This window comes from Succinispira mobilis DSM 6222, assembly GCF_000384135.1.
Lineage (GTDB): Bacteria > Bacillota > Negativicutes > Acidaminococcales > Succinispiraceae > Succinispira > Succinispira mobilis.
Window position 1 is genome coordinate 1,343,738 of the sequence record NZ_KB913028.1, and the last position, 115,343, is coordinate 1,459,080.

The following is a 115,343-nucleotide window of genomic DNA, read 5'->3' on the forward strand; positions in this document are numbered from 1 at the left end:
ATATCTTTTATACAAAGATTTTTAAAAGTATCAATGGCGTTAGTTAAAAAGCGTAAAGAATTAAAAATATTAAAGGCAATTACTGGCTCCATAACATTTAACTCAAATTGCCCATTTTCTACTCCCATTGTTACTGCTAGGTCATTGGCAATAACTTGGTAACAAGTTTGATTTACAACTTCAGGAATTACTGGATTAACTTTGCCAGGCATAATGGAAGAGCCTGGTTGACGAGCTGGCAAACAAATTTCATGTAAACCTGCCCGCGGGCCTGAAGCCATCAACCGCAAATCATTAGCTATTTTAATCAAAGCTAGTGCTGTTACTTTCAAACTTCCTGATACATCGGCAAAAACATCTGTATTATTAGTTGCATCAACTAAGTTACTCGCAGTTTTAAAATCTTCACCGGTTAAGTTGCTTAAATGTCTGGCTACGGCCTTTATATACTCTGGGTCAGCATTCAAACCTGTGCCTACGGCAGTCGCTCCCATATTTACTTCATGCAAAAAAGTCATAGTTCTATCAACACGTTTTTTAGCTCTTCTTACCGAACTTGCATAAGCAAAAAATTCTTCCCCTAAAGTTATTGGCACCGCATCCTGCAAATGCGTACGGCCAATTTTGAGAACGTTTTTAAATTCACTGCCTTTTTTCTCTAGCTCATCAGCTAATTCTTTGAGTGATTTTATTAACTTTTTCCCACGACGAATTGTACATACCCTAATTGCCGTAGGGAAAACATCATTTGTCGATTGAGACATGTTGGAATGATTATTAGGCGAGATATAGGCGTAATCGCCACGATCTCTGCCTAAAATTTCCAAAGCACGATTTGCTAAAACTTCATTAACATTCATATTAAAAGAAGTTCCAGCTCCACCTTGAATTGGATCCACGGGAAACTCGGTAAACATTTTCCCCTCTATAATTTCATCTGCTGCTTGAACAATTGCCTTACCTATTGTTGCATCCAAAAGGCCTACTTCCATATTTGCTAAAGCAGCAGCTTTTTTCACAATCCCCAAAGAAATAATAAACTCTTTATCGGCGGTATAACCAGTTATTTTAAAGTTTTCTAATGCCCGCATGGTTTGAACTCCATAATAAACATTGTCTGGAATTTCGACTTCGCCTAGAAAATCTTTTTCAGTACGCATAACGACTCTCCTTTTATTGTTCCTTGTATTCTGTATACATTAATACTACATAATAAATACAGTTTTGTCAAGGATTTCACAGAATAATTTTCAAAATTCACAGTTTATTTATCTAATATAGAAATTTGACAAATTATTTCATATAACCTACTATTTAATTACACATATTTTATAAAGGATTGATTGCAAAATGTGGAAAGACTTTTTTTCAACGGAATCAGATTTATTTAAGCAGATCATTTACCCTAAACTTGTTATTGGTGTAATACTAATCACTACCTATTTTATTTTTTTAAACATTGGTTATTGGCTATCTTTAATTAATAATTTTTTACAAATTATTTCACCAGTAATATATGCCACAATAATTGCCTATATTCTCTATCCACTTACAAGTTGTTTGGAAAGTTTTTTTAAAAAAACTTTTGTTAAGATTGGTTTAACTAAAAAAGCTAATAATTGGGCTAATTTTTGCAGTGTTCAGGCAACATTTTTCTTGTTGATTTTCGCAATATTCCTTTTCATAAAATCCGTTTTGCCGCCACTAGTTGAGAATGTAAAAAACCTTAATAATAACTTACCGCCTAACTTAGAAATCTATATTAGAGCAATTCTTGATAAACTCCAGATTTATTTTCCAGATTTCTCACTTGATTTTGAAAATAAGGATAATATTATTCAACTAATTAAAACACTTGCAATTTACCTAGATGTTGTCAGTACGTTTTTTCTTGATCTGGTTATTATCGTAATCATGGTTATTTATTTTCTCTTAAATAAGCAGCTCTTGTTTGGAACGGTTCATAAAATTGCTTCTGGAGTTTTATCGGCAACAAATTTCCAATACGCTAAGAATTTTTTCCAAGTGTTTGATTCGGTTGTTGGAAAATTTATAATTGGCATTTCTTTAGATGCAATCATTGTAGGGATTGTTTCAACTATTTTTTTGTTACTTTTAGGACACCCTTTTGCAGTCCTTTGTGGCGCAATTGCGGGTATTTTAAATATCATTCCTTATATTGGACCTTTGGCAGGTGCAGTTGTTGCTGGTCTTCTCGGACTATTTATTAGTCCTAAACTTGCCATTTTAAGTACTGTTGGCTTAATGTTATATCAACAGATAGATGGTAATATTATTCAACCTAAATTAGTTGGTAGCAAGGTCGGATTAGCAGCTGTACACACTTTTATTGCTCTTACATTAGGTGGACGTGCCTTTGGTATAATTGGCATGGTAGTCGCAATTCCAATTGCAGCAGTTATTAGTATCTATTTCAATAATTATTTAGCCAGCAAAAGAATTTCTAATTAAACAAAACCCCCTAAATAGCAGCTTTAGTATGTCAAAGTTTAGCTATTTAGGGGGTTACTTTTGTTTTTTTACTTATTAGTTTCTATTTTCTGCAAAAAACGTTAGAGCCACTTCTGGGAAAAGTGCATAAGTTAGTACGTCCTCTACCGAAGCATTTGGATAACCTTTTTCAGCTAATTGCTGTTTTAGCAATTCCATTTGTGGAGCTATATCATCAGCTGGACGATAAGTAATTTGTGGATCATCCCCAATAATTAATTTTTTAATTTCATCAGAAATTGGCGCTGGAGTGCGACCATATTTACCACGAACTAAATCTTTAACTTCACGAGGAACCACTTTATAACGGCCTACCATTACATTAAACGCAGCCATTGAACCAACTATTTGGCTGGTTGGAGTTACTAGTGGTGGGTATCCCAATTCCGCTCTTACTTTTGGCATCTCTTCCAACAATTCCGGATATTTTTCTGCGCATCCTTGTTCTTTCATTTGATTTAACAAATTAGATAACATTCCACCTGGAATTTGATATGTTAAAACTTTTGTATCAATAGATATATTTGTATTCAATTTAAAATCAGTAGCAATTTCTGTTTTTACTTTTCTAAAGAAATCTGCCAAAGGATACAAGTTTTCTTTTTTAATACCAGTATCATAAGGAGTTCCTTCTAAAGCTGCTACCATTGGTTCAGTTGCAGGCTGACTAGTACCTAAAGCAAAGGGAGAAATAGCACAGTCAATAATGTCAACTCCTGCTTCAATAGCTTTTAGATAGGTCATAGAAGCCATCCCACTAGTATAGTGCGTGTGCAAATCAATTGGGATGTTGATTTCTGACTTTAATGTTTTAATTAAATCATAAGCAGCATAAGGAGCAAGCAGTCCAGCCATGTCCTTAATACAAATTGAGTCTGCACCCAATTGTACTAAATCATGAGCAACTTTTAAAAAATCACTATTTTTGTGATAAGGACTTATTGTATATACTAGAGCACCTTGTACATGTGCTCCAGCTTTTTTAGCTGCACGCATTGCACATTCTAAATTACGCACATCATTTAAAGCATCAAAAATTCTAATTATGCCTACACCATTATCTACGGCACGATTTACAAACTCTGTTACTACATCGTCTGCATAATGGTTGTAACCTAATATATTTTGCCCCCTAAGCAACATTTGGATAGGAGTTTTTTTAATATGTTTTTTCAATTCTCTTAAACGTTCCCATGGATCTTCATTAAGAAATCTTAAGCAACTATCAAAAGTAGCGCCGCCCCAAGCTTCTATTGCATGGTAGCCAATATCATCTAATTGTTCTAGCATTGGTTGCATATCGGAAATTCTCATTCTAGTTGCAGCCAAGGATTGATGACCATCACGTAGTACTGTTTCCATAATTTTAACTGGTTTCATCTTCAAACTACCTCCCTTATTTTAATGTAAATTATAACATTAATTCTCAATTTTTCAAATATCTAAATTACTATATATTGTATAATTTATAAATAATAAAATAATTTGTTATATCTGGAAAACATTTTAACTACTAAGTAATCTACTCACTGAACACCTTGCTAAAAGAGTGTATAATTAATTTAGGAGTATTTATCAAGGAGGCTTTATCATGTTAAAAAATTTCGATGTAATTATTATTGGAAGTGGCCCTGCCGGTATTTCTGCCGCCCTATATACAGTCAGATCTAATCTCAAAACTCTTGTTTTAAGCCAAAACAAAGGCTCGCTACGCAAAGCCGAGAAAATAGAAAATTATTATGGCTGGGATCCTGCCTTAAGCGGTAATGAGCTTATTGCTACAGGTATTAACCAGGCTATTAATCTAGGTGTACAAATTCATTATGAAGAAGTTCTAAGCATTGACTATTTCGATAAACTAACCGTAAAAACTGTAAAAAATAGCTACCAAGCTACCAGTGTTTTAATTGCAACTGGTGCCGAACGCAATACCCCTAAAATCAAGGGAATTAAAGCTTTCGAAGGCAAAGGTGTTAGTTATTGTGCTGTTTGTGATGCATTTTTTTATCGCCAAAAGCCTGTGGCAGTCTTAGGTAACGGCGAATATGCTTTACATGAAGCTTTAGAATTGTTGCCAGTTGCTAAATCAGTTACCATTCTTACTAACGGCCAACCATTAACTGTCACTCCCCCCGAAGCAATAATAATTAATCCAACACCTGTTAAAGAACTTCTAGGCGAAAGTACTTTGCAACAAATACATTTGGAAAATGAAACGTTCTTGGAAATCCAAGGTCTGTTTGTTGCTTATGGCATAGCTGGTAGCACCGCCCTTGCACGTAAATTAGGTGCGGAAACATCTGGTAATAATATAGTGATAAATGCCGAGATGCAAACTAATATTCCTGGACTTTTTGCCGCTGGGGATTGTACTGGCGGTCTCCTGCAAATTGCCAAAGCGGTTTATCAAGGTGCACAAGCTGGACTTTCTATGGTAAAATATTGTCGTGCTAACAATTAACTAATTTTAGCTAAAACTGAAAAATTGTAGGTGTCACATGAATAATATTTTACAGCATAATCTCGACCTAGCTAGCCTTCTTCCTTTTTGGCAAAAATTAACCTCAAATGAACAAATTTTAATTCAACAAGAGGCTATGTACAAAACTTTCCCCAGTCAAACTACAATTTATGATATGCATAATGAATGTTTAGGTCTTGTTTTTGTCTTAAGTGGAGAGCTGCGCGTCTATTTAAATTCAGACAGTGGCAAAGAAATCACGCTTTATCGTTTAGCGCCTAACGAACTTTGTGTTCTTTCGGCTAATTGCATTTTAAAAAATATTAATTTTGAAGTGTATATTGATACCGAAACAGCCTCTGAACTTTTAGTCATTCCTGCAAATACAATTGGCAAGATAATGAGTAATAATATTTTTTTAGAAAATTTCACCTATAAGTTGCTTGCCGAACGATTTTCAGATGTCATGTGGGCAATGCAGCAAATCCTTTTTATGAGTTTTGATAAACGCTTAGCTATTTTTTTGCTAGATGAAATTAATAAACAACACACTAATTGTATTAATCTTACACATGAACAAATCGCCAAATATATTGGTAGTGCCCGTGAAGTAGTTACTAGAATGCTAAAATATTTTTCCCAAGAAAACATCGTAAAACTTTCGCGTGGCGAAATTTTAGTTATCAACAAAGAAAAACTAAAACAATTAACTACATAAAACTACTGATAAAAAAGCTAGCTAGCAGAATTTTCTATTCTACTAGCTAGCTTTTTATTACACTTTTAACATTTTTTCAATGTACTCTTTAGGCTTAAAACCTACTGCCGTAGAATGCACTGTACCATTTTTCATAACGGCAACTAAAGGAATACTCATAACTTGAAATTGAGTTGCCAATTCGCTTTGTTCATCAACATTTATTTTACAAATTTTATATTCCGAACTTGCTGCCGCAATTTCTTCAAGTACCGGACCTAACATTCTACAAGGACCACACCAAGGTGCCCAAAAATCCAACAATACTACTTTGTCTGATTCCATTACTTCTTTTTGAAAATTTTCTTTAGTTACTGTAACAATACTCATAGCTAATACCTCACTTTATTTTAATTTTTATTTTTTGCAATTCTTAAATCTGGCAAATAAATAGCTACTACCATTAGTGCTAAGCCGATAGCCAAAAGCCCCCCAAAACCAACATCTAGTACGGCAGGAAATTTTTTACTAAGATTAAAAATTGTTAACTTACCATAATTCATGCTACTAACAAGACCATTTTTTTCTAACCAACCATAACTAAGTGAAAAGGCCAACGCACCAAAAATCCCACCTTTAACAGTCGCTAAAGCCTGCCTAACTCCAAAGCTACCTGCAGCGGCCATACATGTTCCTGGGCAGGTTCCTAATAAACCAAAGCCCAAACCAAATATTAAACCGCCAATTACAACCCCTAAATTCATTGTTTTTATACTTAAGTGTCCAATATTAAAAATACCCAAGAATACTGCTAAAGCCATTAACACATTAGAGAAGCCTATAGCAAATAAAATTATTTTCATAATTGTAAGATCTTCTAGCCTGAGCATTTTTAGTAGTTTGCGTGGATTAGAAGCCCCTACATAGTACAGTGCTCCTCCAAACAAAGCTCCTAAAATTATAGCGCCTAAAATGTTATTCATTTTATTCACCATCCTTTTCAGCTTGCCTACGAATGTAGATTGCTGTCGGTATCGCTGTTGCAAACACTGCGAGGGCAAAAACATAGCCACTCACACTGCTTTGCAGCATCCCACTCATCATATGCCCACTAGTGCAACCATCTGCCCATCTAGCACCAAACAAAATTATAAATCCCCCAATAAAACTCCGTCTGTAACGTCGCCACATAGCTGGAATATCCCTTAACTCTTCTCTATAAGAAAGATTTAGCGAACTATAATCTAAATTAACCCGCTTTTTATTTCGCGTTGCTAGTTTATGAGCAATATATGCTCCTAAGGGAATAGCTAAAACGAATACAAAGTCATAATTCCAAGGATTTTTAATACTTTTGGCTAAACTTCCACCGCTTTTATCATAATAAGCGTTAGTGCTTTTGTACCCACTTGGACGTGAATTATCAGGACTAATCACTGTCGGATCAATAACAGAGTGAATAATTCCTCCAACTAAGCTAAATTGAGTAGAAACACCAATTGGTTTTACAAAAAATGCTGCTAAAAAAAATACGAAGCCTAAAAACATAGCCTGCCAAATCCAGCGCTTTCCTTCCATACTACTCACCTCTTAAGATTATTATAGCAATAATTCACGAAGATTTTAGTAATTAAGTCACTTTTATCATATCTTAATTGGCTGATTATTACAATATTTAATCTTTAATAGTGGAATATGTTTTCTAATAAATTATTATCATGTAGTGCAAAGAAGCTTTTATTTAATTTTATTTTAGTAATTTTTGATAAAAACCCCACAGCCATTTCTTCTTATGCCGCGGGGTTTTCATCATATTCAACTTAAACTAGTCATTGCCGTACCAAAAATGTCGCGCAAATTTCAAATAACAAAGCTCATTGATTTCTGGCCCCATTTCTCTGCGCCCCTTTTGAATTCGCACCTCTTGTGTTCCAACCCGAACTTGATAATCGACTATTTCTCCTAAAAACGCCTTGCGTTTTACAACGCCTGGCAAAGCCCCGACCTCTGTTGCACTAACAAAATCAATTTCGGAAGGTCGACTTGCTAACGACAAGCGTAACTGGCTTTGTAATTCTCCCTTAGGCAGTAAATCTTCTGGTAAAATTATATTTTCACCACTTACAAAAAACTGTCCATTGGACTGTTCAACATCAATAAAGTTAGACAAGCCAATAAAACTAAAAACAAATTTATTAGCTGGCTGATTATAAACATTAAAAGGTGTATCTATTTGCTGGACAATTCCTGATTTCATAACCAAAATTCTATCAGATAACGCCATTGCCTCTGACTGATCGTGCGTTACGTAAATTATAGAAAATCCGTATTTTTTTTGCAAATCTTTAATTTCAAAACGCATCTCTTCGCGTAAGTGCGGATCTAAGCTCGACAACGGCTCATCTAAGAGCATTACATCCGGATTAATAGCTAAGGCTCTAGCCAAGGCTACCCGCTGTTTACCGCCTCCAGAAAGATTAGCAGGGCTGTTATCCGCTTCACGTAATAAATTAGTAGAACGCAGAGCATCTTTAGTTCGTTTATCGATTTCATCGGCTGAAAAATTTCTAATTCTTAAAGGAAAAGCTACATTTTCATAAACAGATAGGTGTGGCCATACCGCAAAAGCCTGAAATACCATCCCAAAATTACGTTTTTCTGGTGGTAAATAATAGTTGCGCTGCGGCGATGAAATCAAACGATCCGCTACATATATTTCCCCTGCACTTAAATCCTCAAATCCCGCTACCATTCTTAACGTAGTAGTTTTGCCACAACCCGATGGACCTAACATCGAAAAGCACTCACCTTTGGCAATTTCTAGATTAAGCGCATCTACAGCAGTTACTGTGCCAAATTTTTTAGTTACATTTGATAATCGAACATGCGACATTTTCTATGCACCTGCCTTTTTGGTTAATCTATTAATTAGCATTTGCCCTAGTACAATTAAAATTAAAGCAATGCCTGCTAAAGCGGCAGAAACAACCGTTTCGCCATCTTCATTGAGAGTATAAATTGCCACCCCAATTGTGCGTGTCGTTGGCGAATACAGCATAATAGAAACTGTCAATTCTCTTAAAGACGGTAGAAAAATCAAGAAAAAAGCCGCAATCATACCTGGACGCACTAACGGTAACACAATATCTTTTAAAGATTGCCACATCGTCGCACCACAAGAGCGCGATGCCTCAACCAAAGAATCATGTACTTGTTCTAAAGCCGCGGAGTTAGCTTTTAGTGAAAAGGCCATGTAGCGAGCAATATAAGCAACTAAAATTATCCAAACTGTATTATATAAATTTATACCATAACGACCACTCCAAGCTAAAATAACCCCTAGGGCAATAACTGAACCTGGCACTGAAAATGGTAGCATTCCTAAAAATTCTAAAATGCCTTTGCCTTTTACTTTCATTTTTACGATAACATATGAAATCATTACCCCAGCAAACATTGTGATTAATGCCGCGCCTAATCCTAAACTTACACTATTGAAAATCGCATCTTTGGTAACATTATAGTCAAATAAAATGAATTTATAATTTTCAATTGACAAATTATCCCAAGTAAACGATAAACCATAAGTTTTTAAGCCCCCAACTAAGAAAATTACTACTGTAGGTAAGACTATGGTAAAACCTATATACGCTAAGCAAAGCACTAATAGTGGTATTCTTAAGCCTCTTAGCTTCAACTCCATTGGTCTAAAGCTTTTACCGCCGATAATCTGATAATTTCCTTTACCTAATATTTTGCCTTGCAACCAGATTATTAAGGCCGCACTCGCTACCAAAACTGTAGCCAGAACTGTGCCTGTTCTAATCGAGTCAAAACTCCCGCCACTTTGATGTATTTTGTGGTAAATAAGTGTAGGAATATTAAATATCCCATTTTCAATTCCCAGCACCGCAACCGTGCCAAAGTGTGCCATAGAGTACAGCATTATTAGTAGCGCGCCTGACAAAATACTTGGCATAACTAGAGGAATTGTTATTTTACGCGTAATTGTCAACAAACCTGCTCCTGAAATTCGCGCGGATTCTTCTAATGTTGGATCCATTCGTTCTAAAGCACCACAAACTTGAATAAATACAAAGGGAAAAAGATACATAACTTCAACTAACATAATCCCAATATAGCTATAAATATTAAATATTGGCCCTTCAAAGCCAAAATTTTTAATAAAAAAAGTATTGATAAAGCCAGCATTTGGCGATAACAACATCTTCCAAGCCAAAGCACCAATAAATGATGGTAACATAAATGGCACTAAAAACATACTTTTCATAAAACTTTTATAAGGTAAATCCGTCCTAGTTACTAACCAGGCAAAAAAAGTTCCAATAATTGTACTGCCAATAGTAGTTCCTGTGGCAATGATCAAAGAATTAACCAAAGCCTGATATGTCTCTGGCTCCGATAAAATTTTAATTACATCACCAAGATTAAATTCACCATCAACCCAAAAAGCATTAAAAAATATTAACAATACTGGTACCGCTACTACGACTACCAAAATTCCTACAGCTAAAAATAGTATCAACTGGGCTATACCAAAACCTTTTTTTTGTGAAACTGCGCTCATTCTTTCACCGCCTTTGGCAAACTTCCTGCCTCAAACCAAAGTAAGTCAAGGAAATTTACTACACATCGATCATTTTCTTGAAACATTAAATTCTTAGATAGCGCTTCATGCGTCTCTACGCTAGTAGATATCTGCGTACCGTCTATTTCTATTAAATAATGGATCATGGCCCCTAAAAAACTAACGCGCTTTACTAGTCCATTTAACCCCTTGCCCGTAGCTGAAAGAACAATATCCGACTGACGAAAACCTGCAACCCAATCTAGATTCGAATCTTCTGGTTTAGTCCAAGGAATAACTTGTTCACCTTCTGCAACCAAATACTCGCCTGCAACTTGGCGAACTGGTAGGTAATTAGCAATACCCATAAAATTAAAGACAAACGCATCTGCGGGTTGCTCAAAAATTTCCCAAGGTGTTCCAATCTGTCTTATTTTACCCACATCATCCATAATTGCTAATCTATCTGACAATGCTAAAGCAATTTCTTGGTCATGCGTAACATATAACACTGTTATATTTAATTTTCTTTGCAACTCTTTAATTTCGAAACGCATTTCTTCACGCAAATTTGCATCTAAATTAGATAGGGGCTCATCTAATAATAGTAATGATGAGTTAGCAATCAATGCTCTTGCCAAAGCTACCCGCTGTTGTTGCCCGCCAGACAATTCCGAAGGCATACGTTTTTCTAGACCATTCATCCCTACCATCTCTAAAGTTGCTAATACTCGCTCTTTGATTTCATTTACGGATTTACGCGCTATTTTTAGCGGATAAGCAACATTATCAAACACACTCATATGTGGCCAAACTGCATAATCTTGAAACACTACCCCTAAACCTCTGCGATCAGGTGAAATATTAATTTCCTTGTCTAAATCTGTAACTAACGTGTCATCAATAGTAATGCTTCCTGATTCGGGAGTTTCAAAACCGGCAATTAGTCTCAATAATACTGTTTTACCACAGCCTGATGGCCCTAATAACGTAAAACATTCGCCTTTTTTAATATTTAAAGACAGATCTTGAAGCACTAGGTGTGAGCCGTAACTTTTTGAAATTCCTGCTAATTTAATTATTTCCATAATACACCTACCTTAACAAGCAATAATTAGTTTTTATAAAAAAAGGGCGGACGGCACTAGCCGCACCGCCTAGATAAAAATTTTATTTTTTTAATTTATCACTGAATTTCTTAATTGTTTCTTCTTTAGACGCCATCATTTCTACATAATTAATTTTTATAGAACGTTTTAGGGCATCAGCCGAGTCTGGTAATTTGAATTTCTCTGGACTTTTCACATCAGCTCGCACAGATAAAGTTCCTTCTTTAGCAATAAGAGTTTGAGCTTCTTTGCCAAGCAAGTAATCGACAAATTTTTTCGCAGCATCCATATTTTGGCTGCCTTTAAATATCGCTACTGGGCTTGGTGCTAGCAATAATTCTGGTGGATAATATAATGCAATATGCGCACCTTTGGCAATTTTATCGTTAGTAATATAGTCTACTGCTAAGCTTGCTGCCAATTCTCCTGAAGCTGTATCGTCAACAACTTGTCCAGAACCTTTGCCAATCCTTGCTTGATTAGCATGTAACTTGTCGAAAAATTCCCAACCAAATTGTTTTTCTAATAAAGCTACACTCATATACGAAGTACCTGATAAAGCTGGATCGGCAATTCCAAAACCATTTTTGTACTCTGGTTTAAATAAATCTGACCATTGTGTCGGTGGAGTTTTTATTTTGTCCGTGTTAATAGCAATGCCTAAAGTGCCAAAACGAGCTGCAGTAAAGTGTCCATCATAATCATCAAATGGGTTTAACACTTCTTTGAAAACTGGGCTTTTATATTGCTCTAGCACACCTTCTTTTTTCATATTATAGAAATCTGGTACTTCACTAGTCCAAATTACATCCGCTAAAACTTTCCCACTTTGGCGTTCTGCTGCAATTTTCGCCATCAGTTTACCTGCACCTGCTGATTGGTAATCAACTTCAATACCAGGGTTTTGTTTCTTAAAGCCATCAACTATGCCTCTGATTAAGGATTCTTTCATAGATGTGTAAATAATTAGTTTTTTACCGTTATTAGCAGCGGGTGTTGCCGCTTTTTTATCACCGCCACAACCTACCAATAAAATACTTGTTAACATTACAATTGCTAAAATTATACTGTGCTTTTTAAGCATACTTTATAACCTCCTGTATTGTTTTATAAAACCGTTTTCTTAATCTGCTCCAATTAATACTCTCCCCCCATACTATTTTTTATAAGAATAACGGTTATATACAATTAATAGCCAAAGATATAATTTCTAAAACCAGCAATAAATTGTTGTAATTCCAGCTAATTAACTATATGAATATATTATTTTACAATAATTTAATTGTAACACCTACAGCTGTTTTTTACAATTTTTTTATTTTCTTTAGAAAAAATAGTGTTTGTATACACAAAAACTATTTATTTTTAGTCAATATTATTTCTAAGAAATGCGCATCAAAAATTTTCATCTGTGTAGTCTGTAATTCTATATGCCAAATATATTAAAATCTACAATTTCTTCATCCGAATAATTTTTATTTTGTTCAGCTCCATAAAAAATTTAACATTAAATTTTTGCAAAAGGTTTTATTGTTTGCCATAAGTCTTTCATATTTTCTTAAGTTCAGCTTATACAAATCTGTATAAGAAGTCAAGAAAATACTGAATATATTATACATTTATTTAATTACAAAAAATCTTTTCAATTATTTTTCAATTATCATAAATTTTACTGATTTATTTTATCTTCAGTTAAATAAAAAAAGCTATGTTAACAGTTATAGTGTCGTGCCTCCAATCACTAGATTTTTAGGTCTAACTTATTGGGGTCACAAAATAGTTGTCAACACAGCTTTTTTATTATATTTTCTCAAATTACTATTTGCGATAATTAACGGTCTCTGGATACATATCATGCATATGTAAGCGGTCTAATGCCGTTTGTGCCCAAGCACTCTCTGCTTTACCATAATTACAATAGGGGTCAATACAAATTCCACCGCGAGGTGTAAACTTTCCCCACACTTCAATATATTTAGGCTCTAGAAGTCTAATTAAATCCTTCATAATAATATTCACGCAATCTTCATGAAAATCTCCATGATTTCTAAAGCTAAATAAATATAGTTTTAAAGACTTGCTCTCTACTAATTTTTTATCTGGTACATAAGAAATATAAATTGTTGCAAAATCAGGTTGTCCTGTCATCGGACACAAACTAGTAAATTCTGGACAATCAAATTTAACGAAATAATCATTTTCTGGATGCTTATTAGAAAAGCATTCTAAGATTGTCGGATCGTAATCACTAGGATATTTTGTGTTCTGCGTGCCAAGTAAACTTACTCCCTGTAATTCACATTCATTTCTGCCTGACATAAATACCTCCACATTCAAACTTTGATTTAGTTTTTTGACAATACAGCATCAGCTTCATATTTAGCCATCTGCTTGTTTCTCTCTAAGGCTATAACTAATAATGTTCCAACTATTCCTGGCACAATTTGTCCAATCACAATTGCAGGCATTAATATTAAATAGGGAATTCCCAGTAAAATAGACAACCAAACTGGTACCATTAATCCCGGCACTAATGTTATAAGCACTGCAATAAACCAATTAGATAATTGTTGTTTTTTTACCCAAACGATACTAGCTCCAGTACCAAAGCCAACTAAAGCACCACCTAACATATCTAATGGACCTAACCCCCCCATCAAAGTGTTGCTAATAAAATTTGCCAAACCTAAAGGAACTACCAAAAACGGAAACACAGCACTTAAGGCGTACAACGATGTAGCTATTCTTATTTGATATTGCCCAAAAGCAAAACTTTGTGTATATAACATTACCAAAACATACATAGCCATAAATAAGCCTGCTAAAGCCAATTTTTGAGTTTTACTAATTTTTCTTGAAAACATTTTTTCCTCCTAAAAACTAAAAATGAGAGACTTTCGTCTCCCATCCTTTTATAACAAAACGCTATCTGCACATAAATAAATCAAATAAAGACAATTTATGACTCTATTTGTTTCCTAGTTTTGTTTATAGACAGGATGGTTACGAACTGTCTGCTATTTTTTTATTACTAAATTATAACTGAAATATAGCTAGCTAGCAAGAGTGTTTTCATATATTTAGCAGGAAACTATAGTTTCCCGTTTCACAACACCATCATCGTTTTGTTAATACATATTTTTAACTTTATTGTAAAATAATAAAATTAACACAACTTTATGCTAATTTCACATTTGTAAAATTTATTTCAACCAAACATTTGTCCTTGACTTTTGGGTTGATAATGGTTATTATTTTTTTATGTGTCCTAAGAATTGTTGAAATATTAATTATTACTAAGAAAAATTCAGCTACCAAAAGGAGAGTTTATAATGGTTCATGGCAAAATAGGTTTCAGATTCAAAACACAAATTAAACGTGCTAATCCAGTTCTAATAGAACAACTAAAAAAGTATCCGGCTCCCAACATTGGCGATGCAATGGAGCGATTTTACATAATGGATGCTGGCATTAAACCCGTAAAACAAGATATGTTTATAGCCGGCCCAGCTGTAACCGTAATGATGCGCCCAGGAGATAATCTGATGTTGCAAAAAGCCTTAGAACTAGTGCAACCTGGTGATGTCTTAGTCGTAAACACCTGCGGTAACACTAGTAATGCTATCTGGGGCGGCTTAATGACACAAATGGCTGTAAAGGTAGGTTTAGCTGGAGTAATTATCGATGGCTCCCTCCGCGATGTCGATGATATTTTGGCCTATAATTTTCAAGCTTTTTCCAGAGCTATTGTGGCCTGCGGTTGTGATCGTGAAGGTCCAGGCGAAATCAATTATCCAATTGTCTGTGGCGGAGTAGTTGTTAATCCTGGCGATATTATCATTGCCAGTCATGACGGTGTTGCAGTCATTCCCCAAGAAGATGCCGTTGAAGTTTTGGAGGCTACAGATAAAGTTTTTCAACGCGAAGAACAGCGGGTTGCAGAAATCAACGCGGGCAATTTATTTCCAGGTTATGTTGACGCTGTGCTTCGACAAAAAAATGTTATCATAAATTAATCAAAGACTTACCCGAAAAATTTAAAATTAATACTTAAAAAAAGATAGGTACAAACATTTTATTTTTCAGTACCTATCTTTTAAATTTTTACTAAACAAGCACTCTTCTAACCAAAAACTTAGTCATATTTTTGATTTTAGCCTCATTGTTTGTTATAATCGAAATATAACTTGCTCTTTAAACACATAAGCAAGCTATTTTGTATAATAAGGAGGATAGCATTTGGCAACTTATCTTTTGTTAACAGCGTCAGTAATCATACTTTGTGTGATTTTCAACAAAATATCTAGTAAAATCGGCATTCCTGTACTTCTAGCATTTATTATAATCGGTATGTTGTTCGGCACAGATGGGATAGTAAAAATTGCTTTCGATAATTTTGCTATCGCTGAGCAGATATGTTCGATTTCTCTCATTTTTATTATGTTTTATGGTGGTTTTGGTACGAAATGGAGTGCCGCTAAACCAATCGTTAAACCTGCAATTCTACTTTCTTCTTTGGGAGTAATTCTTACTGCTGCTATCACAGGTTGGTTTTGTTATGCGGTTTTGCAGATTCCCATATTAGAAAGTCTTTTAATCGGCTCCGTAGTTAGTTCTACAGATGCAGCTTCTGTTTTTTCAATATTACGCTCCAACCGCCTAAACTTAAAAGACAATACAGCTTCACTCTTAGAAGTTGAAAGTGGCAGTAATGATCCTTGCGCATATATGCTTACAGCGATTATTTTATCAATAATGGCTGGTAACGGTAACTCCCTCGGAAGTATTGCTTATCTAATTTTCGCACAAATCATCTATGGCTTACTATTTGCTTGGCTAATTTCTCGTGCCGCATTATGGGCATTAAAAAAATACCGTTTCGCTGACGATGGATTTGATGCTATTTTTATAACTGGTGTAGCAATCTTAGCTTATGCCGCACCAACAGCAATTGCTGGCAACGGTTATCTAAGTGCATACATTGTTGGCCTAGTTATGGGCAATAGTGAAATTAAAAATAAAAAATCTCTCGTTATTTTTTTCAATGGTGCTACTGGGCTTATGCAAATTGTTATCTTCTTTTTATTGGGGTTATTATCTTTTCCTTCGAAACTACCTGAAATAGCTTTTTCCGCTTTTCTTATCGCTTTGTTCCTTACTTTTATTGCTCGCCCGCTTTCTGTTTTTGCTATTTTAACCCCTTTTAAAAGTAGCACAGCTCAGCAGATTTTAGTATCTTGGTCAGGGTTACGCGGTGCAGCGTCAATTGTATTTGCGGTAATGGCAGTTATTAGCCCCGCTAAAACTAGCACCGATATTTTCCATATCGTATTTTTCATCGTACTTTTTTCCATTCTCCTCCAAGGTTCTTTAATCCCTCTTTTTTCACGAAAATTGAATATGATCGATGATACTGCAGATGTTATGAAAACTTTTAATGATTACAGTGATGAAGTTCCTATTCAATTTATTGAATTCACAATTTCACCCAAACATCCTTGGAGTGGACAGCTAATCTCCGAAATTCTTTTGCCGCCAGATACACTAATCGTCTTATTAGATCGTGGTGGCAACAAAATGGTCCCGAAAGGTAATACCATACTACAGCCTTGCGATAAACTAATACTTAGTGCTAAGTCACTTAGTAAAATTGATGGTGTATCCCTTATTGAAAAGCATCTCGAATCAGGACATCCATGGCTAAATAAGCAAATTTATGAAATAAATATAAAACCGGATACAATAATCATTATGATTCAGCGTAAAGAAAAAATTATTATACCTAATGGCAATACTATACTAAAAGAAAATGATATCCTAGTGATTAATAACATTTGATTTAAACTTATTTCCCTTTATATGTGAACTTGATTTCCACGCTACAAGCTTTAATTTTAATTCTCAACTGAAAACAAAAAAGCTTGTATGCGCACACACAAGCTTTTCTACTTTATATAATATTTTGGTCGGAGCGGGGGGATTTGAACCCACGGCCTCTTGTTCCCGAAACAAGCGCTCTACCAAGCTGAGCTACGCCCCGTCTTCTTACTTGATTATTTTACGCCTATAAAAAAATTTTTTCAAGTTTTTTTATACATTTTTAATAAAAAATACTTATTTTGCTAAATTTTAATTAAAAGGAAAGTGAATTTCTATGAAAACATTCCTAGAAAAATTATTGGTTTTTCAAGATTTAAGCACAGATGAATTTCTTGTCGATATGCTTACAACAGACCTTAGTAATGCTAGCTTTAAAAGTCGTGCTTTAAAATTAGCTGAAGATGATGGTATAACAGGCGAAATTTTACTAATTTTTTTAATGAATAAAATTATTGAGCAAGATAATATATTTACACGTCTGGCATCTAAAGGAACTAGCCCTGGTTTAAGTCTACTAAAAGCTTTAGAAAATGACTGGCAGGTCCTGCATCAAATCTGTATTTACTTAAAATCCGCAGTAAAACAAGATATGTTTTATAATAGTTATCAGCCAAGTGTAGCCAATGATATTAGCAAACCTCTGGCTATTTTAGAAGTTATCTGCTCTGATAAAACTCCTTTAGAAAAAACTCAAGCTTTGCAACAATTTTATTATAGCAACTCCTATGGACTAATGGCTAAATATCAAGCTTTTATTTGGCGCAAAACAAATGGATTACAAGGAGTTAAAAGTCGTAACGAACATGGTTTGGATGCACTTATTGGCTACGAAAGCCAAAAAGACTTATTAAGATCTAACACTGAAAGTTTTCTCGCCGGTAATCCTGCTAATAACGTTTTATTATATGGAGAACGCGGTACAGGAAAATCCAGTAGCATTAAAGCTTTGACGAAAGAATATGCCCAACAAGGACTACGTCTTGTAGAAATTGGCCGTAAGGAATTTAATTATTTGCCTGAAATTATGCTAGAGCTTTCTAACTACGGCTGCAAATTTATTTTAGTACTGGATGATTTATCTTTCGAAGGTAATGAAGTCGAGTATAAACAACTAAAATCTTACATTGATGGAGCTCTAGAAGAAAAGCCAGAAAATGTTTTAATCTATGCTACATCTAACCGTCGTAACTTGATTAATGAAAAATGGTCCGAGCAAACCGGCGATGAAATGCATGTCCGTGACAGTATCAATGAGCGAATTTCTTTAGCTGACCGTTTCGGCTTGAAAATATTTTACCCAGCACCTAATCAAGATGAATATTTACAAATTGTAGAAGGACTCGCTGAAAAAATGCTCCCTAATGATGAGTTATCTGTAGATGAACTTCATCAAGAAGCAATTAAATGGGAACGCAGTGCTAGCGGTCGTTCTGGTCGAACTGCTAAGAGTTTTATTTTATCTTACCGAAAAACAACTTGACAATTTTTAGAATTAGCTGACGTGCGGAAAATGAAATAATTTTATCTAAAATCAAACCTCTTTAAAACTTTATTTTAAAGAGATTTGATTTTTTTCTTGACTTAAAGTAAACTCTAAGTGTTAAAATTAACTGACATCTAAATATAATAACTGGAGGGACTCATATGCAACCAAGCAAAGTATATTTTTCGGATTTACGTGCTAAACCAGGTTTAAATCTTTTGCAGAAGTTAGAAAAGCTAGCCCAAATAGCGGGAATTAGCGATATTGATTTTAAAAACAAATTTGTAGCAATAAAAATTCATTTTGGTGAACCAGGTAACCTTGCCTATCTTCGCCCTAACTATGCTCGTGTTATCGTGGAACTGGTAAAAACTTTTGGTGGCAAACCGTTTTTAACGGATTGTAACACCCTATATGTTGGTCGTCGCAAAGATGCCTTAGAACATCTTGACGCTGCTTATGAAAATGGCTATAATCCCTTTTCTACTGCCTGTCAACTAATTATTGCTGACGGTCTAAAAGGTACTGACGAAGCTTATATTCCTGTACGCAATGGGCAATATGTTAAAGAAGCTAAAATCGGTCGTGCAATTGCCGATGCTGATATAATTATTAGCTTAAACCATTTTAAAGGCCACGAAATGACTGGTTTTGGTGGTGCTATAAAAAATTTGGGCATGGGTTGTGGTTCACGCGCTGGTAAAATGGAAATGCATAGCGCTGGCAAACCTCAGGTAAATTCTAAACATTGTGTAGGTTGTGCGGTTTGCACAAAAATTTGTGCTCATGCTGCTATTAATTTAACCGATAAAAAAGCGAAAATAGATCATTTGAAATGTGTTGGTTGTGGTCGCTGTATCGGTATGTGTGCTTTTGACGCAATTAATCCGCCCTTTGATGAGTCGTTTGATATTTTAAATGCGAAAATGGCTGAATATACAATGGCAGTCCTAGATAACAAGCCCCATTTTCATCTTTCTTTAGTAATTGATGTTTCACCGTATTGCGATTGTCATGCCGAAAACGACCTTCCAATTGTCCCTGATATTGGAATGTTTGCCTCTTTCGATCCTGTGGCCTTAGATCGCGCCTGTGCTGATGCTTGCAATCAAGCGCCTGTGATTCCAGGTAGTATTCTTAGTGAAAATCTCCAAGCTGCTAAACTTCAAACTGAAACTGAATTTGATCGTTTCGCACATACCACTCATGGTACTAATTGGATCTCAACACTAGAGCATGCCGAAAAAATTGGATTAGGTACTCAAAAATATGAATTAATTAAAGTTAAATAGGCAAATAAATATTGATCTACAATCAATATTTAATACACAAAATTAAAAAACTAGTCGCTATCACTAACCACTAGTTAACTTTTATATTACTTATTTTCTTTGTATTTTAGATAATTTTTAAACAACACCCCCAATTATTAAAGCCTCTAATCTTGATTTTTTAGGAGCTGGATAACAATACAATGTCTATTTTATTTTATGATAAAAATGCGGATGAATATCTTATTTTCTGCTGTTTTCTAAAGTTGACAAGCTCTGCTTCATTTGTTATCTTTTCATCAAAGAAATAACTAGCTAGGTAATTCCCGTAAGGCAATTGCAGCCAGTTCGTTGAATACCTTTTAGTGATTTTTTTATTAATGTTGTGATATGGGAAAAATTTCTGCATATCACAACATATTTTTATCTAAGCTAGTCAATCTTATAAAATATTGCTTCATTAATTAGCTTACAACACTACGCTAACCAATATTCTCTTTCAAATATTCAGCTACAATCTTTTTCTTAAATTCAGTACTATATTTAGCCATAAAAATACCCCCATAAGTTAGACTAATTCTAAGTCTAGCTTATGGGGGTAAGTACATTCCCTAGTCTTTTTTTCTTTTTAATCAACATTTATTTTATCTATGCATAAGACACTAAATAAGACAGCAAATTTTTTAAGCCTCTTAGAAAATGTCTAGACTCGCCTGGTGCGGTTGATGAGACTCGAACTCACACGGTTTTATCCGCCACCGCCTGAAGATGGTGCGTCTGCCAATTCCGCCACAACCGCAATATAATTTTTATTATAGTACTCCCCGAAAAAAAAACAACAAAATTCGAAGTTTTGTTTATAATTTTACAATATACTGCAAGTGAAATTTCAAATAATTTATTTAGAAATACTTCTAATAAACTCTGTAAAATTTGCCCATAAGACACTAAATAAGACACTAAAAAATTTTTCACAACAAAAAACGCTCTGCGAAAATTCGCAAAGCGCCTAATATTCTATTGGTGCGGTTGGTGAGATTTGAACTCACACGGGTCTCCCCGCCACCCCCTCAAGATGGTGTGTCTGCCGTTCCACCACAACCGCAATTGTTACTCAACAGAATAAATTATAATATATTTATTCATTAATTGTCAATATTAAGTTTAAATTTGTCTAAATAGTATTTTGAAAAAGTTTGTTTATCATGTAAAATACGGCGGATATAAATTTGTGTTTCTACAAACGGAATAGCATTTATATCACTAAAATTTTTATTCCAACCATACTTTTCAATCCATGTTTTCACATTACCTCTACCTGCATTATAGGCTGCTAATATTAAAATTTCATTGCCCCAAAACTCATGTTCCAATTCCGAAATATACCAACTACCAAACTTTATATTGATAGTTGGGTCTTCCAGACTAGTTGCCGCAAAATTTTTCCATTTTGTTTGTTCAGCAATCCACATTCCAGTCTCAGGCATAATTTGCATTAGTCCCAAAGCCCCATTCGCTGACTTTGCTTGGGGATTAAATTTACTTTCATTTTTTATTAAAGCCAATATGAAAAAAGGATCTAATTTATATTGTTTGCAAACTTCTTGAATAGTTTCTGTATAAACTAACGGGTAATAATATTTTTTTTGTACATAATCAGAAAAATATATATTATAGGCAACTGCCGCTACTATTAATAAGATTATTATCTTCTTTAAATCATTATAATGTCTTGCAATCATAGGTATCCTTTCTGAATTTGGATTGTTAAATTGCTACTTGTAATTCATTAATTAAACTTTCCACTTGAGCATATGTCTGTTCTAGCGTAAAAGAATTGTCAATTATTCGATCCGCTACAAGCTTTTTCTTATCAAAAGGCATTTGCTTATCGAGGCGCTGTTCAATTACTACTGCTTGCACTTTATCGCGTTGCATTGCGCGCCGTATTTGTTCCTCTCTAGAAAGATAAACAAGCCAAACACTATCAACTCTTTCGTGCCACCCTGCTTCAATTAGTAGTGGTGCATCTAAAAAAACTATTTTGGCTTGTTGAGCTCTTTGTTCCGTACAAAAGTTCTCAAAGGCTTGCCAAATTCGATGGTGTAAAATTGCTTCTAACTTTTTAAGCCGCTCTGGCTCAGCAAATACTATTTGTCCTAATTTTTGGCGATCAATCTCTTCCGAATTAGTTAAAATTCCTTTGCCAAATTCGTCTATGATATCTTGCCAAGCCCCAGAATCTTTGCTCATCAATTCATGTGCTGCCTTATCTGCATCAAAAACTGGGAAACTTCGAGCTCGTAAAAACTCTGCTACACTGCTTTTCCCACTTGCAATTCCCCCTGTTAAGCCAATAATTTTTGTTTTTTTCATAGTTTTTGACACCTTTGGCAATACACTGTTCCACGTCCTGCGATTTTTGCGTAAGTTAATGGTGTTCCACAAAAAGTGCAAGGTTGTCCATCACGTCCATATACTAGCAAGAAATTTTGGTTATTTCCTGTTGCCCCATCAGCATCTTTATAATCTCTAAAAGTTGTTCCATGGTTGGCAATTGCCTGTTCAATAATGCTTTTAATGTTAGCAACTAAATTAGTTATTTCCTCTATACTTAAGCTATTCGTCAATCTTTGAGGATGCAAAGCTGTTTTAGCTAGAGCTTCATCTACATATATATTACCTAAACCGGCAATTATGCTCTGATCTAACAGAGCTGCTTTCAGCAATCTTTTTTTGCTTTTAAAAATAGGTGCAAGATATTCGGTGTTAAATTCTGGATCAATTGGCTCTTTACCTAAAGCCACTAGACCTTTGAGAATTTTCATCTCATCTACTTTTACTAGATGTAATGTGCCTAAGGTTCGCGTATCTAAATAGTATAATACGCCTGAATTTAACTCAAAAACAATTCTTGCCTTATTTTCTTCTGTACTAGGTTGATTTTTAAAAATTAACGCCCCTGTCATTCGCAAATGTATTACAAGATACTCCCCATTATCTAAAGTGAATATCAGATATTTACCTTTTCTATTTAAATTTACAAATACTCGCCCTTGAAGTCGACTTGCAAATTCTAACGGACTAGGATATTTAATCAAGCGAGGCACATGTATCGTTATTTGTTTAATTTCTTTATTAATAATATATTTGCTTAAACTATTTTTAACTTGCTCTACTTCTGGCAATTCAGGCATTTTTCTACTCCTTTATACTTTACTTGCTAGCAGACCAATTAGCCCCATATGCACTATCAACTGTTAAGGGAACTACCAAGCTAGCTGCATTTTGCATTGCATCTTTAACTAATTGCGTAACTTCTAATAATTCACTTTCTACAACTTCAAGTAATAATTCATCGTGTACCTGTAACAGTAGACGGCTTTTAAAATTATGTACTTTTAAAATTTCTGCTACTTTAATCATTGCAATTTTGATAATATCTGCTGCTGTGCCTTGAATAGGGGTATTCATAGCAGTTCGTTCCGCAAAAGAACGACGATTAAAATTACTACTGTTTATATCCGGTAAAAAGCGTTGTCGATTATATAAGGTTTGTACATAACCTGCCATTTTTGCTTCTAAAATTGTCCGTTCAATAAAATCTTTTACCCCTTGATATCGATTAAAATATTTTTCAATATAATCTGCTGCTTCTTTGCGCGAAATATTTAAATCTTGTGATAAACCATAATCACTTATTCCATATACAATCCCAAAATTCACGGCTTTAGCCCGAGAACGCATATGTGCTGGAACTTCATTTAAAGGTAAATTAAAAACTTCGGCTGCTGTCCGCGTATGAATATCTTGATTGTGTTTAAAAGCATCTATTAAGATTTCATCTTTTGACATGTGTGCTAAAATTCTCAGTTCAATTTGTGAATAATCTAGAGATAAAATATAGTCATAGCCTGGCGATGGTACAAAAAATTCACGAATTTTTTTGCCCAATGGAGTCCGTACGGGAATATTTTGTAAATTAGGTTGCGTACTAGATAATCTACCCGTACTAGTTACTGTTTGCTGAAAATGCGTATGTATTTTATGAGTTTCGGGATTTATAATATTAGCTAAGCCTTCTAAATAAGTTGAAAATAATTTTGACAAAGTGCGATATTCTAAAATATTAGGCACAATATCGTGAAAATTAACCAGTTTTTCTAAAACTTCAACATCTGTAGAATAACCAGTTTTAGTTTTTTTAATTACTGGTAATTGTAGCTTGTCAAATAGTATTTTACCTAGTTGTTTCGGTGAATTTAAGTTAAATTCTTCACCGGCTAAACCTATAATTCGATGTTCTAAAATTTTGAGTTCTACCGCCAACTCTTTTGTCATATTTTCTAGTTTTTCTTGATCTATATTTATTCCATTGTATTCCATTTCTGCTAAAACAAAAGTTAATGGTAGTTCCATCTCAACTAATAATTTTTCCAGTTGATTGCTAACTATTTTTTCTTGCAAAACTAAATAAGTTTTGTATAAGTTAACTAATTTACAATCTGTGCTCTCAGGTAAATATTCTTTTAACAAAGTTTCTATATTATAATTTGCCCCGGTAGCATCTACTAGATATGCCATAATTGCTAGATCATAAAAATTCTTAGTTGCCACTTCTATTTTATTGTTTAGGCAAGCTTGAACAAAACTTTTTAAATCTAAACACACTTTAATTCCAGGATAACTAATTAAGTTATTCGTTGCCGCTACAAGGTCTTGAGTAACTTGATATTCAATATTATTAAAATAGACATTAAGCTGTTGAAAGCTATACCGCGGAAATTCACCTTGATAAAGATATTCAAAAACTACAACTGTATCGGGATCTAAATCGGCTAATTTTTCAGTCAATTCACTGTTATCAACTTGACATAAAGTGCAATTTGCCTCAATTATTTTTTCTGGCGGTTGCTCTTGCGGGACAATTTTTAGGGCGGTTAAAAATTTCTCTTTAATATTTCTAAAAGCTAAAAATTCTAACAGCTTGTCCAATTCCTCAATATTAGGATTTAAAACAAATTCCGAAAAATCGTATTCAAGTGGTACTTCAGTGTTAATTGTTGCTAAAGTTTTAGATACTATAGCTAAGTGGGCTTGTTCACGTAATTTCTCTTTTAATTTAACCCCGGCTACTTTGTCAATATTATTAAGAAGTGTCTCTATATTTTTAAATTCTGCTATTAGTTTTAAGGCCGTTTTTTCACCAATTCCAGCAATACCAGGAATATTATCCGAGGTATCACCCATTAAGGCTTTAATTTCAATTAAAGCACTGGGTGGCAATTGTTGATACTCTTCTTGAAATGTTAATAAATCATAGCATTTCATTTCACTAATGCCTTTTTTAGTCATTAAAACTTTAGTATTTGCTGTTATTAATTGCAGGGCATCCCTATCACCCGTTAAAATTGTCGTCTCTATATTTTTTTGTTCTGCAGCTACAGCTAAAGTCCCAATAATATCATCAGCTTCATAGTTTTCAATTTCTAAAGTAGTTATGCCTAAACAACTAAGCAATTGTCTAATTACAGGAAATTGCTCAGATAGCTCTGGTGGTGTAGTTTTTCGCGTTCCTTTATAATCCTCAAAAATGCTATTTCGAAAAGTAATTCGACCTTTGTCAAATGCTACACATAAATAGTCAAAGCTATTAGTTTGCAGTAATTTAACCAGCATAGTTGAAAAACCATAAACAGCGCCAGTATTTAAACCATTTTTATTAGTAAGTGGTGGCAAGGCAAAAAAAGCTCGATACATCAAACTACTACCATCTATAATTAGTAATGATTTTTTCATATTTTTTCTCCTAAGTGTTTAAACTATTTAATAGGTTATTATACCATTATTAAGCCAAATAATAAAATTGTGCTTCTTTTTATTCTTTAATAGCCCTTAATTATTTCTTTTTAAAAAGCTTGATTAAGCTATACTATTATGATATAGTATACACTAATAAAAGCAAAATAATTTAAGGGGTGTTGTTATGGCATATTTATTATGGTTTAATCAAATTAAAAAAGAAGATGTAGAATTAGTTGGTGGTAAATCCGCTTCTCTCGGAGAAATGACGTCTAAGACTAGTGTTCCTGTACCTTATGGTTTTGCAACTACCGCTGAAGCTTACAGATATTTTTTAAAGGCTAGTGGTGTAGAAAAAACTATTGAAAATTTAACTGCCAAACTAACAGATGTAGAAGATACTGTTCAATTAAAAGAAGTTTGTGCTGAAATTCGTAACAGCATTATGCAAGCCGAGATGCCAGCAGATTTAGCGGCTGAAATTGGTAAAGCTTATGAAGAATTAGCTGTTAAAGTTGGGGAACCACAGCCTTTTGTTGCTGTTCGTTCTAGTGCTACTGCCGAAGATTTACCAGACGCAAGCTTTGCTGGTCAACAAGACACTTATTTAAATGTTTTAGGTGCCCAAGAAGTAATTGAACGTGTGAAAGAATGTTATGCTTCTACTTTTACCGATCGTGCAGTTTATTACCGCACTAAAAAAGGCTTTCCCCATTTAGATGTTGCTTTAAGTGCTGTAATTCAAATGATGGTTTTCTCTAAATCAGCTGGTGTTATGTTTACTGTAGATATCGCAACTGGTAATGATAAAGATATTTTTATTGAAGCTGGTTGGGGTTTAGGGGAATATGTTGTTCAAGGTACTGTTACTCCTGATAGTTATTTAGTAAGTAAAGATAATCTTGAAATCAAAAATATTTTCGTAAGCGATAAACCTTTAATGTTGGTCAGAAAACCAGGTGGTGGGTGTGAAGAACAACGTGTACCTCAAGATAAAGCTCGTGCTCAAGTTTTAACCGAAGAACAAGTTAAAGAATTAGCCGCTCACGCTAAAACAATAGAAGCTCATTATGGTTGCTATATGGATATTGAGTGGGGTGTAGACGAGCGTACCAATAAAATTTGGATTTTGCAAGCTCGCCCTGAAACAGTTTGGTCAAGAAGAACGGAAAAGGAAAAAGCGGAATTATTAGGTACTGCTCCTAATAAGCAAACTACTGAAAAAAAAGTTGTTGTTGTTAAAGGTTTGCCTGCTAGTCCTGGTAAAGTTGCTGGTCGGGCTCGAGTTATTTTAGATCCAAATCGAATTAATGAATTTCAAGATGGGGAAATTTTAGTTACAGAAATGACTGCCCCTGATTGGGTTCCAGCTATGAAAAAAGCCAAAGCTATTGTTACTGACTCTGGTGGTATGACTTGTCATGCGTCTATCGTTAGTCGCGAACTAGGCATTCCTTGTATTGTTGGCACTAAAAGCCGTGGCGAAGCTTGTACTGTTAAAATTAAAGATGGCATGATGATTACTGTTGATGCAACTCACGGTATTGTTTATGAAGGAGTTCTAGAAGAAACTAAAAAAGAAACACCTACCCAAACAATGCAAGTTGCAGAAACATTCCCGGTTACTGGAACTAAAATCTATATGAATTTAGGCGATCCTGACCTTGCCGAAAAATATTGTCAATTACCTTGTGACGGAATTGGCTTAATGCGCGAAGAATTTATTTGGACAACCTATATTCACGAACATCCTTTGTATATGATTGAAACTGGTCGTGCTGATAAAGTTGTAGAATCTCTAGCTGATGGCATCCAAAAAGTTTGTCAAGCTATGTCACCTCGCCCAGTAGTTTTGCGGTTTAGCGATTTTAAATCTAGTGAATATCGTGATTTAAAAGGTGGCGATAAATATGAGCCACATGAGCCAAGTGCTCTATTAGGCTGGCGTGGTGCTTCTCGCTATTATGATCCTAAATATATTGAAGCTTTCAAGTTAGAATTAGCAGCTATAAAAAAAGTGCGGGAAGAATATGGTTATAAAAATCTCTATGTTATGATTCCTTTCTGTCGCAACATTGACGAAATCAAAAAAGTTACTGCACTAATGGCTGAACAAGGTTTGCAACGCAGTGCCGATTTTAAAGTTTGGTTAATGGCTGAAATCCCCGCTAATATAATTTTAGCTGATCAGTTTAACGAATATGTTGATGGTTACTCTATCGGTTCTAACGATTTAACTATGCTAGTTCTTGGTTGCGATCGTGATAATGATACGGTTTCTCATATTTATGATGAGCGAAATCTTGCTGTAAAACGTGCTATTCGTCATTTAATTGATGTCGCACACAAAGGTGGCAAAACAGTTTCTATTTGTGGGCAAGCACCTAGCGTTTACCCTGAATTTGCTGAATTCTTAGTTCGCAGTGGTATTGATTCAATGTCTGTAAACCCAGACACAGTTAAATACACGCGCAAAATGATTGCTCAAGTAGAGCAACGCATTATGCTTGAATGTTTAACAAAACGGGGCAGAGTAGACAGCGAAGACTATACTTGGTAAATTAAAAAACTTAATTAAAATATTTCAAGGTGGAGCAAAATAATTTTGCTCCACCTTTTCGCGCTATATTTCTCTAATTATATTTTGTTTTAATATACTCAATAACGGCTTTTTCTAGTTCAAAACAATTTAATGGCAAATAAGCGCGCAGCAGCTAATAGTTAAGCAAAATTCATTTGATTTTCTTGACAAATCAGCTTGAAAACTTGTATACTTTACAAAGCATTGTTTTTTATTTGAAAACTTAATTTACAAACCATCTTAACTCATCTAGAGTTTGGGATGGTTTTTTAGTTTTCTACTTTTATCTCAAATGGAGGAATTTATTTTGCTTAAATATTTAAAATTTTTTTTATTTTGCTTTTCATTTTTATTTTACTCTAATGTCGTCCAAGCGGCCATTAAGACAACTAGTTATGATTGGAACACGCAATTGCCAGCTTTTACCTATGCCAAAGTAAAAACTGTTGCAACTGGCCCAACTCTTATATTCTCTGATAGTCCTGAAATGGTTCCTAGCACTGGCATTATGTATCAAGATACTGCAAGTGGAGCTGTAAGGTTGTTTTTTCACCATGTAAATGATACGCCTACACCTAAAAGAATCGCAATTATTTTAGAAAATCCTAAACTTGCTAAATTAACGCTTAAAATCAAGAAACAAGCTTTGTCTAAGCCCAATCTAGACTATCTAGCCGCTGGTAAAGAAGTTCAGGAAAAATATTTTTCTAAACATCAAGAACTTTCTCTTACATTAAATCCCTTACAAAAATATGAGCTATTGAGCCATAATCAAAATGGTATAGTTTTTCAATCTCAAGAATTAGTTCACGGTATGTATGAATTACAGACAGATGGTCCGGTTACAGTTAAAGTAATTTGTCTGCCACTTTATGATCAAGCTAGTATTTATGCCGACATTGCCAAAATACTGCCACCCGATGACCAATTTCTGCGCGGAACCTTTCCTTTGGCTGACCGACAAGTAACCTTAGAAAAACCATACAATCCTAAAAAAGATGGTGTAATAGCTGTCATTTTAGCCGATAACAAACAAGATGCTTTTGCACGTGGTTTTGACCCAACTATTAACAAACCTGCTATCAACTATGGTAATTATGGCGTTATCTACAATTTAAACTATCGTTCTGAAATAGCTGAAATTCCCTTCGCTATTCGTTTAAATTCTTACGGCGGTTCGCTTTCTGGACATGTAGTCTTGGAAAACAATGCTAGTATTACTGATGTTGCTATCCCACAAGTAGGCTTTGAGTTTGGTAAAACTTGGTATGAAACAATACCTTTAGCTAGTTACAAAAACAATAATTCAGGCAAGATAATTTTTTCACCACCTGGTGCCGGTAACTTACCTGTTCGTTTTTTCTTTTATCCTGAAAAATAAATAAAACAGTTCGCTTTTGTATAATTAAGACTCTACGTTTAATGGAGTCTCCTATACTTTGAGCGAACCGTTTTTTATCTTAGAACAATTTTCGGTTCTAAACTGTCTTGATAAAACTCACATCCCTGCTTGCCTGAACCTTTAACAGCATACATAGCCCAATCAGCTTTTTTATAAAGCTCATCAAAACTTGTACCATCATCCGGATAAATAGCTACACCTATGCTTGCTGTAACTCTTGTAGTTCTACCTTCAAAAGTTACTTTTTGATCTAACAAAGTAGCTAGTTCAGCCATTTTATCACTAATAATTTTTTTATCAGAAAAATTTTTCAATAAAACCATAAATTCATCCCCACCTACTCGGCCAACAATATCAACCTCTCTAAAAGCCCGCTTTATTTCTCCACTTAACTCTACCAATACCTTGTCGCCACAAGCATGTCCGAATTTATCATTTACCTCTTTGAAATTATCTAAATCTATCAAAAATAAAGCATGCCTAATATTATAATTACTATATGTAAATTCATTTTCAATCAAGCGTTTAGTTGATATTTTATTATATATACTTGTAAGTTGATCTATTTGGGCCAAATGTTGTAATTGTAGTTCCTGCTCTTTAACTTCAGTAATATCATGCATTATGCCTACAGCTTGCCTTATTTCACTACTACCATCGGTAAAAACGTTAACAATAGTAACTTCTTGCCATTTCACTCCGCCCTTTTTATCAAAGGTTTTAATAATAAAATTAATCTTCGATTCTCCGCTGGCTATTTCTTGGAAGGCATTCATAAAGCAGGCTTCGCTTTCAGGTGCTACAATCTTTTTCTCCAGCCACGATTGCGGGAAATTTTCCATAACCTTATCAATTCCATACATCTTAATTGCTACCTCTGAATTTATTAACCGCTGTTCTTTTGGCAAATAGTCAAATATAATAGCTTCCGAGTTGTCAATCGCAATTTGAAAACGTCGTTCACTTAATATTAAATTCTCTCTAGTTTTCTTTTCCTCCGTAATATCTTGAAACACCACGACTGCAATATTATTTCCAAAAGCATCTAAAATTTTATTTATTCGAACAGAAAAGTAAACATCATTACCATTTCTGTGTTTTGCTTTTGTTTCAAATTTTACTGCTTCATTATTAAACTTAAGTAGCCATATCTTTCTTAAAATTTTCACAGTTTCGATAATACCCAACAAAGAAAACATATCTTTTTCTTTAAACTCTTCTCTAGAGTATCCTAAATAATTAACTGCTTTTTTATTAAGGTACTGCAATTTTATTTGCGGTTCTAAAGCAACTTTAGCAAAACCAATATCCATGTTATCAGTAATATTTTCTAACTCTAAATTTCGCGAAACCAAGGAAACCAAGGAATTAATTGCCGACTGATTATTTGATACATCTGTTAGAGTAGAGTAAAAAGTTATCTTTCCAGATTCATCTTTAATAAAAATCGATTGATCTAAAATATGAATGATTTTACCATCCTTGCGTAGCAAATTATATTCTAATTCAATTGTACAATCAAAAGTTAGTTTTTCTTCAATCTGCTGCAAAAATTCTTTTTGTTCCTCTTGCGGTACTAATTGTAAAAATGCATTATTAAATCGTTCTGCAAATTCCGCCTTAGTCCAACCGATATTTTTAAAAAATGCATCATTAGCATATCTAATCATAAGATTTTGATCATAAATTCCTTCAACTACAGAACCTTGAATATTTTCAACGATATTGCTCAATATATTATTTGTTTTTTTAATTTTTTCAAGCTTTCTATGCTTAAGGCCGACAATAAAAATCAATAAAACAATTACCAACATCAATAAAAATCCATCTTTATACGCTTTGTCAATAAGTTCAAATTCATATTTATAAGCTATAAAAATAAACAAAAGAAGTGGGCAGATTGTTTTTATAGAAACTTTCATTTTTTATTGCCTCCCATTTATATACACTTGTTTTTTGACGAATCTTAGCAAGATAATTTTATCATAGTTGCATAAAAAAGCAATTACTTAAAGCTTGTTTTCCTAATTATATTTAGTATACTTATATTGTATCCTTAATTAATAATAACAAAAGAATTTTCAAATCATAAATTTCAATTCAGAGGTTAATACATGAATAATAAATTACTGTATCTTGCATTATTTTCTGTTTCTTTTTTTTGGGGAACATCTTTTGCCTTAGTAAAAATAGGCCTTTCGCTAAGCGGGCAAGTTGAATTTGTCTTTTCCAGATTATTCGTTTCAGCTTGTATTTTTGCTATTTTTTTATGTTTTTTGAGAAAATCCATCAATATTAAAATCGCACCTGCGCATTACAAGGATTTTTTCATTTTAAGCATTATTGGCATAACTACCTATTATCCTATCCAAACCTTAGGAGTCAATTTAACAACAACTATTCATTCTGCATTAATAATGGCCACAAGTCCGATTATTTGCTCGCTTTTTATTTTATATGCAGAAAAAATTTTCCCCAAAAAAATTTTCAGTGGTATTCTTTTAGCTTTTTCTGGAGTAGGTTTAATTATTTTAACAAGTTCCAAAACTTCCCTTGAACTACCCTATATGTTTTGGGGTGACATCCTCTTGCTTATTAATTCAATAGCCTGGGCCTATTTTTCACTGCGAGGTCGGCAAATAATGACACATTATCATCCATTTGTCTGTATGGCTTATATTTTCATCTGGGGTACAATTTTACTCCTACCTTTAATGTTAGTATTTAATGCTTTTCAACCTCTAGTTTTTAATTTTTTTCAGCCACCCAATTTTTCACTTTTAGGGATTTTAGTTTATTTAGGAATTTTCTCATCTGTTTATAGTTATTTTATTTGGTATAAAGCTATTAATACAATCGGGGCAGTTAAAACCTCTGTCTTTATGTATCTTAACCCTTTAATTTCAACCATCACTGGCGCCTTTTTTTTATCAGAAAGTTTAGCGATTACTACTATGATAGGTGGAGCTTGTATATTGTGCGGCGTTTATTTGGTTAATAAAAATAAATAAAGGAGTTTTTTCTATGCGTGAATATTTAAGAAAACAATTAAGTACTTATATTTGGGTTGCTATTGGTTGCATTATTATGTCAGCGAGCATCAACACCTTTTTTATTCCTCATAATTTACTCAGTGGTGGTGTAAGTGGTTTAGCTATGATTATTTATTTTTTAACTACCTTTCCTTTAGGTGTTACTAGTATTTTACTTAATATTCCTTTGTTCTACCTAGCTTATCGCTATATTGATACTAATTACTGTCTAAGTGGTATTTTCGGGATGATTGTTTTCTCCTTAGCCCTAGACGCTACCTCATTTTTAAAAAATGCACAAGTTATGGATGATATTTTCTTATCTTGTATTTATGGCGGTTTATTTAGTGGTATTGGTGCATCAATGCTTTATCGTGTCAATGCTCACTCTGGTGGGACAGATATTTTAGGAGGTATAGTAAATAAATACTATGGTTTGAATGTCGCTACTGTCGGTTTTGGTTTCAATTGCATGCTAATGTTAATTGCTGCTAGTCTATTTGGATTAAAACCAGCAATGTACACTTTAATTAGCATGTTTATTACTTCTGTAGTTGCCAATAAATTCACGGAAGGATTCGACTACAAAAAAAGTATCATGATTATCTCAGCTGAACCTGATAATATTGCTATGGGCATAACCAAAGAGCTCGGGCGAGGTGTTACTTATCTTTTTGGCGAAGGCGCTTATACTAAACAAAACCGAAAAGTCATTTTTGTTGTAGTAAAATTACGCCAAGTTTCCTTAGTAAAAGCTATCGTTACTCAAACAGACCCTCATGCTTTTATGATTATAACTGATGTTACCGATGTTATCGGCAAAGGCTTTTCTCTGCCAATAAAAAAATAGACACTTTGTGTCTATTTTTTTATTGCATCGCTAATAATTTTTTACTTAACATAATTAATCGTTCATCAGCTTTAGAGTTAATAATTTCCACGGTTCCTTGGCTTTCACTATTATTTAGCAAATTTTTCTCCTGCAACTGATTTCTTAGCTGGTTAACTGTACCTAAACTTCCATCGATTACTGCTGTAGTTTGTGGCAAAATTTCTTGCAAAGCTTTTTTTATAAATGGATAGTGTGTACAGCCTAAAACAACCACGGAAATTTTCTCTTGCAAATATGGTTTCAATAAATCGTTTAAAAATTTTTGAACTTTTGCACCATTTATTTGACCTTGCTCTATTAGTTCTACCAAGCCTGGACAAGCTAAAGGTAGAACCTGATCAGCATCCGCATACCGTTCAACCAAATTAAAAAATTTTTCACGTTTTAAAGTCATCGGCGTTGCCATAATCAATATTTTTTGATTATGGCTTATTTTTATTGCTGGTTTTACAGCTGGTTCAATTCCAATTATCGGCATATCCTGATATCTAATTCTTAAATCATTAATCGCTACACTTGTCGCTGTATTACAAGCAATAACAATTGCTTTAACTGGCTTTTGACGTAATACTTCTACAGCATTGAAGGTCAATTTGCGGATTTGCACATCAGTTTTTATTCCATAGGGAGCATTTTGGGAATCACCATAATAGATAAATTTTTCATTTGGTAATAATTTTACGGCTTCACGTAAAACACTTATTCCGCCTACCCCTGAATCCATAAAGCCAATCGGTAACTGTTGGATATTCATAAATTATTCACCTTCATAAATTACTAAAATTGCTACAACGTTCTATATTATAACAGTATTTTAGCCTAAAGGAAATTATTTTATTGCTTAGAACTAGTTCCTTTTGTATCTTTAGCTAGAACTTCTAAATTGTAAGGTGTTTCCTGATAAACATAATAATTTAGCCAGTTGAAAAAAAGTAAATTTGCTGTACTTCGCCATAAAACTACTGGTTTTTGTTCCGGATCATTATCTTTGTAGTAATTATCTGGAATATGAATGTCCATCCCTAAATTAACATCTCGATCATACTCATCTTTTAAACTATTAGGGTCGTATTCAGCATGACCAGTTAAGAATATTCTTCGCCCCGCCTTATCTGATAAAGCAAATGGTCCAGCTATATCAGATTTAGCTAAAACATGTAGTTCTGGTGCTTGTTCAATATCACTTAACCTATTTTCTGTATGACGCGAGTGTGGCACATAAAAAACATCATCAAATCCTGTAAATAATTTATTAGGCACACTCTCAACTATTTCATGTGGATAAACACCAAATTGTTTTTTATCTAAATACTGTTTCGGAATATTGTAGTGATAGTATAACCCAGCTTGTGCCCCCCAACAAATATGTAATGTAGAATATACATTACTTTTGCTCCACTCCATTATTTCACAAAGCTCCGCCCAATAATCAACTTCTTCAAATTCCATTTTTTCTACTGGCGCTCCCGTGATAATCATTCCATCATATTTTCGGTCTTTTATAGACTCAAATTTTTCATAAAATTTTATCAAATGATCTGCTCCAGTATTTGTAGGTGTATAGCTTGAGGTATATAAAAAATCCACTTCTACTTGAATCGGAGTATTACTCAATAATCTTAACAACTGGGTTTCTGTTACAATTTTATTAGGCATTAAATTCAATAATAAAATTTTCAAAGGTCGAATATCTTGTTCATAAGCCCGGCTTTCTTTAATAACAAAAATATTTTCCTGTTCTAGTATCGCAGTTGCCGGTAAATTGTCTGGTATTTTAATTGGCATAATTACACTCCTTGCATAATAATTTGCACTATTAGTAACTAGTCTAATTTTTTTTCATTGTTAGCTATTAAGCTTGAGATTTTTCTAATGCTTGCTCTAAATCAGCAATTATATCAGCCACATCTTCAATTCCTACTGAAAGACGAATTAAATCTTCTTGTACACCAGAGCTTTTTAACTGTTCTGGCGTAAGTTGAGAATGAGTTGTACTGGCTGGATGAATCACTAAAGTTTTTGCATCACCAACATTTGCTAATAAGGAAATCAACTTTAAACTATTAATAAATTTGCGCCCAGCTTCCAAACCACCTTTTATCCCAAAAGTAAAAATCGAGCCCGCTCCTTTGGGCAAATACTTATCTGCTTTAGTTTTTTGCTCACTATTAGGTAAGCTAGAGTAGTTCACCCAACTAACGGCTGAATTTTTTTGCAGATATTGAGCTATTTCTAAGGCGTTTTTCACATGTTTTTGCATTCTTAAGGGTAAAGTTTCTATTCCTAAAAGAATTAAAAAAGCATTAAAAGGACTAATTGTTGCGCCAAAATCACGCAAAATCTGAACTCGCAAACGAGTTATAAATGCAGCTGCACCAATGTCAACTGCGTAATTTATACCTTGATAACTTGGATCGGGCTGACTTAAAAGTGGAAATTTATTGGAATTCCAATCGAATTTTCCTGCATCAACTACTACACCACCCATAGCTACCCCATGTCCACCTAAAAATTTTGTGGCGGAATGAATTACAATATCGGCACCAAAATCTATGGGCTTTAATAAGTACGGTGTCACAAAAGTAGCATCTACCATAAGTGGTATCCCGTTTTTGTGTGCTAGTTTAGCCACACCTTCTATATCTAAAACATCTCCACTAGGATTACCTAATGCTTCAGCATAAACTAACTTGGTTCTTTCTGTTATCGCCGCAGCAAAGTTTTCTAATTCACTAGCATCAACAAATTTAACTTTTATTCCTAACCGCGGTAAATTATAAGCAAATAAATTGTAGGTACCACCGTATAAACTAGCAGAGCTAACAATTTCATCTCCCGACTCAAGAATATTTAAAATTGCACCAATAATTGCTGCCTGTCCAGAAGCAAATGCAATTGCTCCTATTCCGCCTTCTAATGTTGCAATTCTTTTCTCTAACACATCAGTAGTCGGATTGCTAATCCGTGTATAGATGTAGCCATTTGCTTTTAAACTAAATAAATCAGCAGCATGTTGCGTATCTTGAAAATTATAAGCAGTTGTTTGATATATTGGTACAGCTCTAGCCCCAGTTGTAGGGTCTGGAATTTGTCCGGCATGAATAGCCAAAGTTTCTATTCCAGCATTTTCTAATAAACTCATAATAAAATCCCCCCAAATATTTTAGTAACAAAAAGAAATTAAAAAGCTCTTCCCGCGAGGAAAGAGCTTTTATTCCGCTTTCCTCTCATCTTCCAGGAAATTATCCTGCTGGATTTAGCACCTTTCGCATTGCGATGGTTGCCGGGTTTCATCGGGCCAGTCCCTCTACCACTCTCGATAAGAGTTCTATATTCTTCTGTTATTTTCTATATATTACATTGCCGAGATATTTTTGTCAACTATTTTATTTTAAGTTGCGTCTACTCATCATTAGTAATACTTTTGTTTCCTTCCAGTAAACCTTTTGTGTTTTCTTATATTTAAATTTAAATTTCGTTGAAAACTACAGCATTTCTAAGAAATGCGAACCTAATTCATTAAATCGGCATTTTAAAATAAAAAACATCCAATTTAAAAAGATTTATTGACGAAATATAAATTAATCTGTACAATAATATCATCACGCAAATTTTTGTTCGTGGTGATTTTTTATGTATAGAGGAGCCGCGCAATAATGAAACTACAAACGCCTTATTATCTTTTAGATGAAAACAAGCTCCTAGCTAATATGCTAGTTATTGATAAAATTAATAAACTATCAGGAGCTAAATGTGTACTAGCATTGAAATGTTTTTCAACTTGGAGCGTATTTAACCTGATGCGCCCCTATATGGCTGGTACCACTTCAAGTTCTTTATATGAAGCCAAACTTGGGCATGAAGAGTTTGGTGGCGAAACCCATGCTTATTGTGTTGGTTATTCTAAAGAAGATCTATTAGAAATACGTAAATTTGCTGATAAAGTAATTTTCAATTCTATTTCTCAGTTAGAAACTTATTATGAACTTGTAGCTGACAAAAAAATCGGCTTACGTGTCAATCCTGGTATTAGTAATTCTGGCTTTGATTTAGCTAATCCAACACGCAAATTTTCTCGCTTAGGTATTTTAGATAAAAATTTAATAGCCAAGCAATTATCTAAAATTGATGGTCTTATGTTTCATTACAACTGCGAAAATGCTGATTTCAACTCTTTTTCTGAGCAACTCGATTATTTAGGCGAGACTTATGGCGAATTTTTATTTAAACTTAATTGGATAAGTTTAGGTGGAGGCATTTATTTCACTAAAGCCGGCTATCCTATTGAAGCTTTTTGCAATAAACTGAAAGCTTTTTCTGAAAAGTACAATATTCAAATTTATCTAGAACCTGGGGAAAGTTCAATCACTAATGCCGGTGAATTAGTTACTAGTGTCGTTGATATCGTCCACAATGAAATTGATATAGCTATAGTTGATGCTTGTATAGAAGGACATATGCTCGATTTACTAATTTATCGCCTAGACGCTAAGGTCCTAGAACAACCTGATGCATCATTTAAATATATGGTCGCTGGCCGCTCTTGCTTAGCTGGGGATGTTTTTGGAACATACAAATTTCCTGACAAGTTAAAGATAGGTGATGAGGTTCGTTTCCAAGATGCTGCCGGATACACAATGGTCAAAAAGAATTGGTTTAATGGACTACAAATGCCATCTATAGTTATTAAAAAACTCAACGGAGAATTACAGTTAATTCGACAATTCACCTATGAGGATTTTAAATATAGTTTATCCTAAAATAAAAATATTAAAGGGGGAGTTCTTAATTGAAAAAGAATGTTTTGATTATTGGTGCGGGTGCAGTTGGACATGTGGTAGCTCACAAATGTGCAATGCACAACGATGTTTTGGGTGATATTTGCGTAGCTTCACGCACTCAAGAAAAATGTGACAAAATAATCGAAAGTATTCATCACAAAAAAAATATGAAAGATACTACTAAGAGGTTATATTCACGCACTGTGGATGCTCTTGATGTTCCTGCCTTAGTAAAACTAATCGAGGATACAAACTCTCAAATAGTTATTAATGTGGGTCAATCCTACGTTAATATGTCTGTTTTAGAGGCATGTATTCAAGCAGGTGTTGCTTACATGGATACAGCTATCCATGAAGACCCAAATAAGGTTTGTGAAAATCCACCTTGGTATGCAAATTATGAGTGGAAACGCAAACAACGTTGCGATGAAAACGGAATTACTGCCATCTTAGGCATCGGCTTTGATCCAGGAGTAGTTAATGCTTGGTGTTCTTTAGCCGCTAAAGAACATTTTGATACTATCGATACTATCGATATTCTCGATGTAAATGCAGGTAGTCACGGCAAATACTTTGCTACGAATTTTGACCCTGAAATAAATTTGCGAGAATTTAAAAAAGTTTGGACTTGGGTAGATAGAAAATGGGTACAACAAAAAGTTCACTCAATACGAGTTGACTATAATTTCCCTGTAGTAGGCGAGTGCCCAGTTTATCTAACCGGACATGACGAATTACATTCTTTATCTAAAAACATTGATGCCAATTCTATCCGCTTTTGGATGGGGTTTGGTGATCATTACCTAAATGTATTCAATGTTTTAAAAAATATTGGCTTAACTTCAGAGATTCCAGTAAAAGTTGCCCCCGGAATAGAAATAGCGCCGCTTAAATTTTTAAAAGCGCTGTTACCAGACCCAGCATCATTAGCACCTGGCTATACTGGAAAAACGTGTATCGCAAATTATATAAAAGGCACAAAAGCTGGTGTTGGTAAATCAATTTTAATTTATAATAATTGCGACCATGCTGTTTGCTATCAAGAAGTTGAAGCACAAGCTATAAGCTATACTGCTGGAGTTCCGCCTGTTGCTGCCGCTATTTTAATTGCACAGGGAATCTGGGATTCTAAAACAATGGTTAACGTCGAAGAATTAGATCCTTCACCATTTATTGAACTTTTAAATACGATGGGTTTACCAACGGAAATTATTGAAAATCCTCCCGTTTTCGTCTCTCCCCAAATTGAACATTTGGAAAATGTCTAAATTACAAACAAAAAACTAGATAAAGAATTTTAAGCGACTAAAAGAGCTTGTTTTCTGTTAATAGCAGATTACAAGCTCTTTTCGCTTTTTTGATATATCAATTGTTGAACATTTCAACTTTATTCGAAATCCTTAATTGAACAAAAAAGATATATTCACTATTTAGTACTCCACGCCAATTGTCCTATTTTTAAATTTATGTTCGATCTAATCCACGCTTAGCTATTTGTACTATCAGTTACTTAAATAATTATTATATTTTTTGCTATCATGTTTAAAATATAATCACCCCCAAAGTTTATTCAGTAAATATACTGCCTAACTTTGGGGGTATCCTAAAAAATACTATCTCTTATTTATGAAAATAAATTTATTGCCGTAACTATAACAGGAATTTGAACCATATCTATTAAAAAAGCTCCTGTCAGCGGCACTATCAAATATGGATTTGCCGTATAGCCATATTTGTTACTAACTTCACCCATATTTATCATCGCATTAGTTGTCGCGCCTAACCCAAAACCACACATACCTGAAACCATAACCGCTGCATCATAATTTTTTCCCATAACTCTAAAAACTATATACCTTGTGTATAACCACATAAAAGTTACTTGCCCAATCAAAATTAAAAATATCGGTACTGCTAGACTAGCTAGCTCCCATAGTTTCAAAGAAATTAATGCCATTGATAAAAATACATTCAGCGATACTTCCCCTATTATTTCAATTAAATTTCTATCCATCTCAATTACATTTAAGCGCTCATTTAAATTATTATAAATTATCGCCACAAACATAGCGCCAACATAAGGAGGTAAGGCAATTCCATATTTTTTACTAACAAAAGTACTTAAAGTAATACCTAAAGTCATTATAACACCTAAAACTGCTACATGCTTTAAAATAGATTCCGCACTGATTCTTTTATTTGAATTTTCTTCAATCGCAATTTCTTCCCGATTGATTAGTTCTTCTGGTTTAAGTCCGTATTTTTTTATTAATCTAAAACCTAAAGGTGCACCAATAAGTCCTCCAGATACCAATCCGAAAGTAGCCGAAGCTAGTGCTACTGATAAGCCAGAACTAACACCTAACGCCTCTACTGTCTGCCCAAACGCTCCAGCCGTACCATGTCCACCAGTCATAGATACCGAACCCGCTAAAACGCCAAACAAAGGATTGATACCTGTAGCTTTAGCAATACTTACACCAATAGTCGTCTGCATTATTGTCATGAAAGATGCTAATAACCAAAAGAAAAATAATAATTTCCCCCCTTTTTTTAACCCTTCAACCGAAGAACCCAGTCCAATCGTTGCAAAAAAGACAATCATAAATGGATTTAATAAAGTAGTATTAAATTCTACTGCACCTATATTGCCAACACGCATCACTAGATGAACTAAAGCAAAAACAATACCGCCTATAACTGCTGCTGGAATGCCGAATTTATCGAGAAACTTAGCTTTTCCTTTGATATAATACCCCAAATATAGCGATAACAAACCAATTGCTAATGTCCCAATCATATCAAAATTTAAAACGATCCCTAATTTGGAAAATTCAATGTTCATCCCCTTTTACCTCTCACCTAAAAATTTTAGCAAAACTTTGGATTATTCCTTTCTTTTTTATAAACAACAATCTAAGACGCGTCTTCTTAAATATTATTATGTATACATTATATCGTATTTTCAAACTAATTCCAATACTTCAACTAAATTGCGACATTTACACTCCTGCTTTAAACTTTTTCTGTAATTACTGTATTATTTTTATCACACTCTGTCATATATATTGTTTTTTCTGTCAATTTAGTTCGTTTTATTTTTTGATAACAACTTGTTATCAAAAAAAATTTTTATTATGCCACAACTACGCCAATTCTTATGAGAATTTTCTTTATTTTAAAATAAAAAAATAAAAACAAGCCCTATTTATTAAGTAGGACTTGTTCCTCATTTTTTTATTTAAAATTCTTTATTCTTAATGAATTTGTTACTACAGATACCGAACTCAAACTCATTGCCCCGCCTGCTATCATGGGATTTAAAAGTGGACCTCCATATAAATGTAATACCCCCATAGCAATAGGGATACAGATTATATTATATGCAAATGCCCAAAATAAATTTTGTTTGATATTTTTAATTGTCGCATGACTTATTCGCAACGCTTTTGATATATCTCTCAAATCATTTTTCATTAGCACAATATCTGCAGCTTCTATAGCAATATCAGTTCCCGCAGCAACTGCAATTCCAATATTTGCTTGTGCAAGTGCTGGCGCATCGTTAATTCCATCTCCTACCATTGCAACTTTTCGTCCAGCGCTTTGTAATTGCTTAATAACATTGGCCTTATCTTCCGGGAAAACTTCTGCATAGAATTTTTCTATACCTACTTGTTTTGCTATTACTTCTGCGGTCCTTTTATTATCGCCCGTGAGCATTACAACTTCAATATTCATCTGTTTTAATAACTTAACGGCTTCTAAACTGCTATCTTTTATAGCATCTGCAACAGCTATAATTCCAACTAGTTGTTGATTTAGGGCAATAAACATTACAGTTTTTCCATTTTCAGCAAGTTTATCAGCAACATCTTGTAGCTGCATTAAATTTATTAGCTGTTCTTTAAATAGCTTTGCATTACCAACCAGAACTTTCTTCCCCTCTATATATACCTCTATGCCTCGCCCTTCAAACAATCTAAAAGTATCTATATCGGGAATTTGAATAGAATCTGCTATTGCTTTATTTACAATAGCCTCTGCCAAGGGATGTTCTGAGCATTTTTCTGCTGCTGCGACCATATATAATATTTCTCTTGCATCAAATTCTGGCAAAACAAGGAAATCCGTAACTTTAGGTTGTCCTTCTGTTATTGTTCCTGTTTTATCAAAAACAACAGTATTTAATTCATGAGTATTTTCCAAGGCCAAGCCATTTTTAAAAAGAATCCCTGATTCTGCGGCCTTACCAGTTCCAACCATAATTGATGTTGGGGTTGCTAAACCCAAGGCACAAGGACAAGCTATAACAAGTACTGAAATAAATGTTTTGAAAATCAGAAGTTCATTTTCTCCCATTAAATACCAAAAAACAGCTGTGAAAATTGCTATTCCCATTACTATGGGCACAAAATAACTAGCAACTACATCTGCCATTTTAGCAATTGGTGCCTTTGTGGCCTGCGCGTTTTCAACTAAAGCTATTATTTGTGCTAAAATTGTATCCTCGCCAACCTTAGTTGCACGCATTTTTACAACTCCATTTTTATTGATACTCGCCCCAATTATTTTATCACCAATTTTTTTGCTCACTGGTAAACTTTCTCCAGTTAACATTGATTCATCGACCAAAGTACTTCCCCAAATTATTTCTCCATCTGTTGGAATTCTATCACCTGGTTTCACAATAATTATATCATTGACTAAAACATCCTCTATCGCTATAACTTCTTCTTGCTCATCCCGAATTACTGTCGCAGTTTTAGGTGCTAAAGCAATTAGTTTTTTTATTGCTTCGGAAGTTTCCCCTTTAGCCAAAATTTCCAAATATTTACCCAAAGTAATTAAAGTTAAAATAACTGCTGCTGACTCAAAGTAAAGATTATGCGCATAATTATTTTCACCTAAATAAATTTTGTAAACCGAAAAAAAACTATAAATAATAGCCGCTCCGGTACCAACTGCTATCAAGGTATCCATATTGGGCTGAAATTTAAATAAACTTCTAAAACCTGTAGAATAAAACTTTTTACCCAAAAACACTATCGGTAAAGTCAATACAAGTTGTGCTAGGGCAAAATTAACTGCATTTGCATGAGGATTTAAAAAATTCGTCAGTGGCACACCAAACATATAACCCATAGCGATATATAACAATGGTAATAAAAAAAACAGTGAAATTAACAATCTGCTTTTTATAGACTTTATTTCTTGCTCTTGTTCTAAACTGTTTGTTTCTTTTAAATCTATAAAAGCTTTGAAGCCTGCCTGTTCGATAGATGTTATTATTGTTGATAAATTCACAGCATTTTCATCATAATCAACACTTAGCCTATTTCGGGATAAGTTAACCACCGCTTTATTAATGCCGCTTAGATTTTTCACTGCCTTTTCTACCGAGTTAGCACAGACGACACAACTCATACCTTCAATTCTAAGATTTTTTCGCATAAATATCACCTCCAGTTATTTATCTATTATTTTTCCTAAAACTTTTATAATTTCTTCAATCTTTTCTTCACCTGCACCATTTTCAAACGCGTTTTTAACACAATGATGCATATGCTGTTTTAATACTAACAAATTAGCTTTTTTAAGCAAAGCCTGTGAGGCTATTATCTGATTAGAAATATCAACACAATATCGTTCCTCTTCTAGCATTTTTATTATTCCATCTATTTGTCCTCTTGCTGTTTTTAATGATTGCACAGCTTTTTTCTGTTCTAAATTCATCTGTACCCCTCCCCCGTGTAGTGTCTTGTTCGTATAATATCGTAATATCACTTTTTTGTCAATAAAAAACAAAGTAGGTAGCGATTTTGTTTAAACAATTCGTCCCCACCTACTCTGTATTTATATTAAAAAATTATTTTATTCTAAATTTAGCAGCAGCCTCTTGGAGTTCTTGTGCCATTTTTGTCAATCCTTGACTAGAACCAGCTATTTGTTCAACCGAAGCCGATGTTTCTTGAGTTGCTGCTGAAACTGTTTGCGATTCTCCCGCAACTTTTCTGCTCACATTTTCTATATTAGTAACCGCACTTACCACCTCTTCACTACCTTTATTTATCCCATGTACTTCACTAGCAATTTTAGTAACTTTATTTGATACTTCACTTATTACATTTACAATTCCTTCAAAAGACTCCCCGGCACGATTTATTACTTCTGTACCCAATTTAACTTCTTTTGTTCCACTGCTCATTGCTAAAACGGCTGCTTCAGTATCTTCCTGAACCTCACTAATCATATTAGCAATCTCTTTTGCTGCCGCTTGTGATTGCTCTGCTAATTTTCTCACTTCATCTGCTACTACAGCAAAACCACGCCCTGATTCTCCCGCTCTCGCAGCCTCTATCGCTGCATTTAAAGCTAAAAGATTAGTTTGTCCTGCTATATTAGATATCGTTTTAACTATATTGCCTATTTCCTTAGAATGAGCGCTCAATTTTGCTATCGAACCTGAAGATTTCTCCACAGATGCATCTATATGTGTCATCTGCTTAATTGCCTGCTCTATTAAACTCATCCCATCTTTGGCATATTTTGCAGCATTATCGGAGCTATCAGCCGTTTGCGCTACTTCATTTGTTATATCACCAATAATTATAGAAATTTTTTCTACAGTAAGCAATGCTTTTTGTACTGCTATCACTTGTTGTTCCATACCAGAAGCAACTTCGCAAATAGAATTTGCAACTTCCGTAGCAGACGTTGCCGACTGTTCTGCACCTTCGTGCAACTGTTCTGAAGCAGTAGTTAACTCATCAGCACGCTCTTGAACTGTTTTAATTAAATGAACAATTTGTTTTTTAGAATCTTGCAACGCTTGATAAATATGCCCAAATTCATCTGTATTGTTTTCCAATTCATTGTTCTTAATCCGAACATCACCTGAAGAAATCTCATTCAATTCATCGATTAACAATCTAACTGGTTTAGTAATAGCCTTAACCAAAATAATCCCTAAAACAGCACTCAAAACACCTAAAATCAGTGTCAAATAAATTGCAATATTTTTTGCAGTCGCTGCACTATCATTAGCCTTTTTCATTAATTCATTTACAATTTTACTTTCTTTACCAACAACTTCTTTAATGATTTGTTGATTGTTTCTAGTTACTGCTGTTAACTCAGCTATTATCTCCACATATTTTTTACTCAAATCGGCTTTTACCAATGGATCAACAGCTTTGTCTTGCGCAGCAATATTTGGCGCAAACTTATTATTTAATATCTCTTGATATAAAACCAAGCCATCAACTAACTTTTTAACTTCAGGCTTTAATTCATTATCTACAGAGCCTAACAGCTTATTCCCCGTAGTTATTGCTTCTTTCATTTTTTGCTCGAACCCAGCTTTAGCAATATCATTTCTATCCCCTATATAGCGTCTTACATCTAATGCCGCACCTGTTAATTGATTTTCTATCTGCGTTGCGAGTAGTGCATTATTATTTGCTACCTGAATCTCTTTGGCCTGCTCGAGAGAATTATTAGCCGTATAATATAGAAAACTCCCTAGTATTAACATAGATGCTACCATCAACCCAATTATACTAATTAGCTTCGTACTTAAATTAATCCCCTTCACTGTTAGTCCCTCCCTTATTTTTAGTTCAACTCTTCAAATAATTATCTTTGTATTTTTCAGAACTTACTATTAATTCTAACATTTTCATGATTTATTTTCAACATTTGTTAAAAATAAAAACAGCAGTTGAAATTTAGAGTTATCTTTTCAACTACTGTTTTTAATCTTATTTTAGTGCCCAATTAACCAAGACTTTACAAACATTTCGTATAGTGATAATACAATTTCAAACGCAATCAAAATAATAATTATCCATTCGAGACGTGTTCCCCTTTTAGCATGTGCTAATCCCGAAAAAGCTTCTGTAATATCCATTAAGGTCTCTGTTTTATGCCTCAAATTTTCATATCTTTCTTTTAGCTCAAATAGCACCAAAAGCTCTTGATATAAAGCACTAGCTTCTTCGTTGTCCCAAGTTATATCTGGATTATCTAGTAAGCGCAATGAGGATAAAGCATCTAATCGAAAAGTCAAAATTTCCGAAGTCATTCTAGCCAGTTCCGAATCCGATACTCCCAAGTTACCCTGACTTAAGCTGTGAACTACTATCTCGATTTTATCTAGCAGTACATCCACTTCTACTTCACTTTTATCCAAAGAAACTGATTTTGCAATAACTGTAGCTACTAGGTCGGTATGATATTTTTTTTGTTCATGTACAATCATCATATCATTATTAATTGCCGGTTCTTCGCCTAAAGAAACTTCCAAACTATAATCATCTTCATAAACAAATGCTTTTTCTTCATTAATTTGTACATCTAAACGTTTTAAATAACGTAATACATCCATAATTTCATGATGCTGCAAATTTACTGAAACCATGCTCCCAAAGTGGAACAAGTAAACCTGTTTATTTTCCCCTGTTTCTATTATTCCTTTTAACTGCTCACCTTTTAACAATAGAAAATCTTCCCATTTAAATTTAAGTTTTACGCCAAAGTGTTGCGCTATTTTACTTAAGTTCAGTTCATTAGTTAAGACAATGGCCTTAAAGTCAGTATGCATTTCTTTGCCCCCTTATAAATTATCTAATGTGTTGCAAATATTTCTTGGATTTCATTTAAATTCTTATTAGTAGCCAGTGCTAGTATCAATAAAATCCTTGCTTTCTGGGGATTTAAATTCCCAGCACAAATAATTCCAGTTTCTTTTGCTGCTTGTCCCGCAACAATCTCCCCACTTGCAACTCTAGAAGACATCACAATTACCGTTCCTGTTTTTACTGCGTTTTTCAGTTTTTCTTTAAACTTACTATTTATATTACCATTTCCAAAACCTGCAATAACTATCCCCTGACTACCATTTTTTATAAACAATTCAATTGTTCTATAGCTCATTCCTGCTACACAATAAACAACATCTACAATTGGAAAACTATTTTTTAAATCTATTTTTGAAAAACAACTCTCTAAAGTATGTTTTCTTAAACTCTGTTGATAAAAATTAACACCTTCGCCATTAACATTTCCTAAACTACCTAGTTCTAATGACGTAAATGCATCTAAACCTGTAGTATGCGTCTTGGAAACTTCCCTAGCAGCATAAATTCTATCATTCATTACAACCAATACACCTTTATTTATTGAATGCTCAGATATCGCAACATATATAGCATTTATCATATTCATAATTCCATCTGCACTAAATGCTGTAGCTGGTCGCATTGCTCCTACCAACACAACAGGTTTGCTGCTAGTAATCGTTAGATTTAAAAAGTACGCCGTTTCTTCTAATGTATCTGTTCCGTGAGCAACAACAATTCCTTTAATATCCTCTCTGCTAAGATATTTATTAATTTTATTTCTTAGCTCTACCATAATTTCTAGGGTAATGTCGGCACTGTCAATGTTGCATACCTGTTCACATTCAATTTGAGCAATACTTTCCAAAACCGGAATTTCTCGAATCAAGTCTTTTATATTAATCTGCCCAGCTTCATACATTGCTGTTTCAACACTATTTACAGCCTTTCCCGCAATTGTACCACCAGTTCCCAAAAGCATAATTTTCTTTTTATACATTAAATTTACCTCATATTCTGATATCTGTATAATATGTTCTCTGTATATATAATAGTACATGTCGTTGTTATAAGCAACAATAATTATCAGTATATTTATGTTTAAACTCTTTAACCATAATATGTTTTTTCAGAATATACAGTCCTTTCCTGTTATGCAAGAATTATTTTAAGGCAAGATTAACTTAAATTTTATATTAAAATAATATAAAAAAACGACCTTTATTAAGGTTAGTTATCAAGCTAACTTTATAAAGGTCTGTTTTTATTATGATAAAACAAATAAATATTTATACTACATTACTAATGGTGGTGATCACAAACAGAATCATCAGAAACTAATTCACCCGCTAATTTTGCTTGTAATACGGTATCTATTTCTCCACCTGCTCCTGTTATTACTTCAATATTTTTTTCTTGAAAAATATCTACAGCTCCCTTGCCCATACCCCCAGCAATAATAACTTTTACTCCTAGATCGTTTAGATAGTTAGGTAAAAATCCAGGTTTATGTCCAGGATTTGGTATGACATTTTTAGCCACTACTTTATTTACCGAAATATCGTATATAGCAAAATCTTCACAATGCCCAAAATGTTCGGCCACTCGCCCTTTGTTGCTAGCAATTGCTATTTTCATCAAAATCACTCCTCTTTAAACAGTCGTTATATTTTTTCTAACTCTTCTACCACATCAAGCAAATAATCCTCTTCTAAATCTTCTATTTCCCCGGCATCACAAGCTTTAGCAATTTCGGAAGCAATCGGCAACTTACCTAAAACCTTTAAATTAAATTCTTGAGCTATTTGTTCAACCTTACTATCGCCAAAGATTTTAAATTCTTTATTGCAGTCAGGACACTTGATATAACTCATGTTTTCAACTAACCCCATAATAGGAATATTCATTAGTTTAGCCATTTTTACTGCCTTACCTACTATCATCGTTACAAGATCTTGCGGCGAAGTAACAACTATGATACCATCTACAGGAATAGATTGAAATACAGTAAGAGGGACATCTCCTGTTCCAGGGGGCATATCTACAAACATATAATCAATTTCCCCCCAAATTACTTCCGACCAAAATTGCTTAACAGCGCCTGCAATTATTGGACCACGCCAAACTACCGGGTCATTAGGATTTTCTAAAAGCAGATTAAGTGACATTACGTCAATTCCATTTTTACTAGTTACAGGAAATATTCCTGTTTCACCACCAGCCGCTTTTTGATTAAGACCAAACATTTTTGGTATTGATGGACCTGTAATATCTGCATCTAAAATAGCAACATTGTATCCAGCGTCATTAGTTTTTTTAGCCATAAGTCCAGTAACTAAGGATTTTCCTACACCACCTTTACCACTTACAATTGCTATTACTTTTTTAACCCTACTTAAATCATTTAGTTTTTCAAAAGATATCTCTGGATTTTGCTGCTCTTCACATACGCTTGAACAACTACCACAGTCTTGGTTACAATTTTCCGCCATTATATTTCCTCTTTTCTTAAGATAATTATAGTAAAATTTTATTATCAAACTTGGCGATGTTTCCTACAACCACCACAATTGCAGCTTTCTTCTTTACCATCGCACAAACGATAATCGCCTCCATAAATTTTTAATTGTTTCGAATTAACTATGCAATCAGCTATTTTTTTACGGGCATCATTGTATATTCTTTGAACAGTAGTTCGCGCAACATGCATGCTCTCTGCCGCCTGTTCTTGAGAAAAATCTTGTAAATCTATTAATCTAACTACTTCATACTCTTCAATGCTCATAACAATTGCTTGATGTTGCATATAAGTATTTAATGGACCAAATTCATTACTGTTTGGCAAACAACATACCTTCCGACATTTACGCGGTCGTGGCAAATTCTCCCTCTCCTTTAATCTTTTTACATATGAATTATAAATCCATTATGAACATATGTCAATAATCATTTAAATAAAAAGGATAAGTTTTTTAACTTATCCTTTTTATTACGACAGCAAAACTAAGCTCGTTGCCATAACAACCATCCCCGCAATCAATCCATAAATAGCAATATGATGTTCTCCATATTTTTCAGCTGTAGGTAATAATTCGTCTAAAGAAATATATACCATAATTCCTGCTACTGAAGCGAATACTATCCCAAAAGTCTGGGGACTAAAAAATTGCTTTAAGAGAAAATACCCCACTAAAGCACCTAAGGGTTCTGCCAAACCAGATAAAAAAGAATACATAAACGCTTTTCTTTTATCACCTGTAGCAAAATAAATAGGTACAGAAACAGATATTCCTTCTGGTATGTTATGAATTGCTATTGCTATTGCTATGCTAATTCCTAAGCCAGGATCTTGAATTGCACTAGTAAAAGTTGCTAGACCCTCTGGAAAATTATGTATCGCTATTGCTAATGCCGAAAACATCCCCATTCGCAATAATTCTGGATTACTTTTTTTACCTTTATCAATGTCCTCAACCCCACGTATTTCATGAGGATTTTCTGCATTAGGCACAAATTTGTCTATAAGCGCAATGACTGCAATGCCAAAGAAAAACGCCACTGTAGTTACTGCATATCCTTTACTAGCTCCATATACTAAGCTAAGTGATTCTCTAGCCTTAGCAAAAATTTCGATCATTGATACATATATCATAACCCCGGCTGAAAAACCTAAGGCTGCTGATAAAAAACGTTCATTTGTTCTCTTTGTGTAAAAAGCTAATGCACTACCAATACCTGTACTTAAACCTGCAAATAAAGTAATTGCAAAAGCAAAAATCAACTGTTCATTTGTTACGTCCATATTCAACCTCCAGATAATTTTTTTTAATTAAATTTTATAATCATCTTGCAGTTCATAAATTTTATATTTAAAATTGCTTTTTAATAAAAATATTTAAGCTTTATGCATTTATAATAACATAAAAATAGAATAATTCAAGCTATTGATAATTATTTTTCAATAATACTAACTGTTGCTCTATTTGACTTTTTACCTAAACTATAATATAATGAATGACAATCAGTCATTTGTTAAGTTATTGCGATTACGTCTTATATAATACTTTTTTCTTAATTGACTGCCAAATATATACAAAGAAAGATGTGAAGCCATTGGATAATAAACGAATTCGACTTTTGGCAGCAGCAAAAAGTGTTTTTGCCGAAAAGGGCCTAGAAAAAGCTACTATTTCGGACATAGTAAAAAAAGCTGGGATTGCCCAAGGAACTTTTTATTTATACTTTTCTTCAAAAAAAGCTCTTATTCCTGCTATTGCCGATGATCTTTTAGATACATTACTAGATGAAATACAACAAAAAACACAAGAATCTACTGACATTTGGACTACACTACATCAAATTATTTCAACTACCTTTAAAGTTACAAACTCTTATCAAGAAGTTTTGGCTCTATGTTATTCTGGGCTGGCTATTGAAAATACTTTAAGTGAGTGGGAAAAAATATACACCCCTTATTATTCTTGGTTAGAAGATTTAATAAAACGAGGTATTGAACAAGGAGAAATTCGTTCTAATGTTGACCCCATGATTGCTGCTCGTATGGTTATTGGCCTTATAGAAAGCTGTGCTGAGCAAATGTATCTTTTTAATCGCAATGATAAAACTGTTGCTTTACAGCAAGAACAACTATTTATTTTTTTACAACAAGCGCTCAAGGTTTAGAGTTTGTTTCTGTATAATTTTGTGACTGACATTCATTCATTGGGAGGTGTTTAATATGCGCTGAACGCTCGTTTTGTCTGCTGCTGTTTTAGAAATACTTTGGGCATCTCTACTTAAATATGCTGATTCTTTGGCAAGTTGGAGTTTAGTATTTTTGCTAATATTGTCGAGTTTTTTACTGCTAATAAGAGCCTATAAACTTATTCCAGTTGGGATTGCATATGCAGTTTTCGTTGGCATAGGCACAATTGGAACTTATATTGTAAGTATCTATTTTTTTAATGAAAAACTCTCTTTCGTACAATTTATTTTTTTATTTTTATTACTTATTGGCATTATCGGTCTAAAAATTACTACACAAGAGGTGAAAAAATAATGGCTTGGTTATTTATTTTAATTGCTGGTCTAGAAGAAGTTGTAAGTGTTATGGCAATGAAATATGTTGACGGTATCAAAAACAAAAAACCAATTGCTATTATGGTTATTGGCTTTATCCTAAGTTTCTTTCTCTTAGCACAAGCTATGCAAGAAATTCCCACAGGAATCGCTTATGCTGTTTGGTCGGGAATAGGGACAATTGGTATTACTCTAGTAGGCATCTTTCGTTTCAAAGAACATCTTAATAGTGGTCAAATCCTCTTCCTTGCATTAATCATTTTCAGTGTCTTGGGTTTGCAACTTTCTGTTTAACATTTACATTGCTTATAAATTTAATATTTACATATAAAAAGCGCCATAAGTCAGAATTTATAATCTGATTTATGGCGCTTTTACTCTTCCAAAATCATCACTCGGTATGATGGAATACATATTAGTATTTCATGAGTTAGTCGTTATTTAGGTGGTACTTTTTCATCCATAATCGCTGCTTCTCCAGTTTCCCCAGTTCTAATTCGTACTGCATTATCTAAAGTATACACAAAAATCTTACCATCACCAACTTTTCCCGTTTTTAAAACTTGTTGAGCTACATCTAAAACTTCCTGTACAGGAACTTCGCATACAACTGTTTCCACCTTTACTTTTGGAGCTAAGCTTATAGAATACTCCGCACCACGATAAATTTCCTTATGACCTTTAGTTAAACCACAACCGTACACTTGGCTTACAGTTATTCCTGCAACACCTATTCTATTTAATGCTTCCTTTAAATCTTCCAGTTTATCAGGTCTTGTTATGATTTCTATTTTAGTAAGCGCCATTTTAATTCCTCCTTTTTTTTTATTTTAGCACGTCATTTCCATTAGAACTACTATATATTTCCGTTTGTTTATAATTATCTAAGTTTAGTGTCATAGCTAACGAATCCTCGTTGTTAACTAAATTTCCCGAAATAAAATTTTGAGCATAACCACGTTCACCATGTTGGGTCAAATCCAGGCCTAAAATTTCTTCTTCTTCTTCTACTCTTAATCTAGTAATAACTGATGTTATTTTTACTATCACGATAGTCCCGAATACTGCCAACAAAATTGCCGCTCCAATAGATATTAATTGTACCATTAATAAATTTGATTCTCCGTACCATAAGCCATTAGCACCTGCTTCATTTACACTTTTAGTTGCCCAAATTCCAGTAGCAATAGCCCCCCAAATTCCACCTATTCCGTGTATTCCAAAAGCGTCTAAAGAATCATCATAACCTAATTTAACTTTTAATACCGCAACAGAGTAATAACAAATTAAACCAGAAATCATTCCTATAACTATTGCTGGCATTGTTTCAACAAAACCTGCTGCTGGAGTAATCGCTACAAGTCCTGCTATACAACCACTTATTGCACCTAATACTGTCGGTTTACCACTCCGCAACCATTCTGCGGCCACCCAAACTAAAGTTGCCGCTGCTGCAGCTGCATGTGAAACCACAAATGCGTTCGCTGCTAAACCATTAGCTCCCAAGGCACTCCCGGCATTAAATCCAAACCAGCCAAACCATAACATAGAAGCACCTAATATTGCCATCGGCAAGTGATGTGGCAATATCGGGGATTTTCCATAACCCTTACGTTTTCCTAGCATTATACATAAAACTAACCCAGAAACTCCTGATAAAATATGAATTACTAAACCACCTGCAAAGTCCAGTGCTCCTAAAGTGCTTAACCAGCCTCCACCCCAAACCCAATGTGCCATGGGGTTATATACTAACGTAGCCCAAAGCAGACTAAAGATTACAAATGCAGGAAATCTCATTCTGCCAGCAAAGGAACCTGTTATTAGCGCTGGTGTCAGTGCCGCAAACATACATTGAAAAGCAATAAAGGCAAATTCGGGAATTGTGCCTAAAATCGAGTTGACATTTACACCAATTAAGCCAAGCTTACTAAAATCACCAATTATACCGTTTATATCTTTGCCAAAAACCAATGTATATCCAACTAAAACCCACTCCACTGAAATGAGTGCCCCCAGAAAAAAACTTTGCATAATAGTAGCCAATACGTTTTTACTTCTTACCATGCCACCGTAAAAAAAGGCCAGACCAGGAATCATGAAAAATACAAGAGCTGTACTAATCAAAACCCAAGCTGTATCACCTGTATCAATTGTAGCAACCTCTGTCTCTGCGGCTAATGTAACTGGAGAACCTATAATAATTAAGCAAAAGACCACAAGTAACAAATAACTTATTTTCTTCATTTTTATCCCATCCTTTTTAAACTAATAAAGATGCCTTGCTATCGTCACCAATAACAAGACATCTTTGTCTTGAATAATAACACAAAAAGCTTTCGTTGACCCCATGGCTGTCAACGAAAGCTTCATTGCTTTTCAATTATTCACTTGTCCATATTATACAACTTTTAGTTTTTTTGTCAATACTCAGCAGAACATTTTTTTCAATAAATCTAGATTATTTTGTATTTTTGTATACAAATTAATCTTCCTGCTATTTTTTTAAATTATGCCCATTTCTTTTCTTAAAGTTTTTATTGATTCGGTTGATAAATATTCATCATAACCATATTGACGATCTAAATATCCTTGTGGTGTGATTTCAATAACGCGATTACAAACTGTTTCTAATAATTGATGATCATTCGAACGCAAAAGCATCGTTCCTGTAAATGAAATCAATCCATTATTTAATGAGGTTATTGATTCTAAATCCAAATGATTGGTTGGTTCGTCAAACAACAATACATTTGCACCACTTAACATCATTTTTGAAAACATACATCTTGCTTTTTCTCCCCCAGAAAGAACATTAGCTTCTTTTTGTGTTTCTTCGCCCGAAAATAGCATTCTTCCTAAAAATCCACGAATAAAGGATTCGTCTTGATCTTTAGAATATTGTCTTAACCAGTCGACGAGATTATCATGTGTTTCAAAAAAACTGTTATTATCTTTCGGGAAATATGCTTTACTAATAGTTATTCCCCATTTTATTTCGCCTGCATCGGCTTCCAGCTCACCCATTAAAATTTGCATAAGTGCTGTTTGGGCCTGACCATTACCGCCGATTAGTGCTACCTTATCACCTTTATTAAGAGTGAACGTTAAATCTTTAAACATAACTTCACCATCAAGAGTTTTTGTTAAACCAGTTACAGCAAGAATTTCATCTCCCGCTTCACGATCAGATTTGAAATTTATGTATGGATATCGTCTTGTTGAAGGTTTGATGTCATCTAATTCAATTTTTGCAAGTAATTTTTTGCGAGAAGTTGCCTGCTTAGATTTAGAAGCATTCGCACTAAACCGTTGAACAAACGTTTGCAACTCTTTTATTTTATCTTCTTTTTTCTTGTTTGCATCCTTAGCTAGTTGCAAAGCCATTTGGCTAGACTCCTGCCAAAAATCATAATTACCTACATAAATCTGCACATTGGCAAAATCAAAATCAGCAATATGAGTACATACTTGATTTAAAAAATGCCGATCATGTGATACTACCAAAACAATATTAGGAAATGATGCTAAAAAATCTTCTAACCATGCAACTGAGTCATAATCTAAATTATTTGTTGGCTCATCCAGTAATAATATATCGGGGGTCCCAAATAAAGCTTGAGCTAAAAGAACTCGAACCTTTTCTTTACCACTTAATTCTGCCATTTTTTTCTCATGCAAATCGACACTTACACCTAGTCCTGATAACAATCTAGCGGCTTCCGTCTCTGCTTCCCAACCATTTAAATCCGCAAATTCTCCTTCTAGTTCAGCAGTGCGCAATCCGTCCTCATCATTAAAATCTGGTTTAGCATATAAAGCATCTTTTTCTACCATAATATCATATAATCTTTGATGCCCCATAATAACTGTCTTTAGCACTTCAAACTCGTCAAAAGCATTTTGATCTTGCTTTAAAACAGCAATACGTTGTCCTTTATCAATAACAATTTCACCAGAGCTAGCTTCTGTTTCTCCAGCTAATATTTTTAAAAATGTCGATTTTCCAGCACCATTTGCGCCGATTAGCCCATAACAATTACCCTCTGTAAATTTCACATTTACATCTTCGAATAGTACCCTTTTACCAAATCTGACTGTCAAACCTTGGGTTAATATCATTTATAATTACCGCCTTTATTTTAAATACAACTATGAAATTTTATCATAATCTTAATTACTAAGTCAAATATCTAGCCTATAATAAAGTATAACTACAAACAATGAAGCCACCTTACATTAGATTTATATCTATTGCAAGGTGGTTTCAAAATATTATCCCTTAAAATTTTATTTAATTTTATCTAAACTAATTCCCAATGCTTTAGCCAATCTTTCCCCATAATCCATATCAGCTTTCAAGCAGTTACTTATATGTCTAATTTTAATCATCTCGGGAGCATCGCCCATTGCTCTAGCTGTATTTTCACATAATAATTCTTGTTGTTCTAATGTCATTAAACGATATAATAATCCCGGTTGCGTATAATAGTCATTATCATCTGCTCGAAAATCCCAATTATCTGCCTCGCCTTGAAGTTCTAGTGGCGGTTCTTTAAAAGCTGGTTGTTCTTGCCATTGTCCATAACTGTTGGGCTCATAAGCAATTTTAGAACCAGCATTTCCATCCACTCGCATTTGCCCATCACGATGATAACTGTTTACATAGCACTTAGGAGCATTAACAGGTATTTGATGATGATTTACACCTAATCGATAGCGTTGAGCATCTCCATAAGAAAACAACCTGCCCTGTAGCATTTTATCTGGAGAAAATCCTATGCCTGGCACTATACTTGCTGGGTTAAAGGCAGCTTGTTCAACTTCAGCAAAATAATTTTCCGGATTACGATTAAGCTCAAAATAACCTACTTCAATCAGCGGATAATCTTTTTTGTACCAAACTTTTGTCAAATCAAAAGGATTGTACGGCATTTGTCGTGCTTGCTCTAGTGTCATAACTTGGATAAACATTTTCCAACGTGGAAAATCCCCTTTTTCGATACTTTCAAACAGATCTCTTTGATGACTTTCGCGATCTTGCGCAATAACAGCTGCTGCTTCCAAATCCGACAAGTTTTTAATGCCTTGCTGTGATACAAAATGAAATTTAACCCAAACTCTTTCTCCTAAAGCATTAACCATACTAAATGCATGACTTCCAAAACCATGCATATGGCGATACGAAGCTGGTATACCTCTATCACTCATAGTTATTGTTACTTGATGTAAAGCCTCTGGCAGAGAAGTCCAAAAATCCCAGTTATTTTTTGCACTACGTAAATTTGTCTTAGGATCACGTTTGACCGCATGGTTTAAATCAGGAAATTTCAAAGGGTCACGCAAGAAGAAAACTGGAGTATTGTTGCCTACTAAGTCCCAATTTCCTTCTTCTGTGTAGAATTTCATAGCAAAACCGCGAATATCTCGTTCTGCATCAGCAGCCCCTCTTTCGCCTGCAACTGTTGAGAAACGCACGAACATCTCCGTTTTTTTGCCTATTTCCGAAAAAATCTTAGCCTTTGTATATTTGCTAATATCATGTGTTACCGTAAACGTCCCATATGCACCCGAACCCTTTGCATGCATTCGCCGTTCCGGAATTACCTCACGATCAAAATGTGCGAGTTTTTCTAAAAACCAAACATCTTGGAGTAATTGTGGACCTCTAGGGCCTGCTGTCATCACATTTTGATTGTCCACCACTGGTGAACCAGTCACACTAGTTAATTTTTTTTTCTCATCCATGTCAAAACCTCCATTTATAATTTTAAGTTTTAAGAAAACTTGAAACTCCAATAAAGTCTGACTATAATTAAGGCGGATATTTTTAAAAATAAACCATACTAGTTTTTTTAAGCTCTTCTTCGCTGAAAAGCAATTGGTATTCTTCGATAGTATTTTGTGTGACAAATTTTTTCACAAAACACTCTAAATCTTCCATTTGGCGACTATGAAGCATTGCATATAAGTTATAGGGCCAATTTTCATAATTTTTGCGTTCATAACAATGACTAACTAATTTTTCTTTGGCTAAAAGCTCACCCAGAATTTTAATTCTTTCTGGTTTAACTTGCATTACAAACATTGCATTCGCTTTATACCCAGAATTTTGATGTCTTAAAATTGCACCTACACGTTTTAAGTAGCCTTCGGCTTGCATTCGCTTTAACCTTTTTACTAATTCATCCTCAGTAATTATTAATTTTTCCGCTATGGTTTTATAGGGATTTATTGTTAAAGGTATATCTCCCTGTAATTCAGTTATCAATAATTCATCTATCTTATCCAAGTTTTTCACCTGCTTTCCATATCAAAAAACACTCGCAACTTGAAAATTTGTTGGCTTGGAAATTCCAATACATGTTCTAAAAAAAACTTTTCTCTTAATGTATCTAAAAATTTATATTTTATACTTTCTTGATTAACTGATAAGGAAAACCACATATTTAAAAAACTATTTCGCTTATAATTATGCGTTACACCTTTATTAGCATTAACAAATAATGCTACTTCTGGAAAAATATTTTCCGGAACATGCATCCCTATTAAGGTACTCTTATAGCCTAAAGCTTGTGTGTTAAAGCTACCGCCAATTCTGCGAATATAACCTTTTTCTTGCAGTTTTTTTAGACGCTTTATTATTTCTTGCTTGCTAATCCCCAGTTGTTTCGCAACAATTTTATAAGGATCCTTTTCTAAAGGTAAGCCTAACTGTAAAATATTTACTAATTTTTCATCAATGCTATCCATCTGCCTTACCTCCTATAACACCAAGGTTCCTCAGCTAAATAATTTCCACTGTAATAAAAAGCTCTTGCTCGACACCCTCCGCAAATTGCAATTTCTGAACATTTACCACAACTACCTTCATAATTGTCATAAGAACGTAATTTTTGCAAAATCTCACTATCTCGCCAAATATTGTCAAATTTGGTTTCGCGAATATTACCAACTTTAATTGGCAGATACGGACAGATATGAACTTCCCCCTGTGGCAAAATTGAGCAATAAGCAATACCAGCTAAGCACCCTCTAGTAAAGCGTTGCTCTATCTTTAGCTCTTTAGCCATTGGCATAAATTGAGGCGCACAAGTTGGTTTTAATTCTATTTTAGTTTCTTTTTGTTTTTCTAATATTTTTTTTATCATAGAAAAATATGCTTGTGATTTAAGTGCTTCTTCAGGAATAGATTTCGCTCGACCTGTAGGCACTAAAAAAAAGGGATGAATCGCATTTACTCCTAATTTTTCATAATGATCAACCATTTTTTCAAACTGTTCTTGATTGTTTTCTGTCAAAGTTAAATTTATTTGCACTCGCAAGCCAGCCTCTAAAGAATTGTCGATTCCCAACTGTGTTGCCTGATAAGCACCAACTTTACCACGAAATTTATCATGATAATTCTTATCTAAACTATCTACACTAATGGCGATACCTGCTAAACCAGATGACAATAATTCTTTACAAACATTTTTCGTTAATAAAGTTCCATTTGTTCCCATTGCTGGAATCAAGCCTTTAGTTTTAGCATAACTAATGAGTTGATAAATATCTGCCCGCAAAAGTGGTTCACCACCACTAAAAATCAACAACCTAAATCCAGCTTGTTTTATCGAATCTATCAACAGCATTCCCTCTTGTGTCGATAACTCTTTAGATATATCTTCATTTGCACTAGATTCACGATAACAATGTTGGCAATATAAGTTGCATTTTTTAGTTACATTCCATGATATCAGCATATTTCACTTCCTTTACTCTGTTATTTCTTTATCCGTAAAATAACAGGCTGGATCTGCTGCCCAAAAATCACCCGTACTCAAAGCACGGGCTCTGAAATTACCGTTACACTGTTCTAACCATTTGCAAAATTTACATCTACCACCCAAATATTCTTTTCTATTACGCAATTTTTCCAAAAACTCATTGTTTTCGCCTTGCCAAATACTGGAAAATCTGCTTAATTGCGTGTTTCCTAAAACTCTATTTCGAGTAAATTGATCAATATAAACATTGCCTTGCCAATCAATGGCACCTATTGCACTGCCAGAACGATTGCCTCCATTTACTGAAAGTAGGCGTAAAATTTCTTTAGCTTTATTTATGTCTTTATTTTTCATGTATTGGTATAGATAAATTCCATCACAATGATTATCCACCGTTAAAATTTCTGTATCCAAACCCTTTTTTTCAAATTCAAAGGTTTTTTCAATTATATAATCCAAAGTTCTTCTTTTTTCTTCAAAATTTAAATCTGCCGTCACCAGCTGTTCGCCACGACCCGAATATACCAAATGATAAAAACAAACTCTAGATATTCGCTCAGACTCAATTAAATCAAAAATAGCTGGTAAATCTTTAATCGTATTTTTGCTTAAAGATAATCTAAGTCCTGTTTTTTGGCCTACGCGTTGACAATTTTTTATGCCTTGCATAGTTCTTCTAAATGCCCCATCAACACCGCGAAATTCATCATTAATTGTTTCTAATCCATCAAGGCTTATTCCTACATAACTTACTGACAAAGATTTTATTTTTTCAGCAGCTACTGAATCAATTAAAGTGCCATTTGTTGAAATTACCGTTCTCAGCCCAATTTTTTTTGCATATGCTAACAATTCCCAAATATCTTTACGCATAAGTGGTTCCCCGCCAGATATTAATAGCGCTGGCACCTTGTAATCTACTAAACTGTCAAACATTCTTTTAGCTGTTAAAGTAGACATTTCCTCTGGAGTTTCTGTTAATATAGCCCCTGCATAACAATGCTGACACTTTAAATTGCAAGTTTTGGTGCAATTCCAAACAACCACTGGCCCCATGCTATTAGTAGCACCTTGACTACTGTTTTGCGCCTCTTTACTATATCTCAACCGATCACCAAAATGTGCTTTTCCCAACAATAATTTTGAAAAACTAATTATGGAAATCACCTCCAAAATAATTAAACTCCAGTAATAAGTTTTACAATAACCTTATTACCTTTTCGCACCTATGGCTAAATTATTTGAATTCTCAACTCTGTAAACAGAATTGAACACGTCCGACTTTACCATCTGCTAGCATAACTTTTATTCCGTGTGGATGGCTGGAGCTGTTTGTCAAAATCTTCGCCACAGTTCCTCGCGTCAATTTGCCACTACGTTGGTCAGCTTTCAATACTACATCAACCAATTGTCCAATTTTTATTGAATTCCTATTTTTACCATTCATAATAACACGCAAATCCTTCCTCTACTATAATATCATTTAGATTCTATCACATCTAAAAACAATATACTATAAATAATAAAAACTCTGCTATGACAATAAAAATAAACCAAAAGCTCTACAAGTAAAGTTTGTATTGCTCCTGGTTTATTTTTTATCGTTTTGAATTTATGATTAGTCCAAAAGACATAATAATTGCAAATACTATCAAATAAAAAATCACTGCTTTTCCATGAGCAAAACAAGCTGCAATTATCATAAAGACACAAGCACAAATCGCTAGAGCTGGCATTATAATCCTTTTGAAAAAATTAAAAGTTTTTTCCTTAATCATCATCATTATAAATATCGGGATATACATTGCATATAAAGTTACTATCGGCAATTCTGAACTATCAAAACTAAAAGCTCCAAACCATGGTTTTGCTACCAAATTCGCACCAAAAAAATATAACAACCAAATACTACTTAATACCAGTCCAATTATCGCTGAGTTTGTTGGCATATTTGTATGTTTATCAATATGCTTAAACACCTCAGGATCAGGCCCCATATCACGGGCTACCAAAGAATATAGTCCTCTAGTACAAGCCATCATCAAGCCATTTAAGGTGCCTAAACAAGAAATTACTACAAACACAAAAAGAATTGTTCCTCCAATTTCGCTGAACACTTTTGAAAAAGCTAGTTTCGCTCCAGCTTCTCCGCCCTTCATAATAACGCTGTTTTCCACTGCACCTGCCAACCCTGTATAATATAAAATATAAGTCATAGCTACAAACAAACTTCCAAAGGTAAGTGCTAAAGGCAAGTCTCGTTTGGCATCTTTCATTTCAGCATTTATGCTTGTTGCAATAATCCAGCCTTCATAAGCAAATGCTGTAGCTACCACCGCTGTGAATAATGGGTTTTCACTAGCCACATCTGCTATAACTCCAGTTGTAAAATTATTTATCAGTGTCCCATTTTTTAATCCAACAATAGTGCCAATAACCGCCATTAGTGCTAACGGAATTAACTTAATTATTGTTGTCGATACTTGAAATTTGCCTGCAAATCTAGGTGACAAAGCATTAATTGCATAACTAGCAATCAGAAAGAAGCAAGAAATAGCCATCGCTTCTCCTCCCACTATACTCCATCCAAATAGCACACAAGTATAGCGTGCTGAAACCCATGCCAAAACAGATGTTAATGAGGGATAATAAATCATAACCATAAACCAACCAATAAAGTAGGCATAATTCTTGCCTAAGGTTACCTCGGCATAATCAATAACTCCATTAACTTTCTCATACTTGGTCGCCATTGTAGCAAAAACATAGGCACAAACAATCATAATCAAGCCGCCTATTGCCCAAGCTAAAATTCCTAGAGGTAAGTCGCCCCCTGTAGCCGTCAAAACTTTTTCGGCTTTAAAAAAAACTCCACTGCCAATTACAATACCAACAACCATTGCAATAGCTGTATAAAATCCATACTTTTTTTCTAAATTATTTTCCATTTAGCTATCCTCTCTTCTACTTTTTAAAGCCCAATATAATACTATCAGCAAGTATAAAATACATCTTATATTATACTCGCCAATATAGAAATATTCTATATTTTTTTATTTTTTCCTGCTGTAAACAGTAATTTTTTTAACAGTAAAAACTATTTTTATGTTACACTAACAAAAAACATACTTTTTAAGGAGGATAACATGTCTACTAGTATCCATTTAGAACGGCTCTGTAATTTAAATAAGCAGCCCCAAAGAAAATCTGGATATGTACTTTATTGGATGCAAAGTGCACAAAGAATTAATTATAATCATGCCTTGATTTATGCTATAGAGATTGCAAATAAATATAACGCTGATTTAGTCGTTTATTTTACAATTACTGATAATTTTCCTGAGGCAAATGCCCGCCACTACTATTTCATGTTAGAAGGTTTACAAGAACTAGTACCTATGTTTGAAAATTTAAACATTCGTTTCGTCATCGAAAAAATCGACCCAATAGTTGGTGTTACTAAAATTTCACAAAATGCTAGTTTAGTTATTACTGATTGTGGTTATTTGAAAATTGAACGTTTTTGGCGCAAACAACTTGCAGAAAAGCTTCCTTGTTTATTTACGCAAGTAGAAACAAACGTTATCATTCCAGTCCAAGAAGTTTCCACTAAAGAAGAATACAGTGCTGCAACTATTCGACGTAAAATCCATAAACATTTAGGGAAATTTCTTGTCCCTGCATTCCTGCCTAAATATTTAGGTAAATACGTAGATTTGTCCAATAAATTTCAACCTTTACAATTAAAGCAAATAAACACTGTTATTAAGTCCTTAAACATTGACCACACTGTACCTAAATCTAAATATTTTTACGGTGGATTCTCCAAAGCTAATATTTTATTAAATTTTTTTATTGAAAATAAATTAGCAAATTATTCTGTTCTACGTAATGAACCCAGCCAAAATTGTACTTCAAACTTGAGTCCCTACTTACATTTTGGGCAAATATCTCCCCTAGAAATTAGCCTTAAAGTTAATGAGGCAATGGAAATAAATCCACAATTAAGTGAATCTAGTGCTGTCTTTTTAGAGGAAATGATTGTTCGTAGAGAATTGGCTATAAACTTCACATATTATAATTCTGAATACGATAATTATACTGGATTACCTAGTTGGGCGAAGCAAAGCCTTAATGATCATCAAACTGATACTAGAGAATACATTTATACTCTTGAACAACTAGAAAAAAGTCAAACACATGATGAGTACTGGAATGCTGCTCAAAAGCAACTTTTAACAACTGGAAAAATGCAAGGCTATATGCGTATGTATTGGGGCAAGAAAATTTTAGAATGGTCGCCAACACCCCAACTAGCATACAAAAACACGCTATATCTTAACAATAAATATAGCCTAGATGGTCGCGATGCTAATGCTTTTGCTGGCGTTGCCTGGTGTTTTGGGAAACATGATCGCCCCTGGGGAAAAAGAAAAATATTTGGTAATATCCGTTATATGAATAAACAAGGACTGGAAAGAAAATTCAAAATGCAAGCTTATCTCGAAGCTGTTGCAAATTTACGCCAATAATTTAAAAATTTCCTATAATTAATTATAGTAGTAAACAACAGTTCTTTGACAAATATTAATTTATTCACGTTATTTTTGTAGAATAAGTCTAAAAAAGCTAAAACCATAAAGCGTAGAATTGCTTTATGGTTTTAGCTTTTTTAAACTTATTCTATTTTGTTTCTTCCCAGATAACTCTTGGTGTTTTTGCAAAACCATTAAATACCGTTGATGAAGCTGATGTATAAGCTCCACAATCAGGTACTATTAGTAATTCGTCTAACTCTAAAGGTATTGTTAAGTAATCTCTATACAATACATCCAAAGAATCACAACTCGGACCAGCAAATGTTGCTCTTATTTTTTCGCCCTCACGAAAACTTTGTATTTGAAATGTCCAGTGATCAAATAAAACACCAGAGAATGTTCCATATAAGCCATCATCCAGAAAATACCATACTTGGTTTTCTCTTTCGTTAATTCCAATTACTCTGGTCAATAAATTAACAGCTGTTCCACAAATAAATCTTCCTGGCTCTGACCATATTTCAATTTCGGCAAAGTTTTTCAGCAAATAGGTGTTTATTTCTGTTAGCATCTCCGTTAAATCAAGTTCTAACAAGTGTGGTTCAGGGATAGGGAATCCACCGCCTATATCTAATATGCGTAAATCAAACCCCTCTAACTTGGCTTTATAGAATAGTTCTTTCATTATGTTCAATGCTTTAATATAAGGCACCGCCGACGTTGTCTGACTACCCACGTGAAAACACAAACCGGCAACATCTAAACCAGCTTCTTTAGCCGCTTTCAACATTGGCAAAACATCTTCTTGGCTAGCACCAAATTTTTTATTTAAATCAACATGTGCACCCGAATTATCAATTCGTACTCTCAACAAAACACTCGCACCAGGTGAAGCTTTTGCCATCTTACCAATCTCACTATAGCTGTCGAAAGTAAATTTCCGAACGCCAACTTCATTGCACACTTGAAAACCTTGTTTGTTCTTTATTGGGTTAGCATATATCATCCGCTCACCACTAATTCCTAATTCCACTAGCTCAGCTATTTCACCAGCTGAAGCAACATCAAAACAAGATCCCAATTCTGCCATCTTTTTCACTATTTCCCTATCTGGATTAGCCTTCATAGCATAGTAAATTTGGACATTTGGTAACCATTTTTTTAAAAAACAATAATTCTTCTCTACCTGCTCTAATGATAGTACTAGCAATGGTGTTTGGTACCGTTCTGCTAGTTGCTCAGCCTGTTCTTGCGTGAGCCGAAAAAAACTTTGTCTTTTCATATCCACTCTCCCTTTTTTGTCTTATTTAAAAATTTAGCGACTAGACGATTGTACCATAAATAGTAAAAAGTGCAATACGTCCCCAGATAAAAAAAATAAAAAAAGCGGAAATATTTAGCTAAATAGCAGAAAACATTTCCGTTTTTGGATTTTATTCTGATATGAAATTGCTTCCATTGAGTAATTTGCATTTTTTCTTCAATTTGCTTGCTTTTTCTGCTAGTTTATATATACAATCAAAGTTTTTGATTGCTAAACATACTACCGATAAAGAAAGCAACGGAAAACATTCTTCGATACCTCTTCTATTTTTACAAATTAAATAACCCTGTTCCCAATCATCATTATTATAATAATCCTTCAATTCCCTTTCAAAATTATATATTATCTTATCAACAAGATTTTTTATAGGGTTTCTATTAGTAATCACAACAAAATCATCCCCGCCTATATGTCCTACAAAATCATTTAAGGAAAATATGTCTTTTAATATTTTAGTTAAGAGTTTTATTATTTTATCACCATTTTCAAAACCATATACATCGTTATAAGCTTTAAAATTATCTATATCAAAATATAAAATATTTAAGTCCTCGGGATTTTTAATGCTCTGCTCTAACTGTAATTCAATCAATCTATTACCAGGTAATTCTGATAAAGGATTTAAGTTTTTGGCATTAATAACCTCTATCTCAATTGCCTTTTCTAATAAATCTTTCACAGTTACAACCCCATAATACCTAGCATCTTTCGTGACAACAATTAGATCATACAATTGTTCAGCCGATCTAGCCATAGCTTTTTTGGAAACAATATCAATTGTCATCTTATAATCTACACTCAAAAAATTAGCATTAGCTATTTCTCTTACTGGCTTTTTTCCATAGAGCGAATAGCCATATTGTCCACTTAAAAATTTATACATTTCATTTTTAGTTACTATCCCTAGAAGTTGCTCTTCTTCAACTACACAATATCCTGGTGCAGCTGTATCTTTTTTAAAAATAGCATCAACTTGTTCAACTTTTAAGTTTGCATTTACAGTTGGTAACTTTTTGCAAATTTTATAAATATATAACTCATATATCGTGCTGCCAATAAATCTGTTTTTATTTTTATTCGCTTGAAGAATTATTTCTTGAACCTGTTCAGAAATATTTTGAATTTTACTACTTGGTTTTTGAATAAAATAACCTTGTCCATAATGAACTCCCATTTCAATCAATTTTAATAATTCTGCTTCAGTCTCAATTCCTTCAGCTATCAAGTAAGTATTAGTTAACTGGCCAAATTCACACATACTCTTAACCATCGCCTGCTTAACAAAATCTTTGTCGATATTTCTAATTAAATTCATATCTAATTTTATAAAGTGTGGATATACGCCTGATATTAAATTTAAACCAGAAAATCCAGCACCTACATCATCTATGGCAATTTGATAGTTTTGGCTTTTATAGTTTTGTACAGTATTTATAAAATCTGGAACGTTACTAATTGCCTGTCTTTCAGTTATTTCAAAAATTATTTTATCAGGATTAATTTTAAATTTATTTAGATACTCTCTAGTAAACCCCTGCCGAAACTTTATATCATGCATAATGTGTGGGCTAACATTTAGAAATATTTTTTTATCTTCCTCAAGACATTTTGCTTTTTCTAAAGCTTTCCAGCGGCAAAGATACTCTAACTCCCAAATTCTACCGTATTTTTCTGAAAGGTTAAATAATATTTCCGGGTTTTCCATACTACTATTTTCTGGGCCACGACTCAAAGCCTCATAACCATACACTTCCGAACTTCTTAAAGAAATTATGGGTTGAAATACAGTTGTAATTTCAGCCTTATCAATAACTGAAGCAAACAAAATTTCTTCTAGATTAGCGCTCTGCATATTATTCAATAAATCTTCTCTTCTCAAAAAAATTCACCACCTATTTAAATTATACGCCAAAAAGAATTTTTTTAGTTTTATTTGTGTTAATTTTTGATTAATTTATATTAAACTAACAAAGAAGCTGAACTAAGTTTATCTTCTTAGTCAGCTTCTTTGCTAATTTAAATACTTGTTTTGAAAAAGTTTTTGAACTAAATCTCCTGCCACTGGTTTGCTAAATAGATAACCTTGTAAGTAATCACTCCCAGCTCGCTTAAGTTTACCTACTTCTTCAAAATCTTCCACTCCCTCAATAACTACTTTCAAATTTAACCCATGTGCTAGGGCTATTAAACTATCCATCACCTTAGTGTTGTCTAGATTTATAAACTTATCTTTCAGACTCTTATCTAATTTTATTTTATTTACAGGCATAAACGTAAGATAATTAAGTGAAGAAAAACCAGTTCCGAAATCATCTAAAGCAATACTCATACCTAATGCTTGAATTTTCTCCATAGTTGCTATAGTTTCTTCTCGGTTTTCTAGTAAAACATTCTCCGTAATTTCTATCTCCAATAAACTAGATTTTATATTGTTTTTTTCTAGTTCTTCTTGAATATAAGTCACTAATAGTGGATCTTCAAACTGTCTTGGTGATAAATTTATTGCTACCGGCTTTGGTTCATGGCCTAATGATTGCCAAATATTAAGTTGCCCCAAAACTTCCTGTATTACCCACCTACCAATAGGCACTATTAACCCAGTCTCTTCTGCTACTGGGATAAATTCTCCTGGATAAATATTAGTAGCTCGCATACGTAACAAAGCCTCGAAATAAGCAATTTCTCCTGTATCTGTTTTTATTACCGGCTGATATAAAACTTGAAAATCTTTTTGTTCCAAAGCAATCCTTAAGAATTTTTCAATTTTAATTTTTTCGCTGAAAATAGCATTCATACTTTCATTGAAAAACCCATATCTGTTTTTCCCAGCACGTTTAGCACTGTACATAGCAATATCTGCTTTTATAAGTAACTCATCAACACTATTGCCATCATATGGATAAAAAGCAATTCCCATGCTAATTGTAAGATGATTATTTATCCCCTCAACCATATTGTCATGTTTTACAGTTTCATTAATTTTAACAATAAGCTTCTCTACTTCTTTTAAATCTGTCTGCTCGTTTAATCTAATTAAAAATTCATCACCACCAAACCTATAAACTGCAGATTTTTCGCCTACAACTCTCGATAAAATATCTGCAACATTTTTTAAAACTTTATCTCCGTAAATATGTCCCAGCGTATCATTAATATTCTTAAAATTATCGATATCCAATAATAAAACTGCACCTTTTTTGCCTTTTTCTAAGTCTATAGCAAGTTTTTCAACAAATTTACGTTTATTATAAAGTTCGGTTAGTTGATCATGATCTGCCAAAAAGCGAATATATTCTTCTTGGCGTTTATAATCACTAATCTCAACTAATACACCCGTTAAAACTAAACGACACTCTAAAGCATCATTGAAACTTTTTCCGCGCATTAAATACCAATACTGTCTATTTAATTTATCTATAATACGAAATTGAACTTGCACTGCACTTTGAGTCTTATATTGATAGTTAGCTAAACTTTCTCTTACTAATTCTCTGTCCGCCTCATAAACTACCTCAGATATAAAGTTTATTAAAGCTATTTTATCTTCTTCCATCCCTGTTTTCTGCCTAAAATTTTCAGAAAAAATTATCGTTTTTTCTAAAATATTTAGCTCCCAAACTACACTATCTGTTACTTCTACAGCAAGTGTGTACTTTTCTTTTAAAGCTTTCATCTTTTCTGCGTAGTCTTGTATTTCCTCATATTGAGCTTGCAATTCTTCTTCACTAGCTGAAAGTTGCCCAACAACTGCCTCTAGCTCTTCATTTGCTGCATATAATTCATCCTGATTATCAAGCATTTTAGCAAAGTATTCTTGACTTTTATCTAGGTTTTTATTTATTGCCTGACGCAAAAGTAAAAACGGATCATTTTCAATTTTAGGCAGACGATAATCAATATCATCTTCTATAGATATAGCTTTAATGTCTGACTCCAGATCAACAATCGGTTTTATAATCTGTTTTTTTAAAGCCTTTCGCAAAGAAAAACTTAACAACCCTAAAATAAAAGTACCCCACAACAAAATTTTTAAATTATTTTTTTCTACTTCTGTTTTAACATTTTCCATCGAATAGCCTAGCTGCAAGGCACCCACAATTTGACCTTCAACTATCACAGGAAATAAAATATCATAAATTTCGGTTGCCGTTGTCGTATCAACAGTTTCTTGCGCTTGATAATCACCTATTTCTATGACCTTTTGTAAGTAACTATATCTTGGTAATTGTTTTCCTTGTAGTTCTTCATTACTATGCGCAACTATTCTATAGTTTAAATCTACAAAACCCACATATACTATATTTTTTTCTAAAGCTAAACTCTGCACTAGTTTTTGATAATTAAACTTTTCATTCATTTTACTTATTCTTGCTGCTGATATTCCAACTTGGACAAAGCTACCATCTTCAGCTCTAACCGCACCATATTTTAGTAACTTGCCATATTTAGAATCAGGTCTAATTTTTTCCATTAACTCTTTTTGACCTTGTACTATAGCTATTAGTGGATGATTTATTGTAGTTTGCCAACCAATATACCCAGGTATAGTAGCATATACAACCTCGCCTTTACTATTTAGCCAATATAATTCATCAACATCCAAATTCTTAGCCAATTGTAATAATCTTGTATTATTCAAATTTTCCGCGTCTTTTATTACGATATTAGCTGCAATTCTTATTTTTTCATTCAATTGTTCTTCTAAAACATCAATAGCAGCTTTGCGGTCAGTTATTCGACTGGAGAATTGTTGCGACAGGAATACTCCATTGGTTTGCATTTCACTAATGATACTATCTTTGATATTGTTAGCAGAAATGTATGAAATTAAGGCAATCGCTAAAAATACTGCGATCAAAGGAATTAGCGATATTCTTTCTACCAAAGATATATTTTTAATCTTTTCAAAATAGTAGTTCATTTTTGTTAATTTCATATCTTTATATTCCTTTTCCAAAATTAAGTTTACATTAATATTCATTATATCTTACTATCTTTTAAAAGGTAAAGCCCTAACTTATCAAACAAAATAAATCCTTGTTAGCTAAATATTTTTTAGCTAACAAGGATTCGTCTTAATTTTAACTTGTTTTTTACATATCTTTTATATTTTTATTCTGCTTTATCGCCCCAGGTCCATCATTGGCCACAGCAACATCTGCTTCTCCAAAGGTTTTCATATCATTTAGCATATGTAAAGCTGCATCTACTAGCGATATTCCTAAAGCTGCTCCGAGCCCACAATCTCCTTGTAAGTCTAAATGCAAATACGCAGGAATGTCTAATAGTTCTAGGGCTTCACGTTGCTTTGGAGATATGGAATAATGTGAGGCAAGCAAATAATCTTTAACTTTGGGATTTATTTTTGTAGCAATCAAAGCTGCTAAGCTCGTACTCAATCCATCCAAAACAACTAAGCAACGTTTTTGTGCTGCTGCTATAATCAAGCTACTTAAAAATACAATCCCCTTATCTATTTTGTTGAAAGGCATTTGTTCTATTTCATTTTGGCAATAATAGTCAAATATCAACTGACAATCTTTTTCAGCATCAATTCCATTTTGTCCTAAGCCAATTATTTGCTTTTCTTCACGGATATAATCGCTACATATTTTCAAACTTTCTTTGAAATATGTTCCTGTTGATAGTTCTCTCAATCTTGGTATTGATATACTGACTATTGGAGCCTGAACACGTTTTGCAAATATTGCTAAAGGTAAATCTACCTCTTGCTCCTCTTTCTTAAGCACCAAAATCTTTCTTGGAATAATTTTAGGGCTAGGATTTTCAGTAATGCCAGCTAATTTTTTAGCAATTATTTCAAAATAATGCAGACTATTTAAGGGCTTTGTTAAATTGTCGATTCTAACTTGACATTTTTTCATAGCAACAAAATCTAAGGCAGGTATTTGCATCTCAATCACTTTAAATATTCCTCCTTACTATTTTCTAAAACTTCTGTTATTCCTGTTAACATTTCCATTACAATCGATGCGCCAATAGCTTCACCTAATCTTACTTTCATATCTAAACATGGCTGCAAGCCAAGTGTATTCAACGCTATAATATGTGCTGGCTCACCTGACAAATGTGAGGCAAACATATAGTCTTTAGCATTTTTATGCATAGCTTGAGCAATTAAGGCTGAAGCAGTTGTATTTAACCCATCAATAATAACTGGACAGCTATTTGCCGCAGCCGCTAGTATCACACCTACAAGCGCCCCGATCTCAAAACCACCTACTTTAGCTAAAACATCAATACCATCTTTAATATCTGGCCTATTTATTTCCAGTCCTTTACGCACAACATCTAATTTTACTTGCATTCTACTGTCAGAAATGCCTGTCCCTCGACCTGTAATTTCTTCGGGTGACATACCTGTAAAAGCTCCCACAATTGCAGCACTTGAGGTTGTATTGCCTATACCCATCTCCCCTAAACTAAAGCAGTTATACCCATCTTTTACTTTAGAATTTACAATCTCAATCCCTACTTCAATCGCTTTTATTGCTTCTAATTTACTCATCGCTGGTCCTTCAGTAAAATCCTGCGTTCCATAAGCAATTTTACGTTGCCACAGCCCAGGTACATTCTCCATATCTCCTGCAATTCCAACATCTGCGACTACCATATCCGCTTGACAATAGTTTGCAAAAGCATTAGCACTTCCACCTTTAGCTATCAAATAATTAGCCGTCATATGCATTGTCGTTTCAATTGGATAAGCGCTAATTCCTTGCTTAGCTACCCCATGATCTGCCGAAGTTATAACCATACAATGTTTTATTGTTGTACAAAACTTATTTCCTTTGATAGCAATATATTTTCGTGCCATCTGAGCAAGTCTACCAAATTTTTTTTGCTCTAGTATAACACTACTAATATTTTCACAATTTGAAGATGGCACACTTTTAATGTTTTTTAGAGTTTTCGTCAATAAATTCATCTTTACCTCACTGTTTATCATATTCTTTATTAAAAAACAAAGAGACTTTTGAAAGTTTCCCTTCAAAAGTCTCTTTTCCACAAAAACTTTTAACAACTCAAGGCAGGTCTCCTGGCTCCCGATTCATCAATTTTACACCTTCCCCCTTAAGAGTGGCATTCGTAAAATCTCCTCGATACAGTGGTGGGCCCGCGTTTACACATTTTTCAATGCTCCTACTTCCCTATTCTTCACATTATGTGACACCTTGGTTGAAATATTCAATTGGAAATTATTATAGCATAACTCTTTGCTATGGTCAACTCTTGCTATTTTGATAATCTTGCAAAAATTTTTCTATTCCTTTATCGGTTAATTCATGCTTAATCATATCTCTGACTAGGCTAGGAGGAATTGTAGCAATATCAACTCCAGTTTGAGCCAATAAATTTATATGTTGCAAGTTTCTTACACTAGCAGCGATAACTTTTGTTTTAATTTTGTATAGTTTAAAGGTTTGTATTATTTCTTTTACTGCCTGAACCCCATCTTCACCAATATCATCTAATCGCCCCACAAAAGGACTCACATAAGTTGCGCCAGCTTTTGCAGCAAGCAATGCTTGAGCTAAATTAAAAATTAATGTTACATTTGTTTTTATACCTTTGCAAGCTAATACATTGACCGCTTTTAGTCCTTCTGCCGTAGCTGGAATTTTTATAATAATATTGGATGCTAACTTATTCAATTGTTCAGCTTCTTTAATCATCCCCAAATAATCAGTTGCTATTACTTCTGCACTTATTGGTCCAGAAACTAATCCCGCAATCTTTTTTATTACTTCAGATAACTGTTCGCCACTCTTTGCCACTAAGCTAGGATTAGTGGTAACTCCACCAACAACTCCCCAAGCTACAAACTCTTCTATTTCTTTTATTATTGCCGTATCTAAAAAAATTTCCATTCCACCGCCTCCTAATAATCAAACCTATTTTTTTAAATTATTCTACATATTTTTACAAAATCCTCTTTTAAGTTCTCTATCGTAAAATTATTGATTTTACACAATTATTTTGCTATAGTTATTTTATAGAGTATTGTAGTTATTTAATCCTAAGAATTTCTTGTTTTTCATGGCTTTTTACTCCTCAGGACAGTACAGAATAATATTTGGAGGTATTTATAAGATGGGTGTAATAAAAATTATGATGGTTGATGATTCGCCCTTTTCACGCACAATTCTTGCTGATACTTTACGTGAGTTTAATTGTGAAATTGTTGGTGAAGCTGACTCAATTGAATCCTTGATCGAAACCTATAAAAATTGTAAACCCGATATCGTTACGATGGATATTGCTATGCCAGGAGCAGATGGTTTCGAATGCAGCAAAGCCCTTTTAGCACATGATCCTAGTGCACGCATCGTTTTAATTAGTTCCATGAAAGACGAAGAAACCGAATCAGAAGCTCGTCGCACTGGTATTATGGGCTATATTCAAAAACCTGCTGATGCAGAAACTGCAGCTAGAATTTTCAAAAATGTCCTTTCACCTGATGTTTTATATCAAAACTTAGAAGCTTGGAGTCTTGAAACTTGTAAAGAAGCTCTTTCACAAAGTATTACACGTATGACCAAAACTACAGCTTCCTATTTAGATAAAGAAATTTGCAAACCTAGTTTTTCTAAAGGAATTGCTGTAGTTATTGGTATAATTGGCCGCTATCCTGGGACATTTATTCTTGATATCGCCCAAGATACCGCTGAAAAAATGGCCACCAATATGTTGCGCCGCGAACCTAAAAATCGCGAAGAAATTATTGCCATGGCCGCGGAATTTGCCAATGTCGTGGGCGGAATCGCCTGTTCAATGATCAATAAAAAGGATAAAAATTTAAGTCTACGAGTAGCTCCTCCAAGTGTTTTTTATGGTGCAACTACCGAAATAGTTAGTCCTAATATTTGTGTGCGTATGATTTCTGCTCAAACTGATTTTGGCGATATCGACATAAGTATTGGATTTAAGAAAGGAAATGTGCTATGGATGTAAATGCAATCAATCCTATTTTAACAGCTTTTACGACTATTTTACCGCAAATCGGTTTCCAACAAATAGAAAAAATTTCTACAAACTTAGAAGGATCCACCCTCGATAATAGCGGAATAATGATTAATATCGGTGTAATGGGTCCTCTTAAGGGAGCTATCTTGATAGGTATGGATTTGGATTCTGCCAAACAATTTGCGTCTAAAATGATGATGGGAATGCCCGTAACTGAGCTAGATTCTCTAGCCCAAAGTGCTATATCTGAAATGGCGAATATGGTTTGCGCTAATTCTTGTACAATATTCGCAACCTCTGGAATAACAGGTTTGGATATCTCGCCACCAACCCTACTTTTAGGTCCTGGGGGGCAGGTTAGACTTTCAGTTCCCAAAATTCTCTCTGTAACTTTTTCAGCCGATGGCATTAAAGTTAATGTCTACGTCGGATTATTTTAATTCTAATTCCAATAAGTTAAAATAAAAGATTGATACCGCTAGATTAAATTCTATGGTATCAATCTTTTTTATTAGTCTATCGGTCGAGAATTGTTTAAATGCTTTATTATTCTTGCAAGATGGTAGCCCAAACTATCTAGCCATAATAAACCTAATATCGTTTCATTGCCTTTTTCTGGCAACAGATTGCCTTGTGCAATATCTAATAGCACTTTTTCCCGACCAATTTTACGTTCGTTATATAATGATTTTGTTAATTCTTCAATTACGGCTGGTGCCTCAATAACCTTTTTACTCTCTAACCATCCCAGCGCAATTTTTATCTCTTCACTTAATATATATCTCGGTTCTTTTAACATTTCAGAACAACAGACAATTTCTGCCTTATATTCTTCTTGTAATAACTCAATTATCTGCTCTAAGTGATCAGTACTATGAACAATAGCTAAATAGCGCTGAAAATCTTCCGAGTTAACAGGCATTGTCGGTATTTTTTTAAAAAATTTACGAATATCTTCTAAGGCCAACTTAGCCATTTCTAAGTTTAACTCGCCCTTGTTTTGCGAATTTATTTCTTTTGGAAAAGCATTTAAAACAAAAATAGTTATTTCTACAACCGAACGGTATGAAGCTTCCATTGCAACTGCTGGAAACTGCGCAACTGTTTCATCTAAATATTTTGTTAATACGTTGTTTTTTTCTGGAATTAATTTTTCAGTAAAAGTAGCTAGAGTTTCAATAAATGGTAAAAAGATAATAATTCCAAATAGTTTTACTGCCGTATGAAAAATAGCTAAAACAATAACTGGTTCTTCTATTGCCGCGATTAATGTTAGTTTATTCATAAGTATTGTCAATACCGGAATTAACAAGAATACAATTATTCCAGTAACTATATTAAAAAAAACATGGACAAAAGCTGTTTTTTTCGCAGCAATTGTACTGCCAATACAGGCAATAGCTGCCGTAACTGTAGTTCCAATATTTTGCCCAATCACCAGCGCCATTGCTTGTGATAAATTAATTGTTCCTGCGCTTAAAGCAATTAAGGTAGTAGCTACTGCTGCACTGGATGACTGTACTATAACGGTCATTATTATGCCTATTATAGCCAAAAAGAAATGTTGAACAATCGTGTCTCCTGCAAAAGCACTTAAATCAATATGTTGCCCGAGTTCCTTCATTCCTAGTTGCAATGTGTCTATTCCAATAAATAGTAACCCAAACCCAGTCATAATCATCCCCATAGACGCGTATCTATCTTTAGACAGCATTTTCAGCATTACACCTATTCCTACTAGTGGAAAAGCCAACATACTAATTTTAATTTTCAAACCAATAGTCGCAACAATCCAACTTGTACTAGTTGTACCTAAATTCGAACCCAAGATTACCCCTATTGCTTGACGAAAACTTAACAATCCTGCACTTACAAAACCAATTGTAGTTACTGTCGTGGCACTAGATGATTGAACTATTGCCGTAATAACCGCCCCTAAGGAAATTGCCGAAAAAATTTTATTTGTTAATTTTCCTAGAATAGTTTTAATTTTGTCACCAGCTACTATCTTTAGTCCATCTGTTATTAATGTCATTCCTAGTAAAAAAAGCCCAATTCCACCAATTACCGTAGCTAACACAAATTCCTCTCCTTTCGCTAGATATTTATTGACAGTATATCATAGTTTTTAATTTTTTCGAAAGTAATAAATTTGTAATATTGCCAAAAAATAGTTTTTTTATTTATTACTACTTTTTAAATTTTATATATTGATATATAATTAGTCTATATCAATAATATTGGCCCCAAATTCTATAGTATAGGAGGGTCTAACTTGAAAACTAACAATAAATTAATAAAAAAATTACTTAATACTCGTAATAATAAAAAAATATTATTGACAAGCAAGTATTATTATTCTGCATTTATTAATGCTAGTGATAGATTAGATGCTCTCTATATTTTTGATGCACATAGTCATAAAATTCTTGAGGCTAATGAAGTCTTTTGGGAAATGTTGCAATATAGTCCTGCTGATTTACAAAGCTTGTATATAGAAAATATTATTGTTGCTGATTCTGCTGAAATTAATCTAAATATCAATAATGTTTTGCAACACAGAGTCGTAGATTTAGGGTTGCGCCAATACAAACGCAAAGATTCTTCTATGCTCTTTGTCGAAAGTAAAATAAAATTATTTAAGAGTAAAAAAAGATATTATATAATTGTCGCCATCCGCGATATCACTGATTGGCAACATATTCAAAACCGTTTAAAACTCGCACTGCAAGTTTTTAATACTGCTATTGATGGAATTGTCGTAACAGATGCTCAAGGCGTAATTCAACTGGCAAATCCTGCTTATTTAGAAAATACTGGCTATTCTCTTGAAGAGTTGTTGGGAATGACACCAAGAATCCTCAAATCAGGTAGACATGATGACAGTTTTTATGAAGATATGTGGTCTTCTTTGTTTGAAAATGGCAATTGGCAAGGAGAAATATGGAATAAACGTAAAAACGGTGAACTTTTTCCTTTGTGGTTAATGATTAACGCTATAAAAGATGATTGTGGACAAGTAATAATGTATTCCGCCGTAGCTCGCGATTTATCCGAAAGACTAAAATACGAAGAAAAAATTAAGTATCAAGCTTATTATGATGGGTTAACAGATTTACCAAATCGTCGATTTTTCTATCAAAAGGCACATGACTATATAAATTTAGCTAAACGCTATAACTATATGATGTCCATTATGTTCATAGATTTAGATGGATTTAAAAGTGTTAATGATAATCTCGGTCATAATATTGGTGATTTACTGCTAATTGAAGTTGGCAATAGACTAAAAAAATGCGTCCGAGAAAGTGATACTGTTGCTAGAATGGGAGGTGACGAATTCACCCTTATTTTAGCCAAAATAAATACTATACACGATGCGGAAATCGTTGCTAAAAAAATTCAAAATTCAATCGGCCAACAATTTATTATTAATGATCATAGTATACATATATCTTGCAGCATTGGTATTAGCATTTTCCCCAATCACTCTGACAATGAAGAGATTTTAATTAAAAAAGCTGATAACGCTATGTATCAAGCTAAAACTCAAGGAAAAAACGCATATAAATTCTATACTGAAGATGTTCAGACTGAAAAAATTTATAAACCACTTTCTTAATCTTCTTACCCCAAAACCCCCAACCGGCAATTCTTAATATAAATGGCAGGCTGGGGTTTTAATTTATATTTTCCAAAGCATCATCATACGGTTTCGTTGACTATTATCTTTTAAAATAATACAATATAATAAGACATTATTCTAAGCGCGTATTCAAATATTAATAAAATCTTTGTTAAGGAGTGTTACTTATGAATTATACTGCAATTGAATTATTAGATATGTTTGCAATTCTAGCGCCACACATTAAATCAATTTTAGCCGAAGACATCGGCATTTCTGTAATCAAAAATAATATTTATACCAACTATATACCCGCTAATGCTCTAGATTTAAAAAATAAACCAGGTGATCCAGTTAAAGGAGCAGTAAGCAAAAATTGTCTAGAATCAGGCAAGCGAATAATAAAAATAGTCTCTAGGGCTGACTCTACTTATGGCGTCGCTTATATCGCCTGTGCCTTTCCTTTCAAAGAAGGAAACAAAACTGTTGGTTGTGTAACTACCACTCAAACTATTGATGTTTACGATAAAGTCACTACTATTGCTAATGAACTTGCCATATCTTCTAAAACTTTCAACTCCTCAATGCAAGAAGTCGCCCAAAACACAAAAAGTTTTTTCTCTATAATTTCTAAATTAGACAAACTTGGCCTGGAATTAGACCTAGCTGTGAAAAAGAGCGATGAAATTGTAACTTTTATTCGCAATGTTTCTTCGCAAACCAATCTTTTAGGATTAAATGCAGCCATCGAAGCGGCAAGAGCTGGTGAGCAGGGTCGCGGTTTTGCAGTTGTAGCGGAAGAAGTTCGTAAATTAGCCTTAGATAGTGCTGAATCTGCTAAAATTATCACTAGTTCTTTACAACAAATGGATAAATTAATCAAAGAAGTTTCATTAAATCTTGGTACAATTAACTCTTCTTTAGAGAATGATTACAAAAACATTGAAAATTTATCTTTAAAAAGTCAAACACTAGCTAAAATTTCCGAAGAACTTTCTCAGCTTTCACAAAATATGTATAATGATTAATTAAATACTCTCTCGAGTTTTTTGTGCAAACAGCCCGCTACAATAACTGTAGCGGGCTGTTTGTTACTTATACACCAAAAATATTTTTTTCTATTGGAAACTTATTCCTTTTCGTATTTGTAAATCATCCGCAATAATTGCCATGCCAACAATTACACGTTCTTTCCCTAATCGTTCTTGAACTGAAGGATTTTCTGGATATTTACCCTCTACAAATTTCAACTCAACTAGACCATATTTAGAACCACCACCAGCTACTTGCACCACCAAATCATGCCAGCCATTAGTTTTATTTTCACTAACAATAATCGGATTATGCATCAAAGAAAATCTATTAACTAGTTTATAACCATTTAAATCTTCTGTAAAAATTAAAGCGCTACTTCCACCACTGCCGCTGAAATATGGTCCTACTATATATACAAAAATTTCAGGAATGTTATCATTATTTAGATCAACTAAATTGTAATAATAGTAGTTTTTATGTTCTAAATTTTCACTAATTCCATAGGCTACTCTAATAGCCTGCTCTAAATTTTCGTTACTTTTTGTTTCTGACAACTTATAAGAAATATTGCTTCCTAGATAAACGCCATTAATACTCTCTGGCAAAAATTTTGCGCCATTAAGCACTTGTTGCTTTGTCTCAGGCATTTTTTCTATATATACACTTAAAACTTTTTTGTTGGTAGGATAATAAAACACAGTTATTTTTTGCTCATTATCAGCAAAACTTGCATAGCCCTCCACTAAATCTTCTGCGATTGGTTTACCAAAAGCCTCAACAAAACTCTCTAATCGCCTTCCAACCCTAGCACCTTTAAAATTCACACTACTGTTTGCAATTGACACCGCTCGTACAGAAAATTGCTCATTATCTGCGAAATATATCCTTATTTTATCTTTACAAAAACTCTCTGCTGTAGCCTCAGCAGGATAATAATTATGTCCATATTTTAAAAATACTTTTTCTTTAGTTTCGCCAATTAATTTAGTATAAGCAGTAAAATTTTTTTCTATTTTTCGTTCTTGAAGATTACAATTGCAATCATGTGCTTCAACTACTCCAATTGTATTAACTGCAAACAATAAAAGCATTATACAAAACACCATTACTTTTTTCAAAATTCGCGACCTACTTTCTTGTTATTTTTTTAAAAATTCGGCCATTCTATCCCCTATTCGCTCTAATATTCTATTTGTCATAGGTAAAATTCCTTTATATTCACTGTCTCGAACGTCTAGAACCATAAATATATTTTCATTTGTCTTCGCATCCTTTAAAACTGATTTAACACCAGTATTAGCTACATTTTTATAATACGCAGGAACTATTTTTAACCTTTCTACAGGCATGCGCACCGTAGTTTTTTCTTCCACTTTATACCCCTTCTTTTTAGTTATAACTACAGTATCAACATACTCGGTCTCCGTATAACGGCGTTCTGGTACAAAAATTTTATCGATTCTAAACACTACTAAGTCAAATTCTAGCACTTGATCAACAAACTCCAAAGTATACGTGTCCAATAAACTTTGATATTTTTTAGGATCAGATTTAGCCAAAGCTTGCATATCTTGATCGACAATATTGCCAATACTTTTGAGCAAATCATCTTGCAACACAAATCTAATTCTCTCACCTTGCAATTTTTTATGATTTTTAAGTTCTTGGCAAAATTCATTTATACGCATTTCATCAAATGTATCTATTTTCATAGCGGTAACATTGATAGGCTTAATTAAAACTCTATGAACTTTATTTATATCATAATTTTTATTTACCCACTCATCTTTTTTCTCTTCGGCAAAAGCCACCTGCGTAGTCACGATCTGAAAAACCAACATCAGTAAAATTCCTAAAATAATTTTTTTTTGTCTTTTCATAAAAATCCTCCCGTTTGTTTTCAAAAAGCTCTCTAAATTTAACTCAATTTATCATAAACAACTTAGAACAACTTTTTAACGTGTCTTTTATCTTATCAAAAAAATTTTTTTCCTGCAACTTACACTTTCCCCTCTGAGCTAATACTCTCTAACTATTTATGTCGATATAAAAATGCACTAATTGCTGCCGTAAGTGGAATCGTAAATAAAATGCCAATACTTCCCACTAAAGCTTGTGCTATTTCTACCGCTATCATTTCACGATTAAAAAGCAATAAAAAATTACCGCCATTATAAGCAGTTATTAGTAATACAACTGAAAGTGAACTACCTATATAGGCTAAAATTAAAGTATTACTCATAGTGCCAATAATATCTCTGCCAATATTTATACCTGATTGAAACAAGGAAGAAAAACTAATTTTTTCAACTTTTCTAGCTAATTCACTTAGCGATGCCGCAATATCAACTGCTACATCCATAATCGCTCCTACTGCGCCAATGATTATTGCGCCAAATATTATCGCTTGCAAATCTAATGGTACTTCACGATTCCAGTTTGCCAGATATATTGAATGTTCATCCACGTAACCAGTTAAGTATAATACTTTATCCATAAAAACTGATAAAATTGCGGCTAAAATTATGCCACCTATACAGCCAATGGCAGCCGCTAAACTTTTCTTATTTGCTCCATTTACCAACAATAAGGTGGTTATTATTATAAAGATGCTAGTTATAAAGGTCCATTTATAGATATTTAGGCCTGATAAAATCGCAGGAATATATATTGCAAATATTGCCCCACAAGTAAATACTAAAGCAATAATTGTACTAATACCCTTTTTCCCACCAAATAATATTAACAGGAGTGTGAAAATGCCTGCTAATATTAATAGTGCCTTACTTCGAATATATTCAATAAATATCCAATTACTACTCTTTGGCTGCTCTTTGGCCACAAGAATTTGATCACCAACCTGGACGTTACGCATCTTCATCCCAAACATTGGACTAGACTCTTGAATTACGTTCAACAATTCTGACTCATTATCTAAATTACTGGCCGTAAAATATATCTTAACTTGCTTTTTATTACCTCCACCTCCTTTAAACTCTTTCTCTGTTTGTTTTGTTATCTCCGTCACCTGTACGCGTTTAATTTCCTGCTTTTTATCCTTTATTAAATGTAAATTCTCTGTTGCTTGACCATAACCAAACCATAGGTAAGCTATAGATAAAATTATTGTTAGTATGTATATAAATTTTTCTCGCACTCTTATTCCACCTTATATCACTAATATTTTGCCAAACTGCTAACTTTTTTGATAGTAACTTACTTTATGGTAAATACTTGCTGTTTTAACCTAAATGCTATATTATAAAAATAACATCGCAAATAAAGGAGTGTTATTATGAATAATATCAAAGAAACTATTCTTGCAGCTTTTAATTCCCGTCACGCTTGTAAAGAATTTGATGTAAATAAAAAAATCTCTGCCGAAGATTTCAACTTTATTTTGGAAACAGGTCGACTAAGCCCTAGTTCTTTTGGCTTTGAACCTTGGAAATTCCTTGTCATTCAAAATCATAGTTTGCGCGAAAAAATCCTCCCATTAGCGTGGGGTGCACAACGTCAATTACCAAGTGCAAGTCATTTTTTAATTTTACTTGCTAGAAAAGCTACGCATATGCATGCTGGCTCTAAGTACACCCAAGATATCATGCGTGACCTGCAAAAACTCCCTCCAGAAATTGTAACCTTAAAATCAGATTTCTTCAAGAAGTTTCAAGAACAAGATTTTGATTTAACAGATGAGCGTAAACTTTTTGACTGGTCTAGCAAACAACTTTATATTCCCATGGCAAATATGATGAGTTGTGCCGCAATGCTTGGCATTGACTCTTGTCCAATTGAAGGTTTCGCCCAAAAAGAACTTACCGAATTATTGGCCACCGAAGGAATTTTATCTCCAACTGAGTTTGGTGTAGCGGCTATGTTGGCTTTTGGCTATCGCCTAGAAAACTCACCTGCTCCTGTAAAAACCCGCCAACCAATAACTAAAGTAGTAGAATGGTTCTAACTAAAAAAAGGACTCTTAAAATTAATTTAAGGGTCCTTTTAGCATTTCTAAAACTCTTTGTTCAAAAGCACTGTCATCTTCTAGCTTGCGTTTTTTAGGTCCCTTTGTCTTACCACCAGCGCGCCGTTGCTTTGCTTTTATTTCTCGTTCTTCTAGCAAAAAATCGATTTGCAATTCATTAAAAACTCGCCCTGAAGCATTTAAGCATTGGACTTTTTTAGCTAAAAGCATTGCCGCTAAACCCCAGTCTTGTGTAACTACTATATCATTTTCTTGAGCTATATTCATTATTTTTAAATCAGCTTCTTGCGAAGCATTACCAACGACGATATGCTCTGAGTTTTTTATTTGATGGTTGAAGCTAGCCACAGTAATCAAACGCACTTTATAAATTCCACTAATTTTTTGGCAAATTTCTAAAACAGCCTTCGGGCAAGCATCTGCATCAATAATAATTTTCCCCACTGCACAATTCATTTTTTCCCCTAACTACAAAACTTTAAGCCAATTGTTTAATTGGTAGTTTTGTACTCTTTATTAACTCTAAAATATTACGACTTTGCGTTAAATCTGCTGCTGCCAAAACTATTTGCGCGCAAGCACTTGCATCTTCAAGCGCATTATGATGTTCAAATTCTATTTTTAAGTAATTCGACATCGTTCCTAACTTATGATTAGGCAAATTTTGCCATATTCGCCTTGATAATAACACTGTACATGCATACCTAATTTCTATATCTAGCGGTTTACATGCCAATGAATTTTTTAAAACTCTAGTATCAAAAGAGGCATTATGGGCAAAAACCAACTTATTAGCTAAAATATTTTTAATCTCTGGCCAAAGCTCTTGAAAGCTAGGTTCAGCTTTAACCATTTGCGGTGTTATTCCGTGTATTGCAATATTTTCTTTTAAGAAAATCCCATTTACAGGCTTAATTAACCTATAATATTTTTTAACCATAATGCCTTTCTCTACAACAACTATACCAATCGAGCAAGCACTATTTAACTCTGAATTAGCTGTCTCAAAATCTATTGTGACAAAATTCATACTAAGCCTCCTGAAATTTATATTATAACAGGCCATAATTATATCATAATTATGGCCTGTTATAAATCATTATTAAGTTAACTAACTTGTTGAACAAGAAACATATATACTAAAGTACTCAAAGTTATGCTCAATAAAAGATTGCGTTTAATTTTGTGAATAATTACTAATAATAAGATAGCTACAAATTCTGGTATTATATAAGACTCAGTATTTATTTGGGTATTACGCAAACAATATACTACTAAAAAGCCCATCGTTGCCGGTGTTAGGGTTTTGCCTAAATACTTTACTAATTTGGGTAGATCGTTTTTTCCAGCAAAAACAATAAATGGCAAGAATCTAGTGAAAATTGCCCCTAAAGCTATAGCTAAGGTTAAATATATAAATTCTTGCGTACTCAAATACATTCTGATTTCTCCTCAGTATTTACTAGTTTTGCAAAATTTTCTTTCAACAAAATTAATATTATTAATATAGTCAACATCGAAGGAATTATAAAGCTATTTGAACCTAAAAATACTAGGAGAATTAAGGAAACGCCTAAACCCAATATTGCTGAAAAACCTTTTTCACGCTGTTGCAATTGCTCTAAAAATATAACTGCAAACAGGGCTGTTAAGATAAAATCAATTCCTTGAATATTAACTTTGAGATTAGTGCCAATAAACCCACCAATAAAAGAACCCACTACCCAATAAAAATAATTTAATAATGATACAGTTAAATAAACTACTCTTTTGGAAATATCATTAGGAATTTCTAAGCTATTTATAATAGAAAATGTTTCGTCACATAAGATATAAATTAATAGGTATTTTATTTTACCCAAAAATCTATATTTATCTAACATTGCAATCCCATAAAACAGATGTCGAATATTTACCGTTACACTAAGCAGAACAACTTCTAAGGGTTCAAATCCTGATAATAAAAATGGAATGGCCGCAAACTGCATACTACCACAAAAAGCAATAGCACTAATTAAAAACGAGTGAAATGCAGAATAACCTTTAGAATGCATAAGTATACCATAGGTAATACCCAAAACAAACAACCCTGTCAAAACCGGTAATGTTATAGGCAAGGCAAATCTTAGTGTCTTAACAAACTCTTTCAGTGACATCTTCTGCTCCTTATCTTGTGTATTATAAAATCTTATTGTAAAATATAATAAACTTTAATTAAATATCGTTAACTATAATTTACATTTGTTTTATATATTTGTCAATAAGGAGTTTTAAATGGAATTAAATTTAATTATTGCTGAAAATTTAAACCGCTTGCGCTTAGAAAGAAACTTGAGTTTAGGAAAACTGGCTGAGCTATCTGGCGTAAGCAAGGTAATGCTTTCTCAAATTGAAAAAGGCGAAACTAATCCTACAATTAACACTATTTGGAAAATAGCAAAAGGACTTAATGTACCTTATACCCTCCTTATCGACAAACATGAACTTGCTCCAATTCTAGTAATGAAGTCCGAAGTAAATATGCAAACAAGTGAAGATGGTACTTATCGTATTTTTTGTTATTATCCTAATAATGGCAAGCGCAACTTTGAAATGTTTTTAATTGAGCTTGATGTTGGCGCCAGTTATACTTGTGTTGGGCATTCCGAAAAATCTGAAGAATACCTTACTGTTTTGGAAGGAGAACTCCTCTTAGAAGTTAATGGTGATAGTTATATCTTGAAAAACGAAGATTCTATTTGTTTTTCTTCTGCTTTTGAACATACCTATACAAACAAAGGTATCACGCTTTTAAAAGCATTAATAATAAATTTATACGCGTTATAAAAAAACTGCTCATTTGAGCAGTTTTTATTCTTTGATTAATACTGTCATCCCGACATAAATATATTCAGTTTTCAATTCCAGTAAGTCATCATTGCCCATGCGAATACAACCTTCTGACGACCTCGTACCAATAGATTCTGGTAGATGCGTACCATGTATACCAATTCCTTCCCAACCAGTCACCAAAGAGATAAAATAGGGACCATAGGCACCTTCGATTTCACCTTTGCCATCTTTAAAATCATGAGTCCATGTTCTAGAATCTAGAATTTCATCTACTGAAAAATTCCCTGTAGGAGTTTTCATATCACCAACACAAGTTTTCTCTCCAGAATTTTTACCAATGGCTATAGGGTATTCTCGCAGTATCGCATTTTGTTCCCAAACTTGTAAAGTAAATTCACTTTTATCAATAATTAAATATTGCGCCGCACAAGATTTACCTAATGAATTATAAAAAATCATATATCCGCAAAAGGTCAACAATACTGCAATTTTACCTATTAGCCTTATATTACTCATCATATCATTTCCTTTTTAAATGAAAAAATATTGGCCATTTTCTAACAAACTTGCTTAATTTGCATTTCTTGCTGGTCAATTAATTTTATCTAAAATAATAGCTTGACGGGTTTTCCCGATTTCTGAACCATGAGTATAACCAACTACCTGAAAATGTTCAGAAAGTTTTTGAGCTAAGGCTTCATAATTTGGATCTTTACTGCGCAAACATGATGATAAATGCACCACATCTACATTTTTCTTTTTAAAACTAGCTATTTTTTTATCTAAATCTCCACCAGCATGAGTAAAGGCTACCAGATTTATATCCTTTAAATCTTTATACCGCTCAAATGAATCTTCTTTAGCAAAAAATGCACTTAAACAACCCCCGCCAGTACAAACTTTAGCTGTATCTTCCCTAACCAATATAGCAATATTCATCTATTAACCCTACTTTTCTCGCTAAATTTTTTTAACAAATTCCGACTTCAACTTCATTGCTCCAAAACCATCAATTTGGCAATCGATATTATGATCCCCATCAACCAATCGAATGTTTTTAACTTTTGTCCCTATTTTCAAGACTGAAGAACTGCCCTTAACTTTTAAATCTTTTATTATTGCTACACTATCGCCTTCATTTAAAATATTACCATTTACATCTTTCACAACATTTTCTGTTTCAAGGGCATTAGTTTCTGCTCCAGTCCACTCATGTGCGCATTCTGGACAAATAAATAAGTTGCGATCCTCATAAGTATATTCTGAACCACACATTGGACATTTAGGTAACTTCTCCATTAAATTCTCCTTCAACATTAATATAGTTCATCTTTTTTCAAAGATATACTTAATTTTATCATATTTTATTTTTTTAGCAAAATATGCCTTAGCAGCAGAAGTTAAACTCCTTAGCTAAGGCATATTTTAATTGTTTAGTTTTTAAACTTTAAACTCACTTACAGTTGCACGCAATGCTTCGGCCATCTTAGCTAAATCTTCACTCGATGCTGCTATTTCCTGCATTGTTGCTGATTGTTCTTCCGTCGCCGCCGATACAGTTTGCGTATATCCCGCAGTTTCTCTACTAACTTTATCAATACCTTGAATTGTAAAAACTATCTGCTCGCTACCTCCGGCCACCTGTTGAATTGCTCCAGATATATCTGTTACTTGTGCCGAAACTTGTTGAATTAGTTTTAGAATTTCGCCAAAAGATTTTCCTGCAACCCCCACGACTTCAGAACCTTTTTTCACTTCTTGAGTTCCTTCAGCCATAGCCTTTACAGCCTGCTCTGTATCTATTTGAATTTCTCCGATTAAGTTAGCAATATGTTTTGCTGCTTCTTGCGATTGTTCCGCTAACTTACGCACTTCTTCAGCAACAACTGCAAACCCACGACCTTGTTCTCCAGCTCTTGCCGCTTCAATAGCCGCATTCAGTGCTAATAAATTAGTTTGCCCTGCTATACCTGCAATAGTATCAACAATTTGTCCAATTTCTTTAGAACGTTCTCCTAACTTAGCTACTACTTGAGCCGAGTTGCTTACTGTTTTATCAATATTAGCCATCTGCTTATTAGTATCAGATATCGCAACTCCTCCCTCTTTTGCAGCTTGTGCTGTTTTTTCAGCAGTTATCGCAACATTTTCCGAATGTGCTGCCACTTGTTGAATACTTGCCGACATTTTTTCAACAGCTAAAGTTGCCTCGTCAACACCTAATAATTGCGAGTCACTCCCTTTAGCTACTTTATCTATTGATTCTGCAACTTGTCCTACAGCTAAAGCAGACTGTTCCGTATTCGCCGTTAGTTCTTCTGAAGAGGCCGCTACCTGTTCAGCTGATTTTGATATTTCCCCAATTAATACTCGTAATTTTTCCAGCATAATTTGGAAATGTAGAACCATATTTTCTAATTCATCATTATCATCTTTATTCTTATGTGATTTATCAAATCCACTGTTTAAAGATTTTTCACTTAAATCACCTTTGGCAATTTTTTCAATAACTTCATTTAACATAATGATAGGAGTAACTAATTTACGCGCAACTATAATACTAATTCCACATGCTAAAATTAGAATAGTAACAATAATTGCTATCGATGTTTGTGCAAAAGGTTGTAGCTTTACCAAAATCTCTTCTTCAGGTACAGTTATCGCCATACTCCATTTTGTTCTTGGCACTGGGGCATATGCTACATATTGACTTTTCCCCTTAGCGTTTTCGTATTCTTTAGTTGAATTTTCTCCCTTAACCATTAACTGAGCAATATCTTTCAAATCTTTACTAACATTTTTGTCTTCAAGAATATTAGTTTTCATTACTTGCTCTTTGTCAGGATGTATAACTGTTAACCCATTTTCCTGAATTACATAAGCATAACCTGTTTTGGCAACTTTAATTTGCCCAACTTGCTCAGCTAAAGTATCAATTGTTACCGTACCACCTAAGGCACCAATTATTTGATTATTCCTTATTATCGGAGCAACTACCGATATAACTAATTTACCATCAGCTTTAGATATTATCGGGTCAGTTGTAACTACCTTACCAGTGCTCATAACTTGTTTAAAATAAGCCCGATCCGCAATATTTGTCTTTGCACCATTTGTATGAATTGATTGCCCATTAGCGTCTACCAACCAAAATCTTGAATAAAAAGGGTTCCGTTTTACTTCCTCACTTAAATAGTTTAAAGCTGCCTGTTTGTCACCATTTACTACCGCTTGATTAGTAGCTAATATTGCTACCTCAGCTTCTCTAGTATCTTTCCACAAACCAATTTCACGGGCATATCCAGCTGCCTGATGTTTCAAATCATCTTGTACATCAGATACTAATATTTTTTTGGCATTATAAAAATTTGCTAATCCTAAAACTGTTAAAGTCGTTAATAAGCAAACAACGACGAAAGTCATTACTTTCGCTTTAATGCTATTTTTGATTATCCTTAGTAAATTCATTAACTAAACAACTCCTACTCTCTATAAAATTCACAAAAATATCCTTCTGTTTCCATCCTTTCTCCAACTAATTATTACTCAACAGTTATGTATGTATTGGATAGTTATTAGTTGATTTTTCATTATTAAATATTTCCTAATTAATTATTGTTTAATAATAACTTACCATAGTTGTTAAGTCAACTCATAAAAAAGTAGCTTTTTGTATTTTTTTATCATATTTCCAAGTTTTTTATCCCAATAATATTAAGTCTTTATCCTAATTACCTCACTTTTTTGTATTTAAAAGTGATTAACATAAAAAATAACTTTTCCACCTTGAATTTACACTCTTTTATTGAAATTCTATCTTTTCTTCTCTGACTGAATTAACATACTTTATATGCAAGAATAAAAAAACAGGAACTAAAAGTCATCTTCAAAATTATAATTACTATAGTTTTAAAGATTAGCCCAATTAGTTCCTGTGCCTTAATTAATATTTTTTGAAACTCTGTTAATAATTGCTATTCTACAGCAATGAAATAGTGATATAGTGGTTGTCCGCCTGAATACACCTCTACTTCTAATTGTGGATATGTATTTTTAACTAAATCAACACTTGATTCAAGCTCTGTTATTGTTAATTCTGCACCAGAATACAATGTAATTATTTCTGAATCTTCCTTTACAATTAAATTTAATGTATTTAACAAAACCGTTGCTATATCTCCTGCAAAGGTTATTACTTTATTCTTAACTACACCAATATGAGATCCTTTTTTTACGAGACTATCACCTAAATAACTATCACGAACCGCTGTAGTAATAGCCGCAGAACTAACCTTCTGAATTCTAGTACTCATAATTTGCAAGTTTTTTTCTAGAGTCTCACTGCTGTCAAAAACCATTATAGCTGCTATCCCTTGGGCAATATCATCAGTAGCCAAAACTTCAACTCGCTCACTGGCTAATTTTTTCACTTGATTTGCCGCCAGGATAATATTTTTATTATTGGGTAAAATAATATATTTTTCTGCTATATTACTATGAATTGCTGCCATAAAATCCTCAACAGCTGGATTCATAGTTTGCCCACCCGCTATTATTATTTCTGCTCCCAACTCTTCCATTATTTTAGATATTCCATCACCTGAGGCAACACTAATTATTGCTAGTGACTTTGGAGCTCGTAATTGTATATGTTCATTATTGTGATACTGATCCGCCATATTATCAATTTTAATATCATGTAGACTACCCCAAGACATAGCCATTTCTAATATTCTGCCAGGATGATCGGTATGAATATGTACTTTAATCAATTCATCTGTAGCTACAACAACCATAGAATCACCTTTATCAACTAAGCTTTCTCGAACTTCTTTTACTTTAATTTTAGTATTTTTTATTATAAACTCAGTGCAATACGGACGAATAATTTCATATGTTTCCAGCTCTTTTTTATAGTTGTCTTCAACAATAACTGTCTCCAAATTATTTACCTTAATCGATTCCTCACTATTTAACAACCCTTGTAAACAACCTTCAAGAAAAACCAAAAGTCCTTTACCGCCAGCATCTACCACCCCGGCTTGTTTTAAAACCGGCAATAAGTCTGGTGTTTTTCCTAACTCTTGATTTCCATATTCGATAGCTGCAATTAAAATTTGTTTAATATTTAACTTATCTTTAGTTGCGCGATACGTTCCTTTTGCTATGCCCTTGGCTACTGTTAAAATTGTTCCCTCTACAGGTGTTGCTACAGCACGATAAGCATAGAGTACTGCATATTTAAAAGCTTTGCCTATTTCCGCTGAACCAGCTTGGGCTTTACCGCTTAACCCTCGCGCTAACCCCCGAAAAATTTGTGAAAAAATAACTCCTGAGTTACCTCTTGCACCCATAATTGCACTATCAGCAGCAATTTTGCTTAAAACACCAATGTTGTTTTCCCGACTTGACTCTATGGCTTTAGCAACTGAGCCTAGCGTCAACAACATGTTTGTTCCTGTATCTCCATCAGGCACTGGAAATACATTTAATTTATTTATCGATTCATGCTCTTTCGAAAATTTCCGATAAGCAACCAATATCATCTTTTTAAAATCTAACCCATTTATAATTTCCTTATTCTCCAAATTATCCACCATCCATCTACTATTTTGTTTTTTCTTGAAATATTATCGCTATCACACCTGCACCTAAATGGCTAGCAACAACAGCACCTGCTTGTGTACAAGAAACAGGTATCTGCGGATACAATTTTTGTACTTGCTCAGTTAAAAGTTTAGCTTCTCCTTCTGCTTTTACATGAACAACGCCGATATATTCTAAGTTCTGATAATTATTTAATTCCTGTACCATTCGTTGCAAAGACCTTGCACGTGTCCGCACTTTATCTAATAAGATTATTTTGCCTGCTTGCAAAGATAATACTGGTTTTATCTGTAATATTGTGCCAAACACCTTAGCAGCACCACCAATGCGGCCACCCTTGTGTAAAAATTCCAAAGTTGCCGGCGTTAATAAAGTATGTGTTTTTTGAGCACGCTTTTCAAGTTCTATAACTATATCTGCAAAACTTTTTTCCTGCGTAATGCTGTTCATTGCAAATTCAACTAACTTATATAAACCGATAGCAGTACTAGTAGAGTCAATTACTGCAATCTCTTTATTAGCAACCATATTCGCTGCAGTCTTTGCGCCTTGTACAGTACCACTTAAGCCCGCAGCTAAACATAACACAATAATTTTGTTATTTGTTTTACTAAGTTCTTGAAATAGTGCTTGAAATTCTCCTATTGCTGGTTGTGAAGTTTTGGGATATTCGTTGTTCTTTTCCACCGTTTCTAACAGTTCTGTAACTTCCAATTGATTTTCGTTATATTCTACCCCAGCTAGATTAACTTTTAATGGTACAATATGTAAATTGTTATATCTATTCAATAATTTAGCATCTATTCCTGCTGTACTATCAACAACTACCTGTATATTATCCACTTCCAAACCTCCTAAGTTAAATGTATTAAACTTTATTGTACTAGATTTTCAGCTTTAAATATAGTAGGAAAACTTACACAAAATGATTTCAACTTCTAGTTTTGTACGCTAAAATGATTTTTGTATACATATTGACTTTTTGAATTCAAAATATTATTATGTACACAATGTTAATTTATAATAAATAATGAGGTAATAGCTTTGGATACGAATATATCTTTTACGGGACAAAAAATTTATGAAAAATTAAAAGAAGAAATTTTAACTTTAAAAATTAGGCCTGGGGAAAAAATATCTGAAAATGACATTTGTGAGCGCTTTAACGTATCCCGTACCCCAGTAAGAACTGCTTTTCAACGTCTCAATACTGATGGATTATTAACTATTGAACCCTATAAAACCACTTATGCTTCGCTACTTAATTTAGAGCAAATTAAGCAACTAATCTATATGCGTTATGCAATTGAGAGTATGGTTTTACGAGACTTTTTAGCAGTAATGGAACCCATGACTATCGAGAAAATTAGGTATCGTCTTCGCCAACAAGAAGTACTTTTAAGTGGTAATTTTGAAGCTGAAGAATTCTATATTCTTGACGCTAAATTGCATAGTATTTGGTTTCATCAGACAAAAAAAGACGGGCTTTGGCAATATATTCAAGGTGCCCAAGCAAATTATACTCGTTTCAGAATGTTGGACATGGTTGCCGTGAAAAACTTCCGCCAAATTCTAGATGAACATTTAGAATTATTTACAGCTATTGAAAATAAAGATTCCTCAAGTCTAGATGCAATAGTAAAAAAACATGTTTATGGTGGTATTAATCGTTTAGGTGAAAAATTAACTACTGAATTTACTGGCTATTTTTTACCACACTAGTTTTACTATGATTTTTATTAAATATAAATTTATAAGGAGTTTTTTATGGAAATACGCTATTCTTGTAACCAACGCGATTTTAAAAAATATGATACAACAACAATTCGCCAAGAGTTTTTAATTGAAGAACTCTTTCCCCTGGATAATCTTCAAGCTACCTATTCACATGTAGACAGAGTAGTTGTTCTTTCTACTATGCCAGTTGAGAAAACTATTTCTTTAGAGACAAATATTGATTGTTGGAAAAATTTAGGCGTTAAATTTTTTTTAGAAAGACGTGAATTAGGAATCATTAATATCGGTGGCCCAGGATTAGTTCTTGCTGCAAACGAAAACTATCATTTAAACCGGTTAGATGCCCTATATCTATCTATGGGCACTAGTGATGTATTTTTTCGAGCACTAGATCCATGTAATCCTCCGAAATTCTATATGTGTTCAGCCCCAGCGCATAGAGCTTACCCAACTAAGCTAATCACTTTCAATAACGCTATTCATCGCGAACTAGGAAGTTCAGAAACAGCTAACGCTAGAATTATTCATCAATTTATTCACCCTGAAATTTTAGAAACTTGTCAACTTAGTATGGGCTGTACTATTTTAAAACCAGGTAGTGTGTGGAATACTATGCCGTCGCATACTCACGAACGCCGTATGGAAGTATATCTGTATTTTGATATAGCTAACGATCAAGTTGTTTTCCATTATATGGGTGAACCGACTGAAACTAGGCATGTAGTTATGCAAAATGAGCAAGCTATTATATCTCCTTCTTGGTCTATACATTCTGGTTGCGGAACCGCAAACTATTCTTTTATTTGGTCAATGTTAGGCGAAAATAAAATTTTTGATGATATGGATCATATTAAAACCCCAGATTTAAAATAATTTCTATAAGGAGCATAAAAGTTAATTTTTCAAATGTGAAATACTGCTAAGTGACGAGTATGTGAGAGAATATTTAAGATTTTAGAAGGAGGTACTCTTAATGTCTATGAATTGTTTTTCTTTATCAAATAAACTGGCTTTAGTAACTGGTGGCTCCTACGGCATCGGCTTTGCGATTGCTACAGCCTTAGCTGAAGCTGGTGCCAAAATTGTTTTTTGTGATTTAAATGACGAACTAATTGAAAAAGGGCTAATAGCTTATCATAAACTAAATATTGCTGCTACTGGTTATGTATGTGATGTTACTAATGAGTTAGCCGTTCAAGAAATGGTGAAAAAAATCGAAACCGATTTGGGTGTTATTGACATTTTAGTAAACAATGCTGGCATCATCAAACGAATTCCAATGTTAGAGATGAGTAGCACTGATTTCAGACAAGTAATTGATGTCGATTTAACTGCTCCTTTTATCGTCGCCAAAGCCGTATTATCCAGTATGATTAAACAGCGCCGCGGTAAAATTATAAATATTTGCTCAATGATGAGCGAATTAGGTCGAGAAACAGTATCAGCTTACGCTGCTGCTAAAGGTGGACTAAAAATGCTGACTAAAAACATTGCCTCAGAGTACGGCGAATATAATATTCAATGCAATGGTCTTGGCCCTGGCTATATTGCTACCCCACAAACCGAACCACTAAGAACCAACGGTCATCCTTTTAATAATTTTATTATTGCTAAAACTCCAGCCGCACGTTGGGGCACTCCTGAGGATTTGGCTGGCCCAGCAGTCTTTTTAGCTTCAACGGCCTCAGATTTCGTCAACGGGCATATTCTTTACGTTGACGGTGGCATTCTCGCTTATATTGGCAAACAACCCTAAATACAAATGGCTATCTCAACACAATAAGAAATTGTTAAGGTAGCCTCTTTCTTGCAAAACATAGCGGCAATGTTATCATTTGTTTTATTTTGCTATTTTGCCACTTCGTTTGCTAAATAAAGTTTTAATATTACTTACAACATAAAAGAGAGTGCCCCAAAATAGGTTTTTTAAGCCTTTTTTGCGACACTCTATTTTTATTGCCTTTTCTGATGCAAACCATAAATTATATGATAAGTTGCTCGCACTTGATTAGCCTTTTGATAAGTTGTTTGATATTCGTTCAACATCTGCAAAAGCAACCGCCTACTTACTAATAATTTTTCGCTTGTACTAGCATTGTTTGCACCAACTTTTTTTACGGACTGCAAAAACTCTTTCGCTGTATTAAAATATTCCGCTTGCTCTTCTTCTAGAAAAACTGTCTGCCAAGCTAAATTATTACTAAATTCTTGTAATTGTGTAGTTGTAACAAATTTGGGCCCATGCACGCCTGTATTTTCTAAGCCTAATTTTTTATAGGCTAAAGCAAAAGAATTATGCATTTCGTTAAAAGTTCGCTCGCCGAAAGTTGCATACAAAAGTTGTCCATTAAGTTCTAAGAGTTCTAAATATCTTTTAAAGGTTGCTTTATAATCTGTAAACCACTGAAAAACTGCATTAGAAGTTATTAAATCAAATTTCCCCCCTAATTCAATTTTCTCTCCATCGGCCAACTGATAACTAATATTCGGATAAGCAGCTAATTTATGTTTAGTTATTGCAAGCATTTCTGCGGAAATATCTGTGGCCAAAATTTGCGCATGGGGATACTTTTCCGCTAGAATTTGAGTATAATTACCAGTACCACAACCAATTTCTAAAATGGCTTGTGGATTTTTATTATTAGCCTCGAGTAGCTTTGCTAGTTTAGTCGCCATTTTTTTCTGAACCACCGCATAATTATCATAACTCTGAGCATTGCGACTAAAATGCAATTTAACTTGTTGTTTATCTAACATTTTCTAATCCTCCTAAACAACCCTCGATGATTTCTCTAAATTTCAGCTCTTGAGTAAAAAAAGGAATATGTCCTGTTTTTTCTAGGAAATAACTCTTAGAGCCGCTAATATTTTTTGTAAATATCTCGCTGCACTTGGCAAACAAATTTGATCACTAAGGCCATGAATTATTTTACAAGGTACTTTTATTTGCCCTAATTTATTTCTTAAATCTTGCTCTAGCAAATAAGTTAGACCTTTATTCAGACTATTTAAATTTAACTGATAAAAATTTGTTGCGTATTCTTGCAAATATACTTGCTTATAAGGCTCTTCAGTTTCACAAAACATTAATTGATAAAACCCTGCTTGAGTTTGTTGTTGATTACGGTTCAACTTTCTTTGCAAATTTTTTACAACCGTTGCATCCAAACCAGCTTGATAGTCATCCACCTTAGTGAATTTTGCAGTTGTTGAAACTAAAATTATTTGTTTTATTTTATCGCTATGTTTTAGCGCCAATTCTAATGCTAACATTCCCCCTAAGCTCCAACCTAAAACATTTATTTGCTCTTGTTTTTCTTGCCAACAAGCTAAAAAGCTTTCTCTAATGAGCTATATTCGGAAAAATCAGTTTCATCAGGTTCTACCGCTAACTGTTTTAGCCATTTTGGCCAAATTTTCTTATCTGTTGCCCAACCAGTAATCAAAAATAGCATAATTACCTCATCATTTTTTATAATTTAAAATTCAATGACTTATAAAATCTAGGGACTTATTAATTAATATCATGATCCCAGTTATTTTAACTAGTTTTTCAAAAAAAATTGCTTTATCTGCCAATACTACTTATTCATCTAAAATTTAGTAAATAATAAAAAAGATAACCTTGTAAGCCTATTGTTTTTAAAAGGTTTACAAGGTTGTTATATTGAAAAATTATATCTATGTCAAATTTTCAAATAACCATATTTTTATTTTACTGCCAATCAAATTGTACTAAAAAATTGTTTATTGCCTCTTGATACAATTGCAGATCAACATTTAAGGCTCGAGCATGCTCAGCTCCTTGCGCATAATAAATTGCTTTTATCCCTTTTTTTTCATTAAATAGAACGGTTGACATTTCAGTTGGCACAAAATCGTCTTTACTACCATGAATAAACAAAATCGGTGTTTCTATATCTGCTATATTGGCCTTGGGCGAAACTTCGCTCAGCCAAAACCCCGACCTTGTTTTACAAACTAAACTTAAATAATTTAATATTACCGGCCGTAAAATTGGCGGAATACTATAGTCCGCACTGCGCAAATAATACAAATCATATAAATCTGAATAGGCACAATCTGCAATATAAAAATCAACTTGTTTGGTATTTGCATATTTTGCGGCATGCATTAATGCGGTAGCCGCTCCCATAGATTCACCATGTACACCTAACTTCCCCTGAGGATAGCGTTTTTGCAAAAATTCCACAATGGTTTGCAAATCTTCTTGCTCATAGAACCCATAACTGGGGTTATAACCTCCAGTTTGTCCATGATTACGACTATCATAAACTAAAACATTAAACCCTTGTCGCAAAAAAATTGGCGCATATTTCATAGCGCTCCATTTATGATCTTTGCCATTTCCATGGACTAAAATAACAGTTTTAGTCGTTGCCTGCGGTTGCAAATACAACTTAGCATTGATTTTATAAGCAAAAGCTGAATCCAAAAGTAGACCCTCTGCTTTTAATTTTTCTAACTCCTGATTATTTATTTTTAACTCTTGTATTTCTTGCTTGTAGCGATCTTTAGTATAAAGATTTTTTTTATTAAAATCCATTATTATACTATAAAAATAATTACCGACTGCGATAAAAATTAAATTAACTAACAAAATCACTATTATTCCATATTTTATTATCTTCTTTTTATTCAACCTTAGTACCTCCAGCTTCTTTGTTTAATAATAGCTTGAGTGTGTAAAATAACTATCCTTTAATAATTTTTTACCCCCAAAACTATTTTGCCAAATTTTAAAATAAAAATCATAATTTGTCAATTAAGACATGTTCACTGATAAATTTAAAGCATAAACAAAAGCTGGCCCAAGATATTTTCTATCTTAAACCAGCTTTTTTCCCAACTATTTATAACTATAAAATCCAATGAAAAACTATCCAATTTTATTTAGTTATAAACATTTTCTATTTTTTATAAACTTTACAATAAAAATAACTTTAATTACTAACTATCTTTTTTAAATTATACGTTCATTAAACTAAACAACTAGCTTACTTTTTTTAGCTGATTTCTTTTGTATAACAATCAAAATTATCATAACTGCTAAACCAATTAAATCAGTTATTAAACCACTTTTAATTAAGCAAAGAGCACCTGCTGCCGCAAATAGCCGCATTAATATTCCTAAGCGAGCATACAAATACCCTTCTGTAGCTACTGCAATTAAAAATACGCCTAAGCAGGCAGAAAGAGCTACCCACAGTCCCTCGGTGAACGTTGTATTAATCAACATTAATTGTGGTGAATACACAAACATAAATGGCACAATAAAGCCAGCAATAGACAGTTTCACCGAAGCATAACCTGTCTTCATAGGATCACCACCAGAAAGGCCTGCGGCCGCAAAAGATGCTAAAGCAACGGGCGGAGTTATATTAGCAAACATTGCGTAATAAAATGAAAACATATGCGCTGCAGCTGGTTCTATTCCTAATTTAGCCAAAGCCGGTGCAGCAATTGTTGCCGTAATAATATACGCGGGAATTGATGGTAAACCCATACCTAAAATCATACAAGTTATCATTGTAAACAACAACGTAAATAATAAACTCGTATCACCTAAAGCAATAATTGTATTAGCCATTGTTAAGCCAAACCCTGTTTTAGAGGAAACACCGATAATTATGCCTACGCAAGCACAGGCAATAGCTACAGAAACCGTAGCCTTTGCTCCTTCTGCTAAAGAATCAACGAGATCTTTCAAGCTCATTCTTGTTGAAGCTTTAAACTGAGCTACAATTACAGTTACAATTATTGTTAAAAATGCAGAATTTATAACTGTTCTGCCTGAAAAAAACAGCATGTACATCAAAAATGCGATAGGCAATAGCAAGTGCCCTTTATCGCGCATTACAGCACCTGGTTTCGGTAATTGATCTTTTGGCAACCCATGTAAACCATCTTTTGATGCCCTTAGCTGTACTTGAATCATAATACCCAAATAATATAGTAATGCTGGCACTGCTGCCCAAACAATAATATTAGAATATTTAACCCCTAGCATCTCTGCCATTATAAATGCAGCCGCACCCATAATTGGTGGCAGCAATTGCCCGCCAACTGATGCCGATGATTCAACTGCCCCAGCAAATTCAGCTGAATAACCCGTTTTTTTCATCAGCGGAATTGTAAAAGCACCTGTGGTAACTACGTTGGCAATAGCGGAACCATTGATTGAGCCTAAAAATCCTGAAGCAATAACTGAAACTTTAGCTGGTCCACCTTTAGTGTGCCCGGCTAAAGCCAAAGCGATGTCATTGAAAAATTGTCCCATACCAGACTTGCCCATAACGGCCCCAAATAAAATAAATAAGAAAATATAGCTTGCGGCTACACTAACAGATGTACCATATATCCCTTCTGTATTGGCAAAGAAATGATTAGATAATACTAGCCAATCATAACCCCGATGTGCAAACATTCCTGGCAAATCGCGCCCCCACAATCCATAAGCAATAAATATTAAACTTAAAATAGATAAGGCCCAACCAGTAACACGCCGCGAAGCCTCTAATACCAAAAATACTAGGAGACTTGCAACAAGCATATCTGTATCACTAGGTCGACCAGCACGGTCAACAACCCCTAGATAATCTATCCAGACATATAATGGCACTATTGCTGATAAAATCACCAAACCCCAATCTACCCAAGAAACTTTTTTAAAGTTTGATTTGCTAGAAAATGGATACATCATAAACGCCATAACCAACATCATCGCTACGTGTAAAGAACGATGTTTCAAGGTTACCGGAGGACCAAAAGCTGCTGTATACAAGTGATAGCAGGAAACAAAAATTGCTAGCCAATAAAAGAACTTTTTCATCATCGCCCCAGAGAATACTCTAGTCACCGATTCTTTATCTAGTTTTTTAATAATTTCTTCAGATTTTTCTAGTAGTTCACTATCACCTTCAAGATGGATGGTTTGTGTTTTTTCTTCAGTTTTTGTTTGTTTTAATTCTTTTTCATCCATTTTAGAACCTCCTTTCAATTACCAACCTAAGCCGAGTATGTTCTGGCAACATACTGCCCCGCGAAATAAGCTTGCCGTTAAGCCTTATATCTCTAGTTGCAAAATGTGAGTTTATCCAACTAAACTCAGGAAATACCTGCTCTATTTCTTCCATATAGATCAGACCATTCTCAATCCTACAACTTTTCCCTTTATTTTCAGGAATTCCTGCTCCAAAAGCCGGAAAACTTATGGTTTCTAAAACCAAGCTGTTGTCTTTACTGATATGATAGTATTCATTCCAGGGTATTTTTTCCAAAGAATGCACCCAGCCAAAAAAAAGCTTATCTCCTGCTTTAACAGGAACTTCTAAATATATCCGCCCTGTTTTGTAATCATAAATTCGTAAAACAGTAGCACAATTCCAATAATAGCCTGTGATAACAGCCAAACAAGCTATTATCACAAGGCTAATTTTCTTTAAATTATTTTTCTTAAACATTACTATTCCGCAGCTTACTTAATTCCTTTTTCTGCATAAAATTTAGCTGCGCCTGGGTGCAATTGTACAGAAGTTCCTTTTATACCTCTAAGTGCCGTTTCTAATCTAATTTCTTTTTTGGCAGTTGCATGAGAAGCCCCAATTGTCGCCAAACCTTTTTCCGAATAAATGCTTGTCAACAAATCATAAACTACATCATCAGGAAGATTTTTAGATACAAGCATAATATTCATTACTGCCGCTGTTGTTGTCTCTTTTTTGGTATCGTATACTTCTTTTGGTATTTTCCATTCTACATAAAAAGGATATTTTTTTATTAATTTAGCTAAAGCTTCGCCCTCAACAGGAATAAATACGATTTCTTTAGTAGTCCCTAATTCTTTAATTGTTGCATTGCCCAAACCAGAGGTAACAAAAGCTACGTCACATTGTCCGTTTTTCATTTGATCAATAGCTTCACCATAAGATAAGTAATCTACTTTCGCATCAGAATATTTCATCCCATGAGCTTCAAAAATCATCCGTGCATTTAACTCAACCCCAGAATTTGGTGCGCCTACACCAACTCGTTTTCCTTTAATATCTGCAAAAGTTTTAATTCCAGAATCTGCGGTAGTAACTATTTGGCAGACATTTGGCCAAAGTCCCATCATTGCGCGTAAATCTGCTGCTGGTTTTTTGCCTTGGTATGCCCCAAAAGCATCTACAGCTTGAATAACGGAGTCAGCCATTGCAATTGCCATTTCTCCTTGACCAGTTAAAATTGCATTAATATTCTCACCAGTAGCACCTGTAGCCGTAGCCGATGTTTTATAGCCCATCTCACCCGCTACCTTAGAAAAAGCACCACCAATTGGAAAATAAATACCACTAGTTGGACCTGTAAGTACTGTTACGAATTGTTTACTGCGATCAACTTTACCTGCACCAGCATTCTCTTTTTTGGAGCTGCCACAGGCTGCAAGTGTTACCGCCAAAACCATAGCCAGCATAATCGTTAGAAGTTTTTTCATAAAAATTCCTCCTTTTTTTCTTACGGCCTGAAATATTATTACGATACCAAATATAGACCGTATGTTATTTTTAATCATATCACAAAGCAATTATACGTTTCAAGTTTTTTCAAAGTATATAATTTTTTCAAGTAATAAAAACATTGTTTCGCTAATACTTCCATGAAACTGTAAACAAATCTTTGCTTTTTTCTCTAATATCTATAAATTAAGCAGTATATACTATATTAATATTTAGACAGCCTATATCAATTGCGAATCTTCTTATCATTTGAAAAATTACTCTTTGTTTTTTTATTTCATTTAAATCGCATTTTTATAAATATCCCCCTTCTTTGTTTTTTATTTGTATTGTGTTGACAAACTATTTAATTTTGTTTACAATAAAGCTCAATAAAACTTATTTAAATATTGCAATGCATTACTGGCGGATTAAAGTGGGATACCACGTGGAGTGCATTGTTTGAGCCGGCCGCCTGGGCAAGTATTATTTACTATGCTCAGGCGGTTTTTTCTATTGCAGCATTGAGCAACAAAATTAGGAGGTACTTTTAATGAACGCATGGCAAGGATTTAAACAAGATATTTGGTGCACAGAAATAAATGTGCAAAATTTTATTCAAAACAACTATAAACCTTATTTGGGTAATGAATCTTTTCTCGCGCCTATTAGCGAAAAAACAGCCTTAGTTTGGCAAGAAGCAATGCTTGCCTTAGCCGAAGAAACTGCACACGCTGGTGTACGTGATATTGATACTACAACTGTTTCAAACATCACTTCTCATCAACCAGGTTACATCAAAAAAGAAGCCGAGCTTATCGTCGGCTTACAAACTGATGCGCCTTTAAAACGCAGTGTTATTGTACATACAGGCGTACGCATGGCTGAACAAGCTTGTGAAGCTTATGGCTATAAATTAGATCCAAAAATTAGCAATATCTATCATAATCACCGTTTAACGCATAATAGTGCCGTTTTCGAAGCCTATACAGATGAAATGCGTCTAGCTCGTAGTGTAGGTATTATTACTGGCTTACCTGATGCTTATGGTCGCGGTCGAATTATTGGTGATTACCGTCGTGTAGCACTCTACGGTATAGATCGCTTAATCGAAGCTAAGCAACAAGACGTCCAAAAACTATCTTCGCTAGATATGAACGAACAAACAATTTTAGAACGTAGCGAGTTGGCACATCAAATAACAGCTTTAAAAGAACTCGCCCAAATGGCCGCAAGTTATGGCTACGATATCACTAAACCTGCAACTAATGCTCAAGAGGCTGTACAATGGTTATACTTTGCTTATTTAGCTAGTATTAAAGAACAAAATGGAGCTGCTATGTCATTAGGCCGTACCTCGACTTTCTTAGATATTTATCTCGAACGCGATTTAGAAAATGGTTTAATCACAGAGGCACAAGCGCAAGAACTTATCGATCAATTAGTAATTAAATTACGTTTAGCCCGCCATTTACGCACTCCCGAATACAATGAACTATTTGCTGGTGATCCGCTTTGGGTAACAGAAGCCATCGGTGGTATGGGATTAGATGGAAGAACTCTAGTCACTAAAAATTCTTATCGTATATTGCATACTTTATACAATTTAGGTCCTTCCCCTGAACCAAATTTAACAATTTTATGGTCCCAAGAGCTCCCCAGTGCTTTTAAAAATTATTGCGCCCAAGTATCTATCGACACCAGTGCCATCCAATTTGAAAATGATGATCTTATGCGTGAGATTTATGGTGATGACTATGGCATCGCTTGTTGCGTATCTGCTATGAAAATTGGTCAACAAATGCAATTTTTTGGCGCTCGTGCTAATTTGGCTAAGGCACTTTTATTAGCAATAAACTCTGGGTGCGACGAAAAAACTGGTCAACAACTAGTACCGGGCATTGACACTCTTGACAATTCCCCGCTTGATTATGCTAAAGTTCGAGCTAATTACTCGCAAGTTATTGCTTGGTTAGCTAAACTTTATGTAAATACGATGAATGTAATTCACTATATGCATGACCACCATGCTTACGAAGCTAGTCAAATGGCTCTGCACGATACCAAAGTTGAACGCTTAATGGCTTTTGGAATTGCCGGTCTTTCTGTAGCTGTAGATTCGCTTAGCGCCATTCGCTACGCACAAGTTAAAGCAATCCGTAATGCCCAAGGCATTGCAATCGACTTTGAAGTAACTGGCGAATTCCCTAAATTTGGCAATAACGATATGCGCGTAGATAGTTTAGCTACTGAACTTACCGCTGAATTTAATCGTGAACTTAAAAAACATTATGCTTATCGCCAAGCCAAACATACTCTTTCTGTGTTAACGATTACTTCTAATGTAATGTATGGTCAAAAAACTGGCGCGACTCCTGATGGCCGTAAAGCCGGCGAAGCTTTTGCCCCTGGAGCAAACCCTATGCATGGCCGTGATCAAAGTGGTGCCCTAGCAGCAATGAAATCTATTTGTGCCATTGATTATAAAGACTGCTTAGATGGCATATCTTATACCTTCTCGGTTTTACCAAATAGCCTCGGCAAAACTAAACAGCAACAAATAGCCAATCTTACTGGCCTATTAGATGCTTATGCACAACTAAAAGGACACCATATCAACGTTAATGTATTCGACCGTGCTATTTTAGAAGATGCTATGAAAAATCCTGCTAAATACCCGCAACTAACTATTCGTGTTTCTGGCTATGCTGTACATTTTATTAAACTTAGTGCGCGCCAACAGCAAGAAGTTATTAGCCGCACTATTTATTCGCAACTATGAGCAAAGCTTATTTTCACTCCTTAGAAAATTTTGGGACAGTTGACGGCCCTGGAATTCGTTTAGTAGTTTTTTTAGCAGGTTGCTCTCTAGGCTGTAGCTTTTGTCATAATCCTGATACTTGGGCGCGTGGTAATAAGCAAATAAGCGTAGATGAAATTTTAGCTAAATATGAAGAATATCGCCCTTTCTATGAAAATTCTGGCGGGGGCATAACTATCAGTGGTGGTGAACCTTTACAACAACCAGAGTTCTTAATTGAACTTTTTAAAGCTTGCCGTACAGCTAATATTCATACGGTTTTAGACACTTCTGGTGATTGTCCTCGAGCTAAGTTAGAACAAGTTTTGCCCTATGTTGATCAAGTTTTGTTTTGTGTTAAAGTAGTCGATCCCGTAAAACATCGGCACTTAACTAGTAAAACTAATAAACATATTTTAGAAAATCTCTCCTTAGTTAGTGCGCGTGTCCCTTTAGTTTTGCGTTATGTTGTTATTCCTAGTATTAACGATACTGAAGCTGATTTACAAGCATTAAAAGATTTAATCCATAGCTTGCCCCACAAACCAACCATCGACTTGTTAGCCTATCACACTCTCGCCTTAAAAAAATGGCAAGAGTTAAATCTTACTTATCCTTTACAGGGTATTCCTGAAGCTAGCAAAGTTGATGTAGAACGCGTGGCAACTTATCTGGCAAATTAAAAAACCGACCCCCATTTGTTAAATTTTTGATGTGTATCCATAAATTTGGCTACCTATCATTACCTTAACTTTTGGGGGTCGATTAAATTCAAGGAACTTTTTAACTATATCTTAATTTCTAATTCTACCGGACAATGATCGCTGCCCAATACCTGCATATGGATTTTAGCATCTATAATCTGTTTTGCTAAAGAATTTGCAACTACAAAATAATCAATCCGCCACCCAGCATTTTTCTCACGCGCTTTGAAGCGATAAGACCACCACGAATATACCCCTGTAGTTTCAGGATATAAATAACGATAACTATCTGTAAAGCCAGCTGTCAATAACTGAGAAAACTTTTCTCGTTCTTCTAACGTAAACCCAGCACTTTTCGTATTAGTCTTAGGATTTTTTAAATCAATTTCTTGATGCGCTACATTTAAGTCGCCACAATATATTACTGGTTTTCGCTTGTTCAAATCGCTTAAATAATTTCTCATAGTATCTTCAAATTGTAACCGATATTCCAAACGCGCTAATTCAGTTTGTGAATTAGGAACATAACAATTAACCAAATAAAATTCTGGATATTCTAAAGTTAGAACTCGCCCTTCATCGTTATATTGATCATTAATGCCTAAAGTTACTTGCAAGGGTTGCTGTTTGCTAAACACCGCTGTACCTGAGTAACCTTTTTTAATAGCACTATTGTAATAAGCAAAATAGCCTTCTGGATTAAAATTCGCTTGCCCTTCTTGCATTTTTGTTTCTTGTAAACAAAAAATATCGGCATCGACCTGCGTAAAAAATTCGGCAAATCCTTTTTGCAAACAAGCACGAAAACCATTTACATTCCACGATATTAACTTCATAAATTCTTCAACCCCTGCCACTGAACTTCTTTAAAGCCTACCAAAACTGTTTTTTCAGCAATTAGTAAAGGACGCTTTACCAACATCCCATCACTAGCTAATAACTCTAGCTGCTCTTGTTCACTTAGCGTGGCTAATTTATCTTTAAGTTGTAGTTCTTTATACTTTAGTCCACTAGTGTTAAAAAAACTTTTCAAGGGTAAGCCACTGAGTTTATACCACTGACGAAGCTCAATTACAGTTGGATTACAAGTTTTTATATCTCGCTCTTGAAAATCAATTGCATTCACCTGCAACCAATCTTTTGCTTTTTTACAAGTTGTGCATTTGGGATAACAAATAAATAATTGGGACATATTGCACCTCACACATTTATATTTTTAGCTATATTATAAACGTGTAATAATTATTTGTAAAATTTTATTATCCAGCCTAGCTTATTTTACTTGCTTATTAATGTGTAAACAGTCTTAAAATAATAATATTATTACCGTTTACGAACTAGATTAGCTAGCAACTTTAAGCCATTTTGGCTATCAGAAATAAATACTCCCGACACTGTCAATACTGAGCCCACAATTGCCAATAATGTTATCTGCTCCTTTAAAACTATTACTGAGGTAACTACGGTAATTACTGGAACTAAATAAATATAAATACTGGTTTTAACCACACCTAATAGTTTGACTGAAAAATTCCAAGTTACAAAACACATTGCTGAAGCACCTAACCCGAGAAAAATTATATTAAACAAATTTACAGGATTAGCAAATCTTTCCAAGCCCACCCGAAAATCTAAAAAAAATAATGCGGGTAACATAAATACTAGTCCATAAGCGAAAATTCGCCGCGTCATCTGAATTGTGTTATAGCCATACGCACTGATTTTTTTAGTAAATATCGAATATGCCGCCCAAACTATTGTAGCTAATACTGCTAAAAAATCGCCCAACGGATTAAGTTGAAAACTAGTACTACTATTAAAAGTAATTAAACTAATTCCAAACAATGCCGCTCCAAAGCCTAATAAAAAATTAGCCCGCAACTTTTCGCCACCTAAAAAACAATAGGAAAATAATGCTGTAAAAAAAGGCGCTATGCAACTAATTACGCCTACATTCGAAGCCATTGAATAAGTCAAGGCAATATTCTCTAATAAAAAATATAAAGTTACACCGCATAACCCTGCGCCAGCAAAGTATAACTCTTGCTTATTGTCCGTAACTTTCAACCGTTGTGGATATATTAGCATTAAAGCTAGCAAGCCCATGCTAAAACGAAAAAACAAAATTTCCAAAGGTGTAAAATCTACCAATAACACCTTAGTCGAAATAAAAGTTGTCCCCCAAATTAAAATTGTTATAAACACCGATAAATGACCTGCTAATTGATTTTCCTGCATAATTTCTCCCTTATTATAAATTTTTAACTTTTGCCAAGATTAATAAAAATATTTTGATATTGTTTAGGCGTCAAGCCAATGAAATTTTTGAAAAATCTTGTAAAATGACTCTGATCTGTAAACCCGGCACTAATTGCTGCCTCAGCTGGTTCTACACCTGTCTCTAAAAGTTTTTTAGCATGGTTTACTCTTAAAGTTTCTAAATATTGATAAGGTGTTACTCCACATTGCTGTGTAAACTTACGCAGTAATGTATACTTGTTTAAACCAGCAACCTCGCTAAGCACATCTAAACTAATCCGTTCCATAAATTTAGTTGCCAGAAAGTCACCTACTTTTTGGATATCACTACTTATTTCAGCACATTGCCAAGGCTCTGAATTAGTATATTCTCGCAAAAATTGTTCCATCAAAAAATAAAGAGCTTCTATTTTAGCCATTTCTTCTCGTTTTTCCATCAACATATCGTGGAAATCTCTCAGAAGCTGAAGATATTCACTTTTAAAAGCTACCGAGCTAGCAAACTCTGGTAAATAGCTTTTCCCCGTAATCTCTAGCACTACCTTACGCATTACTTCAGGACTTATGTTAATTGAGCGATAATCTAATGGTTCTACGTCTAGCTGACAGCAAGTATGATTTTCCAAAGGATTAAACAAGAGCAAATCGCCAGCACCAACATTATACTTTTTATTTTTACAAGATAATTGTCTTGTGCCACTTTCAATAAACCCAATTACGTAATCTTCATGAAAATGATTCGGAAATTTATGCATTAACCCTTTAAACCAATAAGCTTCAATTCCCAAATCTTCATCAAAACAGACAATTCTTTCACTCAAACTCACTATCTCACCCCTTTGCCTTTAGTCTAACATTTCCCAATTATTCTTTCTTGAATGATATTGACATATTCAGTGTTTTGTCTCGATATTTTTAGATACCTTTCTAATAATTTATGCAGAAATTTTCTCTAGCTATCCTATTTACATTCTAGTATTTACACTTCTTAGGATTTATTCCACACCGGCTCCGTCAAATTTAGGAATAAATTCTTGCCCCGCAGCATTTTTAGTTTGAATAAAACAATTGCTAAACCCTAATTTTTCCGCATATTTAACAACTTTATTATATTCTAAACTAGTTAAGTTTCTATTTAATTTCGGATAGTTCGCAACTTTATATAAAGGTGTGAACTGATTCATCAAACTCAAATATACATCATTAGCAAAAGTTTGCCACAACCATTGTACAATAGCCAAACTCTCTTGCGAATGACTCGGTAGTACTAGATGTCGCACAATGACCCCACGAATCAATCGTTCTCCTTGAAAAACAGGCTTACCTACTTGCTTAAACATCTGCTGAATTGCTGCTTGCGCAACTTGGGGATAATCTATTGCTTGAGCATAGCATTTTCCTGTTATGGACGAAAAATATTTAAAATCCGGCAAAAATATATCTACTATATCCGCTAAAGCCTCTATCGTGGCTACAGTTTCATAGGCATTAGAGTTATATACAATTGGCAAATTAAACCCTTGTGCTTTAGCTCGTACTACCGCGTCTATAATTTGTGGTACATAGTGTGTGGGTGTTACTAAATCTAACGTACTAGCGCCACGCTTTTGTAGCTCCAAAAATATTTCGGCCAAGCGTTCTACCGAAATTACTTTACCTACGCCTTGCTGACTAATTTCATAATTCTGGCAAAATACACAATGAAGATTGCAGTGTGAAAAGAACACTGTTCCTGCACCATTTTCCCCCACTAAACACGGTTCTTCCCATTGATGCAAACTTGCTAAAGCCACTTTAACCTTGGCGCCTGCACCACAAAACCCTAATTCGCCGCTTTCTCTATTTACCGAACATGCTCTTGGGCAAAGTTGACAATTTGTTAAATCCATTTTCTAACTTCCTTTTAAATAATTTAGCTATAATTCTAGCCTAAATAACTAGTTTTGTTAATAGAAAAAGCAACTCTTCCTATTTATAATAGTGACGAGTTGCTTTTATAAAAATCTTTACCTTTTTAGAACACTAATTTCGATTTTACTTGTTTCTTGGTTTTCACCAAAATAACCCGTTACTCCATCGCGCTTCAAGTATATTTCCACTAACTTGTCTTGCTGATCAATAAATTGCCAGTAAATTGTTTCTATTTTTATAGGCGGATTGCTTTTTTGAAAAAATATATCCTTATTAAGTGGTTTACCATATTTTTCTTTAAAATATTTTTCCATATTTTGATAAATATTTGCCGTTTCCGGACCTTGTTTCAACAGTTTTATTGTTAGTTTGCTTATTCCCTTCTTCGTAATAAAAACCGTAAGGTTACATTCGTATTCTAAAAACTTACCATTTTCAAATTCTATCTTTTTCCCATTATCAACTTCTAAACTAGTACTCTTTTTAAAATCAGCACTCTCCAACTGCTTAACAATTTTTTGTTCTTCTACTTGCCAATTTAAATCCCAAAATTCATTCCCAAGATTTTTAGTTTGTCCAACTTGCACCCCAAAACAGAAAAATGCAAACGTAAAAATTACAGTTAACGAGAAAAGCTTTTTAATTAACATTGATTTCGCCTCCCTTATTGTAATTGTTCACTACCTATTTCTGCACCTCCCCACTCTACAAGAGTAAAACCTTGCCGCAATATTGTCGGTAACTCCTGCTCCGGTAATTTTGTTATATTATCTGCAAGAGCAATTCCTCTGAATTCCATAAATAGTCTTAAAACCGTATCTGCCTTAGGGATGGTTTCTAACAAAGAGCTTCCATCAATATCATCATTAATTCGAAAATGAATAAAACATTGTTCATAATTATTTAAAGCAGGCAACCAATATACAATAAAATCGTTTATTTCTTGTTGATTTAACCCGATTTGCAATAATTTTTCTTGTAAAAAGTCTATATAATCTGCTCTTTTAATGTAAAACCCGTCCTTGTATTTATAATGCTGTTCAGAAAAAGAATACTTCCCGTCCCAAAATAAGTAGCGATAACTTCTTTGATCTTCTAAATTTAAAAGTATGCCATTAGGTTGAGCTATAACTTGCCAAGAGTACTTGTACTTGGGATAAGTATTTAAAATTTTACCTTTAAACGTATGCTTAATAATAATTTGTTCTGATTTTTCCGGATATAAATAAATGGCTGGTTTCTTAACCATCATTTCCGGCTCTAGAATAATTTCCAAGTTTTCATCTGGCAAATTCGCCAAACTTATTACCTTACTTCGATGTTCAGCTACAAATTCAATGTATTTGTAGGTAGCCAAGTCTTCGGCTGACAACTGTATGGAAAATTTTGATTTATTAGCAGATAATACTAATTTAGCGCCATCTGCATTCATTTCTTTTAATAGATACACTTTATAATTATTAACCGGCACTAAGTTTTCTTTGAAATTAACAAAATTTTTCGGTGTAAATACTTCTCCGCTTATCTGCCTATTTTCTAAGCTACTAGAAACATCACTAATATAAATATATGCACTATTCATCCCCCAATAATTTCGTGGATAAATATTATAAAAGCCAACCTGATAGTGAGAATTTTCTTGTACAAAACTCAAATCCAAATTTTCCATTCCTGCAATATGATACCATGGTCCGTGTTTTGACATTTCTTTCAAGTATAAAATCGAATCTATTCCTATTGGCGCTTCAAATTTCGTAGTCACCAATTCCTTCTTCGGCAAAATATATTCTTCTACATTCATATCTAAATATCTTTGCCGTTCCATCTGCAACTCTGCTATTCTTTGTTGAAAGTTCAACACTTGTTTCTCGTTACCTTGTTTTTCGCTTGTAGAAAGCCAATTTTTATATCGAGCTAATTCCAAATCTATGGCCACAATAGTTGCTTTTATGCACTCTTGTTTTAAATATTTCTGTTCTAAAGTATTGTTTTCTTGAGCAAAAACACTATTAATAAATATATTACTTAAAAATATAAGTAACCCTATGCAGATAAGTTTATACCTGTTCATAAATTACACCACCCCTATATTTTTTATAATAAGTATTTACTAAAATTTTTCTATCATTAAACAAGTTTAACAGCTTAATAAATAATCCTATCTTGTTTTTCTTGCCATTTTTGAAAACTCATTAAACACTGTTCCCGATCTAACGGTAATAGTCTTAAGTTTTCTTGGTATTTATCTGGAAACTTTATATATTCATATATTGCATTATCATCAAAACCGATATTAGCAGCATCATAACGCGTACAACCATAATAGACCTTAGTTATGCGAGCCCAATATATTGCCGCTAAACACATCGGGCAAGGTTCACATGATGTATATAGCTCACAATCAGATAAATCAAACTTATTTAATATTGCTGCCGCCTTACGAATAGCATTTACTTCTGCATGTGCCGTTGGATCATTAGTCTTTAAAACCTCATTGTGAGCGCTAGCAACAATCTTGCCTTCTCTTACAATCACAGCTCCAAATGGGCCACCAGCATCTTGCATGAATCCACGAATCGCTTCTTGATTGGCAAAATCCATAAATTTATTCATAAATTTATTCCCCTCCTTTATACATATTAATTTCTAACCGTAATATTTTCAAATAATCTAAATATATTTTAACATTTCCTTTCTCTTTAGTATAGTTTTGTTTCACTATTATATATAAAAAAGACACCGCATAAAACAGCTTGTACTACCTATTTCGAGTAGTATCTATTTTATACGGTATCTATATATTAATTATTTGTATTCTTCACCATAACCATAGTGCTCAACAACATAATCTACATCTTTATCTCCTCGACCACTTAAGCTAACCAAAATAGAACCTTGTTTCATTTCTTGAGCTTTTTTCATAGCATAAGCTACTGCGTGCGAACTCTCTAGTGCTGGTATTATCCCTTCATAACGTGATAGTTTAAAAAAAGCATCAATAGCTTCTTCATCGCTACTTGTTTCATAGTGTACACGACCAAGGTCATGCAAAAAAGCATGTTCTGGACCGACAGAAGGGTAGTCTAAACCACTGGCAATTGAATATACTGGTGCTGGTTCGCCTTGCTCATCTTTGAGCATAATACTTTCAAAACCATGCATTATTCCTCGTTCCCCGTATGACATTGTCGCCGCATGTTCCCCCAGAGTTTTCCCGCGTCCTAATGGTTCTACACCTACAATTTCTACTGGTTCATCAAGAAAAGGAATAAACATACCCGCAGCATTACTACCACCACCTACACAAGCACAAACTAAATCTGGTAAAAGTCCCGTCATTTCCTTAAACTGGTCTTTTGCTTCATAGCCAATAACGGCCTGGAAATCTCTAACCATTAATGGGAATGGATGTGGTCCTAAGGCTGAACCTATACAGTATATCGATTCTTTATAATTTTGAGCGTAAGATTCAAATGCCGAATCTACTGCCTCTTTAAGTGTTTTTAAACCATGACTTACTGGAACTACCTTTGCACCTAAAATTTTCATTCTAGTTACATTGGGAGCCTGTTTAGCAATATCAACTTCACCCATATGAATTTCACATTCCAACCCAAAAAATGCTGCTGCTGTCGCTAATGCTACCCCATGCTGTCCCGCACCAGTTTCAGCAATTAAACGTTTTTTCCCCATAAATTTGGCCAATAAACCTTCACCCATGCAATGATTTAGTTTGTGCGCCCCTGTATGATTTAAATCTTCTCTTTTCAAATAAATTTGGCAATTACCAAGTTTTCTAGATAAACGCTCACAATGGTATACCGGCGTAGGGCGCCCTTGAAATTCTTTGCGAATACGCCGTAATTCATTTATAAATTGAGAAGAATGGCAAATTGTTTGATACGCATCAGCTATTTCTCTAAAAGCTGGTTCTAATTCTTGCGGTAAATAAGCCCCACCATATACTCCAAAACGTCCATTTTTATCAGGATAATCTTTTAAATATCTTCTAAAATCCATTTGCAACCTCCAAAAAACTTTTTTCTCTATATGAGTATAACAACAATAATTTTAATTTACAAGTAGCGCTAATTATTACTAATTAATCTTTCCACATTACGAATATTGTTCTTTTTCATTCTATATTTGTTCTTATTTCTCAACTTAAACTCCTAGAAATCAGCAATTTCATTGACAATACATGATAATTTTGATAAAATAAAAAAATATTTTATATAATAAAGTTTAACAGGTGCCTCTTGGCCTAAAAGAAAAGTTCGGTGTATTCCGACGCGGTCCCGCCACTGTAAAAGATTGTTTATTACATACTCTCACAGACAATCTCAAGCCAGTAACTGCCTGTTTAAACAATCACCGCTATTACCTACGAAAGATGGGGATGGAGATTGCGAAATATGATTATTAAGTTTTTAGCCTTAATAAATTGTGCTTTTCGACTAAATTCAGGACACTCTTTCTAATGAAGGGTGCCCTTTTTTTGTTTTAACTATATTAAATGTAAAAAAAGGAGTTCGTATGTTAATAAAAGATACACCAATAATTATTCGCACAGCCAAAATTTCCGAAATAGAAACGGTTAAAAATTTTCTCCTACAACAATGTAAACTGCTTTATAATGGTGAGATAAGTCCTAATCAATACCAAGATTTAGAACAATCTCAGGCAAAATATTTTCTCCCGGAACGCCACACTTTAATAGGAGCTTTTTTAACAACCGGTCAGCTAGTCGGAACGATTGCTGTCTCAGTTTATAATGATCGAATATCCTGTATCAAGGGTAGATATGCACCTCATACTGCTGCTGAAATTGGACGTTGTTATATCAGCCCCGAACTTAGGCGTTCGGGAATTGGCTCTCAACTATTTAATTCCGCACTAGATTTCGCTTTATCCGCTAATTACAAATTTCTCTATTTGCACACACATAAGTTTTTACCGGGCGGCTTTAATTTTTGGTTAAAAAACGGTTTTAAAATAACTGTAGATGAAGAAGATATCCATCAAACAGTGCATATGGAGCTTGATTTAGCAGCTTTTATTGGTGACAAAATATGAATAGCGATTTTATCTTTCTAGCCTGTACAAAAACTTTTATAATTTGGAAAGCAGCTTTACCTGCCATGTTGTTTGGTTGTTGGTGTGGTGTAGTTTTACGGCGTGGTAAAATTTTTATTTTTTTTAGCAAATTAACTAGACCTTTAACATGGTTGGGAAAAATTCCTAAAGAACTAGGTCCTTTTTTTATCCTTTGTCTTTTAAATCGCTATGCTGCAAATGCGCTTTTGGCTGATTGTGCTAAAACTAATAAGCTTAGCACCAACACTATTACAGCAGTATATCTTATGGGTTCACTGCCTACCGGAATATATTTTACAGCTTTTTATTTTACGCCAATATTAATAAATTCTTTAGGGATTGAACTCGGTAGCATTTTCATTGTTATCCATATACTCTTAAGTCTAATCGTTACTTGTACTGGTATTTTTTGGCAACGTCTAATCAATCAAAATTGGAATAACT

104 protein-coding genes, 3 tRNA genes, 1 pseudogene and 4 riboswitches (2 of these 112 running past the window's edge) are annotated in these 115,343 nt (G+C 33.9%); of the genes and pseudogenes, 30 read left to right on the top strand and 78 right to left on the bottom strand.

Annotated features, from left to right (window positions below; genetic code table 11):
• Positions 1–1,160 carry the 5' portion of an aspartate ammonia-lyase gene (locus SUCMO_RS0106365; RefSeq protein WP_019879766.1) on the bottom strand. It extends 256 nt beyond the left edge of the window, so only the first 1,160 of its 1,416 coding nucleotides appear in the window; it begins with the start codon at positions 1,158–1,160; its stop codon lies off the left edge, out of view.
• 190 nt (positions 1,161–1,350) lie between these two features.
• Here SUCMO_RS0106365 and SUCMO_RS0106370 point away from each other — a divergent pair, with 190 nt between their 5' ends.
• Positions 1,351–2,472 carry an AI-2E family transporter gene (locus tag SUCMO_RS0106370; RefSeq protein ID WP_019879768.1) on the top strand — a complete coding sequence of 374 codons (1,122 nt, stop codon included), beginning with the start codon at positions 1,351–1,353 and terminating at the stop codon, positions 2,470–2,472.
• Between the two features lie 75 nt (positions 2,473–2,547).
• Here the strand turns inward: SUCMO_RS0106370 and SUCMO_RS0106375 are convergent, their stop codons facing one another.
• Positions 2,548–3,897, bottom strand: coding sequence for a pyruvate carboxylase subunit B (locus SUCMO_RS0106375; protein WP_156819261.1), 1,350 nt, complete (start codon positions 3,895–3,897; stop codon positions 2,548–2,550).
• A 205-nt stretch (positions 3,898–4,102) separates the two neighbouring features.
• Here SUCMO_RS0106375 and SUCMO_RS0106380 point away from each other — a divergent pair, with 205 nt between their 5' ends.
• A complete protein-coding gene (locus SUCMO_RS0106380; RefSeq protein WP_019879771.1) occupies positions 4,103–4,972 on the top strand; it encodes an NAD(P)/FAD-dependent oxidoreductase in 870 nt (289 codons plus the stop codon).
• A gap of 37 nt (positions 4,973–5,009) precedes the next feature.
• The gene (locus SUCMO_RS0106385) at positions 5,010–5,690 is read left to right on the top strand and encodes a Crp/Fnr family transcriptional regulator (protein ID WP_019879772.1); all 681 of its coding nucleotides are present in this window, start codon (positions 5,010–5,012) and stop codon (positions 5,688–5,690) included.
• Positions 5,691–5,747: 57 nt separating this feature from the next.
• Here SUCMO_RS0106385 and trxA read toward each other — a convergent pair whose 3' ends face one another.
• From trxA to SUCMO_RS0106430, 9 genes are all read right to left on the bottom strand, one after another.
• Positions 5,748–6,059 carry a thioredoxin gene (trxA, locus tag SUCMO_RS0106390; protein WP_019879773.1) on the bottom strand — a complete coding sequence of 104 codons (312 nt, stop codon included), beginning with the start codon at positions 6,057–6,059 and terminating at the stop codon, positions 5,748–5,750.
• Positions 6,060–6,079: 20 nt separating this feature from the next.
• Complete coding sequence (locus SUCMO_RS0106395; RefSeq protein ID WP_019879774.1) at positions 6,080–6,652, bottom strand: YeeE/YedE thiosulfate transporter family protein; 573 nt, start codon at positions 6,650–6,652, stop codon at positions 6,080–6,082.
• 1 nt (position 6,653) lies between these two features.
• Positions 6,654–7,247 carry a YeeE/YedE thiosulfate transporter family protein gene (locus SUCMO_RS0106400; protein ID WP_019879775.1) on the bottom strand — a complete coding sequence of 198 codons (594 nt, stop codon included), beginning with the start codon at positions 7,245–7,247 and terminating at the stop codon, positions 6,654–6,656.
• 247 nt (positions 7,248–7,494) lie between these two features.
• Entirely contained in the window at positions 7,495–8,562 is a 1,068-nt protein-coding gene (locus SUCMO_RS0106405) for an ABC transporter ATP-binding protein (protein WP_019879777.1), read from the bottom strand.
• A 3-nt stretch (positions 8,563–8,565) separates the two neighbouring features.
• Positions 8,566–10,257: an ABC transporter permease gene (locus tag SUCMO_RS0106410; RefSeq protein ID WP_019879779.1), complete on the bottom strand. Its 1,692-nt coding sequence runs from the start codon at positions 10,255–10,257 to the stop codon at positions 8,566–8,568.
• Positions 10,254–11,345, bottom strand: coding sequence for an ABC transporter ATP-binding protein (locus SUCMO_RS0106415; protein ID WP_019879780.1), 1,092 nt, complete (start codon positions 11,343–11,345; stop codon positions 10,254–10,256). The genes SUCMO_RS0106410 and SUCMO_RS0106415 overlap by 4 nt, the downstream gene beginning before the upstream one ends.
• 82 nt (positions 11,346–11,427) lie before the next feature.
• A complete protein-coding gene (locus SUCMO_RS0106420; protein ID WP_019879781.1) occupies positions 11,428–12,450 on the bottom strand; it encodes an ABC transporter substrate-binding protein in 1,023 nt (340 codons plus the stop codon).
• A 734-nt stretch (positions 12,451–13,184) separates the two neighbouring features.
• A complete protein-coding gene (gene queF, locus SUCMO_RS0106425) occupies positions 13,185–13,685 on the bottom strand; it encodes a preQ(1) synthase (protein ID WP_019879782.1) in 501 nt (166 codons plus the stop codon).
• A 26-nt stretch (positions 13,686–13,711) separates the two neighbouring features.
• Entirely contained in the window at positions 13,712–14,230 is a 519-nt protein-coding gene (locus tag SUCMO_RS0106430) for a QueT transporter family protein (RefSeq protein ID WP_019879783.1), read from the bottom strand.
• A 468-nt stretch (positions 14,231–14,698) separates the two neighbouring features.
• On the opposite strand from SUCMO_RS0106430, the gene SUCMO_RS0106435 reads away from it, so the two are divergent.
• On the top strand, positions 14,699–15,382 hold the full coding sequence (locus SUCMO_RS0106435) for an RraA family protein (RefSeq protein WP_019879784.1): 684 nt from the start codon (positions 14,699–14,701) through the stop codon (positions 15,380–15,382).
• A 223-nt stretch (positions 15,383–15,605) separates the two neighbouring features.
• Positions 15,606–17,204 carry a potassium/proton antiporter gene (locus SUCMO_RS0106440; protein ID WP_019879785.1) on the top strand — a complete coding sequence of 533 codons (1,599 nt, stop codon included), beginning with the start codon at positions 15,606–15,608 and terminating at the stop codon, positions 17,202–17,204.
• A 125-nt stretch (positions 17,205–17,329) separates the two neighbouring features.
• Here the strand turns inward: SUCMO_RS0106440 and SUCMO_RS0106445 are convergent.
• Positions 17,330–17,406, bottom strand: a tRNA-Pro gene (locus SUCMO_RS0106445).
• A 114-nt stretch (positions 17,407–17,520) separates the two neighbouring features.
• Between SUCMO_RS0106445 and SUCMO_RS0106450 the strand changes: the two genes are divergently transcribed.
• Both SUCMO_RS0106450 and SUCMO_RS0106455 read left to right on the top strand, forming a co-directional pair.
• Entirely contained in the window at positions 17,521–18,726 is a 1,206-nt protein-coding gene (locus tag SUCMO_RS0106450) for an ATP-binding protein (RefSeq protein ID WP_019879786.1), read from the top strand.
• Positions 18,727–18,890: 164 nt separating this feature from the next.
• Positions 18,891–20,021: a DUF362 domain-containing protein gene (locus SUCMO_RS0106455; protein WP_019879787.1), complete on the top strand. Its 1,131-nt coding sequence runs from the start codon at positions 18,891–18,893 to the stop codon at positions 20,019–20,021.
• A gap of 693 nt (positions 20,022–20,714) precedes the next feature.
• Here the strand turns inward: SUCMO_RS0106455 and SUCMO_RS0106460 are convergent.
• From SUCMO_RS0106460 to polA, 6 genes are all read right to left on the bottom strand, one after another.
• A tRNA-Leu gene (locus tag SUCMO_RS0106460) sits at positions 20,715–20,799 on the bottom strand.
• 222 nt (positions 20,800–21,021) lie between these two features.
• Positions 21,022–21,105: transfer RNA gene (locus tag SUCMO_RS0106465), tRNA-Leu, on the bottom strand.
• Between the two features lie 40 nt (positions 21,106–21,145).
• Positions 21,146–21,742: a lytic transglycosylase domain-containing protein gene (locus SUCMO_RS0106470; protein ID WP_019879788.1), complete on the bottom strand. Its 597-nt coding sequence runs from the start codon at positions 21,740–21,742 to the stop codon at positions 21,146–21,148.
• Positions 21,743–21,767: 25 nt separating this feature from the next.
• Positions 21,768–22,376: a dephospho-CoA kinase gene (coaE, locus tag SUCMO_RS0106475; protein WP_019879790.1), complete on the bottom strand. Its 609-nt coding sequence runs from the start codon at positions 22,374–22,376 to the stop codon at positions 21,768–21,770.
• Entirely contained in the window at positions 22,373–23,197 is an 825-nt protein-coding gene (mutM, locus tag SUCMO_RS0106480; RefSeq protein WP_019879792.1) for a DNA-formamidopyrimidine glycosylase, read from the bottom strand. The genes coaE and mutM overlap by 4 nt, the downstream gene beginning before the upstream one ends.
• 19 nt (positions 23,198–23,216) lie before the next feature.
• Positions 23,217–25,799: a DNA polymerase I gene (polA, locus tag SUCMO_RS0106485; protein ID WP_019879793.1), complete on the bottom strand. Its 2,583-nt coding sequence runs from the start codon at positions 25,797–25,799 to the stop codon at positions 23,217–23,219.
• Positions 25,800–25,986: 187 nt separating this feature from the next.
• On the opposite strand from polA, the gene ppsA reads away from it, so the two are divergent.
• On the top strand, positions 25,987–28,362 hold the full coding sequence (ppsA, locus tag SUCMO_RS0106490; RefSeq protein WP_019879794.1) for a phosphoenolpyruvate synthase: 2,376 nt from the start codon (positions 25,987–25,989) through the stop codon (positions 28,360–28,362).
• A 328-nt stretch (positions 28,363–28,690) separates the two neighbouring features.
• Entirely contained in the window at positions 28,691–29,764 is a 1,074-nt protein-coding gene (locus SUCMO_RS10470) for a hypothetical protein (protein ID WP_019879795.1), read from the top strand.
• Positions 29,765–29,838: 74 nt separating this feature from the next.
• Here the strand turns inward: SUCMO_RS10470 and SUCMO_RS0106500 are convergent, their stop codons facing one another.
• Positions 29,839–31,707, bottom strand: a complete 1,869-nt coding sequence (locus SUCMO_RS0106500) for a sensor domain-containing diguanylate cyclase (RefSeq protein WP_019879796.1) — start codon at positions 31,705–31,707, stop codon at positions 29,839–29,841.
• Between the two features lie 192 nt (positions 31,708–31,899).
• On the opposite strand from SUCMO_RS0106500, the gene SUCMO_RS0106505 reads away from it, so the two are divergent.
• Together SUCMO_RS0106505 and SUCMO_RS0106510 are read left to right on the top strand one after the other, a co-directional pair.
• Complete coding sequence (locus SUCMO_RS0106505) at positions 31,900–32,796, top strand: DMT family transporter (RefSeq protein ID WP_019879797.1); 897 nt, start codon at positions 31,900–31,902, stop codon at positions 32,794–32,796.
• A gap of 13 nt (positions 32,797–32,809) precedes the next feature.
• Complete coding sequence (locus SUCMO_RS0106510; RefSeq protein WP_019879798.1) at positions 32,810–33,667, top strand: YitT family protein; 858 nt, start codon at positions 32,810–32,812, stop codon at positions 33,665–33,667.
• 19 nt (positions 33,668–33,686) lie between these two features.
• Here SUCMO_RS0106510 and murI read toward each other — a convergent pair whose 3' ends face one another.
• The 3 genes from murI to SUCMO_RS0106525 all read right to left on the bottom strand — a co-directional run bounded on the left by murI (position 33,687) and on the right by SUCMO_RS0106525 (position 36,851).
• Complete coding sequence (murI, locus tag SUCMO_RS0106515) at positions 33,687–34,463, bottom strand: glutamate racemase (RefSeq protein ID WP_019879799.1); 777 nt, start codon at positions 34,461–34,463, stop codon at positions 33,687–33,689.
• Positions 34,464–34,543: 80 nt separating this feature from the next.
• Positions 34,544–35,494: a homoserine O-acetyltransferase MetA gene (gene metA, locus SUCMO_RS0106520; protein WP_019879800.1), complete on the bottom strand. Its 951-nt coding sequence runs from the start codon at positions 35,492–35,494 to the stop codon at positions 34,544–34,546.
• Positions 35,495–35,561: 67 nt separating this feature from the next.
• Entirely contained in the window at positions 35,562–36,851 is a 1,290-nt protein-coding gene (locus tag SUCMO_RS0106525) for an O-acetylhomoserine aminocarboxypropyltransferase/cysteine synthase family protein (RefSeq protein ID WP_019879801.1), read from the bottom strand.
• Between the two features lie 82 nt (positions 36,852–36,933).
• Positions 36,934–37,035: riboswitch (SAM riboswitch) on the bottom strand.
• 330 nt (positions 37,036–37,365) lie between these two features.
• Here SUCMO_RS0106525 and nspC point away from each other — a divergent pair.
• Together nspC and SUCMO_RS0106535 are read left to right on the top strand one after the other, a co-directional pair.
• On the top strand, positions 37,366–38,469 hold the full coding sequence (gene nspC / locus SUCMO_RS0106530; protein WP_019879803.1) for a carboxynorspermidine decarboxylase: 1,104 nt from the start codon (positions 37,366–37,368) through the stop codon (positions 38,467–38,469).
• A 29-nt stretch (positions 38,470–38,498) separates the two neighbouring features.
• Positions 38,499–39,758 carry a saccharopine dehydrogenase family protein gene (locus SUCMO_RS0106535; RefSeq protein WP_019879804.1) on the top strand — a complete coding sequence of 420 codons (1,260 nt, stop codon included), beginning with the start codon at positions 38,499–38,501 and terminating at the stop codon, positions 39,756–39,758.
• Positions 39,759–40,114: 356 nt separating this feature from the next.
• Here SUCMO_RS0106535 and gltS read toward each other — a convergent pair whose 3' ends face one another.
• The 10 genes from gltS to zupT form a co-directional block, all read right to left on the bottom strand.
• Positions 40,115–41,335: a sodium/glutamate symporter gene (gltS, locus tag SUCMO_RS0106540; protein ID WP_019879805.1), complete on the bottom strand. Its 1,221-nt coding sequence runs from the start codon at positions 41,333–41,335 to the stop codon at positions 40,115–40,117.
• Between the two features lie 392 nt (positions 41,336–41,727).
• The gene (locus tag SUCMO_RS0106545; protein WP_019879806.1) at positions 41,728–43,944 is read right to left on the bottom strand and encodes a heavy metal translocating P-type ATPase; all 2,217 of its coding nucleotides are present in this window, start codon (positions 43,942–43,944) and stop codon (positions 41,728–41,730) included.
• A 15-nt stretch (positions 43,945–43,959) separates the two neighbouring features.
• The gene (locus tag SUCMO_RS0106550) at positions 43,960–44,226 is read right to left on the bottom strand and encodes a metal-sensing transcriptional repressor (protein WP_019879807.1); all 267 of its coding nucleotides are present in this window, start codon (positions 44,224–44,226) and stop codon (positions 43,960–43,962) included.
• A 133-nt stretch (positions 44,227–44,359) separates the two neighbouring features.
• The gene (locus SUCMO_RS10475; RefSeq protein ID WP_019879808.1) at positions 44,360–46,087 is read right to left on the bottom strand and encodes a methyl-accepting chemotaxis protein; all 1,728 of its coding nucleotides are present in this window, start codon (positions 46,085–46,087) and stop codon (positions 44,360–44,362) included.
• A gap of 171 nt (positions 46,088–46,258) precedes the next feature.
• A complete protein-coding gene (locus tag SUCMO_RS0106560) occupies positions 46,259–47,095 on the bottom strand; it encodes an RMD1 family protein (RefSeq protein ID WP_019879809.1) in 837 nt (278 codons plus the stop codon).
• 23 nt (positions 47,096–47,118) lie between these two features.
• Complete coding sequence (locus SUCMO_RS0106565) at positions 47,119–48,111, bottom strand: asparaginase (RefSeq protein ID WP_019879810.1); 993 nt, start codon at positions 48,109–48,111, stop codon at positions 47,119–47,121.
• A gap of 302 nt (positions 48,112–48,413) precedes the next feature.
• Complete coding sequence (locus SUCMO_RS0106570) at positions 48,414–48,749, bottom strand: NifB/NifX family molybdenum-iron cluster-binding protein (protein ID WP_019879811.1); 336 nt, start codon at positions 48,747–48,749, stop codon at positions 48,414–48,416.
• Positions 48,750–48,775: 26 nt separating this feature from the next.
• Positions 48,776–49,603, bottom strand: coding sequence for an Mrp/NBP35 family ATP-binding protein (locus tag SUCMO_RS0106575; RefSeq protein WP_019879812.1), 828 nt, complete (start codon positions 49,601–49,603; stop codon positions 48,776–48,778).
• 44 nt (positions 49,604–49,647) lie between these two features.
• Positions 49,648–49,992, bottom strand: coding sequence for a DUF134 domain-containing protein (locus SUCMO_RS0106580; protein WP_019879813.1), 345 nt, complete (start codon positions 49,990–49,992; stop codon positions 49,648–49,650).
• A gap of 108 nt (positions 49,993–50,100) precedes the next feature.
• Positions 50,101–50,913, bottom strand: coding sequence for a zinc transporter ZupT (zupT, locus tag SUCMO_RS0106585; RefSeq protein WP_019879815.1), 813 nt, complete (start codon positions 50,911–50,913; stop codon positions 50,101–50,103).
• A 302-nt stretch (positions 50,914–51,215) separates the two neighbouring features.
• Between zupT and SUCMO_RS0106590 the strand changes: the two genes are divergently transcribed.
• From SUCMO_RS0106590 to SUCMO_RS0106600, 3 genes are all read left to right on the top strand, one after another.
• Positions 51,216–51,794, top strand: a complete 579-nt coding sequence (locus SUCMO_RS0106590) for a TetR/AcrR family transcriptional regulator (protein ID WP_028953929.1) — start codon at positions 51,216–51,218, stop codon at positions 51,792–51,794.
• A gap of 73 nt (positions 51,795–51,867) precedes the next feature.
• Complete coding sequence (locus SUCMO_RS0106595) at positions 51,868–52,170, top strand: DMT family transporter (RefSeq protein ID WP_019879818.1); 303 nt, start codon at positions 51,868–51,870, stop codon at positions 52,168–52,170.
• Entirely contained in the window at positions 52,170–52,484 is a 315-nt protein-coding gene (locus SUCMO_RS0106600; protein ID WP_019879820.1) for a DMT family transporter, read from the top strand. Before SUCMO_RS0106595 ends, SUCMO_RS0106600 begins: the two co-directional genes overlap by 1 nt.
• 143 nt (positions 52,485–52,627) lie before the next feature.
• Here SUCMO_RS0106600 and SUCMO_RS0106605 read toward each other — a convergent pair whose 3' ends face one another.
• The 10 genes from SUCMO_RS0106605 to SUCMO_RS0106650 form a co-directional block, all read right to left on the bottom strand.
• Positions 52,628–52,996, bottom strand: coding sequence for a P-II family nitrogen regulator (locus tag SUCMO_RS0106605; protein WP_019879822.1), 369 nt, complete (start codon positions 52,994–52,996; stop codon positions 52,628–52,630).
• Between the two features lie 19 nt (positions 52,997–53,015).
• Positions 53,016–54,437: an ammonium transporter gene (locus tag SUCMO_RS0106610; protein WP_019879824.1), complete on the bottom strand. Its 1,422-nt coding sequence runs from the start codon at positions 54,435–54,437 to the stop codon at positions 53,016–53,018.
• A gap of 258 nt (positions 54,438–54,695) precedes the next feature.
• Positions 54,696–56,312, bottom strand: a complete 1,617-nt coding sequence (locus SUCMO_RS0106615) for an ABC-F family ATP-binding cassette domain-containing protein (RefSeq protein WP_019879825.1) — start codon at positions 56,310–56,312, stop codon at positions 54,696–54,698.
• A 168-nt stretch (positions 56,313–56,480) separates the two neighbouring features.
• Complete coding sequence (locus SUCMO_RS0106620; protein ID WP_019879827.1) at positions 56,481–57,938, bottom strand: catalase; 1,458 nt, start codon at positions 57,936–57,938, stop codon at positions 56,481–56,483.
• Positions 57,939–58,020: 82 nt separating this feature from the next.
• Positions 58,021–58,491: a siroheme decarboxylase subunit beta gene (gene ahbB, locus SUCMO_RS0106625; protein WP_156819262.1), complete on the bottom strand. Its 471-nt coding sequence runs from the start codon at positions 58,489–58,491 to the stop codon at positions 58,021–58,023.
• Positions 58,488–58,943: a siroheme decarboxylase subunit alpha gene (gene ahbA, locus SUCMO_RS0106630; protein WP_019879829.1), complete on the bottom strand. Its 456-nt coding sequence runs from the start codon at positions 58,941–58,943 to the stop codon at positions 58,488–58,490. Before ahbA ends, ahbB begins: the two co-directional genes overlap by 4 nt.
• 5 nt (positions 58,944–58,948) lie before the next feature.
• Positions 58,949–59,935 (bottom strand): radical SAM/SPASM domain-containing protein, encoded by a 987-nt coding sequence (locus SUCMO_RS0106635; RefSeq protein ID WP_028953930.1) that lies wholly within the window; start codon positions 59,933–59,935, stop codon positions 58,949–58,951.
• Positions 59,936–59,947: 12 nt separating this feature from the next.
• A complete protein-coding gene (locus tag SUCMO_RS0106640) occupies positions 59,948–61,132 on the bottom strand; it encodes a radical SAM protein (protein ID WP_019879833.1) in 1,185 nt (394 codons plus the stop codon).
• Positions 61,133–61,208: 76 nt separating this feature from the next.
• On the bottom strand, positions 61,209–61,406 hold the full coding sequence (locus SUCMO_RS0106645) for a YwbE family protein (protein ID WP_028953932.1): 198 nt from the start codon (positions 61,404–61,406) through the stop codon (positions 61,209–61,211).
• Positions 61,407–61,557: 151 nt separating this feature from the next.
• On the bottom strand, positions 61,558–62,907 hold the full coding sequence (locus SUCMO_RS0106650; RefSeq protein ID WP_019879835.1) for an APC family permease: 1,350 nt from the start codon (positions 62,905–62,907) through the stop codon (positions 61,558–61,560).
• A 198-nt stretch (positions 62,908–63,105) separates the two neighbouring features.
• Here SUCMO_RS0106650 and SUCMO_RS0106655 point away from each other — a divergent pair, with 198 nt between their 5' ends.
• Positions 63,106–64,491, top strand: a complete 1,386-nt coding sequence (locus SUCMO_RS0106655) for a deoxyribodipyrimidine photo-lyase (RefSeq protein ID WP_019879836.1) — start codon at positions 63,106–63,108, stop codon at positions 64,489–64,491.
• Between the two features lie 151 nt (positions 64,492–64,642).
• Here the strand turns inward: SUCMO_RS0106655 and SUCMO_RS0106660 are convergent, their stop codons facing one another.
• The 6 genes from SUCMO_RS0106660 to fsa all read right to left on the bottom strand — a co-directional run bounded on the left by SUCMO_RS0106660 (position 64,643) and on the right by fsa (position 73,713).
• Positions 64,643–65,779: a type III PLP-dependent enzyme gene (locus SUCMO_RS0106660; RefSeq protein WP_019879837.1), complete on the bottom strand. Its 1,137-nt coding sequence runs from the start codon at positions 65,777–65,779 to the stop codon at positions 64,643–64,645.
• 151 nt (positions 65,780–65,930) lie between these two features.
• The gene (locus SUCMO_RS0106665) at positions 65,931–67,700 is read right to left on the bottom strand and encodes a GGDEF domain-containing protein (RefSeq protein WP_019879838.1); all 1,770 of its coding nucleotides are present in this window, start codon (positions 67,698–67,700) and stop codon (positions 65,931–65,933) included.
• Between the two features lie 132 nt (positions 67,701–67,832).
• Positions 67,833–70,757, bottom strand: coding sequence for an EAL domain-containing protein (locus SUCMO_RS10990; protein ID WP_169336620.1), 2,925 nt, complete (start codon positions 70,755–70,757; stop codon positions 67,833–67,835).
• Between the two features lie 157 nt (positions 70,758–70,914).
• Positions 70,915–71,736 (bottom strand): nicotinate-nucleotide--dimethylbenzimidazole phosphoribosyltransferase, encoded by an 822-nt coding sequence (locus tag SUCMO_RS10995; RefSeq protein ID WP_245539364.1) that lies wholly within the window; start codon positions 71,734–71,736, stop codon positions 70,915–70,917.
• Positions 71,737–71,741: 5 nt separating this feature from the next.
• Complete coding sequence (cobT, locus tag SUCMO_RS0106680; RefSeq protein WP_019879842.1) at positions 71,742–72,770, bottom strand: nicotinate-nucleotide--dimethylbenzimidazole phosphoribosyltransferase; 1,029 nt, start codon at positions 72,768–72,770, stop codon at positions 71,742–71,744.
• An 84-nt stretch (positions 72,771–72,854) separates the two neighbouring features.
• Positions 72,855–73,035: riboswitch (cobalamin riboswitch) on the bottom strand.
• 33 nt (positions 73,036–73,068) lie between these two features.
• On the bottom strand, positions 73,069–73,713 hold the full coding sequence (gene fsa, locus SUCMO_RS0106685; RefSeq protein ID WP_019879843.1) for a fructose-6-phosphate aldolase: 645 nt from the start codon (positions 73,711–73,713) through the stop codon (positions 73,069–73,071).
• A gap of 223 nt (positions 73,714–73,936) precedes the next feature.
• Between fsa and SUCMO_RS0106690 the strand changes: the two genes are divergently transcribed.
• Positions 73,937–74,797 (top strand): response regulator, encoded by an 861-nt coding sequence (locus SUCMO_RS0106690; RefSeq protein WP_019879844.1) that lies wholly within the window; start codon positions 73,937–73,939, stop codon positions 74,795–74,797.
• Positions 74,788–75,249, top strand: a complete 462-nt coding sequence (locus SUCMO_RS0106695) for a chemotaxis protein CheX (protein WP_019879846.1) — start codon at positions 74,788–74,790, stop codon at positions 75,247–75,249. The genes SUCMO_RS0106690 and SUCMO_RS0106695 overlap by 10 nt, the downstream gene beginning before the upstream one ends.
• A gap of 71 nt (positions 75,250–75,320) precedes the next feature.
• Here SUCMO_RS0106695 and SUCMO_RS10490 read toward each other — a convergent pair whose 3' ends face one another.
• On the bottom strand, positions 75,321–76,889 hold the full coding sequence (locus SUCMO_RS10490; protein WP_019879848.1) for a Na/Pi cotransporter family protein: 1,569 nt from the start codon (positions 76,887–76,889) through the stop codon (positions 75,321–75,323).
• 195 nt (positions 76,890–77,084) lie between these two features.
• Between SUCMO_RS10490 and SUCMO_RS0106705 the strand changes: the two genes are divergently transcribed.
• Complete coding sequence (locus SUCMO_RS0106705) at positions 77,085–78,431, top strand: sensor domain-containing diguanylate cyclase (RefSeq protein WP_019879849.1); 1,347 nt, start codon at positions 77,085–77,087, stop codon at positions 78,429–78,431.
• Positions 78,432–79,138: 707 nt separating this feature from the next.
• Positions 79,139–79,462, top strand: a pseudogene (locus SUCMO_RS11760) (methyl-accepting chemotaxis protein); the annotation flags it as partial.
• Between the two features lie 90 nt (positions 79,463–79,552).
• On the opposite strand, the gene SUCMO_RS11000 reads toward SUCMO_RS11760, so the two are convergent.
• The 3 genes from SUCMO_RS11000 to SUCMO_RS10500 form a co-directional block, all read right to left on the bottom strand.
• Complete coding sequence (locus SUCMO_RS11000; protein WP_156819263.1) at positions 79,553–80,587, bottom strand: hypothetical protein; 1,035 nt, start codon at positions 80,585–80,587, stop codon at positions 79,553–79,555.
• Positions 80,588–80,608: 21 nt separating this feature from the next.
• Positions 80,609–81,349, bottom strand: coding sequence for a hypothetical protein (locus SUCMO_RS0106720; protein WP_019879852.1), 741 nt, complete (start codon positions 81,347–81,349; stop codon positions 80,609–80,611).
• A 152-nt stretch (positions 81,350–81,501) separates the two neighbouring features.
• Positions 81,502–82,626, bottom strand: a complete 1,125-nt coding sequence (locus SUCMO_RS10500; RefSeq protein WP_019879853.1) for a YibE/F family protein — start codon at positions 82,624–82,626, stop codon at positions 81,502–81,504.
• A gap of 138 nt (positions 82,627–82,764) precedes the next feature.
• On the opposite strand from SUCMO_RS10500, the gene SUCMO_RS0106730 reads away from it, so the two are divergent.
• The gene (locus SUCMO_RS0106730; protein ID WP_019879855.1) at positions 82,765–83,433 is read left to right on the top strand and encodes an NAD(P)H-dependent oxidoreductase; all 669 of its coding nucleotides are present in this window, start codon (positions 82,765–82,767) and stop codon (positions 83,431–83,433) included.
• A 21-nt stretch (positions 83,434–83,454) separates the two neighbouring features.
• Here the strand turns inward: SUCMO_RS0106730 and SUCMO_RS0106735 are convergent, their stop codons facing one another.
• The 4 genes from SUCMO_RS0106735 to SUCMO_RS0106750 form a co-directional block, all read right to left on the bottom strand.
• Positions 83,455–83,910 (bottom strand): YaiI/YqxD family protein, encoded by a 456-nt coding sequence (locus SUCMO_RS0106735; RefSeq protein ID WP_019879856.1) that lies wholly within the window; start codon positions 83,908–83,910, stop codon positions 83,455–83,457.
• A 22-nt stretch (positions 83,911–83,932) separates the two neighbouring features.
• A complete protein-coding gene (locus tag SUCMO_RS0106740) occupies positions 83,933–84,484 on the bottom strand; it encodes a 3'-5' exonuclease (protein WP_019879857.1) in 552 nt (183 codons plus the stop codon).
• A 77-nt stretch (positions 84,485–84,561) separates the two neighbouring features.
• Positions 84,562–84,894, bottom strand: a complete 333-nt coding sequence (locus SUCMO_RS0106745; RefSeq protein WP_019879858.1) for a branched-chain amino acid transporter permease — start codon at positions 84,892–84,894, stop codon at positions 84,562–84,564.
• Positions 84,885–85,610: an AzlC family ABC transporter permease gene (locus SUCMO_RS0106750; RefSeq protein ID WP_019879859.1), complete on the bottom strand. Its 726-nt coding sequence runs from the start codon at positions 85,608–85,610 to the stop codon at positions 84,885–84,887. The genes SUCMO_RS0106745 and SUCMO_RS0106750 overlap by 10 nt, the downstream gene beginning before the upstream one ends.
• A 118-nt stretch (positions 85,611–85,728) precedes the next feature.
• On the opposite strand from SUCMO_RS0106750, the gene SUCMO_RS0106755 reads away from it, so the two are divergent.
• Positions 85,729–86,280 carry a helix-turn-helix domain-containing protein gene (locus SUCMO_RS0106755; protein WP_019879860.1) on the top strand — a complete coding sequence of 184 codons (552 nt, stop codon included), beginning with the start codon at positions 85,729–85,731 and terminating at the stop codon, positions 86,278–86,280.
• Positions 86,281–86,304: 24 nt separating this feature from the next.
• On the opposite strand, the gene SUCMO_RS0106760 is transcribed toward SUCMO_RS0106755, so the two are convergent.
• The 6 genes from SUCMO_RS0106760 to SUCMO_RS0106785 form a co-directional block, all read right to left on the bottom strand.
• The gene (locus SUCMO_RS0106760; protein WP_156819264.1) at positions 86,305–86,805 is read right to left on the bottom strand and encodes a L,D-transpeptidase; all 501 of its coding nucleotides are present in this window, start codon (positions 86,803–86,805) and stop codon (positions 86,305–86,307) included.
• Between the two features lie 72 nt (positions 86,806–86,877).
• Positions 86,878–87,225, bottom strand: a complete 348-nt coding sequence (locus tag SUCMO_RS0106765; RefSeq protein ID WP_019879862.1) for a CGGC domain-containing protein — start codon at positions 87,223–87,225, stop codon at positions 86,878–86,880.
• 21 nt (positions 87,226–87,246) lie between these two features.
• Complete coding sequence (locus SUCMO_RS0106770; protein WP_019879863.1) at positions 87,247–87,585, bottom strand: zinc ribbon domain-containing protein YjdM; 339 nt, start codon at positions 87,583–87,585, stop codon at positions 87,247–87,249.
• 141 nt (positions 87,586–87,726) lie between these two features.
• Entirely contained in the window at positions 87,727–89,754 is a 2,028-nt protein-coding gene (locus SUCMO_RS0106775; protein ID WP_019879864.1) for a methyl-accepting chemotaxis protein, read from the bottom strand.
• Between the two features lie 506 nt (positions 89,755–90,260).
• Entirely contained in the window at positions 90,261–91,874 is a 1,614-nt protein-coding gene (locus tag SUCMO_RS0106780) for a DAK2 domain-containing protein (protein ID WP_019879865.1), read from the bottom strand.
• Positions 91,875–91,893: 19 nt separating this feature from the next.
• Entirely contained in the window at positions 91,894–92,736 is an 843-nt protein-coding gene (locus SUCMO_RS0106785) for a DegV family protein (protein WP_019879866.1), read from the bottom strand.
• A gap of 201 nt (positions 92,737–92,937) precedes the next feature.
• On the opposite strand from SUCMO_RS0106785, the gene SUCMO_RS0106790 reads away from it, so the two are divergent.
• The 3 genes from SUCMO_RS0106790 to SUCMO_RS0106800 all read left to right on the top strand — a co-directional run bounded on the left by SUCMO_RS0106790 (position 92,938) and on the right by SUCMO_RS0106800 (position 95,386).
• Positions 92,938–93,615: a GntR family transcriptional regulator gene (locus SUCMO_RS0106790; protein WP_019879868.1), complete on the top strand. Its 678-nt coding sequence runs from the start codon at positions 92,938–92,940 to the stop codon at positions 93,613–93,615.
• A 45-nt stretch (positions 93,616–93,660) separates the two neighbouring features.
• Complete coding sequence (gene kduI / locus SUCMO_RS0106795; RefSeq protein ID WP_019879869.1) at positions 93,661–94,503, top strand: 5-dehydro-4-deoxy-D-glucuronate isomerase; 843 nt, start codon at positions 93,661–93,663, stop codon at positions 94,501–94,503.
• 100 nt (positions 94,504–94,603) lie between these two features.
• Positions 94,604–95,386: a gluconate 5-dehydrogenase gene (locus SUCMO_RS0106800; protein WP_019879870.1), complete on the top strand. Its 783-nt coding sequence runs from the start codon at positions 94,604–94,606 to the stop codon at positions 95,384–95,386.
• Between the two features lie 197 nt (positions 95,387–95,583).
• On the opposite strand, the gene bioC is transcribed toward SUCMO_RS0106800, so the two are convergent.
• The 7 genes from bioC to SUCMO_RS0106830 all read right to left on the bottom strand — a co-directional run bounded on the left by bioC (position 95,584) and on the right by SUCMO_RS0106830 (position 102,127).
• Positions 95,584–96,387 carry a malonyl-ACP O-methyltransferase BioC gene (gene bioC, locus SUCMO_RS10505; RefSeq protein WP_019879871.1) on the bottom strand — a complete coding sequence of 268 codons (804 nt, stop codon included), beginning with the start codon at positions 96,385–96,387 and terminating at the stop codon, positions 95,584–95,586.
• 81 nt (positions 96,388–96,468) lie between these two features.
• Entirely contained in the window at positions 96,469–96,978 is a 510-nt protein-coding gene (locus SUCMO_RS11200) for an alpha/beta fold hydrolase (protein WP_083938720.1), read from the bottom strand.
• On the bottom strand, positions 96,960–97,085 hold the full coding sequence (locus SUCMO_RS11625; protein WP_019879873.1) for a hypothetical protein: 126 nt from the start codon (positions 97,083–97,085) through the stop codon (positions 96,960–96,962). The genes SUCMO_RS11200 and SUCMO_RS11625 overlap by 19 nt, the downstream gene beginning before the upstream one ends.
• A gap of 260 nt (positions 97,086–97,345) precedes the next feature.
• Positions 97,346–98,293: an alpha/beta hydrolase gene (locus SUCMO_RS10515; protein ID WP_019879874.1), complete on the bottom strand. Its 948-nt coding sequence runs from the start codon at positions 98,291–98,293 to the stop codon at positions 97,346–97,348.
• Positions 98,294–98,635: 342 nt separating this feature from the next.
• Positions 98,636–100,633 carry a TRAP transporter permease gene (locus SUCMO_RS0106820; protein ID WP_019879875.1) on the bottom strand — a complete coding sequence of 666 codons (1,998 nt, stop codon included), beginning with the start codon at positions 100,631–100,633 and terminating at the stop codon, positions 98,636–98,638.
• A gap of 1 nt (position 100,634) precedes the next feature.
• Positions 100,635–101,114 carry a DUF1850 domain-containing protein gene (locus tag SUCMO_RS0106825; RefSeq protein ID WP_019879876.1) on the bottom strand — a complete coding sequence of 160 codons (480 nt, stop codon included), beginning with the start codon at positions 101,112–101,114 and terminating at the stop codon, positions 100,635–100,637.
• A 14-nt stretch (positions 101,115–101,128) separates the two neighbouring features.
• Entirely contained in the window at positions 101,129–102,127 is a 999-nt protein-coding gene (locus SUCMO_RS0106830; protein WP_019879877.1) for a TAXI family TRAP transporter solute-binding subunit, read from the bottom strand.
• 410 nt (positions 102,128–102,537) lie between these two features.
• Positions 102,538–102,616, top strand: a riboswitch (ZMP/ZTP riboswitch).
• A gap of 65 nt (positions 102,617–102,681) precedes the next feature.
• Here SUCMO_RS0106830 and pflB point away from each other — a divergent pair.
• Complete coding sequence (gene pflB / locus SUCMO_RS0106835; RefSeq protein ID WP_019879878.1) at positions 102,682–104,910, top strand: formate C-acetyltransferase; 2,229 nt, start codon at positions 102,682–102,684, stop codon at positions 104,908–104,910.
• On the top strand, positions 104,907–105,611 hold the full coding sequence (gene pflA / locus SUCMO_RS0106840) for a pyruvate formate-lyase-activating protein (protein WP_019879879.1): 705 nt from the start codon (positions 104,907–104,909) through the stop codon (positions 105,609–105,611). The genes pflB and pflA overlap by 4 nt, the downstream gene beginning before the upstream one ends.
• 104 nt (positions 105,612–105,715) lie before the next feature.
• Here pflA and SUCMO_RS0106845 read toward each other — a convergent pair whose 3' ends face one another.
• From SUCMO_RS0106845 to trpB, 9 genes are all read right to left on the bottom strand, one after another.
• Entirely contained in the window at positions 105,716–106,468 is a 753-nt protein-coding gene (locus SUCMO_RS0106845; protein ID WP_019879880.1) for an exodeoxyribonuclease III, read from the bottom strand.
• Positions 106,465–106,824, bottom strand: a complete 360-nt coding sequence (locus SUCMO_RS0106850; RefSeq protein WP_019879881.1) for an arsenate reductase family protein — start codon at positions 106,822–106,824, stop codon at positions 106,465–106,467. Before SUCMO_RS0106850 ends, SUCMO_RS0106845 begins: the two co-directional genes overlap by 4 nt.
• Positions 106,825–106,955: 131 nt before the next feature.
• The gene (locus SUCMO_RS0106855; RefSeq protein ID WP_019879882.1) at positions 106,956–107,870 is read right to left on the bottom strand and encodes a DMT family transporter; all 915 of its coding nucleotides are present in this window, start codon (positions 107,868–107,870) and stop codon (positions 106,956–106,958) included.
• A 23-nt stretch (positions 107,871–107,893) separates the two neighbouring features.
• Positions 107,894–108,718, bottom strand: coding sequence for an AraC family transcriptional regulator (locus tag SUCMO_RS0106860; protein WP_019879884.1), 825 nt, complete (start codon positions 108,716–108,718; stop codon positions 107,894–107,896).
• Between the two features lie 168 nt (positions 108,719–108,886).
• Positions 108,887–109,780 (bottom strand): radical SAM protein, encoded by an 894-nt coding sequence (locus SUCMO_RS0106865; RefSeq protein ID WP_019879885.1) that lies wholly within the window; start codon positions 109,778–109,780, stop codon positions 108,887–108,889.
• A gap of 117 nt (positions 109,781–109,897) precedes the next feature.
• A complete protein-coding gene (locus SUCMO_RS0106870; RefSeq protein ID WP_019879886.1) occupies positions 109,898–110,452 on the bottom strand; it encodes a hypothetical protein in 555 nt (184 codons plus the stop codon).
• 14 nt (positions 110,453–110,466) lie between these two features.
• On the bottom strand, positions 110,467–111,873 hold the full coding sequence (locus tag SUCMO_RS11010) for a hypothetical protein (RefSeq protein WP_019879887.1): 1,407 nt from the start codon (positions 111,871–111,873) through the stop codon (positions 110,467–110,469).
• Between the two features lie 74 nt (positions 111,874–111,947).
• The gene (locus SUCMO_RS11630) at positions 111,948–112,415 is read right to left on the bottom strand and encodes a nucleoside deaminase (RefSeq protein WP_019879888.1); all 468 of its coding nucleotides are present in this window, start codon (positions 112,413–112,415) and stop codon (positions 111,948–111,950) included.
• 192 nt (positions 112,416–112,607) lie between these two features.
• Positions 112,608–113,822, bottom strand: a complete 1,215-nt coding sequence (gene trpB / locus SUCMO_RS0106885; protein ID WP_019879889.1) for a tryptophan synthase subunit beta — start codon at positions 113,820–113,822, stop codon at positions 112,608–112,610.
• Positions 113,823–114,035: 213 nt separating this feature from the next.
• A riboswitch (cobalamin riboswitch) is annotated at positions 114,036–114,179 on the top strand.
• A 159-nt stretch (positions 114,180–114,338) separates the two neighbouring features.
• On the opposite strand from trpB, the gene SUCMO_RS0106890 reads away from it, so the two are divergent.
• Together SUCMO_RS0106890 and SUCMO_RS0106895 are read left to right on the top strand one after the other, a co-directional pair.
• Positions 114,339–114,878, top strand: a complete 540-nt coding sequence (locus tag SUCMO_RS0106890; protein ID WP_019879890.1) for a GNAT family N-acetyltransferase — start codon at positions 114,339–114,341, stop codon at positions 114,876–114,878.
• Positions 114,875–115,343: the beginning of a hypothetical protein gene (locus SUCMO_RS0106895; RefSeq protein WP_019879891.1), read on the top strand. Its footprint extends 494 nt past the window's final position; 469 of the gene's 963 nt are visible here — the first part of the coding sequence; the start codon lies at positions 114,875–114,877; the stop codon falls past the right edge of the window. The genes SUCMO_RS0106890 and SUCMO_RS0106895 overlap by 4 nt, the downstream gene beginning before the upstream one ends.

Excerpts from the sequence above, each read along its gene's own strand:
- SUCMO_RS0106370 (WP_019879768.1), top strand. The coding sequence starts at position 1,351 with ATGTGGAAAGACTTTTTTTCAACGGAATCAGATTTATTTAAGCAGATC.
- SUCMO_RS0106380 (WP_019879771.1), top strand. The coding sequence starts at position 4,103 with ATGTTAAAAAATTTCGATGTAATTATTATTGGAAGTGGCCCTGCCGGT.
- SUCMO_RS0106385 (WP_019879772.1), top strand. The coding sequence starts at position 5,010 with ATGAATAATATTTTACAGCATAATCTCGACCTAGCTAGCCTTCTTCCT.
- trxA (WP_019879773.1), bottom strand. The coding sequence starts at position 6,059 with ATGAGTATTGTTACAGTAACTAAAGAAAATTTTCAAAAAGAAGTAATG.
- SUCMO_RS0106395 (WP_019879774.1), bottom strand. The coding sequence starts at position 6,652 with ATGAATAACATTTTAGGCGCTATAATTTTAGGAGCTTTGTTTGGAGGA.
- SUCMO_RS0106400 (WP_019879775.1), bottom strand. The coding sequence starts at position 7,247 with ATGGAAGGAAAGCGCTGGATTTGGCAGGCTATGTTTTTAGGCTTCGTA.
- SUCMO_RS0106405 (WP_019879777.1), bottom strand. The coding sequence starts at position 8,562 with ATGTCGCATGTTCGATTATCAAATGTAACTAAAAAATTTGGCACAGTA.
- SUCMO_RS0106410 (WP_019879779.1), bottom strand. The coding sequence starts at position 10,257 with ATGAGCGCAGTTTCACAAAAAAAAGGTTTTGGTATAGCCCAGTTGATA.
- SUCMO_RS0106415 (WP_019879780.1), bottom strand. The coding sequence starts at position 11,345 with ATGGAAATAATTAAATTAGCAGGAATTTCAAAAAGTTACGGCTCACAC.
- SUCMO_RS0106420 (WP_019879781.1), bottom strand. The coding sequence starts at position 12,450 with ATGCTTAAAAAGCACAGTATAATTTTAGCAATTGTAATGTTAACAAGT.
- queF (WP_019879782.1), bottom strand. The coding sequence starts at position 13,685 with ATGTCAGGCAGAAATGAATGTGAATTACAGGGAGTAAGTTTACTTGGC.
- SUCMO_RS0106430 (WP_019879783.1), bottom strand. The coding sequence starts at position 14,230 with ATGTTTTCAAGAAAAATTAGTAAAACTCAAAAATTGGCTTTAGCAGGC.
- SUCMO_RS0106435 (WP_019879784.1), top strand. The coding sequence starts at position 14,699 with ATGGTTCATGGCAAAATAGGTTTCAGATTCAAAACACAAATTAAACGT.
- SUCMO_RS0106450 (WP_019879786.1), top strand. The coding sequence starts at position 17,521 with ATGAAAACATTCCTAGAAAAATTATTGGTTTTTCAAGATTTAAGCACA.
- SUCMO_RS0106455 (WP_019879787.1), top strand. The coding sequence starts at position 18,891 with ATGCAACCAAGCAAAGTATATTTTTCGGATTTACGTGCTAAACCAGGT.
- SUCMO_RS0106470 (WP_019879788.1), bottom strand. The coding sequence starts at position 21,742 with ATGATTGCAAGACATTATAATGATTTAAAGAAGATAATAATCTTATTA.
- coaE (WP_019879790.1), bottom strand. The coding sequence starts at position 22,376 with ATGAAAAAAACAAAAATTATTGGCTTAACAGGGGGAATTGCAAGTGGG.
- mutM (WP_019879792.1), bottom strand. The coding sequence starts at position 23,197 with ATGCCTGAATTGCCAGAAGTAGAGCAAGTTAAAAATAGTTTAAGCAAA.
- polA (WP_019879793.1), bottom strand. The coding sequence starts at position 25,799 with ATGAAAAAATCATTACTAATTATAGATGGTAGTAGTTTGATGTATCGA.
- ppsA (WP_019879794.1), top strand. The coding sequence starts at position 25,987 with ATGGCATATTTATTATGGTTTAATCAAATTAAAAAAGAAGATGTAGAA.
- SUCMO_RS0106500 (WP_019879796.1), bottom strand. The coding sequence starts at position 31,707 with ATGAAAGTTTCTATAAAAACAATCTGCCCACTTCTTTTGTTTATTTTT.
- SUCMO_RS0106505 (WP_019879797.1), top strand. The coding sequence starts at position 31,900 with ATGAATAATAAATTACTGTATCTTGCATTATTTTCTGTTTCTTTTTTT.
- SUCMO_RS0106510 (WP_019879798.1), top strand. The coding sequence starts at position 32,810 with ATGCGTGAATATTTAAGAAAACAATTAAGTACTTATATTTGGGTTGCT.
- murI (WP_019879799.1), bottom strand. The coding sequence starts at position 34,463 with ATGAATATCCAACAGTTACCGATTGGCTTTATGGATTCAGGGGTAGGC.
- metA (WP_019879800.1), bottom strand. The coding sequence starts at position 35,494 with ATGCCAATTAAAATACCAGACAATTTACCGGCAACTGCGATACTAGAA.
- SUCMO_RS0106525 (WP_019879801.1), bottom strand. The coding sequence starts at position 36,851 with ATGAGTTTATTAGAAAATGCTGGAATAGAAACTTTGGCTATTCATGCC.
- nspC (WP_019879803.1), top strand. The coding sequence starts at position 37,366 with ATGAAACTACAAACGCCTTATTATCTTTTAGATGAAAACAAGCTCCTA.
- gltS (WP_019879805.1), bottom strand. The coding sequence starts at position 41,335 with ATGAACATTGAATTTTCCAAATTAGGGATCGTTTTAAATTTTGATATG.
- SUCMO_RS0106545 (WP_019879806.1), bottom strand. The coding sequence starts at position 43,944 with ATGCGAAAAAATCTTAGAATTGAAGGTATGAGTTGTGTCGTCTGTGCT.
- SUCMO_RS0106550 (WP_019879807.1), bottom strand. The coding sequence starts at position 44,226 with ATGAATTTAGAACAGAAAAAAGCTGTGCAATCATTAAAAACAGCAAGA.
- SUCMO_RS0106560 (WP_019879809.1), bottom strand. The coding sequence starts at position 47,095 with ATGCATACTGACTTTAAGGCCATTGTCTTAACTAATGAACTGAACTTA.
- SUCMO_RS0106565 (WP_019879810.1), bottom strand. The coding sequence starts at position 48,111 with ATGTATAAAAAGAAAATTATGCTTTTGGGAACTGGTGGTACAATTGCG.
- SUCMO_RS0106570 (WP_019879811.1), bottom strand. The coding sequence starts at position 48,749 with ATGAAAATAGCAATTGCTAGCAACAAAGGGCGAGTGGCCGAACATTTT.
- SUCMO_RS0106575 (WP_019879812.1), bottom strand. The coding sequence starts at position 49,603 with ATGGCGGAAAATTGTAACCAAGACTGTGGTAGTTGTTCAAGCGTATGT.
- zupT (WP_019879815.1), bottom strand. The coding sequence starts at position 50,913 with ATGGACGTAACAAATGAACAGTTGATTTTTGCTTTTGCAATTACTTTA.
- SUCMO_RS0106600 (WP_019879820.1), top strand. The coding sequence starts at position 52,170 with ATGGCTTGGTTATTTATTTTAATTGCTGGTCTAGAAGAAGTTGTAAGT.
- SUCMO_RS0106605 (WP_019879822.1), bottom strand. The coding sequence starts at position 52,996 with ATGGCGCTTACTAAAATAGAAATCATAACAAGACCTGATAAACTGGAA.
- SUCMO_RS0106610 (WP_019879824.1), bottom strand. The coding sequence starts at position 54,437 with ATGAAGAAAATAAGTTATTTGTTACTTGTGGTCTTTTGCTTAATTATT.
- SUCMO_RS0106615 (WP_019879825.1), bottom strand. The coding sequence starts at position 56,312 with ATGATATTAACCCAAGGTTTGACAGTCAGATTTGGTAAAAGGGTACTA.
- SUCMO_RS0106620 (WP_019879827.1), bottom strand. The coding sequence starts at position 57,938 with ATGGATGAGAAAAAAAAATTAACTAGTGTGACTGGTTCACCAGTGGTG.
- ahbA (WP_019879829.1), bottom strand. The coding sequence starts at position 58,943 with ATGGATAGCATTGATGAAAAATTAGTAAATATTTTACAGTTAGGCTTA.
- SUCMO_RS0106635 (WP_028953930.1), bottom strand. The coding sequence starts at position 59,935 with ATGCTGATATCATGGAATGTAACTAAAAAATGCAACTTATATTGCCAA.
- SUCMO_RS0106645 (WP_028953932.1), bottom strand. The coding sequence starts at position 61,406 with ATGAATGGTAAAAATAGGAATTCAATAAAAATTGGACAATTGGTTGAT.
- SUCMO_RS0106650 (WP_019879835.1), bottom strand. The coding sequence starts at position 62,907 with ATGGAAAATAATTTAGAAAAAAAGTATGGATTTTATACAGCTATTGCA.
- SUCMO_RS0106655 (WP_019879836.1), top strand. The coding sequence starts at position 63,106 with ATGTCTACTAGTATCCATTTAGAACGGCTCTGTAATTTAAATAAGCAG.
- SUCMO_RS0106660 (WP_019879837.1), bottom strand. The coding sequence starts at position 65,779 with ATGAAAAGACAAAGTTTTTTTCGGCTCACGCAAGAACAGGCTGAGCAA.
- SUCMO_RS10990 (WP_169336620.1), bottom strand. The coding sequence starts at position 70,757 with ATGAAATTAACAAAAATGAACTACTATTTTGAAAAGATTAAAAATATA.
- SUCMO_RS10995 (WP_245539364.1), bottom strand. The coding sequence starts at position 71,736 with ATGCAAATACCTGCCTTAGATTTTGTTGCTATGAAAAAATGTCAAGTT.
- cobT (WP_019879842.1), bottom strand. The coding sequence starts at position 72,770 with ATGAATTTATTGACGAAAACTCTAAAAAACATTAAAAGTGTGCCATCT.
- fsa (WP_019879843.1), bottom strand. The coding sequence starts at position 73,713 with ATGGAAATTTTTTTAGATACGGCAATAATAAAAGAAATAGAAGAGTTT.
- SUCMO_RS0106690 (WP_019879844.1), top strand. The coding sequence starts at position 73,937 with ATGGGTGTAATAAAAATTATGATGGTTGATGATTCGCCCTTTTCACGC.
- SUCMO_RS0106695 (WP_019879846.1), top strand. The coding sequence starts at position 74,788 with ATGGATGTAAATGCAATCAATCCTATTTTAACAGCTTTTACGACTATT.
- SUCMO_RS0106720 (WP_019879852.1), bottom strand. The coding sequence starts at position 81,349 with ATGAAAAGACAAAAAAAAATTATTTTAGGAATTTTACTGATGTTGGTT.
- SUCMO_RS0106730 (WP_019879855.1), top strand. The coding sequence starts at position 82,765 with ATGAATAATATCAAAGAAACTATTCTTGCAGCTTTTAATTCCCGTCAC.
- SUCMO_RS0106735 (WP_019879856.1), bottom strand. The coding sequence starts at position 83,910 with ATGAATTGTGCAGTGGGGAAAATTATTATTGATGCAGATGCTTGCCCG.
- SUCMO_RS0106740 (WP_019879857.1), bottom strand. The coding sequence starts at position 84,484 with ATGAATTTTGTCACAATAGATTTTGAGACAGCTAATTCAGAGTTAAAT.
- SUCMO_RS0106745 (WP_019879858.1), bottom strand. The coding sequence starts at position 84,894 with ATGTATTTGAGTACGCAAGAATTTATATATTTAACCTTAGCTATAGCT.
- SUCMO_RS0106750 (WP_019879859.1), bottom strand. The coding sequence starts at position 85,610 with ATGTCACTGAAAGAGTTTGTTAAGACACTAAGATTTGCCTTGCCTATA.
- SUCMO_RS0106755 (WP_019879860.1), top strand. The coding sequence starts at position 85,729 with ATGGAATTAAATTTAATTATTGCTGAAAATTTAAACCGCTTGCGCTTA.
- SUCMO_RS0106760 (WP_156819264.1), bottom strand. The coding sequence starts at position 86,805 with ATGATGAGTAATATAAGGCTAATAGGTAAAATTGCAGTATTGTTGACC.
- SUCMO_RS0106765 (WP_019879862.1), bottom strand. The coding sequence starts at position 87,225 with ATGAATATTGCTATATTGGTTAGGGAAGATACAGCTAAAGTTTGTACT.
- SUCMO_RS0106770 (WP_019879863.1), bottom strand. The coding sequence starts at position 87,585 with ATGGAGAAGTTACCTAAATGTCCAATGTGTGGTTCAGAATATACTTAT.
- SUCMO_RS0106775 (WP_019879864.1), bottom strand. The coding sequence starts at position 89,754 with ATGAATTTACTAAGGATAATCAAAAATAGCATTAAAGCGAAAGTAATG.
- kduI (WP_019879869.1), top strand. The coding sequence starts at position 93,661 with ATGGAAATACGCTATTCTTGTAACCAACGCGATTTTAAAAAATATGAT.
- SUCMO_RS0106800 (WP_019879870.1), top strand. The coding sequence starts at position 94,604 with ATGTCTATGAATTGTTTTTCTTTATCAAATAAACTGGCTTTAGTAACT.
- bioC (WP_019879871.1), bottom strand. The coding sequence starts at position 96,387 with ATGTTAGATAAACAACAAGTTAAATTGCATTTTAGTCGCAATGCTCAG.
- SUCMO_RS11625 (WP_019879873.1), bottom strand. The coding sequence starts at position 97,085 with ATGCTATTTTTGATTACTGGTTGGGCAACAGATAAGAAAATTTGGCCA.
- SUCMO_RS0106820 (WP_019879875.1), bottom strand. The coding sequence starts at position 100,633 with ATGGATGAAAAAGAATTAAAACAAACAAAAACTGAAGAAAAAACACAA.
- SUCMO_RS0106825 (WP_019879876.1), bottom strand. The coding sequence starts at position 101,114 with ATGTTTAAGAAAAATAATTTAAAGAAAATTAGCCTTGTGATAATAGCT.
- SUCMO_RS0106830 (WP_019879877.1), bottom strand. The coding sequence starts at position 102,127 with ATGAAAAAACTTCTAACGATTATGCTGGCTATGGTTTTGGCGGTAACA.
- pflB (WP_019879878.1), top strand. The coding sequence starts at position 102,682 with ATGAACGCATGGCAAGGATTTAAACAAGATATTTGGTGCACAGAAATA.
- pflA (WP_019879879.1), top strand. The coding sequence starts at position 104,907 with ATGAGCAAAGCTTATTTTCACTCCTTAGAAAATTTTGGGACAGTTGAC.
- SUCMO_RS0106845 (WP_019879880.1), bottom strand. The coding sequence starts at position 106,468 with ATGAAGTTAATATCGTGGAATGTAAATGGTTTTCGTGCTTGTTTGCAA.
- SUCMO_RS0106850 (WP_019879881.1), bottom strand. The coding sequence starts at position 106,824 with ATGTCCCAATTATTTATTTGTTATCCCAAATGCACAACTTGTAAAAAA.
- SUCMO_RS0106855 (WP_019879882.1), bottom strand. The coding sequence starts at position 107,870 with ATGCAGGAAAATCAATTAGCAGGTCATTTATCGGTGTTTATAACAATT.
- SUCMO_RS0106865 (WP_019879885.1), bottom strand. The coding sequence starts at position 109,780 with ATGGATTTAACAAATTGTCAACTTTGCCCAAGAGCATGTTCGGTAAAT.
- SUCMO_RS0106870 (WP_019879886.1), bottom strand. The coding sequence starts at position 110,452 with ATGTTAATTAAAAAGCTTTTCTCGTTAACTGTAATTTTTACGTTTGCA.
- SUCMO_RS11010 (WP_019879887.1), bottom strand. The coding sequence starts at position 111,873 with ATGAACAGGTATAAACTTATCTGCATAGGGTTACTTATATTTTTAAGT.
- SUCMO_RS11630 (WP_019879888.1), bottom strand. The coding sequence starts at position 112,415 with ATGAATAAATTTATGGATTTTGCCAATCAAGAAGCGATTCGTGGATTC.
- trpB (WP_019879889.1), bottom strand. The coding sequence starts at position 113,822 with ATGGATTTTAGAAGATATTTAAAAGATTATCCTGATAAAAATGGACGT.
- SUCMO_RS0106890 (WP_019879890.1), top strand. The coding sequence starts at position 114,339 with ATGTTAATAAAAGATACACCAATAATTATTCGCACAGCCAAAATTTCC.